The following is a 115,343-nucleotide window of genomic DNA, read 5'->3' as shown; positions in this document are numbered from 1 at the left end:
TCGGCGAACGTGTTGCCGTCGTGGATGCTCAAGGCTACCTGCATTTGCTCTCGGCGACCGATGGTCGGACCGTGGCTCGGGTCGAACTCGACAGCGCTGCTGCTGCGGCGCCTCTGGTTGCCAACCAGACACTGTATGTTTCTACACGTAAAGGCACCTTGTATGCCTTGCGTGCCAACTGATTTTTTGCAGACTGAGATTTCATGAAACCTGTCATTGCGCTGGTCGGACGACCCAACGTCGGCAAGTCGACGTTGTTCAATCGCCTGACCAAGAGCCGCGATGCCATCGTGGCCGACTTCGCAGGCCTGACCCGTGACCGTCACTATGGTGAGGGGCGGATGGGCTCGCATGAGTTCATCGCCATCGACACCGGTGGCTTTGAGCCGGACTGCACCGCGGGCATCTTCAAAGAGATGGCCAAGCAGACTCGGCAGGCTGTGGCCGAGGCCGATGCTGTCATCTTCGTGGTCGATGCCCGTAACGGTTTGTCGGCCCAGGATCACGACATCGCTCGCTACTTGCGTACCACCAACAAAAAGGTGCTGCTGGCGGCCAACAAGGCCGAAGGCATGAAGGAGGGGGTGCAGCTTGCCGAGTTTTTCGAGCTTGGCATGGGTGAACCCATTCCCATTTCTTCGGCGCACGGCCAGGGTATACGCAGCTTGTTGGACATTGCGCTGGCCGACTTCATCGAAGAAGAGGATGAGGACGACGACGCTTACGACGATCCCGAGCGTCCCATCCGTTTGGCTGTGGCCGGGCGCCCCAATGTCGGCAAGTCCACCCTGATCAACACGTGGTTGGGTGAGGAGCGTTTGGTGGCCTTCGACATGCCGGGTACCACCCGTGACGCCATCAGTGTTCCTTTTGAGCGTGACGGGCAGCGTTTCGAATTGATCGACACGGCAGGGCTACGCCGCAAGGGCAAGGTGTTTGAGGCCATCGAGAAGTTCTCGGTGGTCAAGACTTTGCAGGCCATCTCTGATGCCAATGTGGTGCTGCTGCTGATCGATGCCACACAGGGCGTTACCGAGCAGGACGCGCACATTGCCGGCTTCGTGCTGGAAGCGGGGCGTGCTGTGGTCATTGCTGTCAATAAATGGGATGCCGTCGACAGCTACCAGCGTGAGTTGCTCATGCGGTCCATTGAGCACCGTTTGTCGTTCCTGAAGTTTGCACCTGTGCTGCACATCTCGGCCATCAAGCGGCAAGGTCTGGGTCCCTTGTGGAAGTCGATTGCGGCAGCTTGGCGATCTGCCACCTGCAAGATGCCTACGCCGGTGCTCACGCGTCTGCTGCAAGAGGCTGTGCAATTCCAACAGCCCAAGAAGGCCGGGGCCTTCCGTCCGAAGTTGCGATATGCGCATCAAGGTGGACAGAATCCGCCGGTCATCGTGATCCACGGCAACTCGCTGGAACACGTGACGGATGCCTACAAGCGGTTCCTGGAGAGTCGGTTCCGCGAGCATTTCAAGCTCACCGGCACCCCACTGCGCATTGAAATGAAGTCGTCCGCGAATCCCTTCATTGGGGAGTGAGGCGCATCACCCTGCGTCAGACCGCACAACCCGTCAATCCATGGGATCGGGGGGACTGTGTTAAGGTCTGACCCTCAACAGTTTTTCAACACGGAGCATATCGTGAGCAACAAAGGCCAACTTCTGCAAGACCCCTTCCTGAACCTGCTGCGTCGTGAGCACGTGCCAGTGTCGATTTATCTGGTCAACGGCATCAAGCTGCAAGGTCACATCGAGTCTTTCGATCAGTACGTGGTCTTGCTGCGCAACACCGTGACCCAGATGGTCTACAAGCACGCCATTTCCACGGTTGTGCCAGGTCGTGCTGTCAACTTCCACACAGGTGACACACCCGAGGTCTGAACTGCGCACCTTGCGGTTCTTGCTTCCTTTTAACCAGCTTAGCCCTGTTCTGACGCCTTGACATCTTCTTCGTCTGCGCCGAGCCCGTCCAATGACCCACGGGTTGTGGTGGTGGGGGTCGATTTCGGCCCCGGCTCATCTTTCGATCCGACTCTGGATGAACTGGCCTTGTTGGCTGAGTCTGCAGGCGATCAACCCGTTGCGAAGGTCACGACCAAGCGTCGCGCACCGGATGCAGCCTTGTTCGTGGGCTCCGGGAAGGCCGATGAAATCAAGGAACTCGTGCAACTGTACCAAGCGCACGGTGTTCTCTTCGACCAAGCCTTGTCGCCGGCTCAGCAGCGCAATCTCGAGCGGCATCTGGGCGTTGAGGTGCTCGATCGCACCGGCCTGATCCTCGAAATATTTGGCGCGCGCGCGCGCAGTCATGAGGGCAAGTTGCAGGTCGAGCTTGCCCGTTTGAAGTACCTCTCTACCCGGTTGGTGCGTCGCTGGTCCCACCTGGAGCGTCAGCGTGGCGGTGTGGGGCACCGCGGTGGCCCTGGTGAGACGCAGATCGAACTGGATCGACGGATGATCGATCAGAAGATCAAGTCGCTCAAGCTGCAACTGGCGAAGGTCAAGCGTCAGCGCAACACTCAGCAGCGCTCACGCGAGCGCACGGGGACCTTTCGTGTCTCGCTGGTCGGCTATACCAACGCCGGCAAGTCCACGTTGTTCAACGCGCTGACCAAGGCCGGTACCTATGCGGCAAACCAGTTGTTTGCCACGCTCGACACGACCACGCGGCAGATGTTCCTGGCGCAGGCCCAGCGTAGCGTCACCCTGTCCGACACGGTGGGTTTCATCCGTGATCTGCCTCACACCCTGGTCGAATCTTTTGAGGCCACATTGCAGGAGGCCGCAGAGGCCGACGTGCTGTTGCATGTGGTCGATGCAGCGAGTCCTGTGTTGCTGGAGCAGATCGACGAGGTGCTGCGTGTGCTGGACAGCATCGGGGCCGGACAGTTGCCCCAAGTCTTGGTGTTCAACAAGTGTGATTGCTTGCCCGAGCACCAGCAGCCATTGCACCAGCGCGATATTTACGAACTGCCCTCCGGGCGCCGTTGTCATCGCGTGTTTGTCAGCGCACTCAAGGGCGATGGGCTCGATGTGTTGCGCGAGGTGCTTGCTGACGCCGCATTACATGGTTTGGAGGGGGGGCTTGAGGCATTGGCCCAACGCGACCCCCGTTTCGACATGCACAATGCAACCCATGAGCCGGTGTCTGATCCGACACCCCCCGAATTTCCTACTGACCGATCATGAACATGCCATCTCTGGATGAGGGCCGACGCCCCGCCCCACACCGTCACTGGGTGATGAATGCTGTGTCCCTGGCAGCCAGTCTGCTGGTGGGGGTTGGGCGACGCGTGACCTGGTTGACCACGCGTGCTGTCAAACAGGCTATGCCTGGTGTTGCGGGGGCACAAGCCAGCTTCAACGGTCGGCAGGATGGCCCGCCTGATCTCGACGAACTTTGGCGCGATTTCAACCGCAAACTCAGCGGCGTCTTCACCGGTAACAAGGGTGAGGGCAACGGCGGCAAGGGTGGTGGCTTCACCCCTGACCCCAAGGGGGCAGGGATTGGTGCGGGCCTCATCGTCGGCTTGATCGGATTGGTGTGGGCCGGAAGCGGCTTCTTCATTGTTCAGGAAGGCCAGCAGGCGGTCGTGATGTCCTTCGGCCGCTTCAGCCATACGGCAGACGCAGGGTTTCAGTGGCGTGCACCGTATCCCTTCCAGTCGCACGAAATCGTCAATCTCACTCAATTGCGCTCTATCGACGTCGGCAGCAACACGGTCCTTCAGGCCACTGCACTGCGGGATTCGTCCATGCTGACGCGTGATGAGAACATTGTTGACATCCGCTTTACGGTCCAATACCGTCTGTCGGATGCCCGCGACTATCTGTTCGAGAACCGCAGCTCTGATGAGGCCGTTCAGCAGGCGGCTGAATCCGCGGTGCGCGAGATCGTTGGGAACAGCACCATGGACTCGGTGCTTTACGAGCAGCGTGATGCCATTGCGGCCGAATTGGTCAAATCCATTCAGGGCCAGCTCAACAAGCTCAAGGCGGGCGTCACAGTCGTCAATGTCAACGTGCAAAGCGTGCAGGCACCCGAGCAGGTGCAGGCTGCATTTGACGACGCCTTCAAGGCGGGGGCTGACCGCGAGCGCTTGAAGAACGAAGGGCAAGCTTATGCCAACGACGTGATTCCCAAGGCGCAGGGTACGGCGGCGCGCTTGCGTGAAGAGGCCGCGGGTTACGCGGCACGCGTGGTGGCGCAGGCCGAGGGTGATGCCGAGCGCTTCAAGTCGGTGCTCGCTGAGTACAAGAAGGCGCCAGGCGTGACCCGTGACCGTCTCTACACGGATACCATGGCTCAGGTTTACAGCAACGTCACCAAGGTGATGGTGGACAGCCGCCAGGGCTCTAATTTGTTGTACCTGCCGCTTGACAAGATCATGCAGATGTCTGGCGCGAATGGGGCTGCACCAGCGCCTGCCGCGGCTGCATCCGAGCCTGTTGTTGCCCCTAACCCTGCCGCCGCATCCACCGATGCCCGTTCTCGCGATGGACTGCGCAGCCGCGATCGCGAAGTGCGCTGAGTGCACACCACCAGACAGGCAAGGAATCAGACATGAACCGTATTGGAACCATCCTGGTCGGCGCTTTGCTGGCCCTCATCCTCGCAGCATCCACCCTGTTTGTGGTCGATCAGAGGCAGTTCGCTGTGGTCTATGCGCTTGGTGAAATCAAGGAGGTCATCAGTGAGCCAGGCTTGAAAGCCAAGATGCCAGCGCCCCTGCAAAACGTGGTGTTTCTGGATCGCCGCATCCAGACACTCGACAGTCCTGAGTCCCGCCCCATCTTCACAGCCGAGAAAAAGAGCCTCGTGATCGATTGGCTGGTCAAGTGGCGCATCACCGAGCCCCGTCAGTTCATCCGCAACAATGGTGCTGACATTCGCAATGCCGAAAACCGCCTGGCTCCCATTGTTCAGGCTGCGCTCAACGAAGAGGTGACCAAACGCACGGTGGGTGCCATGCTGTCTGCCGAGCGTGAGAAAGTGATGCAAGGCGTGATCCGTCGTTTGGCCGACGACGCCAAGTCTTTCGGCATCGAGATCGTGGACGTGCGCATCAAGCGTGTGGATTTTGTGGCCAACATCACCGAGTCGGTCTACCGCCGCATGGAGTCTGAGCGCAAGCGCGTGGCCAACGAACTCCGATCCACGGGTGGTGCCGAGGGAGAGAAGATCCGAGCCGATGCCGATCGTCAGCGTGAAATCATCGTGGCGGAAGCCTATCGTGACGCGCAGAAAATCAAGGGCGAGGGCGATGCCAAGGCCTCAGCACTGTATGCCGATGCCTTTGGCAAGGACCCCCAGTTCGCTCAGTTCTATCGCAGTCTGGAGGCCTATCGCGCCAGCTTCCGCAGCAAATCGGACGTGATGGTGGTCGATCAGAGCAACGAGTTCTTCAAGAACATGCGTGGCAACGGTACGGGCGCCGCACGCTGACGGACTCTCTCGATGCAGGATGCGCTATGGATCGCACTGGCCCTGGTGCTTGTATTCGAGGGCGTGTTGCCCGCCATTCATCCCGAGGGGTGGCGGCGCATGTTCACCCAACTGCTTCAACTCAATGACCATCAGATTCGCCAAATTGGGCTGATGAGCATGGTCTTGGGACTGGTGCTTTTGTGGGGGCTGCAGGCGTTGAGCTGAGCAGCTCTCCACGGAGATGATGAACTGGGGCTGTCCAAGTTTCATCAGACACCGGTAGAATCTCGTTTTTAACCCCCCACACGTTTTCTTATGTCGTCTGCTTGGCTGTTGCCAGAGCACATCGCTGACGTCTTGCCTGCGCAGGCGCGTCGCGTGGAAGAGTTGCGTCGGGTCTGGCTCGATGCGGCTCGCTGCTACGGGTATGAACTCGTGATGCCGCCCATGCTGGAGCACTTGGAGTCTCTGTTGTCCGGAACGGGGCACGCACTGGGGCTCAAGACCTTCAAGCTCGTGGACCAACTCAGTGGCCGCACGCTGGGTCTCCGTGCGGATACCACGCCGCAGGTGGCTCGCATTGATGCTCACTTGCTCAACCGAGATGGCGTCACCCGTCTCTGCTACTGTGGCCCGGTGTTGCACACTCGCCCTGAAGGTCCTCACGCGACACGCGAGCAGTTGCAGTTGGGCGCCGAAATTTACGGTCACGCTGGCTTGGAAGCCGATCTGGAAGCAGCCGAATTGGCGCTCGAGGGCTTGAGTGTCTCGGGCCTGCATGGCTTGGTTGTCGACTTTGCCGACGTCCGCTTGATTCAAGGTGTTTTGGCAGGACTCGGTGTCACTGTGCTCGACGCGGCTTTGCATGAGGCTATGGTCGATGCTTTGACGAACAAAGACGTGGCCACCTTGCGCGACCTCGCTGGGCAAGGCGCTTTGCGCGAAGCTCCAGAGGCTGCCAAGGTGCTCGTGAGCCTCACGACGCTGTTTGGCGGTAAAGACGTCCTTGCGCGTGCGCGCGAAGTCCTCCCTGACCACCCGTTGGTGGCGCAGGCGCTGGACGATCTGGCATGGTTGGCAGATCACCTTCAGACATCACAGCCAGGCGTAGAGATCGGTTTCGATCTGTCTGACTTCAGTGGCTATGCCTATTACAGCGGCATTCGTTTTGCTGTGTATGGGGCTGGTCACGCCAATGCCTTGGTTCGTGGTGGCCGTTATGACGAGGTCGGTGCCGTGTTCGGTCGCCGCCGTCCCGCCGCCGGATTCAGTCTCGATCTCAGGATTCTGGCTGATCTTTTGGCCGACCGCCAAGGGCAAGCCGCTCACACGGCGGTTCGTGCCCCTTGGGCCAGTGACCCGACTTTGCGGCAGGCCATCCGCGAACTCAGAGGGCAGGGGCACACCGTGGTGTGCGTGCTGCCCGGACATGAACACGACGTCCAGGAATTTGAATGCGATCGCGAACTCGCGCTCGTTGATGGACGCTGGTCGGTGCGCGCGCTCTGAGCGCGGCCGACATCACTTTTGCGAAACAGGATTCCGCCATGCAAAGCACTTCCGCGTCGGGTCGCCCCGGCAACGCATCTGCCCGCAACGTTGTCGTCGTCGGCACCCAATGGGGTGACGAGGGCAAAGGCAAAGTCGTCGACTGGTTGACGGATCACGCTGCCGCTGTGGTCCGCTTCCAGGGCGGTCACAACGCAGGCCATACCCTGGTGATCAACGGCAAAAAGACCGCCCTGCAACTCATTCCATCGGGCATCATGCGCGACGGCGTTGCGTGCTACATCGGCAACGGCGTGGTGGTCGATCCCACACACCTTCTCTCTGAGATCGCGCGCCTGGAAGCTGCTGGCTTGAATGTGCGCTCGCGCCTGTTCATCAGCGAGTCATGCCCAATGATCCTGCCGTTCCACGTCGCCGTTGACAAAGCTCGGGAGGCCCTGCGTGAAACGAGCGGTGGCGGCAAGATTGGCACCACAGGCAAGGGCATTGGTCCGGCTTATGAAGACAAGGTGGCACGTCGCGCGTTGCGCCTGCAAGATCTCAAGCACCCCGAGCGTTTTGCGACCAAGCTCAAGGAGTTGCTTGAACTGCACAATTTCGCGCTCAAGGGCTTCCTGAAGTCGGAAGAGTTGGCTTTCCAGCCCATTTTTGACGAGGCCATGAAGGCCGCTGAGCAGATTCTGCCGATGCTGTCCGATGTGGGGGTCCGCATCCATGCTCATACCGTGGAGGGCGGCAGCGTCTTGTTTGAAGGCGCGCAAGGCACTCTGCTCGACGTGGACCACGGTACTTATCCATATGTGACATCGAGCAACTGCGTGGCTGGTAATGCCGCGGCTGGCTCCGGTGTTGGACCTGACAAGCTCCATTACATTCTGGGCATCACCAAGGCTTACACCACCCGTGTCGGCAGTGGCCCGTTCCCGACCGAATTGGATTGGGAAACACCGGGCACGGTCGGTTGCCACCTGGCCACAGTGGGGCAGGAGCGCGGCACGGTGACTGGTCGCGCCCGTCGTTGTGGCTGGCTGGATGCCGCCGCCCTGAAGCGCTCTGTGTTGATCAACGGCATCACCGGCATCTGTCTGACCAAGCTCGACGTGCTCGACGGATTGGAAGAAATCAAGGTGTGCACTGGATACATGCTGCGTGGCGAGCGTGTCGACATTTTGCCGCTGGACGCCGATGACATCGTCGCCTGCGAGCCGATCTACGAGAGCTTCCCCGGCTGGGAGGGCACCACTTTCGGTATCACGGAATGGGACAAGCTGCCTGCCAATGCGCGCGCTTACCTGCAGCGTGTTGAGGCTTTCATCGGTGCGCCCATCGACATGGTTTCGACCGGTCCTGACCGCGACCACACCATCTTGCTGCGTCACCCTTACAAGGGCTGAGCCCCGCTTCGCCAAGTCTCATTGCGCTATCCGCCAAAGGAATCCACATGCTCACCGACGACGGAAAACACCTGTATGTTTCCTGGGAGGAATACCATCAACTGATCGAGCGTCTGGCGTTGAAGGTCCACGCATCGGGCTGGGAATTCGACCAAATTCTCTGCCTGGCGCGAGGTGGTCTGCGACCTGGCGACATGATCTCGCGGATTTTCGATCGCCCACTGGGCATCATGTCCACGAGTTCCTACCGTGACGATGGTGGCACGTTGCAAGGTCGACTCGATATGGCCAAGTACATCACGATGCCCAAGGGAGAACTGGCAGGGCGAGTGCTTTTGGTTGATGACTTGGCTGATTCCGGGGTGACGCTGCGCGCGGTGGTTGACCGTTTGCGTTCGTTGCCGGCCATCACAGAGCTTCGCTCGGCGGTCATCTGGGTAAAGGGTGTTTCTTCGTACACGCCCGACTATCATGTCGAGTCATTGCCCACCAGCCCCTGGATTCATCAACCGTTCGAGGAGTACGATACGTTGCGGCCAGAGGCACTCCTCAAGCGCTACAAAGTTTGAGGAATCAAATGTCAAAAAGCAGCCCAAGGGCTGCTTTTTTGTTGGTTTCGTTGGCAGTCTGCGTTCTCGCGTGCTGCGAGCAGAACGGTTCCCCTTGAGCGGAGCGTTTGCTACCGCATGGGCATAAGCCCGGTCAAAAATGAAAAAGCCGCTTGATCAGAGATCAAGCGGCTTTTCAATTGGTGCCCAGGAGAGGACTCGAACCTCCACGGAGTTACCCGCTAGTACCTGAAACTAGTGCGTCTACCAATTCCGCCACCTGGGCAGGTACTTATTTGACTAAGCTTCGTTGCCGTCGCTGTGTCGAGAACGTAAATATAGCATTCTTTTGAGCCTTGTGTCTACTTTTGAGGGGGTCTGATGTGCTGTTGACTTTGTGCAACAGCGGGGTGCGACGGTGCCTCGACGCATTGCGCAGTGCACTTGGTGTACGCTGTGCTTGTGGATCGCATGTTGCTCCTGTCCCATGAACTTCGCCTCGTCAGCGTTGTGGGTGCTGCTGCCTCGGGGTGTTCAATCTCACCCCTTGTGGTTCGGCTTCGAGGTGGGCTGTTACAGAATGCCGCGAGTTTTCGTTCGCTTCGGCATCAGTTGGCTGCGGTGCGTATTTGCCATGCGCCACTTGCTGATGTTTGCGCTCCACGCAAGCAAAGAAAAAGCCGCTTGACCAGAGATCAAGCGGCTTTTCAATTGGTGCCCAGGAGAGGACTCGAACCTCCACGGAGTTACCCGCTAGTACCTGAAACTAGTGCGTCTACCAATTCCGCCACCTGGGCAGGTACTTTTTACACTTCAAGCGCCACATCTAAATTGTTGTGTGCGTCATCAGCGAAGAATTGAATTCTAGCATCAAAATAGGACCCATGACAACATCTGCACCACAAATTTTGAGCCTGATGAGTGAAATCATCGGCACGGTACAAGGTCACCGAGACGGCCATGGCTTTGTTCAGGCTGACGATGGTGACACCAGTGTCTTCCTGCCGCCTCAGGAAATGCGCTCTGTCATGCACCGTGATCGAGTCAAGGTGCGTGTCGTGAGGTTCGATCGGCGCGGGCGGCCGGAGGGGTTGGTGCTTGAGATCATCGAGCGTCGCAAAACGCCGATCATCGGGCGCCTATTGCAGGAGGGGGGGGCTTGGCTTGTGGCGCCTGAAGACCGACGTTTTGGCCAGGACATCTTGATTGCACCCAAGGCGACTGGCAATGCGGAGCCCGGGCAGGTTGTGGCCGTTGAGTTGACTGAGCCGCCGTCCTTGCTGGCCAAGCCGGTTGGGCGCGTGGTTGAGGTGCTGGGGGGAATTGATGATCCCGGTATGGAGATCGAGATCGCCGTGCGCAAGTACGAGGTGCCGCATCGTTTCAGTGACGCAGCCTTGGCTCAAGCGGCCAAGTTGCCGGAGAAAGTGCGCGCAACAGATAAGAAAGGGCGCATAGACATCACCGACGTGCCGCTCGTCACGATCGATGGCGAGGACGCGCGCGATTTTGACGATGCTGTTTACTGTGAGCCGGCCACGATTGGTCGCTCGAAGGCGCCGAACGCCTGGCGCTTGGTCGTGGCCATCGCGGACGTGAGTCACTACGTGAAGCCGGGTGAGCCTCTGGATCTGGATGCCTATGAGCGTGCAACATCGGTGTATTTCCCCCGTCGGGTGATTCCCATGCTGCCGGAGAAGCTTTCCAATGGCTTGTGCTCGCTGAACCCTGAGGTCGAGCGCCTGTCCATGGTGTGCGACATGCTGGTCTCCTGCGACGGCGAGGTGCATGCATATCAGTTTTTTCCAGCCGTCATCCGTTCGCATGCTCGCCTGACCTATACGGAGGTGGCGACCATCTTGGGTAATACCCGTGGACCTGAGGCGCTGCGTCGACCCGATTTGGTGCCGCATCTCTTGCACCTTCACGAGGTGTACCGCGCATTGCTGAAATCGCGTTCGGGGCGCGGGGCTGTGGATTTCGACACCACCGAAACCCAGATCGTCTGCGACGAGAACGGTCGCATCGCCAAGATTGTGCCTCGTGTGCGCACCGAGGCTCACCGCCTCATTGAGGAATGCATGCTGGCCGCCAATGTGTGCTCCGCTGACTTCATCACTCGGGCGAAGCATCCGTCGCTGTTTCGGGTACACGAGGGCCCCACACCAGAGAAGCGTCAGTTGTTGAAGAACTATCTGAAGGCGCTGGGTCTGGGCTTGTCTCTTGGGGAGGAGCCTCAGCCTGGTGACTACCAGGCCATCGCGCAGGCGGTGAAGGATCGTCCGGATGCGACGCAGATTCACACCATGCTCCTGCGCTCCATGCAACAGGCAATCTACACGCCGACCAACAGCGGACATTTCGGCTTGGCATATGAGGCGTACACCCATTTCACCAGTCCGATTCGTCGCTACCCGGATTTGCTGGTCCATCGCGTCATCAAGGCCCTGCTAGGCCGGGGGCGGTATGACCTGAAGTTGCCGCCTGTGCAGCATTCCGTTGGGAATGTGAAGCGCAGGCCTGGTGGGCAGCGGGGCGCCCCTGCGAAGGGCTTGCCAGCGGCACCGAGCAAGGCCGTTTCGCGTCTCAAGTTGCCACCCGCGGAGGCGGCAGCGTGGGAAACAGTCGGCATTCATTGCAGTGCCAATGAGCGCCGCGCCGATGAAGCCTCGCGTGATGTCGAGGCTTGGCTCAAGTGCATGTTCATGCGGGAACGGTTGGGGGAGGAGTACGGGGGCACAGTGAGTGCCGTCACCAACTTCGGTCTGTTTGTGCAACTGGACGGCTTGTATGTTGAGGGGCTCATCCACATCACCGAGCTTGGCGGCGAGTACTACCGGTTTGATGAAGCGCGCCAAGAGTTGCGGGGCGAGCGGAGTGGCGCACGCTATGCCGTCGGTACCCGTGTGCGTGTGCAGGTCAGTCGCGTGGATTTGGACACCCGCAAGATCGACTTCCGCCTGGTGCGCGAGGCAGGCGAAGAGAAGCCGACTTCCGGTGCCGGGAAGAGGCGAGCCCGAGTGCCCGACAAGGATTGGGTGGAGCCGGGTGGGGCGCAAGATGCCTTGGCGGATGTTCGTCAGGCTGACCACGAGGTGAGGCGGGCAAGCAAGGCAGCCAGAACTGGTAAAGGTCGGACGCGTGTCTCTGTGGCTGCGACGGTCACCGGTAAAGGGGGCTCGGCAAAGCGCTCAAAAAGCAAGCGATGATGCGGTTTGATGAGTGGGCTGGTTTCGTGCTAGAATGCCAGAGTTTGCCCGAATCCCCGGGTAGATTTTGATAATCACGAAATCGGCAATCCAAGGTGTTGCGGCATGCTCTGTGGAGTGTGCGGCGATCGCTGTCGATTTCCAGATCCAACCTCTGGAGCACTCCATGTCCGTATCCATGCGCGAAATGCTGGAAGCCGGTGTCCACTTCGGTCACCAAACCCGCTTCTGGAACCCCAAGATGGCCCCGTACATCTTTGGTCATCGCAACAAGATTCACATCATCAACCTTGAGAAGACGCAGCCCGCCTTCGAAGAGGCACTGAAGTTCATCAAGCAGCTGTCCGCTCGTCGCGGCACCGTGATGATGGTCGGCACCAAGCGCCAGTCGCGCGACACCATCGCCATGGAAGCTGAACGCGCTGGCGTGCCTTACGTCAACCAGCGTTGGTTGGGCGGCATGCTGACCAACTTCAAGACCGTCAAGGGCTCCTTGAAGAAGCTGAAGGACATGCAGGCTGTGGTCGAAACCGGCCTGGACAACCTGAAGAAGAAGGAAGGCCTGCTGTTCCAACGTGAGCTGTCCAAGCTCGAAAAGGACATCGGCGGCATTCAAGACATGGCTGTGTTGCCTGACGCCATCTTCGTGATCGACGTTGGCTACCACAAGATCGCCATCGCCGAAGCCAAGAAGCTGGGCATCCCTGTCATTGGCGTGGTGGACACCAACCACTCCCCCGAAGGCATTGACTACGTCATCCCCGGTAACGATGACTCTTCCAAGGCTGTGGCACTGTACGCCAAGGCCGTGGCCGATGCCATCCTGGAAGGCAAGGCCAACGCCGTGAACGAAGTCGTGGCCGCTGCTGCTGGTGACGACGAGTTCGTCGAAGTCAACGAAGCCGAATAAGGCTCCTTGACTTCACAAGAAGGGGCTGACGATCAGCCCCTTTTTTTAACAAATTTTTTTGTGGTGGCCCTTTGCGGGCGCACCCATGAACCAAACGGAGAAAGCTGATGGCTGCAATCACCGCTAGCATGGTCGCCGAACTGCGCGCCAAGACCGATGCTCCCATGATGGAGTGCAAGAAGGCCCTGACCGAGGCCGATGGCGACATGGCCAAGGCAGAAGAGATTCTGCGTGTCAAGCTGGGCAGCAAGGCCTCCAAGGCTGCTTCGCGCGTCACCGCCGAAGGCGTGGTGTCCGCTGCCGTGGACGGCAACGTCGGCGCTCTGGTGGAAATCAACTGCGAAACCGACTTCGTCTCGAAGAACGACTCCTTCCTGGCTTTCGCCAAGTCGGTGGCCGAGCTGATTGCCAAGAACAACCCCGCTGACGTGGCCGCCATCGGCGAGCTGCCTCTGTCGCAAGACGGTTTCGGCCCGACGGTCGAAGAAGTTCGCAAGGGCCTGATCGGCAAGATCGGCGAAAACATGACCATCCGTCGCTTCAAGCGCTACGCTGACGGTGGCAAGCTGGCTGCCTATCTGCACGGCGCCCGCATCGGTGTGGTCGTGGAATTCGAAGGTGACGACGTCGCTGCCAAGGACGTTGCCATGCACGTGGCCGCCATGAAGCCCGTGTCGCTGTCGTCCGCCGACGTGCCTGCCCACTTGATCGAGACCGAGCGCAGCGTCGCCACGGCCAAGGCTGCCGAATCCGGTAAGCCTGCCGACATCGCCACCAAGATGATCGAAGGTGCCGTTCAGAAGTATCTGAAGGAAGTCTCCTTGTTCAACCAGGTCTTCGTGAAGGCTGCTGACGGCAAGCAGACCGTTGAGCAGTATCTGAAGTCGACGAACACGACCGTCAAGTCCTTCACCATGTTTGTGGTCGGCGAGGGCATCGAGAAGAAGCAAGACGACTTCGCGGCTGAAGTCGCAGCCACCATGGCTGCAGCCAAGGGGCAGTAACCCGAAGCAAAACAAGGGGGCTTCTGGCCCCCTTGTGCTATGCGTCGCACGTTCACCGGGCGAGCATGGCGAGCGCAGAAGGGGAACCTTCGCGCCATCACGTATTCAAAAAGCCTGACATGGCTGGCGAAGACTGAAACTTGCGATAACCTTCAGTCTCGCTTCTCAAGTAGAACACCAAGGACATCTGCATGCCCGCCTACAAGCGCATCCTCTTGAAACTTTCCGGTGAGGCCCTGATGGGCGATGATGCATACGGCATCAACCGGGCGACCATTGTGCGCATGGTCAAGGAGATCCAGGAGGTCACCGCTCTGGGTGTCCAGGTGGCGGTGGTCATTGGTGGTGGCAACATTTTTCGCGGCGTCGCAGGTGGTTCCGTCGGCATGGACCGTGCCACGGCCGATTACATGGGCATGCTGGCCACGGTCATGAACTCGCTGGCTTTGGCTGACACCATGCGCCAGGAAGGTATGACCGCACGGGTCATGTCGGCCATCAGCATCGATCAGGTGGTTGAGCCGTACGTTCGCCCCAAGGCCTTGCAGTACCTCGAAGAGGGCAAGGTGGTGGTGTTCGCAGCGGGCACGGGCAATCCCTTCTTCACGACCGACACAGCTGCCGCGTTGCGCGGCGCCGAAATCGGTGCAGAGGTCATGCTGAAGGCCACCAAGGTGGATGGCGTTTACACTGCGGACCCCAAGAAGGATCCTTCGGCCACTCGCTACGCCAGCATCACGTTTGATGAGGCCCTGATCAAGAACCTGCAGGTGCTCGATGCGACGGCGTTCGCCTTGTGTCGCGATCAGAATCTGCCTTTGAAGGTATTTTCCATTTTCAAGCAAGGTGCGCTCAAGCGCGTCGTGCTGGGGGAAGACGAAGGCACGTTGGTCCACGTCTGAGCCCGTCCTTCCTTCCTCGTTTTCAAGCGTCAGTTGGCCGCAGGCCTTCGTACGGAGCTTCTCATGAGCATCGCAGAAATCAAAAAGAACGCCGAGCAGAAAATGCTCAAGTCCATTGAGGCTTTCAAAGTCGAGTTGTCGAAGATCCGCACGGGTCGTGCGCACCCAGGCATCTTGGACCAGGTGCAGGTGGAGTACTACGGCTCTTTGGTGCCTATCAGTCAGGTGGCCAACGTGACCCTGCAAGATGCGCGCACCATCAGCGTTCAGCCTTGGGAAAAAGGCATGGGCGCCAAGATTGAAAAGGCCATCCGCGAGTCGGACCTGGGCCTCAATCCTTCTTCGCAAGGCGACCTGATTCGCGTGCCGATGCCGCCCCTGACAGAGGAGCGCCGTAAGGAGTTGACCAAGGTGGTGAAGTCTGCCGGGGAAGATGCCAAGATTGCCGTGCGCAACTTGCGTCGTGACGCCAACGACCACGCCAAGCGTCTGCTCAAGGACAAGGAAATCACGGAAGATGATGACCGTCGCTCGCAGGATGAGGTTCAGAAGCTGACCGACAAGACGATTGCCGAAATCGACAAGCTGGTGCAGGCCAAGGAGGCCGAAGTGCTGGCCGTCTGAGGCTGCGCGCTTTGCCATAATGGCGACCACGTCCGAGGCGGTCTGACCGCCTCGTTCTGTTTGCGGACACGCGGGCTGCTCTGGCGGCCCGCGCTCACATTCCTGGATTCAATCTGAGATGGCTTCAATCTCCAGTTCTGCGGCGGTCCCGTGCCACGTCGCCATTGTGATGGACGGCAATGGTCGGTGGGCTCGGAAGCGTTTCATGCCCCGTGGCCTGGGGCACAAAGCGGGTGTTGATGCGCTGGTGGATGTCGTGCGAGCAGCCTCCCGACGCGGTGTCCGGTACTTGACGGTGTTCGCCTTTTCTTCCGAGAACTGGAAGCGCCCAGAGGAGGAAGTGTCTGGTCTGATGGGGTTGCTGTTGGTGGCCTTGTCCAAACACCTCAACCAGCTCAAGTCCGAAGGCGTGCGTTTTCGCGTGGCGGGTGATCTCCAGCCTGTGTCAGAGAAGGTGCGCGCCGCGCTGCTGGAGGCCGAGGCATCATCGGCGACCTGCGACAAGTTGGTATTGACCGTTGCCTTCAATTACGGCGGACGTTGGGACATTGTGCAGGCCTGTCGCAAGGCGATGGAGGCAGGTGTTCAACCTTCTGAAATGGACGAAGGCGTGTTGTCACAGTTCATGGCCATGAGTTATGCACCCGACCCGGATCTGTTGATTCGTACGGGGGGCGAAGTACGTTTATCCAACTTCTTGCTTTGGCAAAGCGCTTACGCTGAGTTTTATTTCACCGACTGTCTGTGGCCCGACTTTGATGAAGCGGAACTCGACCGAGCCATCGCAAGTTACGCAGATCGTGAGAGACGGTTCGGTGATGTGGGTGCGTCGGGTGAGGCTGAGGGCGCAGTGGGTGGTTTTGACGATGTGCTCGCCGCATCCAGGGAGAGCTGACCATGCTCAAACAACGTGTCATCACGGCACTGGTTCTGGCTGCCATTTTGCTGGCCAGTTTGCTCAATGAGTTGGCGTGGCCTTTTTCGGCGCTGACACTCGTGTTCATCACGGCCGCCGGTTGGGAGTGGTCGCGTCTGAACGATGCGCCGGGGGCTCGTGCCTGGTTGACGGGGGCGGCGGTGGCAGGGGGCTGCGTCTATGCGGCGCAGGTTGTCGGTTTGCCGGTATGGGCCAGTACCGTGCTCGACAACGGACTCAATGTGCATCCACATGTTCATGGCTGGGGAATGCCGCTGGCTGGTTTCCATGTGCCCAGCGGAGTCTGGGCGTTCGCATGTTTGCTGTGGGTCCTTGGCGGGGCGGTTGTCCTACGCTACGGCAACACGCATTGGAAGCGCGTTTCCGACTTCTGGCGTCGTTTGTTGGGGCTGCTGTTACTGGTGGTGGCGTGGTTGGCGTTGGTTGAGAGCAAGGCCCAAGGACTGAACTTTCTCTTGTCAGTGCTGTGCCTCGTATGGGCAGCAGACATCGGGGCTTACTTTGGCGGTCGTGCTTTGGGTCGGCGCAAGTTGGCGCCCAGCATCAGCCCTGGCAAAAGCTGGGAGGGCGTCTGGAGCGGCATGGTGGCCGTTTGCGTATTGGCGGGCCTGTGGATGTGGGCCGACGCAAGCCTCGGTGTGGACTCTCCCAGTTTGTACAGCCGCTTATGGATGGGTTTGGGGCCCTTGGGGATGTTGTTGGCGCTGATGTTACTTGTCGGCATGAGCGTTGTGGGTGATCTGTTTGAATCGCTCGTTAAACGGCAAGCCGGTGTGAAGGACAGCAGCCAATTGCTGCCAGGACATGGCGGTGTTTTGGATCGCATCGACGCATTGCTGCCTACCCTGCCATTGTCTTTGGCTGTTCTGACTTTGTGCCATGCTTGATTCAGCGTCATCTTCTCGTCGTCAGCGTGTATGTATTTTGGGGTCCACGGGCTCCATTGGGACCAACACGCTCGACGTGCTTTCCCGCCACCCGGACCACTTTGAAGTGTGGGCTCTGACAGGCGCGTCGCGTGTCGATGAGTTGTGGGCGCAATGTTTGCAGTGGCGTCCAGCCTATGCGGTGATGCCAGATGAAGCTTTCGCGTCGCGACTGCGGGCCAAAGTGAAGGAGTCTGGCTTGCGGACCGAGATCCTCAGTGGCTCGGAGGCTTTGAACCAAGTTGCCGCACACCCTGACGTGGATGTGGTGATGGGGGCGATTGTCGGGGCAGCAGGCTTGGCGCCTTGCTTGGCGGCCGCTCGCGCGGGCAAGCGTCTGTTGTTGGCCAACAAAGAAGCGCTGGTGGTCGGCGGTGAGATGTTCATGAAGGCTGTGGACGAGGCTGGCGCCACTTTGTTGCCCATCGACAGTGAACACTCAGCCATTTTTCAGTGCTTGCCGGAAGACACCTCCTCTTGGCGTTCACGCATCGACCACATTGTCCTGACTGCCTCTGGCGGGCCATTTCGTCAGCGCGATCTTGCTACCTTTTCTCAGATCACCCCTGAGCAGGCGTGTGCGCACCCGAACTGGGTCATGGGGCGCAAGATTTCGGTAGATTCGGCCACGATGATGAACAAGGCTTTGGAGGTCATCGAAGCTCGGTGGCTGTTCAATCTGCAACCCAAGCAGATTCGCGTGGTGCTGCACCCGCAGAGCATCATTCACTCCATGGTCGTTTGCCGGGATCGTTCGGTGTTGGCGCAAATGGGCACCCCGGACATGCGTGTACCGATTGCGTACGGTTTGTCATGGCCGGAACGCATCGAGTCGGGAGCGGAGTTATTGGACTTCACTCGCCTGAGTGCACTGACTTTTGAAGACGCTGACTCCCGTCGCTACCCGGGTCTGCAGTTGGCGTGGGAGACGCTCCAAGGGCCGGCTGGTAGCACATGTGTGCTCAATGCCGCCAATGAAATGGCGGTTGAGGCATTTTTGGACAGGCGCATTCGCTTTGATCAGATTCACAGTGTGAACCTGCAGTCTCTGTCCGATTGTCGGTTGTCGGACGCCGACATCAGCACGGTTGAGGGGTTGCTGGATCTGGATGCGCAGGCGCGTCGTCTCGCGGCATCGGTCGTGGCGAGCTTGGCCGCTTGATACGCAAGATGTCCAGTTCAATCTTTCGCTGTGATTCAGGAGCATGACGATGTTGATGACCGTGCTGTCCTTTCTGGTGACGATTGGCGTTTTGGTTGTGATTCACGAGTACGGCCATTACCGTGCAGCCTTGGCGTGTGACGTCAAGGTGCTGAGATTTTCGGTGGGGTTCGGGCACGTGTTGTGGCGTCGGCAACGTGGCGAGACCGAGTTCGTGATCTCGGCCTTGCCGTTGGGTGGCTACGTCAAGATGTTGGATGAACGCGAAGGTCCTGTGGCACCCGCCGAACGGGATCGTGCGTTCAATCGCAAGCCCCTGCGCCAGCGGGCATTCGTCGTGGCGGCGGGGCCTTTGGCCAATTTGTTGTTGGCCGTGCTGCTGTACGCAGGTGTCAATTGGTCTGGCGTGGAAGAGTTGCGCCCATGGCTGGCGCAGCCTCGCGCCGGGAGTCTGGCAGCAGACGCAGGGTTGCAGTCTGGTGACGAAATTGTCAGCTTGGAGATGCTCCAGGCCGGTGTATCCAACAGCGATGCGTCTCAGCATGAGGTGCGCTCGATGACCGACCTCCAGTGGCTGTTCATCCAGGCGGCGTTGGCGGGTCAGGATGTGCGCCTGCAGGTGGCGTCGCGTGCCGAAGCGCAGGGGCCCGTCACAGAGCGTCGCAGTCTGGTGCTGCAGCTGAGCCGGATACCGGCGGCAGAAGTGGATGGGCGATTGCTGGACCGCGTGGGTTTGAATGGACCCTACGCTGAGCCTTTGATCGCAGAGGTATTGCCAGGTGGGCCTGCCGCGAAGGCTGGCCTGCGGGCAGGTGATCGGGTGGTATCGATCAATGGCGTGCCGCCTGCTGATGCCGGGCAACTGCGTCAAATCATCCGCGGCAGCCAACTCGACGGGGCGGCACGTCAAGTATCTTTGGTGGTTGAGCGGGCAGGGCAGACCATGCCCGTGAACCTCATGCCGGTCATGACCGAGGTCAAGGGCCAGCGTGTTCCACGCATCGAGGCTGCGCTGGGCAGCATGCCTGCCACTGTGGAGGTGCGTTACGGCTTGGTCGAGGGTTTGACCAAGGCAGCCAGCAAGACGTGGGACGTGTCGGTGATGAGCCTCAGTATGTTGGGCAAGATGCTGATCGGGGAGGCGTCATTGCAAAACCTCAGTGGACCGCTGACGATTGCAGACTATGCTGGTCGTTCTGCGGAGATGGGCTGGGTTTACTACGTTGGGTTCCTGGCCTTGGTCAGTGTAAGCCTGGGCGTGCTCAACTTGCTTCCGCTCCCCGTCCTCGATGGTGGACACCTCATGTATTATCTTTTCGAAGGCGTCACGGGCCGGCCAGTTTCCGATATCTGGCTGGAACGATTGCAGCGGGGTGGCGTGGCCATCATGCTCGCAATGATGTCGCTGGCCCTCTACAACGACTTGGCGCGCCTGCTTGGCGCGCACTGAGTTTTCCTGCATGCAAAGCCCTTTCATGACTGCTGTGCGGTTCAAACCGACCCTGCTCGCTGCCCTGATGGCAGCCTCCCTGTTTCAGTCCGCCTGGGCGGTTGAACCTTTTGTGCTGAAAGACATCCGCGTGGAGGGGCTGCAGCGCGCCGACGCCGGAACGGTGTTTGCTTCATTGCCATTTCGCGTGGGCGACACCTATACCGACGACAAGGGTTCAGCGGGGCTGCGCGCGCTGTTTGCCACTGGACTGTTCAAGGATGTGCGCATCCAGGTGGACGGGAACGTGGTCGTCGTGGTGGTGGAAGAACGCCCCGTGATCTCACGTGTGGAGTTTGTCGGGACCAAGGAGTTCGACAAGGATGTACTGGTCAAGGCGCTCAAGGACATTGGCATCGGTGAGGGGCAACCTTTCGATCGGGCATTGGCCGACCGTGCAGAGCAGGAGTTGAAGCGTCAATACCTCACCCGCAGTCTGTATGGCGTGGAGGTCATCACTACCATCACCCCGACCGAGCGCAATCGCGTCAACGTGACCTTCACCGTGACCGAGGGTGAGGTCACCAAGATCAAGAGCATCCGCATCACAGGTAATCAGGCCTTCTCGGAGAGCACGCTGATTTCCCAGATGGACCTCACCAAGGGCGGTTGGTTGACTTGGTATACCAAGTCCGATCAGTACGCACGTGCAAAGCTGAACGCTGACCTGGAGACGATCAAGGCTTATTACCTCAATCGTGGCTATCTTGAGTTCAAGATCGAGTCCGCTCAGGTCGTGATTTCACCCGACAAGCAGGACATCTCGATCGCGATCAGTGTGAGTGAAGGTCCTCGCTATGTGGTCACCGGCGTACGCCTAGAGGGAGAGTACCTTGGCAAGGAAGAGGAGTTCCGCAAACTCGTCACCATCGAGCCAGGTGAAGCCTACCGTGCTGATGCTGTTGCCGCGACCACCAAGGCCTTTACCGATCGCTTTGCGGCGTTTGGTTATGCGTTTGCACGGGTGGACTTCCGCCCGGAGCTCGATAGAGCCAAGGGTCAAGCCGTCGCGGTGTTGGTGGCTCAGCCTCAGCGCCGTGTTTACGTCCGCCGTGTGAACGTGGCGGGTAACTCGCGTACCCGCGATGAGGTGATTCGTCGCGAATTCCGTCAGTTTGAGGCAGCGTGGTATGACGGACAGAAGATCAAACTGTCGCGCGATCGCGTCGACCGCCTTGGCTACTTCAAGGCGGTGGACATCGAAACCGTCGAAGTGCCAGGTACCGCCGATCAGGTGGACCTCACCATCACGGTCGAGGAGAAGCCGACTGGGAACTTGATGTTGGGGGCTGGTTTTTCCAGCGCAGAGAAGTTCACCTTGACGGCATCCGTCAAGCAAGACAACGTCTTCGGTACAGGGAACTATCTGGGGATTGATCTCAATACCAGCAAGTACAACCGCACCATCGTGGTCAGCACCGTGGATCCGTATTTCACGGACGATGGCGTGTCTCGCTCGTATGACTTGTATTACAGAACTTCCCGTCCGCTGAACACCCAGGGTGGGGACTACAAGATCGTGACGCCCGGGGGGGCAGTCAGATTTGGTGTGCCCTTCACAGAGTTCGACACTGTGTTTTTCGGCGCGGGTGTAGAGCAAACATCCATCAAGGGAGACACAGGTCTGCCTGTCAGCTATCGACTGTATCGTGACACGTTTGGCGAGACCAGCCTGTCCGTGCCCTTGACGGTGGGTTGGTCACGCGATGCTCGTGACAGTCTCATTGCTCCTACGCGCGGCCGTTATCAGCGCCTGAACCTGGAGTTGGGTGTGGCAGGCGATACCCGCTATTTGCGTGGCGACTATCAGTTCCAACAGTTCATTCCCCTTTCCAACCGGTTCACATTGGGTTTGAACACGGAAGTCGGCTATGGCAAGGGACTGTCGGGCAAGCCATACCCCGTCTTCAAGAACTTCTATGGCGGTGGTCTGGGCACCGTGCGGGGGTTTGAGCAAAACTCTCTGGGTCCTTTGGACATTGAAGGCTCCTATGTCGGCGGCAATCGCCGTGTGAACGTCAACGCAGAGTTGTATGTGCCCTTCCCGGGAGCGGGCAACGATCGCACTTTGCGCTTGTTCGGTTACATGGATGCGGGTAACGTCTGGGGTGAAAAAGACTCGATGAGTTTCAGCGATGTGCGTGCCTCGGTTGGTGTCGGTATCAGCTGGGTGTCTCCTGTGGGGCCGCTCAAGCTGAGTTACGGCAAGCCCTTCCGTTACCAGGACCAAGATAAAATTCAACGCCTTCAGTTCCAGATCGGTACGGCATTCTGACCATGACCTCGCCACTCAAGAAATTTCTGCTGGGCAGCCTGCTGTGTGGCTCGGCCTTGCTCGCGCATGGGCAGGAGCTCAAGATTGGCTATGTCAATCTGGACCGGGTGCTGCGTGATGCCTCTCCGGCCAAGGCGGCGCAGGCCAAGCTGGAAAGCGAATTCACACGCCGCGAGAAGGATCTGACCGACACGGCCACGCGGCTCAAGAGTGCGACCGAGCGATTTGAGAAAGACGCCCCGACGCTTGGTGAATCCGAGCGCAGTCGTCGTCAACGTGATCTGGTTGAGCAAGACCGCGAGTTGCAGCGCAAGCGTCGTGAATTCCAGGAGGATCTGAATCAGCGCAAGAACGAGGAGCTCGCCATGGTGTTGGACAGGGCTCAGCGTGTGGTCAAGCAGATTTTCGACCAAGAGAAGTACGATCTGATCCTGCAGGAAGCCGTGTTTTTCAGCCCCCGTGTGGACATCACCGATAAGGTCATCAAGGCGATGAACAGCGGATCGGGTAAGTGAGTGCCATGTCTGAGAACGTGACGCTCGGCCAACTGGTTGCCGAGTTAGGCGGAACCCTGCTTGGTGATGCGGGGCGGGTGATCCGACATATCGGGCCACTCGATGGCGACAAGCCTGATGCCATTGCCTTCTTGTCCAATCCGAAATATCGCAGCCAGTTGGCAACCACCCAGGCTGCGTGCGTGATCGTGAGTCCGGCTGCGCAAGCCGAGGCTGTTGCAAGAGGTGCGGCCATCGTCACGGACGACCCATACCTCTATTTTGCCCGACTGACTCAGTGGTGGTCACGCCGCGTGCGTCCCCGTCCAGTCGCTGGCGTTCATCCGTCTGCCGTCGTCGATGCCACTGCGGTGATCGGTCCTGACGTCAGCATTGGCCCGCTGGCTGTGATCGAGGCCGGCGCGATCGTCGAGGAGGGCGCTCTGATTGGCGCCCAATGCCACGTGGGCGCACGCGCGCGCATTGGCGCACACACGCGTTTGGCACCCCAGGTAACCGTGGGCTTTGATTGTGTGGTCGGCGCGCGGTGTGTTTTCCACAGCGGCGTGGTCATTGGCGCAGACGGTTTCGGTTTTGCCCCCAACCAGGGACGTTGGGAGAAAATCGAACAACTCGGTGCGGTGCGCATCGGGGATGACGTGGAGTTGGGCGCCAACACCTGTGTGGATCGTGGTGCCCTGGATGACACGGTGATTGAAAACGGTGTCAAGCTCGACAACCTCGTCCAAATCGCCCACAACGTCCACGTTGGCGAACATTCAGCCATGGCCGGCTGCGTCGGGGTGGCAGGCAGCGCTCGCATCGGTAAGCATTGCACGGTCGGCGGTGCTGGCATGATCCTGGGCCACCTCACCTTGGCGGACAATGTGCACGTGTCGTCTGGCACCCTGATTTCGCGCTCTGTGCTCAAGCCGGGCTTGTACAGTGGCGCCTTCCCCTTTGACGAGAACGCATCCTGGGAGAAGAACGCAGCGACCCTGCGCCAACTCCACGCCTTGCGTGACCGTATCCGAACCTTAGAAAAGCAAGTGAAAAGCTGATGGACATCCACAAGATTCTTCAAAAGCTCCCGCACCGTTACCCGTTTCTGCTGGTGGACCGCGTGCTGGAAGTCGAAAAGAACGTTCGCATTCGTGCACTGAAGAACGTGACGATCAACGAGCCGTTCTTCCAGGGGCATTTCCCCAATCGCCCGGTGATGCCGGGTGTGTTGATGCTGGAAGCCTTGGCGCAGACCGCTGCCTTGCTGGCGTTTGAAACCCAGGGTGAAGGTGTGGACGAGAACTCCGTCTATTACTTTGTGGGCATTGATGGCGCTCGCTTCAAGCGTCCCGTTGAGCCGGGTGACCAGCTGTTCCTGGACGTGCAGATGGACCGTAACAAGGGCGGCATCTACAAGTTCAATGCCCAGGCTTTCGTGGGCGAAGAATTGGCCGTGTCGGCGCAACTGATGTGCACCGTGCGCAAGGTGTCCTGAGGCGCAGATGGCGAACATCCATCCCAGCGCCATCGTCGATCCGCAGGCGCAGTTGGCTGACTCCGTCACTGTGGGGCCGTTCACGACCATTGGTCCGAACGTGTGTATCGGTGAAGGCTCCAGCATTGGTGCGCACTGTGTGATCGAGGGGCACACCACCATCGGTCGTGACAACAAGATCTTCCAGTTTGCTTCCTTGGGTGCTGACCCACAGGACAAGAAGTACAAAGGCGAGCCCACGCGATTGATCATCGGTGACCGCAACACCATTCGCGAGTTCACTACCTTCAACACGGGCACGGTGCAGGACAAGGCCTTCACCCAGGTCGGCAATGACAACTGGATCATGGCTTATGTGCACGTGGCGCATGACTGTGTGATCGGTGATCACAACGTCATTGCCAATTCGGTGCAGTTTGCTGGTCACGTGACGGTCGGCAACTACACCTTGATCGGTGGCATCAGTGGCATCCACCAGTTTGTCCGCATCGGCGATTTTGCGATGTTGGGCTTTCAGACCCGCCTGTCGCAAGATCTGCCGCCTTTCGTGGTTGCGGCCGGCAACCCGGCTCAGGCGCAGAACGTGCACCAGGAGGGCCCACGCCGTCGCGGCTTCTCTCCGGAGCGGTTGAGCATGCTCAAGCAGATGTACCGCTTGCTGTACCGCAAGGGCTTGACCCTGGAGGCGGCCAAGGCCGAGATCGTGGCACTGCGCGGTCAGACGCCCGAGGCAGATGGTGACATCGATCAGATGTTGGCGTTCCTCGCGCAGGCTGACCGCGGCATTGTGCGGTAAGCGCATGGGCGGGCCTTTCGATTTTGCTCCGGGCGCAGAGGGGCGCGCGCCGTATGTGGCCATGGTGGCAGGAGAAACCTCCGGTGATCTGCTGGCTGGCTTGTTGCTGGGAGGTTTGCACCAACGCTGGCCGGGCCTGACCTCGGCAGGCATAGGCGGGCCACGCATGGCGGCGCATGGATTTGAGCCTTGGTGGACCTACGAGAGGCTGGCTGTTCATGGATTCAATATGGAAGTGCTGCGCCGCTTCCGTGAAATCTGGAACATCCGCAAGGCACTGGGTGATCGCTTGTTGACCGAGCGCCCGGATGTGTTTGTCGGAGTCGATGCGCCTGACTTCAATCTGGGTCTGGAGGCGCGCCTCAAGGCGGCTGGCATCAAGACCGTTCACTTCGTCAGTCCGTCCATCTGGGCGTGGCGTGGTGGTCGCATCAACAAGATCCATCGCTCGGTGGATCACATGCTCTGCCTGTTTCCGTTCGAGCCTGCGCTCTACCATGCCAAGGGCATTGCCGCCACGTTCGTCGGACACCCCTTGGCTGACACCATTCCGATTGAAGTGCCCCGTGTGGCGTCACGACAAAGCCTCGGTATGGACGATCAGGTTCCTCTGGTGGCCGTGTTGCCGGGGAGTCGTCGCGGTGAGGTACAGCACAACACACCCGCATTCTTGCAAACGGTGGCCTTGCTGAGCAGACAGCGTCCCGATTTGCGCTTTGTGCTGCCGGTGGTGCCGGGGCTGCGTGAAATGGTCGAACCCCTGGTGCGTGAGCACGCGCCAGATGCGCCGCTGACCTTGTTGGATGGCCGCTCGCACGAAGCCTTGGCAGCCTGCGATGTCACCTTGATCGCCAGCGGCACGGCCACTTTGGAGGCCGCATTGTTCAAGCGTCCGATGGTCATTGCCTACAAGATCAGCGGCTTGAGCTGGCAGATCATGAAGCGCATGGCTTATTTGCCGTGGGTGGGGTTGCCGAACATCCTGCTGTCGGATTCGGTCGTGCCCGAGCGCTTGCAGCACGATGCCAATCCGGCTCAGCTTGCTGCCGACGTGCTCGCGTGGCTGGATCAGCCTGCACGTGCGACCTCGGTACAGCAGCGCTTCCTTGAACTTCATCACCAGCTGAAACAGGATACGGCTCGCGCCGCCAGTGATGCCATCGCCCAAGTCATCGAAACGCGCTGATCGGGCTCATGCCAACGAGGCGCCGTTCCAGCTGGATCTGCTCTGGCCCATGGACGCCGTGGGGTTGATGGCCGGGGTGGATGAGGCGGGCCGTGGTCCCTTGGCCGGACCGGTCGTGGCCGCAGCCGTCATCCTCGATGACCTGCAGCCGATTGCCGGGCTGGCCGATTCGAAGAAGCTCACTGCCCGTCGGCGTGACAGCCTGTACGATGAAATCCGTGCCAAGGCGCTGTGCTGCTGCATTGCCGAGGCCAGCGTCGAGGAGATTGACGCGCTCAACATCTTGCAGGCCACGATGCTGGCCATGCGGCGCGCGGTGGAGGGATTGCGCCTCAAGCCGGCCATGGTGCTGGTGGATGGCAACCGAATTCCTGTGTTGAACGTGCCCGCGCAGGCCATCGTCAAGGGCGATGCGAAGGTGCAGGCCATTTCGGCGGCGTCCATCCTGGCCAAGGTGCACCGCGACCACCTGTGCACGCAATTGCACGACGCGTACCCTCAATATGGATTTGAGGTGCACAAGGGCTACCCCACGGCGGCGCATCTGGCCGCATTGCGCGAGCACGGCGCCACGCCCGCGCACCGACGCACCTTTGGTCCCGTCAAGCTGGCACTGGCCGGCACCGCCGACCCGTTGGCTGCGGCGGCACGTTGACTTCGTTCTTTCCTGATATGACCGATTCCCTCCTACAGCGTCCCGCCCGCCTGCGCAGCACCCAGTTGGTCACCTCGCGTGACAACCCCTTGGTGCAGCGCTTGCGGCGTCTCAGCCAGGACCCGGTGGCTTACCGCAAGCAGGGTGAGGTCTGGCTGGAGGGCGATCACCTGTGCGATGCCTGCCTGAAGCGTGGCATCGAGGTCGGCCTCGCCGTGGTGGCCGAGACTGCCTGGCTGGGCGAGCATGGCATGGCATCCGGGGCCGATGCGCAGGCTGTGCGTCTGAGCGCCTTGGCGCGACAGGCAGAGAAGGTCGTGGTCGTCCCAGACTCCCTGTGGAAGATGTTCACTGGCCTGGAGTCCCCGGCCCGAATCGGCTTCGTGCTGGCCCGATCGCCGGCCGAGGCTCCCGAGAGCTCCCTGCGAGCGGGCGTGCCCACCGTCGTGCTCGACCGGGTACAGGATGCCGGCAACGTGGGCAGCATTTTGCGCAGTGCATCGGCCATGGGTGTGGTGCAGGTGGTGGCACTCAAGGGCACGGCGGGTTTGTGGTCGCCCAAGGTGCTGCGGGCTGGCATGGGCGCGCATTTCGCCTTGCATCTGGTCGAGCAGGTCTTGCCAGAGGCCCTGGTTGACTTGCAGATCCCCCTGGTGGCGACCAGTTCGCACACCGAGCACCTGCTGCCGACCGTCGCCTTGCCGGAGCCTTGCGCCTGGGTGATGGGGCACGAAGGACAGGGGGTGGGTGAGGCCGTGATGCGCCAGTGCGCCCTGAAAGTGGCCATTCCGCAGCCGGGGGGCGAGGAGTCGCTCAACGTCGCCGCCGCCGCGGCTGTTTGCCTCTACGAGTCGATGCGCCGACGCTTGTGATGCTTGCCCGCCCAGACCGCCATCGGCTGACCGATGCCCTGTGGGCGGAATGGATTTCAGGGCCGGGGTAGTCCGGATGAACACCCTACAATGTTCCGAAGTTTGACACACGCCGCGCGGCCCTCTTGGGTCGGTGCGGCGAACCTGGAGAGAGCACATGGATCGATCAATGAAACCCCTTGACGTGGTGTACGGCGCGGCCGTGGCCGGTGACCGACAGCGCGTGCTGCGCAACACCTACGCCTTGCTGGCCTTGTCGATGCTGCCCACGGTGCTGGGTGCGTGGTTGGGCGTGGCCACAGGCTTCAGCTTCTTCTCTGGCAGCCCCTTCATGGGCCTGATGGTGTTCATGGCGGTGTCGTTTGGTTTCTTCTTCGCCATCGAAAAGTTCAAGAACTCCGGCGTCGGCGTCCTGTTGCTGTTGGGCTTTACTTTCTTCATGGGCTTGATGCTCTCGCGCATGCTGGGCATGGTGCTGGGTTTGTCCAATGGCGCTTCGCTGATTGCCACGGCCTTCGGTGGTACGGCCCTGGTGTTCGGGGGCATGGCCACCCTGGCATCGACCATGAAGCGCGATGTGTCATCCCTGGGCAAGTGGCTGTTCGTGGGCCTGATGGTCATGATCGTGGCCGGCATCGCCAACATCTGGCTGCAAATGCCGGCGCTGTACCTGGCCCTGTCGGCCATGGGCGTAGTGATCTTCTCCGCCTTCATCTTGTATGACCTCAAGCAGATCATCGACGGCGGCGAAACCAATTACGTGACCGCCACGCTGTCGGTCTACCTGAGCGTGTACAACCTGTTTTCGTCGCTGTTGCACCTGTTGACGGCGCTGGGTGGCGGCGACGACTGAGTTCCGCCGCGCCTCACATCTGAGCCCGCCCTGGCCTGCGGCCCTGGCGGGCTTGTTTTTTGGCACTTGGATACCATCTGGGGTACAAGACTTCACGAGGAGAGCTCATGACGACGTCCCTGGAACTGGTGTGCCCCCACTGCCGTGCGATCAACCGTGTCCCGGCGCAGCGCTTGGGCGATGCACCCCAGTGCGGTCAGTGCCATCAGCCGGTTCTGGTGCCGCAACCGGTTGAATTGACTCAGACCAGCTTTGAGCGCTTCATCACACGCAATCAACTGCCGGTGCTGGTGGACTTCTGGGCGCCCTGGTGCGGGCCGTGCAAGATGTTCGCGCCGGTGTTTGCGCAACTGGCCGCGCCGTATGCCAGCCGTGTGCGCTTCGCCAAGGTCAACACCGAAGTGGAGCAGGGCATTGCGTCCGCCTACCAGATCCGCAGCATCCCCACCCTGGCCCTGTTCAAGCAGGGCAGGGAGGTGGACCGAGTGTCCGGGGCCTTACCACCCGCCCAACTGCAGGCTTGGCTGGCGCGGCATGGGCTGTGAGGTCGTCAAACCGCACGGGACATCATGTTGAGTTCCCGGGGACGTGATCAGTACTGATCACCCTCGCCGATGTAGGTGCCAGGGGCCAGGTTCTCGAAGCGCGTGTTGGACTTCAAGAAGGCCAGGTGCAGGCTGCCCACCGGGCCGTTACGCTGCTTGCCGATGATGATCTCGGCCGTGCCGGGCACCTTCGATTCCTTGTTGTAGTACTCGTCGCGGTAGATGAACATGATCACGTCCGCGTCCTGCTCAATGGCACCGGATTCCCGCAGGTCGGACATCATCGGACGCTTGTCCGGACGCGTTTCCACCGAACGGTTCAGCTGTGACAGCGCGATCACCGGGCACTGCAGTTCCTTGGCCAAGGCTTTCAGGCCCCGCGAGATTTCACCGATCACGGTGGCGCGGTTTTCTTCGTTGCCACCAGAGCCGCTCATCAGTTGCAGGTAGTCGATGATGATCAGGCCCAGCGTCCCGCCAAACTGGCGGGCCAGGCGTCGCGCACGCGCGCGCAACTCGTTGGGCGACAGGCCGGGGGTTTCGTCAATGAAGACGTTGGCGGTGCGCAGCTTTTCGACCGTTTCGCTCAGACGGCCCCATTCGTCGTCGGTGAGCCGGCCAGTGCGCAGGTTCTGCTGGTTGATGCGCCCGATGGAGCCCACCATACGCAGCGCCAACTGTGACGCCCCCATTTCCATGGAGAACACGGCGACCGGCAAGCCTTCGTTCACGGCAACGTTCTCGCCAATGTTCAGCGCGAAGGCAGTTTTACCCATGGAGGGGCGGGCGGCCAAAATGATCAGGTCACCCTTTTGCAGGCCGGCCGTCATCTTGTCCATGTCGATGAAGCCGGTGCGCACGCCGGTCACGTCCTCGGCACCGTTGTCGGCCAGTTCGGTGACGCGGTCCAGCAGGTCCACCACCAGGCCATCCATCGCGAAGAAACCCTGCTTGTTGCGACTGCCTTCCTCGCCAATCTTCATGATCTTGGCTTCAGCCTCGTCCAGGATGTCGGAGACGCTCTTGCCCTGCGGATTGAAGGCGTTCGTGGCGATCTCGTCACTGGCGGTGACGAGTTTACGTAGCACGGCGCGCTCGCGCACGATTTCGGCGTAGCGGCGCATGTTGGCCGCACTGGGCACCGACTGGGCCAGGGCATTCAGGTAGGCGAGGCCGCCCACTTCGGCCCCCTTGCCCTGCATCTGCAACTGCTCGAACACCGTGATCACGTCGGCGGGCTTGGAGGCGCCCACCAACTGCTGAATGGCCAGAAAGATCAACTGGTGTTCGTGGCGATAGAAGTCACCCTCATGCAGCAGGTCGGCCGCGCGATCCCAGGCGCTGTTGTCCAGCAACAGCCCCCCCAGCACACTCTGCTCAGCCTCGATGGAATGCGGCGGCACGCGGAGTTTGGCGACCTCGTCGCTGCTCAATGAGTCGGTGGCGCCACGGGCGGAGAACGGGGTGGGGAATGCTGCAGACATGGCTCAATGATAAAAGCGGAGCGGTCCCAGGCTTGTGGACAAGTCTGTGGGCAGCCTTGGGAAATGCTGGGGACTTTGCGGGATAAGTCAGGCCACAAACGACAAAGCCGGCGGTGAGGCCGGCTTTGGTTGAAACCGGCCGAAACCGGTTTCAGGCGATGGTGTGAATCGCAGAGGAAGGAAAACCTTAGGCGGTTTCGCCAACCACGGCAACGGTCACGTCCACGACCACGTCGGTGTGCAGAGCCACCGACACAGCGTGCTCGCCCGTGGTCTTCAGAGGACCGTGGGGCATGCGGATCTGGTGCTTGGCGACTTCGAAGCCGGCAGCCTTCAGGCCTTCAGCGATGTCGAAGTTGGTCACCGAGCCGAACAGACGGCCGTCAACGCCAGCCTTCTGAGTGATGGACACGGTCTTGCCGTTGAGCTTTTCGCCCACGGCTTGAGCGGCGGCCAGCTTCTCAGCTTGAGCCTTTTCCAGCTCGGCACGACGGGCTTCGAACTCGGCGATGGCCTTTTCGGTGGCACGACGAGCTTGACGGGTCGGGATCAGGAAGTTACGGGCGTAGCCGTCCTTGACCTTGACCACATCACCCAGGTTGCCCAGGTTGGCGACTTTTTCGAGGAGGATGATTTGCATGACGAAGACTCCTTAGACGCGGTGCTGGTCGCTGTAAGGCAGCAGGGCCAGGAAGCGAGCGCGCTTGATGGCGGTGGTCAGTTGACGCTGGTAGATCGCGCGGGTGCCGGTCAGGCGTGCGGGGATGATCTTGCCGTTTTCAGCGATGAAGTCGCGCAGGGTGTCAACGTCCTTGTAGTCGATCTGTTCGACGTTGGCGACGGTGAAGCGGCAGAAGCGCTTGCGACGGAACAGCAGGGATTGCGTGTTGCGCTTGCCCTTGCGGTCTTTGGAGAACTTGCCGTTCTTGGAGCGGGGTGCAGCCATGAGAACCTCTCAGTATCCGAATGGATGTGTTAAACGATGTCGTTGAGTTCGGTGATGTGCAGCAGAACGCCACGTCCGGCGCGAGGAGCACCCAGAAAACCAGCCAACCCGAAGGTCACGCCTGTTTCTTGCCGGTTCAGTTTCTCGGCCATGGGGCCCAGTGCAACTGCCTTGATCTCCAGCTTGACCTTGCGGTTTTGCTGTGCCTCTGTCACCTCGGATTCGTGCTGAAGCACGAGATCGAGGGCGGGTAGGCCGGCGGGGGTGTATCTCAGCGCTTTGCGTTCAATGATTTGTGCAGACAGCAGGACGCGGTTCATGCAGTCAATCGGTGAACGGTGGACGCGATGCCTGAATGCCTTGCGGCATCAATCAGGCAGCGGCTTGTTCCTGCTGGGCCTTGCGGGCCTCTTCACGCTCAACTTGCTTCATCATCACGGAAGGAGCGGTCTCGGCCTTGTCCTTCAGCACGGTCAGGTGACGCAGCACAGCGTCATTGAACTTGAAGCCGGTTTCGATTTCAGCCAGGGTTTCCTTGCTGATTTCGACGTTCAGGCACAGGTAGTGTGCCTTGGCCAGCTTGTTGATCTGGTAAGCCAGCTGACGACGGCCCCAGTCTTCAACGCGGTGAACCTGGCCACCGGTGGTGGTGATCAGGGTCTTGTAGCGCTCGAGCATGGCGGGCACTTGTTCGCTTTGATCCGGGTGGATCAGCACGACGATTTCGTAGTGACGCATGGAAACTCCTTGTGGATTCCAGTTGATGGAAGCCGTCGCGAAGCGTCAAACCCGCTGACGGCAAGGGCTGCTCTGGTGGTTGAATCCCAAAGCAACATTCAGAAAACCCATGATTATAGCAATGAAAACGCCGCCCGTGGGCGGCGCATCAGTGAATCGTTCAAGGCGGGACGTCCGCGTCCCGCTTGATGTCGTCAGTTTACTTGGCGGCCAGGCGCTGCCAAGTGTCGATGACGGTGTCAGGGTTCAGCGAAATCGACACAATGCCTTCGGCGGCCAGCCACTCGGCGAAGTCGGGGTGGTCGCTGGGACCTTGGCCACAGATGCCGATGTACTTGCCCTGGGCGCGGCAGGCGGCAATCGCACGCGAGATCATGGCCTTGACGGCCGGATCACGTTCGTCGAAGTCGGCGGCCAGCAACTCCAGGCCTGAGTCGCGGTCCAGACCCAGGGTCAACTGGGTCAGGTCGTTCGATCCGATCGACATGCCGTCGAAGAACTCCAGGAACTGGTCTGCCAAGATCGCGTTGGAAGGCACCTCACACATCATGATGACGCGCAGGCCGTCCTTGCCACCCTTGGATGCGCGCACCAAGCCGTGGTCGGCCAGCATGTTCGTGACACGCTCGGCTTGTTTGAGGGTGCGCACGAAGGGCACCATGATCTCGACGTTGGTCAGGCCCATGTCGTTGCGCACGCGCTTGAGCGCTTCGCATTCCATGGCGAATGCTTCACCGAATTCGGAGCTGATGTAGCGCGAGGCGCCACGGAAGCCCAGCATCGGGTTCTCTTCTTCCGGCTCGTAGCGTGAACCACCGATCAGCTTCTTGTACTCGTTGGACTTGAAGTCCGACAGGCGCACGATGACGGGTTTGGGCCAGAACGCGGCGGCGATGGTGGCGATGCCTTCGGCCAGTTTGTCCACATAGAACGCGCGCGGCGAAGCATGGCCGCGGGCCACCGATTCGACAGCCTTCTTCAGGTCGTTGTCGATGTTCGGGTAGTCGAGAATCGCCTTGGGGTGAACGCCGATGTTGTTGTTGATGATGAACTCGAGGCGAGCCAAGCCCACGCCGCTGTTGGGCATCTGGGCAAAGTCGAAGGCCAGTTGGGGGTTGCCCACGTTCATCATGACCTTCAGACCGATGTGCGGCATCTCGCCACGGGTCACTTCGGTGACTTCGGTTTCCAGCAGGCCTTCGTAGATGTAGCCGGTGTCGCCTTCGGAGCAGGCCACGGTCACCAGGGTGCCGTCGGTCAGGCGCTCGGTGGCGTTGCCGCAGCCGACCACGGCGGGGATGCCCAGTTCACGCGCGATGATGGCCGCGTGGCAGGTTCGGCCGCCACGGTTGGTCACGATGGCGCTTGCGCGCTTCATGACGGGTTCCCAGTTGGGGTCGGTCATGTCGGTGACGAGGATATCGCCGGGCTTGACGGTGTCCATCTCCGAGATGCTGTGCACGATGCGCACGGGGCCGGTGCCGATCTTCTGACCAATGGCGCGACCTTCGGCCAGCACGGTGCCGGTGCCCTTGAGCTTGTAGCGCTGCTCGGCCTTGCCTTGCTGCTGGCTCTTCACGGTTTCAGGGCGAGCCTGCAGGATGTAGAGCTTGCCGTCGGTGCCGTCCTTGCCCCATTCGATGTCCATCGGGCGGCCATAGTGCTCTTCGATGATGACGGCGTAGCGTGCCAGTTCGGTCACGTCTTCATTGGTCAGGCTGTAGCGGTTGCGGGCCTCGACGGTGGTGTCAACGGTGCGCACCAGCTTGCCTGTGGCAGCCTTTTCCTCGGCCGAAGCGAACTCCATCTTGATCAGCTTGGAGCCCAGATTGCGGCGGATGACGGCCTGCTTGCCAGACTTCAGGGCGGGCTTGTGCACGTAGAACTCGTCAGGGTTGACGGCGCCTTGCACCACGGTTTCGCCCAGACCGTAGCTGGAGGTGATGAAGACCACGTCCTGGAAGCCTGACTCGGTGTCGATGGTGAACATCACGCCAGCGGCGCCCAGGTCAGAGCGAACCATGCGCTGCACGCCTGCAGACAGGGCGACCACGTCGTGGGCAAAGCCCTTGTGCACACGGTAGGAAATGGCGCGGTCGTTGTACAGCGAGGCGAACACTTCCTTCATCTTGTGCAGGATGTCTTCGATGCCAACCACGTTCAGGAAGGTTTCCTGCTGACCGGCGAACGAGGCGTCCGGCAGGTCTTCAGCGGTGGCGGACGAACGCACAGCGAACGAGGCGTCAGGGTTGTCGCCGGCCAGCTTGGCGTAGGCCGTGCGGATGGCCTGTTCCAGATCGGCGGGGAAGGGTTGGGCTTCGACCCAGCCACGGATTTCGGCGCCAGCTTCGGCCAGGGCGCGCACGTCTTCCGTGTCGAGCGCGGCCAGGCGCTGGCTGATGCGCTCGGACAGGCCGTCGTGCTTGAGGAACTCACGGAAGGCGTGGGCCGTGGTGGCGAAGCCGGTGGGCACGCGCACGCCGTTGGGCAACTGCGAGATCATCTCGCCGAGGCTGGCGTTCTTGCCGCCGACGACTTCAACGTCCTCGTTGCGCAGTTGTTCGAAAGGGACGACCAGGGCGGTCGGCTCAAATCGGTTGGTCATGAAAACTCCAGGATGGTGAAAAAATCTGGCGTTGCCCTGTCCGATGTCACACGATGTTGCAAAGAGGCCTGGAGTTCTATTTGTATGGCCTGGGTGCGCAAGAGCTGTGGCAGGGCATCAATGTGCGACATTGTACGGTCAGGCCTATGATCCGGGTTTGTCTGTTTCCTATTCCAGGGCGTGTTACTGGGTGGTGAGCGCGGCGTCCCGCTGGGGCCCCTCATCGTTCAGCGCCCCACCATTTCATGTCCGACCGTACCGTCTTCTTCATTTCCGATGGCACCGGCATCACCGCCGAAACCATGGGCAATTCCATCCTGGCGCAGTTCGCGATCAAGCCACGCCACATCCGCCGTCCCTTCATCGACTCGGTGGACAAGGCCTATCAGGTGGTGCGGGAGATCAACGCCACCGGGGTGCGCGAGGGCAAGCGTCCCATCGTGTTCATCACGATGGCCAATGATGACGTGATGCCCATTCTCAAGACCTGCGATGGCAAGGTCTTCGACGTGATTCAGACCTTCGTGGCGCCGCTCGAAGAAGAGTTCAACATGAAGTCGAACCACCGTGTGGGGCGCTTCAGCGACCCCAGCCAGGACACGGGGTACAACGAACGCATCGAAGCCATCAACTTTGCGTTGGAGCACGATGACGGACAGTCGTCGCGCAGCCTGGATGCCGCTGACGTGGTGCTGGTTGGGGTGAGTCGGTGCGGCAAGACGCCGACTTCGCTGTACTTGGCCATGCAGCACGGCATCAAGGCAGCGAACGTGCCCTTGATTCCTGAGGATTTCGACCGAGGCTTCTTGCCCACGATGCTCAAGCCTTACAAGAAAAAGTGCTTTGGCTTGACCATCGACCCTCAGCGCCTGAGTCAGATTCGCAACGAGCGGCGTCCGGGGAGCAAATATGCCAGCTTGGAAAACTGCCGTTTCGAGGTGAATCAGGCGGAGGCCATGATGCGCCGTGAAGGCATTGACTGGCTGTCCTCCACCCATAAATCCATTGAGGAGATCGCCACAACGATCTTGCGCGACATTCGCCCTGATCGGTTGGTGTACTGATGAGCGGCCATGTGAAACCCGTGCTGGGCGACGCTGAGTTGCCCTCGCCGATCATTGAGCAGGATGGTCAGTCTGTTGTCATGAGTTTTGATGACACCAGCATCCAGAGTCGCATGCGGTTGGATGATCCGACTGCGCTGGACCTGGATTACAGCCGCGCCATGATGGCGTTTTTGTTGATGCAACCCCAACCTGAGTCGATCTTGATGATCGGGTTGGGGGGCGGGTCTCTGGTGAAGTATTGTCATCGCCACTTGCCGCAGACGCGCATCACCGTGGTTGAAATCAATCCGGAGGTGATCGCGGCGAGGGACGCGTTTCTGGTGCCTCCGGATGATGCAAGACTTTCTGTGGTGTGCGCGAATGGAGCCGATGTGGTGGCTCAGGCCGTGCGCGGCAGTTACGACGTCATTCTGGTTGACGGTTTTGGTCCACAGGGCGAACAGCCGGAGGCTTTGAGCAGTTTGGCGTTTTACAAAGCCTGCCGAGCTGCTCTGCGGTCAACTGGGGTGTTGATGGTGAACCTCCAGGACGCTGAACCGCTGTGCAGCCGCTTGATTGGCAGAATCTGGCAGATGTTCGGTGAGCCCGTGGTGCCATTGGAAGTGCCATGTGGCGGCAACTTGGTGGTCCTTGCTGCGGACGAGGCATCTTTTCAGTCGTGTGCAGCCCAGGTGCGCCGACGTTGGCGCGAATTGGACAAGGTGCATCAAGAGACTCTGGGCGACGTCATGTTGGGCTTGGAAGAGGAGCTCAAGCCTTGGGTAAAGCCAGCCGGCGTAGCAAAGCCGGCACGTAAGCGCAAGCGTTGATAGCGTAGGCTGGGCGCGAGTTGAGCGATTGAGTGAGACACGTGCTGTTACAGGGGGGACCCTCTTTGGTGGGATCATCCGCTCAGTGGAACATGCTGGGGTGCGTCGAATGACGCCCCGCGACTGGTATGCCGCAAGGCATCTGTCGATGTGTTCTGGTGTGGCTGTGCCAGGAACAACCGAAGAGCGACGATGAGCCTTGACGCGACGGAACAGAATCCTCAACTGTCGGGATTCCAAGCTCTCGAAGTAGATCCATCACATGACGCAGCCTTGATGCGTCAGATTCACCAGCTGCGGTTTCAGGTTTATTGCCTGGAGCAAGGTTTTTTGGATGCCATTGACTATCCGAAAGGGTATGAGGCTGACGAACACGACCTGCGGTCTTTTCACTTTGCAAGCTGCGGCACAGACGGTGGTCTGGCCGGTTACGTGCGTTTGGTTTGTGCGGACGCGGCTGGGTCTTTCCCATTTCAAGCGCATTGCGACGCGCTGTACCCAGGCATCGTCTTGCCACCTACCCATCAATCGGTGGAGATCAGCCGGTTGATGGTGAGCGCGATACATCGACGTCAGCCTGACCGGTCCCCCGAGATCTTGTGCAGCATGTTCCGGCAGATGTACATGCGAAGCGTTCGCCAAGGCGTTCGCTATTGGTACGCCGCCATGGAGCGATCTCTGGTACGTGTGCTGCAGCGGATGTTGGGGGTCGAGTTTCGGCAAATTGGTCCGGTGACAGATTACTACGGGCCCGTGGCACCTTACCTGATTGATTTGCACGTCTTGGCAGCCCAACTCAGCGAGGGGCACCCGAGCCTCTTCGAGGCTGTGCGCCCGCCAGAAATGTGCTGTTGATGTAAGCGGCAGTGTATTTCGTGAGAAATTTGCTTTACATTGCTGCATAAACGTGTTGAACACAACCCGTTACACTTTGGCTGTCGGTCGAGTGGGATGATCGTTTGGACGGGGTGGTTGTCTTGCCTGTTGCAGGCGCCGTCCCTGGGGATCGCCAGTTGCCTGAATGAATTCGCTGGCCACTTCACCTGAAAGATGGTTTGCCATGAGCGCACTCACTGCAGAGCCCGTGAATTTCGCCCCGTTCTTCACCGGACGAGAGGTGAGGCGAGTCGAGGATGCCGGCTTGATGGACAAGGTGTATCAGCTTCGCCATCAGGTCTACTGTGTGGAATGCCATTACCTGGATGTCGATGATTATCCAGACGGTCGTGAACGAGATGATTGTGATGTGCATTCGTCTCACTTCGTCGCGCTGAACCTTCAGGGTGAAATGGCCGGTTACGTGCGTTTGGTACATCCGGATGCCATTCAGACGTTCCCATTTCAGACCCACTGTGTGCAGTTGCTTGAGGGAGTGTCCTTGCCGCCTGCAGACAAGTCTGCCGAGATCAGTCGCCTGATGGTGTCATCTCGCTACCGCCGCCGCCGTGGGGACAAGGTGTCCGGCGTGACGGTGAATGAAGAGCACTTGTCCGATCATGAGCGTCGGGTCAGTTCGCCTCAAATCCTGCTGTGCATGTATCGGCAGATGTATCAGTACAGCCTGCAGCACGACATTCGCTATTGGTACGCCGCGATGGAGCGTTATCTGGCCAATGCCTTAGCCGGCATGAATTTTGGTTTTCAGCAGATAGGTCCTTACACGGACTACTATGGTCCGGTCGCTCCCTTCTTGGGAGATCTGCGTCAACTGGAAGATGGCCTGAGCAACTCGGCGCCCGCCCTGCTGGAATGGTTGCAAAGTCCTGGTTGAGCAATGGGCTGGTTATCGTTGCTGCCCGATGGCGCGTTGCGGGGACTCCGTCGACTCATCTTGAAGATGGGGCGGCGAATGGACAGGCAAAAAATGCTGGCTCAATCGCGGCGCAGGGCGATGGGCATGATTCCATTGGCGGCGCAACACAGTGCTGCCTATCGTGTCTTGCTGCGGGAGCATGGGTGTGGTCACACTCCAGCCGGGTCAGCTGAATGGGCTCAATTGCCGGTTCTCACAAAGCAGAACACATTTGGACGTTTTGCACTGAACGAGTTGGCACGTGACGTTCCTGCTCAGGAATTGGCGGACGTGCTCACCAGCTCCGGACGCGGCGGGCGCAGTTTCGGGTTCCGGTTGACTGCGCGTGATCAGCACGAAGACGGGTGGTTTGACATCGACCTGGGTCTTCAGGATGTTTTCGACGTTGACCGGCGTTCCACGCTCTTGGTGAACTGCTTGCCAATGGGAGTGGTGTTTCGCTCCAAGGCCGTTGCCGTGGCCAATGTGAGTGTCCGGCAGGACATGGCATGCTCGATTCTTCGGGATGTTGGACCGAAGTTTCAGCAAACAGTGCTGTGCACCGATCCGCTCTTCATCCGAGCGTTGCTGGAGGAGGCGGAGGTCGCGGGCGTTGACTGGAAGGCGCTCAACACCAGTGTGATCATCGGCGAAGAGATCTTGGTGGAGGCTCAGCGAGATTACATCGCGTCGCGCATGGGCATCGATCTGGACGTCGACGACAGCCGTCTGATTGGCAGTTCGTTCGGCGTGGGGGAGTTGGGGCTGAACCTGCTGTTTGAGACGCGTGACACCATTCGCATGCGCCGCGCAGCAGTTCGCGATGCTCGTGTCGCGCAGGCACTAGGGTGTCGCGATGGCATCGCGTCTATTCCGTCCTTGTTTTGCTACAACCCGCTGCGCTCGTTCATTGAGGTGCTCAACCCGGATGAAGACGGGTATGGGGAGATGTGCGTGACGATGCTGGACCAGCAGGCTGTGATTCCTCTGCCGCGTTACACCACAGGTGACATGGCACGCTTGTTGAGCGAGGAAGAGGCTCGTGCACTCGCGATCCAGTCGGGCGGTGCTCCCCCTTGGTTGCCGATGATTGCGGTGAAGGGGCGAATCAAGGATCAGCTCGCTGGATTGCCCTCTGTCGAGGGGGTTAAAGAGTGCTTGTATCGTGACCACGCTGTTGCTGACCGTTTGACGGGGGCCTTCAAGATCTTGGTGGACGAAGGTGGTCCCATGCGGGTTGTCTTCCAGGCTCGTCCAGACACCGAGTCTGACTTGGCTTTTCTCTCAAATCGGCTGACCGTGATGCTGCGGGAACGTTGGCAGACACCGCTCCAGGCCGAAGCGTTGGCGGCGACGGCTTTCCCATGGCGCCCCCTGCTAGACCATGAGCGGAAGTTTGCGTACATGGATGCGCCAGCAGGTTGATGTCGATTTTTTTGACATGCCTATGATGCGATCGACCAGGCTGTCAATAAAGTTCAAATAAATCAATGACTTAATCATCGTTTTGGGGTTGGCATGAAGACTGCTTGGTTGTAGGCGTTGGAAGCGTTCAATCACCCAGGAGGTCTCATGATCAAGTCCACAATCAAACAAACACTGACGGCCATGGCGTTGGCTGCGGCTTCTGTTGGTTCTGCTAATGCTTTTGTCATCGTTGGCGGCGATTTCAAGATGACCGTCGATCTGTATGACTCTGCGACGGCCTCGTACACTTCAACGTGTAATTCAGTCGCCAGTTGTGATGCTGCTGTGGCGCCTGGCGGGCAGGCTGCGGGAAGCATCGGTTCGGTGAACACGAGTGCCGACACGATGGGTATTTTTTCAATTTCGTCCATCACCCGTGTATCTGACAACATTCAGTGGTTTACACGCGGTGTTGATGGCTATCTGACCGGTATTTTCGGAAACCTTCAAGACAGCTCCGTCAGCCTTTTTGGGCCCTTCGTTGCGACAACCTCGGTCGGTGGCACCTTCGCCGTCTATAAGAACGCTTTCGACTACAACACGTCTTTGGGCCCCAATGTTGGGGTCAACAAGGATTTGAACGCTGGCCTGTATCCAGGCATTAGCGGTGGTCAGCTGGTGTTGCAAGGCGTGTTTGGGTCTGGAACCTTGCTTGGTGATACCACTACTACTTTCAGTAGCGTTTTTAATGGTGCTGGTATCTCTGGAAACAGCAGTGCGTACCTCGACATCATCGGTGGCGACTGGGCGTACCATTTCGATACAGACAGTCAGGTTGGTCTGAACGGCGAAATTCGTGATCTCAAGGCGACTTTTACTTTCTCCCCGACAAGTGATGCAACCAGCAAAGGTTGGACCGTGGCATCGACCGCTGACATCGGCGGCTCTACAGTTCCTGAACCGGGTGCCCTGGCTTTGATCGCCCTGGGTTTGCTCGGTGCCGGTGCTGCGACCCGCCGCAAGGCCTGAAGAAGTATCTGAGTCGTCGGGTCTTGCTCTGAAAAGAGCGTTGAACCCAAGCAAAAGGCCCCGAGAGGGGCCTTTTGTGTTTTGAGCTGGCGGTGGGTTCTGATCAGTTGTAATCACTGACCGGCACGCACGAGCAGAACAGGTTGCGATCGCCATACACGTTGTCGACGCGACCCACAGGCGACCAGTACTTCTGCTTGCGCAGGCTGGCCACCGGGTAGGCGGCCAACTCGCGGCTGTATGCATGCGGCCAGTCGGCCTTCAGCAGGCTGGCGGCCGTGTGCGGGGCGTTCTTGAGCGGGTTGTCGTCCTGTGGCAACTTGCCTTGTTCGACCAGGCGAATCTCTTCGCGGATGGCGATCATGGCGTCACAGAAGCGGTCCAGTTCTGCCTGCGATTCGCTCTCGGTGGGCTCCACCATCAAGGTGCCTGCCACCGGGAAGCTCAGTGTGGGTGCGTGGAAGCCGTAGTCGATCAGGCGCTTGGCCACGTCTTCGGCGGAGACGCCGCTGGTTTCCTTCAGAGGACGCAGGTCCAGGATGCACTCGTGGGCTACGCCGCCACCCTTGATGGTGTTGCTGCCACCACTGAAGTGGATGTCGTAGTGGTCAGCCAGACGGGCTGCCACGTAGTTGGCGTTGAGGATGGCCACTTCGGTGGCGGTCTTCAAACCCTCGGCGCCCATCATGCGGATGTACATCCAGCTGATGGGCAGCACGGCAGCATTGCCCAAGGGGGCAGCCGACACGGCGCCAACTTGAACATCGCTGCCGACACCGGCCGAGCGGTGGGCGGGCAGGAAGGGGGCTAGGTCTTCGACCACACAGACGGGGCCGACGCCCGGGCCGCCACCGCCGTGCGGGATGCAGAAGGTCTTGTGCAGGTTCAGGTGGCTGACGTCGCCACCGAACTGACCTGGCGCGGCAAGGCCGACCAGGGCGTTCATGTTGGCGCCATCGACATAGACGCGGCCGCCATGTTCGTGAACCAGCTTGCACAACTCGGTGACGCGGGTTTCGAACACGCCGTAGGTCGAGGGGTAGGTGATCATCACCGCGGCCAGGTTGGCGCTGTGCTGTTCACACTTGGCTTTCAGGTCGTCGAGGTCGACGTTACCTTGCGCGTCGCACTTGGTGACCACCACCTTCATGCCGACCATCTGGGCGCTGGCCGGGTTGGTGCCGTGGGCGGACTCGGGGATCAGGCAGATGTCGCGGTGGCCTTCGCCGCGCGACTCGTGGTAGGCCTTGATGACCAGCAGGCCGGCGTATTCACCTTGCGAGCCGGCGTTGGGTTGCAGGCTGATGCCGGCGTAGCCGGTGGCTTGCGACAACCAGGCGCACAGTTGCTCGTTGAGCAACTCGTAGCCCTTGAGCTGGTCGCGCGGGGCGAAGGGGTGAATGTGGGCGAATTCCGGCCAGGTGATGGGGATCATCTCGCTGGTGGCGTTCAGCTTCATGGTGCACGAGCCCAGCGGGATCATGGTGCGGTCCAGCGCCAGGTCCTTATCGGACAGGGCGCGGATGTAGCGCAGCATTTCCGTTTCGCTGTGGTGGGTGTTGAACACCGGGTGTGTCAGGTAGGTGCTGGCACGACGCAGGGCAGCGGGCAGGCCCAGGGGCATGCCGTGTTCGAAGGCGGCGAAGGAGGGCAGGGCCTTGTCGCCAGCCAGCACGGTCCACAGGTCGATGATGTCGTTGCGGGTGGTGGTCTCGTCCAGCGAGATGCTGACGCTGTCGGCGCTGGCATCACGCAGGTTGATGCCCATTGCGACGGCCTTCGCCATCACGGCTTCGCGATCTTCGGCCAGCACGTGAACGGTGTCGAAGTAGGTGTCGTGAACCAGCTTGCGGCCCAGTGCCTTGAGGCCTTCGGCCAGGATGGCGGTGTAGGTGGCCACGCGCAGGGCGATGCGCTTCAGGCCTTCAGGGCCGTGGTAGACCGCGTACATGCTGGCGATCACGGCGGGCAGCACCTGGGCGGTACAGATGTTCGAGGTGGCCTTTTCGCGGCGGATGTGCTGTTCGCGGGTCTGCAGGGCCAGGCGGTAGGCGGTGTCGCCGTGGCTGTCCACGCTCACGCCGACCAGGCGGCCAGGCATGGAGCGCTTGAACTCGTCCTTGGTAGCCAGGTAGGCGGCGTGAGGTCCACCGTTGCCCATGGGCATGCCGAAGCGCTGGGTGGTTCCCAGGGCGATGTCGGCGCCGAGTTCACCGGGCGGGGTCAGCAGGGTGAGGGCCAGCAGGTCGGCGGCGACGATGGCCAGCGCGCCCTTGGCATGCAGGGCATCGATGAGGGGGCGCAGGTCACGGATCTGGCCGTTGACGCCGGGGTATTGCAGCAGGGCGGCAAAGCAGTCGTTGGATTCCAGATGGGCTGCCAGGTTGCTGGCGTGCACCAGGTCCACGGTGATGCCCAGCGGCTTGGCGCGGGTCTGGATCACTTCCAGCGTTTGCGGGAAGACGTCGTGGCAGACGACGAAGCGGGTGGACTTGCTCTTGCCGCCACGGGCGGCCAGGGTCATCGCTTCGGCGGCGGCCGTGGCTTCGTCCAGCATGGAGGCGTTGGCAATCGCCATGCCGGTGAGGTCGGTCACCATGGTCTGGAAGTTGACCAGGGCTTCCATGCGGCCTTGCGAGATTTCAGCCTGGTAGGGCGTGTAAGCGGTGTACCAGGCGGGGTTCTCGAGGATGTTGCGCAGGATGACGCCAGGAATGTGGGTGCCGTAGTAGCCCTGCCCGATAAAGTTGCGCATCACCTTGTTTTGCTGCGCGATGGTCTTGAGCTCGGCCAGTGCCTGCGCCTCGGTAACGGGCGCGGGCAGGTCCATCGGCGCTGTGCGGCGGATGCTGGCCGGCACGATGCCTTCCATCAGCGCTTCACGCGATGCCACGCCGATGGCGCTGAGCATCTGGGCTTGTTCTTCATCCCAAGGGCCCAGATGGCGGGCCTGGAATTCGTTCGCGTTCTCAAGTTCGGCGAGGGTGGGCAGGGCGGTGTTCGGCATGGTGGGCAACGGCGTCAGGCAGGGTGTGCGGCCCCGCACCACTGGTGCGCGGGGCAGAGGCCATCGCAGGGCGCGATGGCGTCAGACGAGGCTCAGGCGTTCTTGAGCAGGTCGTCGTAGGCGGTGGCGTCCATCAGGGCGTCGAGTTCAGCGGGGTTGCTGAGCTTGACCTTGAAGAACCAGCCGGCGCCGGTGGGGTCGGTGTTGGCGAGCGAGGGGTCGTCGCGCAAGGCTTCGTTCACTTCGGTGATTTCGCCGGTGACGGGCATGTAGACGTCGGCGGCGGCCTTCACGGACTCGACCACACCGGCCACGTCCTTGGGGTTGAAGGTGGTGCCGACGGCAGGCAGGTCGACGAACACGACGTCGCCCAGGGCGTCTTGTGCGTGGTGGGTGATGCCGACGATGGCGGTGCCGTCAGCTTCGATTTGCAGCCATTCGTGGTCGGGCGTGTACTTGATGGTCATGGGAGACGTCCTGAAAATGGAAAAAGGTTGGTTTGCCGAACGGGCATGAGTATCTCAGCCCTTCGGCGCGTTTTTGACGACAGAAGCGCGAACTTGCGGGGATGCGTCGCTCAACCGCGGTAGTAGCGGTTGGGCACGAAGGGCAGGGTGGTCACGGTCATGGCGACGCGCTTGTCGCGCACGACGGCGAACAACTCGGTGCCGACGGCGCTATGGGCTGGGGGCACGTAGGCCAAGGCGATGGGCTGGCCCAGGCTGGGGCTGGGCGAGCCGCTGGTGACCACGCCGATTTCGGTGCCGTCGGCAGTGACGACCTTGGCACCTTCACGCACAGGCATGCGCTCGCTGCTGATGAGGCCGACGCGCTTGCGGGTGGCACCGTTGGCCAGTTGGGTGTCGATAGTCTGGGCGCCAGGGTAGCCACCAGCGCGGGCGCCACCGGCGCGGCGCACCTTCTGGATGGCCCAGGTGATGCTGCCTTCGACGGGGGTGGTGGTGAGGTCGAGGTCGTGGCCGTAGAGGCACAGGCCGGCTTCGAGGCGCAGGGTGTCGCGGGCACCCAGGCCGATGGGCTTGACTTCAGGCTGGGCCAGCAGCACGCGGGCCAGTTGTTCGGCCTTGTCGGCAGGCACCGAGATCTCGAAGCCGTCTTCGCCGGTGTAGCCGGAGCGGGTGACGAAGCAGTCGATGCCGTCCAGCACGACGTGGGCGCCGGTCATGAACACCAGCTTTTGCACGTCGGCATTGAGGCGCGCGAGGGCGGTGACGGCTTGGGGGCCTTGCAGCGCCAGCAGAGCCTGGTCAGGCAGAGGCTGCACGGTGCAGCGGGCGCCGATGTGCTGCTGCATGTGGGCGATGTCCTGGTTCTTGCACGCGGCGTTGACGACCACGAAGAGGTCGTTTTCACGGCGGGTGACCATCAGGTCATCGAGGATGCCGCCTTGCTCGTTGGTGAACAGGGCGTAGCGCTGCTTGAACACCGGCAGGTCCACGATGTCGACCGGGACGAGCGATTCGAGTGCCGCGTCGGCACCGTCGCCCTTGAGCAGGACCTGGCCCATGTGGGACACGTCGAACAGGCCGGCGGCGGCGCGGGTGTGCTTGTGTTCGTTGAGGATGCCGGTGGCGTACTGCACGGGCATGTCGTAGCCCCCGAAGGGAACCATCTTGGCGCCGAGTTCGATGTGCAGGGCGTGCAGGGGCGTTTTGAGCAGGTCAGCGGACATGGCGGTGTCTGGCCTGGAAGCCAGTGGAGGGCAATCTGAGTGGATCCGACATGCGCTGCGCTGGCTGGGCCAGTGTGTTGCCGGTCGGTGCTGCCCTCTCTGTCCGCTTTACCTGAGAGATTGACCCCTCGCTGCAACCATGTTGCAGCGTTGTGGGCTTGCCCCTTCGGTGGCCTGGCTCGCTGTCACGTGGTGCCAGCCTCCGGACTCTCTCCAGTGAGGATCATGGGGGCTCGAAAGCCGCCATGCCTGCCAGTCCTTTTGCCTGAGCGTTCGGGCCGTCAACTCGCGTTGTGGGGTCCTGCGCCTTCGGCGGCCTCGCTCGGGGCGTGGCTCTCTCCTGACAGGCGGCCATTGTAGCGTGCGGACAAGCACTGTCTGTGTGACATCAGACCGCCTTTTGGTTCACGCAAGTGGGTGTGAGGTGCCATGGATGGCACGCGCAGTTACATCTGATCGTTCAAATTTGTTGTGCAGATTGAGCGGTCTGATCCGGGTGAACGGGGTGGTCGACGTTAGTCTGTGGGGAATGAAAAAGATGCGTCACGTTGCAGAGACACGGTGGGGACGTTGGGCATGTGCCCTGTTGATCTTGGTGTGTTTGGCCGGGTGTGGCTCACGCGGCATTGTTCGGTCTGAGCTGGCTGGAGGCAGGTCGGATGCGCCCCGACGGGTGCTGGTGGTCCCAGCCGATTTCGTGATCACCGAGGTGACCTTCGGCAAGACCGAAGAGCGTGTGGTGTCGGCAGAGAGAAAGGCCGCCAAGGCCCTCGCGGCGCATGTGCAGGATCTTGGGCGTGCACAGCAGACTTTCCAGCTGGTCAGCTTTGACGACTTGAGCGAAGAAGACCAGGCGTTGGTCTTGCAGCACCGAGCCCTGTTCGCCACGATGGTTAGCCAGATGCTGCTGGTCAAGGAAAAGACCGTGGACGCGTGGTCAACCAAGGCAGACTACTTTGACTACACACTGGGTGCCGGCATGGCCGATGTGGCGCGCAGGCATCAACTGGATACGACTTTGTTGGTGGTTGGCAAGGACAAGGTTCGCAGCACTTCACGCAAGGTGTTCGATGCGATCACCTCGGTGTTGCCGGTCGGGGAGTCGCTCAGCGCGCAGCCCGCCGCCGTGGTGTTGGGCGTGATCGACGTCGCGACGGGCAATGTCCTGATGTTCGACAGCGACATGGCCAACCGCAAGGCCTTGACCGATGAAGAAGACGTGAAGGAGATGGCCGAAGCGGTGCTGTCAGATTTCCGTCGTTCGCTGAAATCTCGCGAGGGGCGTTGAGCATGGCACGGCCGTGGGCATGGTCTTGGGTGTTCGTCGCAGCCTGGGGCATGAGCGCCCTGTCAGCGCACGCGCTGGTGGGCTATGACCCGTTTCCGGATGCGGCCAGCATTCAGGCTGCTGATGAGCTGGAAGAGCGTTTGTGGGACGAGGCCGAGTTGCTGCGCGGGCAGTTCATTCGCGGCAAGCCGTCGCCAGCCGTGGAGACCATGCAGCGCCTGGTGCGCGGTGTGTTGACGAAGCACTGGCCGGAGTTGTCACGCAAGGTCACTGTGTTTGTGATTGATCAGGCCGATGTGCTCGCGTTCACCAGTGCGAATGGGGACATCTACCTGAGTGCCGGCATGTTGCTCCGTCTCGACTCGGAGGACGAGTTGCAGGTGATTCTGGCTCGTGAGATTGCGCACTTCACGCACCGACACACGGTGCGCACAGTGCATGCGGCGCGCATGGGGGCTGGTGCGAAGGTGATCGCCTCAACCGCCTTGGATGCCGCAGACATCGCCTCCAAGATTGCCACCGGGGTGGGTGTGATGGATTTGGCCAAGAGCGTGGCCAGTCTGTCGCAGGAGATGTTGCTCACGAGCGGGCGCGAGATCTTGCAAGACCGGCTGAACCGACTCAGGGAGATTCTGGCGGACAGTTTCTTTCGCAGCATGTCGGTGACGGGGATCGGGATGGTCGTCAAATCCTCGATTTTCGGTTTCAGGGATGCGTTGGAGGAGGAGTCGGATCGGTATGCGATGGCCTTCATCCAGCAGAAGCAGGGGTCAACCGACGCCTACCGGCGCGTGATGCAGCGTCTGTATGACGAGGCCGTGCTGGATGAGAAGAAGTTCTCCGTCTTTTATGCCAATGAAGATCGCTTGTCGGACCGGTTGAAGGCTTTGGCAGAGTTTGAGCGCGAACTTCAGGGGCGACGCGAGGCGGGTGTGCCCGGCACTCTGCCGGCGACGGCGGCCGCAGTGGATGGGCCTGCTGCAGGCGCTGTTCCGGCGTTGATGGCCTCTCCTCAGACTCTCACCGTCGCTGCAACCGCCCCGGTGGTCCCGCAGGCAGCGGAGGGCGTGCCCGGTAATGCCTCTGACGTGCAACCTGAATCGGGTGGGGCGGGCGTCAAGCCCGATGTGGTCGTGGTGTTGTCGTCCAGCAATGTGGTCGCGGTGGTGCCTGAGGGATTGGAGCCCGGATTGCCAGAGCTCGCACCTGAGAGGGCGAATGCCAAGTCGGCTGCGCCTGACGCCTCTGGCACTGAAGAGGTCGCTTATCACCAGGCGATCGCGCCGCTTGTGATGCCTCTGCTGGAGGCCGAGTTGGAGGCGGGGCGATACCGACGATTGATGCGCAACATCGAGCGCCCGCGACAGGCATGGAAGCTGCCTGATCGTGTACGTGCTCTGCTGGCAGAAGGGTACGCGGCGACCAATGACCCTGCCTTGCAGGGCAAGGGCTTGGCCTTGGCTCAAGAGTTGTTGGCTCAGCATCCAGAGGACGTTCGGATGTGGAAGCTGCTCGGCAACCTGTCTTATCGACGGGGTCAATGGGCCGAGGCCAAAGAGCATTTGGGCAAAGTCTTGAGGTTTGTGCCCGAAGGGGATGAGCGCGGATTCGTCGAGCAGCATCTGCGACAAATTGACAAGAAACTGAGTGAGGCCTCGAAATGAGCATCAAGACATGGGTGACGCTGCTGGCGATCGCAGTGTTGAGCGCCGGGTGTGCACCCAAATGGCAGAACATCCGCAAAGAAGCGCGCTTTGAAGGGCCCGCACGGGCCTACGTGGCGACCTTGCCCGAAGGTTGGAAGCGCGCGCCCACCGACAGTGATGTGTTGCTGATCACCCGTGATGGCCTTTTCCTGCAGCAGATCAGTGTGACGCACCATGAGCTGGACGAGGCGTTTGCAGGGGTCACACTGAAGCCCGATGCGGCGCCCAGCGAGCTGGCCACACTGCAGTTGCGCGGTTTCCGGGAGAACGAGCTGGACCTCGCTCGTTACCAGGACGAGGAAAAGGAGGGTGTGCTGGCGCTGTTCCCGGTCGATCACGGCAAGCCCTTGCCCGGCACGGTGGAGCGCATCGCCATTCGGCCTGTCACCTTGGATGGCGTGGACGCCTTCAAACTCGAAACGCGCAGCTTCAACAGTTGGGGGCTGGAGTATGTGAGCCAGTCCATCGGCTTCATCCACGAAAACGAGTACTGGCTGGTGCGTTACCTGGCGCCCAAGTTGCATTACGCGCCACTGGATCAGGCGACTTTCAACAAGTTTCTGGCCGATTTCAAGCTGAAACCCAAGTGCCGTTTGTTCTGCGGAGATTGATCTGCGCCCGCCTCGGAATACAGGGGCTTGTGCATGAATTCCTGTCGGGCGCGGCCGATTTGCCGGACAATCTCGCCCCATGAGTTCTGAACACACACCCTCCATGGCTGCGGGCTCGGCCGTGGCGCCCAAGATTGCCTTCGTTTCACTCGGTTGCCCCAAGGCCCTGACCGACTCCGAATTGATCCTCACGCAACTGCGTGCGGAGGGGTATGAAACCAGCAAGACCTATGACGGGGCCGACATGGTCATCGTCAACACCTGCGGTTTCATCGACGATGCGGTCAAGGAAAGCCTGGACACGATTGGTGAGGCGCTGGCCGAGAACGGCAAGGTGATCGTCACCGGCTGCCTGGGGGCCAAGGCGGGTGCAGATGGCGGTAACCTGATCAAGGAAGTGCACCCCAAGGTGCTGGCCGTGACCGGGCCGCACGCCACCCAGGAAGTGATGGACGCGGTGCACATCCATGTGCCCAAGCCCCACGACCCCTTCATTGACCTGGTGCCCGAGGCGCGTGGTGTGGCGGGCATCAAGCTCACGCCCAAGCACTTCGCTTACCTGAAGATCAGCGAGGGATGCAACCACCGCTGTGCCTTCTGCATCATTCCCAGCATGCGCGGCGACCTGGTGTCGCGCCCGATTGGCGATGTGCTGAGTGAGGCCAAGGCCCTGTTCGAGTCGGGCGTGAAGGAGCTGCTGGTCATCAGCCAGGACACCAGTGCCTATGGCGTGGACGTCAAGTACCGCACCGGTTTCTGGGACGGCAAGCCGGTCAAGACTCGCATGTACGACTTGGCCAAACAGTTGGGCGAGATGGCGCGTGAGCACGGTGCCTGGGTACGCCTGCACTATGTCTACCCCTACCCGCACGTGGACGAGATCGTGCCGTTGATGGCCGAAGGTCTGATCCTGCCGTACCTGGATGTGCCGTTCCAGCACGCCCACCCCGATGTGCTCAAGCGCATGAAGCGCCCGGCCAACGGTGAAAAGAACCTCGACCGCCTGCGTCGCTGGCGCGAGATCTGCCCGGAAATCGTCGTGCGCTCGACCTTCATTGCCGGCTTCCCTGGTGAGACGGAAGAGGAGTTCCAGTACCTGCTGGACTTCCTGCGCGAGGCCGAGATCGACCGTGCCGGCTGCTTTGCCTACTCGCCGATCGAAGGCGCGCCGGCCAACGAGTTGGAAGGCGCCTTGCCTGACGAGGTGCGCGAAGAGCGTCGTGCGCGCTTCATGGCTGTGGCCGAAGAGGTGTCGATTGCCAAGCTGCAACGCCGTGTTGGCGCCACCATGCAGGTGCTGGTCGACAGTGCGCCAGCCTTGGGCCGCAAGGGCGGTGTGGGTCGTACCTATGCCGATGCGCCTGAGATCGACGGCACGGTGCGCCTGCTGCCGCCCCAGAAGGCCAGCAAGACGCTGAAGGTGGGTGAGTTCACCAAGGCCCGCATCGTGGCCGTGGAAGGGCATGACCTGATCGGTCAGCCGATCTGATCAGAGGGGGGCGCTCGGCCCCGTTGGTATACGGCTTGCGGCCTCTTTCATGCGGCGGGTGCATTAGCATCCCTGCATGAGCACACCTGCCAACGCCTCCCTGTCCTCCCTGCCAACGGGTGATCCGGCCCGTCTGAACGATGTGGCCACGGCCCTGATTCACCACCCTTACCAGCCCCCCGGCGGGTTCGAAACGGTGCAACCAGGGGTGCACAAAGCTTCCACGGTGATTTTCGAGAACACCGCTGCCCTGAAGACGCGGCAGTGGAAGGACAAGAGCGGCTACACCTACGGCCTGCACGGTACCCCCACCACCTTCACGCTGGAAGAGCGTCTGGCCACGCTGGAAGGTGGCTTGCAGACCTTGCTGGTCCCCTCCGGCCTGGCGGCCATTGCGTTGGTGGACATGGCGCTGCTGCGTTCAGGCGACGAGGTGCTGATCCCTGACAACGCCTATGGCCCGGGCAAGGATTTTGCGCGCGGTGAACTGGCCCATTGGGGTATCACGCACCGGGTGTACAACCCTCAGGATCCGGCCTCGCTGGCGGCACAGATCACCGAGCGTACCAAGCTGGTCTGGCTGGAAGCAGCCGGTAGCGTGACGCTGGAGTTTCCTGATCTGGCCGGTCTGCTGGCGGTCACCCGTGCCCACCCGCAGGTCGTGAGCGTGCTGGACAACACCTGGGGCGCCGGTTTGGCGTTTGACGCGTTCCGATTGGGGCAGACGCCGGAAGGCGAGGCTTTCGGCGTGGATGTGACGATTCACGCGCTGACGAAGTACCCCTCGGGCGGTGGCGATGTGTTGATGGGTGCTGTCGTCACCCGCGATGCGACCTTACACCACCGCATGAAGATGACCCACATGCGGCTGGGGCTGGGGGTGGGGGCGAACGACGCCGAATTGGTGCTGCGCGGCTTGCCCAGTTTGGCCGTGCGTTACGCAGCCCACGATGCGTCCACGCGTCAGATCGCGAAGTGGCTCATCGAGCGGACTGAGATCTCGCAGGTGTTGCATCCCGCTTTGCCCGACTCTCCCGGGCATGCGCACTGGTCGCAGACCTGCCGCGCGGCGGGTGGGCTGGTGTCCATGGTGTTCGAGGCGCAGCACTTCACGCAAGACCGCGTCGAGGCATTCGTGGACGCGCTGAAATTGTTCAAGATTGGGTACTCGTGGGGCGGCCCGCTCAGTCTGGTCATGCCTTATGAACTGCAGGGCATGCGCCAGTACGGACCTCTGGCCGGGAAGCAAGGCACGTTGGTGCGTTTGGCCATCGGTTTGGAGCGGGTGGAGGATCTGATCGCAGATCTGGATCAGGCACTGCGCGTTTTGCGCGCCTGATTCCCGTGTGTCAGCCTGGACGGCAGCGTCTCTGCGCTTGGCGTTGTCCGCCTTTCATACGCCCATGATGGGGTGGGCGCTGTCACCGGGCCTCGCTAGACTGCCGGCCAATCATCGTCATAAAAAATGAGAGCGTCCCCATGAACGTGAGACACCGCATTTGGCAACTGGGTTGGCGTGTTGCTGTCGGATTGGGAGCGCTCGGGGTGCTGGGGACCTTGCCCGCGCAAGCTGCCTCGGTGCGGCAGATGTCGCCCCAGGGCGAGGTGGCTCAGGCTCGCCAGATTCGCATCACCTTCGCCCAGTCCGTGACGCCGCTCGGGGACCTGCGGCACGATGATCCGTTCACCGTCCAGTGCCAGGGGACGGTGCCGCCAGGAGGAGGGCGATGGGCGACCGACAAGGTCTGGGTGTATGACTTCGCGGAAGACCTGGGTCCTGGGGTGCGCTGTGTGGTGGCCCCCCGTTCAGGGTGGATGCCCAAGTTGAAAGAGGCCGGGGCGCTACAGCCCACGTCCTACCGGTTCCAGACAGGCGGACCCGCAGTGCGCGACATCGAGCCCCGTGGGGGCGAGATTGAAGAGGACACGCATTTCTTCCTGACCTTGACCGGGGCCGCGGATGAGGCCAGCGTGAGCCAACATGCACACTGCGAGGTGGAGGGGCTGGGCGAGCGATTGCCTGTGGTTGTGGTGCGCGGCGCCCCCTTGGCTGCTGTGGTGAAAGAGCAGGGCATCACGGGGGCTGAGGCTGCAAGCCGTGTGCTGTTGCGCTGTCAGCGTCCCTTGCCTGCCGGCGCTCGCATGAAGCTGGTGTGGGGGCCAGGCATTGCCTCCCGGGGGGCGCCCGGCCTCGTCACGCGGCAGCCGCAGGCGTTTGACTTTCAGGTGCGCAGTGCCTTCGTGGCCGAATTCAGTTGCGAGCGCGAACGGGCGCAAAGTCCTTGTTTGCCGCTGCGGCCGATGACGGTGAAGCTGTCTGCGCCCGTACGTCGCACGCTGGCACAGCAGATCCGTCTGCAGCCCGCCTCAGGGGCTGCCATTGCGCCTTTTTGGAGCAAGGACGAACGCGACGATACGGTGAGTGAGGTGCGTTTTCAGCCCCCGTTGCCTGAGTCCAGTGCCTTCACGGTGGCGTTGCCCAAGGATTTGCGCGACGAGAGTGGCCGCGCATTGGCCAACGCGGGTGTCTTTCCTTTGAAGGTCGCGACATCGAGCATGCCGCCTCTGGCGAAGTTTGCCGCGGCGCCGTTTGGCGTCATTGAGCTCATGGGGGACCCTGGGCAGCCGCCACTGGTGCCGGTGACCGTGCGCCATGTCGAGAAATCGCTGACCATCAGAGGGGTCGACGCGTCCTTGGGCGTGCGCACGCAGTCGGTCCACAGCGATGCGGAAATCTTGCGTTGGATGGCCAAGGTGCGTCGCTACCACGAGTCCAGTTTCAGCGCCCAGGAGCTGGGGCGACCCAAGTCTGAATGGATGGAGTGGGTGAGCGAGACCGATGAGGAGGGCAAGCCGCAGCGATACCAGCGGGAGAGGCGCATTGGGACCCGTGAGCTGTCACTGCTCGGCGGCGTGAAAGAGGCCCGCAAGCTGACTGTGCCCGCCGCCGATGCGAAGGACCCACGACCGTTCGAGGTGGTGGGCATCCCCGTGCAGGGGCCTGGCTATCACGTCATCGAGCTCAGCTCGGTTCGACTGGGGACCAGCCTGCTGGCACGCAAGGCCCCCATGTATGTGCGCACCGGGGTGCTGGTGAGCAACATGGGTGTGCACGTCAAGCTCGGGCGTGACAGCGTTTCGGTTTGGGTCACCTCCCTCGATAAAGGGAAACCGGTGCCCGATGCCGAGGTGACGATCAATGACTGTCGCGGGGTGGCTTTGTGGCGGGGGCGCACCAACTCAGATGGTCTGGCCAAGGTGCAGCAGGTTTTCACCGTCTCGCGCGCGTCAAACTGCCTCGTGTCAGACGGGCTGTTTGTGACCGCCCGCAAGGTTTTGAAAGACGGTCCGTATCAAGGCAAGACCGATCTGGCCTTTGTGTTCACCGATTGGCAAAAAGGGATTGAGCCCTGGCGTTTCCAGCATCCCACGGTCAGTCCGGAGCATGCGTCCGAGGACGACAGCGAGCGCGCCCACACGGTGCTGGATCGCACGCTGTTGCGCGCCGGTGAAACCGTGTCCATGAAGCACTTCATGCGTGCAGAAACTGGGACGGGTCTGGGCGCTGTGCCCAAAGAGTACCTGCCCGACACCGTGAAGATCACCCATGTGGGCAGTGGCACGGAATACAGCCAGCCACTGACGTGGCAAGCGCGTCAGCAGGCCCTGTCCAGTTGGAGCATACCGAAGGAGGCCAAGCTGGGGCTGTACGAGGTGAGCCTGGAGGGCCACGCCCGTCATGGTCGGCGCAGCCTGAGCAGCGGTCGCTTCCGGGTGGAAGAGTTCCGCCTGCCTTTGGTGGACGCTCGCTTGAGTGGGCCGAAGGAGGTGCAACTGGCACCGCGGGAAATCACGCTGTCGGCGCAGTTGCGCTACCTGTCAGGCGGTGGGGTCTCCCAAGCGCCGGTTCAGGTCACAGCGGTGCTGAAGGAGCGCACCCCACGTTTCACGGGTTACGAGGACTACAGCTTCGAAGCGCCTCAAGAGCCTCAGGCCAGGCCGGATCGAAACGCCAACGATGCAGACGAGGGCGATGAGGGGGAGAGCGCCGGTGCCGATCGCGTGGTGGCGGACAAGCTGGCCGTGCTCACCGACCGAGATGGTGCCGCCAAGGTGCTGCTGAAGGACTTGCCGCAACGCGCTCGCCCTGGCCTGCTGCACGCCGAGATGACCTTCACCGACCCCAATGGCGAGGTCCAGACTGTGGCCACCTCGGTGCCCATTTGGCCATCGTCGGTGGTGCTGGGCATCCGCAGCGCCCGTTGGACTGGTACCGGGGGCGATGCGCAAGGTATTACCCGTTTCCAGGTGGTGGCCTTGGACACCCGTGGCCAGCCGCTGAAGGGCCAGAACGTGAGCGTACAAGCTCGCCTCAGCCAAACCTTCAGTACCCGCAAGCGCATCGTCGGGGGCTTTTACGCCTATGACAACCGCACCGAAGTGAAGAACCTGGGCTCGGTGTGCAGTGGCACGACCGACGCTCGTGGGCTGCTGATGTGCGAGACGACTTTGGACGAGGCCGGCGAGATCGAGTTGATTGCGCAGGCGAAGGACAGTACCCAACGCCGTGTGCAGGTGGCCACCATCGTCTGGGTCACGCGCCAAGGCGAGTTGTGGTTCAGTCAGGACAACGACGACCGGATGGACGTATTGCCGGAGAAGCAGCGTTATGAGCCTGGCGAGACCGCTCGCCTGCAGGTGCGCATGCCATTCCGCGAAGCCACCGTGCTGGTGTCGGTCGAGCGCGAAGGCATCTTGGAGCAACGTGTGATGACCCTGACCGGGAAGGACCCGGTCATCGAGTTGCCCATTCCGAAAGCCAAGGTGGGCCCGGATGGCGAACTGCAAAGCTGGGCGCCCAATGTGTATGTCAGCGTGATGGCCTTGCGCGGACGCATCCGTGAAGTGCCTTGGTACAGCTTCTTCACGTGGGGTTGGCGTTCTCCCATCGAGTGGGCCAAGGCTTTCTGGTACGAGGGGCGTGAATACCAGGCGCCCACGGCCATGGTCGATTTGTCCAAGCCAGCCTACAAACTGGGTGTGGCCGCGTTGCGCATCGGGACGGCCGAGCACGAGTTGAAGGTGGACGTCACGCCTGACAAATCCCAGTATATTGTTCGTCAGACAGCCAAGGTCAAGGTGCGTGTCACTCATCAGGGGCAACCGGTTCAAGGCGACTTCGCTTTTGCCGCGGTGGACGAGTCCTTGCTGGCGCTGTCCGACAATGATTCCTGGAAGCTTCTCGATGCTGTCTTGCAAGAGCGCGCCTGGGGTGTGGAGACGAGCACCGCTCAGAACGAGATCGTTGGGCGCCGTCACTACGGCCGTAAGGCAGTCGCAGCTGGAGGTGGCGGGGGCAATGGCGCCACACGCGAGCTTTTCGATACGCTTTTGCTTTGGCAAGGCAGTGTCAAACTGGATGCCCGAGGGGAGGGGTGGGTTCAGGTCCCGATCAACGATTCGTTGACCAGCTTCCGCCTGGTGGCTGTGGCCAGTTCCGGACTTTCTCGTTTCGGCACGGGCGCGTCCACCATCCGCATCACCCAGGATCTGCAGGTGCTGCCGGGGCTGCCGCCCCTGGTGCGTGAGGGGGATCGCTTCGAAGCCATCTTCACGCTGCGCAACACGACCTCTCAGACTTTGCGTGTTCAGGCCAAGTTGGCTGCGCAAACTGAGCGTGACGATGCCGCCGGCACCGCGGCTGCAGCTGCCACCCTGAGCTTGCCTTCTCAGGAAGTGGAGCTGCCCGCCGACAGCGCGCGCGAGTTGCGTTGGCCCGTGGATGTGCCCGTCGGCGTTCGACAACTGAACTGGGAAGGCTCAGTCGTGGCCTCCGGCAAGGCGGGCGTGAGCGATCGCGTCAAGCTGATGCAGCAGGTGATGCCTGCGGTGCCCGTGCGGGTGATGCAAGCCACGCTCACCCAATTGACCGGGCCATACAGCTTGCCGGTTGCCCCTCCTGCCGATGCGCTCACCGATGCAGTTGGCACAACTCGCCAAGCGCGCGGCGGCATCCAGCTGGGGTTGCAAGCCACACTGACCAGTGATCTGCCGGGGCTGCGTCGCTATTTTCAGCAGTATCCCTATGTGTGCCTGGAGCAAAAGGTGACCAAGGCCGTCGGCCTGCATGACGCCACCTTGTGGGCAGACATCACCCGACAGCTGCCCAGTTACCTGGATGCCGATGGCCTGGCCAGTTATTTTCCGCCCATGCCCGGCATGAGCGGCCAGGGTACCGATTACCTGACGGCGCACATCTTGGCCGTGAGCCATGAAGCCGGGTTTGCACTGCCAGACCAAGCCCGCGAGGCCATGCTGCAGGGCCTGGCTGCCTACGTGCAAGGCCGTGTGCAACGTCAGGTTTGGTCACCCGCCGGCCCGCAGCGCAGCGTGATGAACGACGTGCGGCGGCTGGCCGCCATCGAGGCCCTGTCTCGTTACGGCCGGGCCGATGCCCGCATGCTGGACACCGTGTCGATTGCGCCTCAGCAGTGGCCCACGGCGGCGCTCATCAACTGGTTCAACATTCTGCAACGTGTGTCCACCATGCCCGCGCGAGATCAGAGGCTGCTTGAGGCCGAGCAGGTCCTGCGCAGTCGCATGACTTTTGCCGGCACAACGCTGCGTTTCTCCACCGAAGCGGATGACTTCTGGTGGTGGATCATGGACAGTCCGGACGCCAATGCAGCACGCATGATCCTGGCCGTGTTGAACCGACCCGCCTGGCAAGAAGATCTGCCCAGGATGGTGGTCGGCGCGCTGGCGCGGCAGCGTCATGGCGCATGGCTGAGCACACATGCCAACCTGTGGGCTTCGCTGGCGCTGGACAAGTTCGCACAACGGTTCGAGAAGGTGCCGGTTAGCGGCGTGACGCGTGCCAGTCTCGGCGGTCAGACTCGCGCCCATCAATGGGCGAGCGGGCCACACAAGGGCGACGTGAGCCTGCCTTGGGCAGCGGCCGTGGCATCCCGAACTGCCGCTGTTTCGTCCTTGGAGGTCCAGCATGAGGGGGCGGGTCGCCCCTGGCTGACCGTTCAGGCCTTGGCAGCGGTGCCTTTGAAGGCGCCACTGCAGGCAGGCTACGCCATCCGCAAGTCGATCCGCATTCAAGACGTCGGTCCTCATGCCGCACCAGGCGGCAAGGCATACGGACGAGGCACGGTATTGCGCGTACGCCTGGAGATCGACGCCCAGTCCGACATGACCTGGGTGGTCGTCAACGACCCTGTTCCGGGTGGCGCCACAGTCCTTGGCAGCGGCTTGGGACGTGACAGTGCATTGGCCGCTGCGGGTGAGCGAGGCGAGGGTGTTTGGCCGACGTACATCGAGCGGGCCTTTGATGGCTATCGCGCCTACTTTGACTACCTGCCCAAGGGGCGGCATGTGGTCGAGTACACGGTTCGTCTGAACAACCCGGGCCGCTTCCAGCTGCCTCCGACACGGGTTGAGGCCATGTACGCCCCCGAAACTTTTGGCGAAATCCCCAATGCCGTGGTGGAGGTCTCTCCTTGATCAAGGCCGCATTTGTGCTGGCGCTGTCGGCCTCGGCCTGGGGCCTCTGCGGCTTCACGGCATCGGCACATGCCTCCCCATTGCCCAGCTTTCAGCAAGTGCGCGCGACCCATCAGTCCAGTGAACTGATGCTGCTCGACCGGCACGGACACGTCTTGCACACCACGCGGCGCGACCTGACGGTGCGCCGACTGCCGTGGGTGAATCTGGCTGACGTGTCCCCTGCCATGCGAACGGCCATCGTGTTGTCGGAAGACCAGCGATTCTGGCAGCACAGTGGCGTGGATTGGCAGGCCGTGGCTGGGAGTGCCTGGGCCAACCTCTGGAACCAACGCACCCGTGGGGCTTCCACCGTCACCATGCAATTGGCTGGACTGCTCAGCGAAGCGCAAACGCTTGGCGCTGCGCGTCGCAGTTGGACCCAGAAGGCCAGTCAGGCTTGGCATGCAAGTCAGCTAGAGCGGCACTGGCACAAGAGCCAGATTCTGGAAGCCTATCTCAACCTGGTGCCCTTCCGAGGCGAGATGGTGGGTCTATCCGCCATGAGCCAGACCTTGTTTCGCAAGCACCCCAGTGGCCTGGACGCGCAGGAAGCCGCGATCGCCGCGGCGCTGGTTCGCAGCCCGAACGCCCCGGCTGGGGTGGTGGTGCGGCGCGCCTGCCAAGTGCTCACCCTGCAGCAACGTTCTTGCCAGGGCATTGACCTCCTCACCTCGGTCGCCTTGGCGCAAAAGGGCTCAGCCATGTTGGGCGAGCAACTTGCACCACATCTCGCAAGGTGGGCGATCCAGCAAACGCCTCCGGCAACGACCCAATTCGCCACCAGCCTGGATGCCCGGTGGCAGCGTCTGGCGCGTGACCTGCTGCGTCAGCATCTGACCGAACTGTCCTCGCAGGGCGTCGAAGACGGCGCCGTCATCGTGCTCGATAACCGATCGGGTGAGGTGCTCGCCTGGGTGGGGGGCAGCGGAGAGTTGTCCCAGGCCAGCCATGTCGATGCGGTGCTGGCACGTCGCCAGCCCGGCTCCACCCTGAAGCCCTTTGTGTACGCCCAAGCTTTTGCGCAGCGCTTGCTCACGCCAGCCAGCTTGTTGCACGACGCCCCGGTGCAGTTGCCAACGGGAGCCGGCCTCTACATCCCTCAAAACTACGACCGACGTTTCCGAGGTTGGGTGAGCGTCCGCACCGCCCTGGGGAACAGCCTGAACGTTCCGGCAGTCCGCGCGGGGGCCATGCTGGGCCCCGACCAATTGGCACAGCACCTGAATGATCTGGGGCTGAACCTGCGCGAGCCCGGCGGCTACTATGGCCCAGGTCTGGCCTTGGGCAGCGCCGAAGTCACCTTGCACGACCTGAGCAATGCGTATCGCGCCCTGGCCAATGGCGGCATCTGGTCACCGACGCGATGGCATGCGTCACCGCCTGCGCAAGGCAAGTCAACATCTGCACAGCCCCGTCGTGTTCTGGCGGCTGACGTCGCTTACCTGGTGAGTGACATCCTGGCAGACAACACGGCCCGGGCGTTGACCTTTGGTTTGGACAGTGTTCTGGCGACCCGTGGCTTCGCTGCCGTCAAAACCGGCACCAGCAAGGACATGCGAGACAACTGGTGTGTGGGCTATACCAGTCGTTACACCGTGGGTGTGTGGGTGGGCAATGCCAGCGGCAGCCCCATGCGTAACGTCAGCGGGGTCTCCGGGGCGGCGCCCATCTGGGGCGCTCTGGTGCGTGAGTTGCACCGCACCCAGCCATCCTTGACGCCTGTGCGTCCGGCCAACGTGGTGCGTCTGCCGATCAGGTTCGATGCCTCCATTAACCCGACGGAGTCGGAAATGGTGGAACCCCCCAGGCACGAAGTGTTCCTCGCCGGAACCGAGCAAGCCATCTGGTCTTTGGCGCAGACTCAGGCAGGGCAGGGGGCCGCGCGTGCCATCCAGTCGCCACCGCCGGGGGCCATCTTTGCTCTGGACCCTGACATGCCCCCGCACGCCCAACGGATCAGTTTGCGCACCACGCATCGCGAGGCGCAATGGTGGCTCAACGGCAAACGACTGGGGGCGGCGACCCTCACGCGGTGGCAGCCGTGGCCTGGGCGCCACGTTCTGAGCTTGCGCAATCCGCAAGGCGGTTTGATGGATGAGGTCCGCTTCGAGGTGAGAGGAGCGAGTGTGAAGCCTGGCGCAAAACGCTGAGCGGTCAGTCTCAGTCTTTCGGACTGGATGAGACTTTGTGTCTCATCAAACGGCCCTTTTCACGCTCCCAATCGCGATCCTTGATGGTGTTGCGCTTGTCGTGCTCAGCCTTGCCCTTGGCCAGCGCGATGTCCGCCTTCACGCGTCCACCCTTCCAGTGCAGATTCAGCGGCACCAAGGTATAGCCCTTTTGCTCGGTTTTGCCGATCAGGCGACGGATCTGCTCACGGTGCATCAGCAACTTCTTGATGCGGTCAGCTTCAGGCTTGACATGGGTCGAAGCCGAGCGCAGCGCATTGATGCGCAGTCCGATCAGGAACAACTCGCCATCCTTGATCACGACATAGCCGTCGGTCATCTGCACCTGTCCCTCGCGGATGGCCTTCACTTCCCACCCTTCCAGCACCACACCCGCCTCGAAGCGTTCCTCAATGTGGTAGTTGAAATGGGCTTTTCTGTTTTCTGCGATGGACATGTTGTAGCGCGGCACGTCGCCAGCGTCTTTAAAATACCGACATTCTATGAAGCACGTTCACAAGTCTGTCTTGCTTTGGTACTCACCCCATGAAATGTATGGGTTGGTGACCGGCGTTCAAGACTACCCCCAATTTCTTCCTTGGTGCGACCGCGCCGAGGTTGTCGACACTCATGAAGACGGGGTGACCGCCCGTGTGCACATTGCGATTGCCGGTGTGCGCCAGGCCTTCACCACACGCAACGTCAACGACCCTGGCCGCAGCGTGACCATGAACCTGGTGGATGGACCATTCTCCAAGCTGGAGGGCACTTGGCGCTTCCTGCCGCTTCAGAAGCCCGGCCAATCCGGCGATCCTTCTGCAGATCCTGCTGATGCGCCAGCTTGCAAGGTGGAGTTCTCACTGAGCTACGCTTTTTCGAGCAAGGCGCTGTCGCTGGTGGTCAGCCCGGTGTTCGATCGCATTGCCAACACTTTCGTCGAATCGTTCGTCAAACGCGCCGAGCAGGTCTATGGTCCACGCTGAGTCCGCTCTCCCAGAAGTTTTGTCGGTCGATCGTCCTTTGATCACAGTCGAGGTCGCGGTCAGTGTGGCCCCCCGTCACGTGCAGCGGGTGCGATTGCAGGTGAACCAGGGCAGCTCCGTGAGGGATGCCCTGCTGGCTTGTGGGTTGATGTCGCAAGTGCCGGGTCTCACGCCTGAAGCGTTGTCAGCAGGACGGTGGGCACTGGCAGTCTGGGGGCGCAAGGAGCGCTTGGGGCATGTTCTGCGCGATCAGGATCGCATCGAACTGCTTCGCCCCTTGACGGTGGATCCCAAAGAGGCGCGCCGCCTGCGCTATCAAGATCATCTGAAGAAGTGGCCCAAGGGGTCTCAACGTCTCCAGAAGGGCAAGGGCAGCAAAAAGGCCCCGGTTAAAGGGGCCTGATCAGAGCGAATCGCCCGTTGCGCCAAACGAAAATCTGCTTTACTTGCAGTTGGCACGGATGGCGTCTTGCGCCCGGCGCATTTCCTCTGCACGTCCTGTGTCGTCCAGAATTTCTCGCTCGCCCTTGGCATTGGTGCGCGAAATGCGGATGCCATCGTTCAAGTTGCGCTGGTAAATCTTGGCACGCTCGCAGTTCTCGGCACGCTCTTTGGCCTGTTTTGCGTCCTCTGCCTGCTGCTTGGCCCTCTCCTCTTCCTCATCCTTGCGGCGTTTGGCATCCAACTCGTTTTCGCTGGCTTTGCCGGTCTGCAACGACGAGCGACTGCCCGTTGCAGCGGCCGATGAGGATTCCACGGGGGGCGTCACGATGCGTGCAGTACTCGCGCGCGGCTTGGCCAAGATGGCCGATTCCGGCGTGCCTTGCGGGGGAGGGCGGTCGCTGTACTGAATGGAACCATTGGCGTCACGCCATTTCCACTGCCCGCTGGCCAGGGCCGGTGTGCACAAGACCGCACTGGCGGACAAGATCAGGGCCAGAACGTGGGGGGCGTAGCGCGCAGATTTCATGACGAACAGTTTAGCCAATGGACGAAAGATCATCCACGTGAATGAATGTAAAAGCACCAAGATCTCCACGCTGGCGAACCTGCCGCTGCTCCGCGTATAATCCGCTTTTGCGTCTGGAGCCTGTTCATGCGCCTGCTTGGTAAAGCCCTCACGTTTGACGACGTGTTGTTGGTGCCCGCGTATTCTGAAGTGTTGCCCCGCGACACATCGCTGGCCACCCGTCTCACCCGCAACATTCAGTTGAATTTGCCGCTCGTGTCCGCGGCAATGGACACTGTCACGGAAGCCCGTCTGGCGATCACGATCGCCCAGGAAGGCGGCATCGGGATCATCCACAAAAACATGACGGCCCGTCAGCAGGCTGCCGAAGTCGCGCGCGTCAAGCGCTACGAATCCGGCGTGCTGCGCGATCCGATCACCATTTCGTCGGGCGTCAAGGTCCGCGAAGTGATCGAGCTGTCTCAGCAACACGGCATCTCCGGCTTCCCCGTCGTCGACGAGGGCAAGGTCGTGGGCATCGTGACCGGCCGTGACCTGCGTTTCGAGACCCGTCTCGACGCCCCGGTGCGTGACATCATGACCCCGCGTGAGCGTCTGATCACGGTCAAGGAAGGCACCTCGCAGGCCGAAGCCAAGGCCCTGATGCACCAGCACAAGCTGGAGCGCGTGCTGATGATCAGCGACAACAACGAGTTGCGCGGCGTCTTCACCGTCAAGGACATCACCAAGCAAAACACCTTCCCCAACGCCGCCCGTGATTCGCACGGCAAGCTGCGCGTCGGCGCTGCAGTGGGCGTGGGCGAGGGCACCGAAGAGCGCGTTGAACTGCTGGTCAAGGCCGGCGTGGACGTGCTGGTGGTCGACACCGCCCACGGTCACAGCCGTGGCGTGATCGACCGCGTGCGTTGGGTCAAGCAAAACTTCCCGCAGGTCGACGTCATCGGCGGCAACATCGCCACCGGCGCTGCCGCGCTGGCTCTGGTTGAGGCCGGTGCCGATGCGGTCAAGGTTGGTATCGGCCCTGGCTCCATCTGCACCACGCGCATCGTGGCCGGTGTGGGCGTGCCCCAGATCATGGCCATCGACAATGTCGCCACTGCGCTGCAAGGCACGGGTGTGCCGCTGATCGCTGACGGTGGCATCCGTTATTCGGGTGACATCGCCAAGGCCATCGCCGCTGGCGCCAGCACTGTGATGATGGGCGGCATGTTCGCCGGCACCGAAGAAGCGCCGGGCGAAGTGATCCTGTTCCAGGGCCGCAGCTACAAGAGCTACCGCGGCATGGGCTCGATCGGCGCCATGAAAGACGGCTCAGCCGACCGCTACTTCCAGGAAAACGACGAAGGCGCCAACCCCAACGCCGACAAGCTTGTGCCGGAAGGCATCGAGGGTCGCGTGCCTTACAAGGGCTCGGTCATCACCATCATCTACCAAATGGCCGGTGGCTTGCGCGCGTCCATGGGCTACTGCGGTTGCGGCACCATCGAAGAGATGCGCAGCAAGGCAGAGTTCGTGGAAATCACGGCTGCTGGTATCCGTGAGAGCCACGTCCACGACGTGCAGATCACCAAGGAAGCGCCCAACTACCGCATGGAGTGATGGGCTCTGGCCCTTGCCGGCCGCCTTTCTGAACCACTGACAGGATGCCAATGGGTTCGACAAGCGGCCGCCAGGCGGCCATGCCATTCATCATGGTGACGGTCCTGCTCGACATGATGTCGATCGGGATCATTGCACCGGTGCTGCCCAAGCTGATTGGGTCCTTCATGGACTCTGGGGCGGGCACATCGTTCGCATACGGGGCCGCGCAAGCGGCCTTTGCCATTGCGCAGTTCTTCAGCGCGCCTGTTTTGGGTGCGCTGTCTGATCGCTACGGTCGCCGTCCGGTGCTGTTGCTCGGCTTGGTCGGCATGGCGATCAACTTCTTCGTCACGGCCCTGGCCAGTGCTTTCTGGATGCTGCTGGCGGTGCGCATCATGGGCGGCGCCATGTGCGCCAACATTGCCGTGGCCAACGCCTATGTGGCCGACATCACCGAACCCAAAGACCGTGCCAAGAACTACGGCCTGTTGGGCGCGATGTTCGGCCTGGGCTTCATCCTGGGCCCGGTGATGGGGGGAGTGCTCGGCGACATCGACGTTCACTGGCCCTTCTTCCTGGCAGGTTCCCTGACGCTGCTCAACGCGGTGTACGGCTACTTCGTGCTGCCAGAATCGCTGCCGCTGGAGCGCCGTCGCGAATTCAAGCTCTTGAGCACCAACCCTTTCAGTTCGCTGGCCCGTTTGCGCCAACTGAAGGGTGTGGAACAGCTGATGTGGGTGATGGGGCTGTCGATCCTGGCGCAGTTCTGCCTGCACACCATCTGGTTCCTTTACACCGAGTTCAAATTCGGCTGGACCCCGAAGGACAACGGCTACTCCTTGTTCGTGGTCGGTCTGATGGCGGTCATCGTGCAAGGTGGGCTGCTGCGCCAGTTCCAGAAGCACATCCCGCTGCACCGTTTGGTCAGCATCGGCCTGATCTCGTCCACCCTGTGCTACTTTGCCTACGGTGCGGTGCCCCAGGGCTGGATGATGTACATCATCATCATCGTCAACGTGTTTGGCTACATGGTGCAACCCGGCCTGCAAAGCCTGGTGGCCAACGCCGTGGACCCGAGCCGCCAGGGCGAGAGCATGGGCGCCGTATCGTCGCTCAACAGCATCGCTGCCATGCTGGGCCCCATCTTGGCTGCCCCCTTGCTGGCCGTGGCCTCCAGCTACCCGCAGGGTGACTGGCGCATCGGCATCCCGTTTTACCTGTGTGCGGCCATCCAAGGGGTGGCGGCCATCATCGGTTTTCGTTATTTCAGCCGGACCCGCCATGCGCATGACGCTGCCCTGGCCGGGCGTGCCCAGGCCTGAAGCCACGGCCCGCGCACGATCCGCATCCACATTGCGTCAGATTGATTCCCCGAGATTCCACCATGCATGACAAGATCCTGATCCTCGACTTCGGCTCCCAGGTCACCCAGCTGATCGCCCGCCGCGTGCGCGAAGCCCACGTCTACTGCGAGATCCATCCCAACGACGTGTCGGACGAGTTCATCAAGTCCTTCGGCGCCAAGGGCATCATCCTGTCGGGTAGCCACGCCAGCACCTACGAAGACCACCAACTGCGTGCCCCGCAGGCGGTGTGGGACGCCGGCGTGCCCGTGCTGGGCATCTGCTACGGCATGCAGACCATGGCCGTCCAACTGGGCGGTGAAGTGTCGTGGAGCGACACCCGTGAGTTCGGCTATGCCGAGGTGCGCGCCCACGGTCATACCAAGCTGCTCGATGGCATCCAGGACTTCGCCACGCCCGAAGGCCACGGCATGCTCAAGGTCTGGATGAGCCACGGTGACAAGGTCACGGCCCTGCCGCCCGGCTTCAAGCTGATGGCTTCGACGCCCAGCTGCCCGATCGCCGGCATGGCCAACGAAGAGAAGAACTACTACGCCGTGCAGTTCCACCCCGAGGTCACGCACACCGTGCAGGGCCACGCCATGCTGACGCGCTTCGTGCGCGAGATCAGCGGCTGCAAGGGTGACTGGATCATGGGCGACTACATCGAAGAAGCCGTCGCCAAGATCCGCGAGCAGGTGGGCGACGAGGAGGTCATCCTGGGCCTGTCGGGCGGTGTGGACTCGTCCGTGGCTGCGGCTCTGATTCACCGCGCCATTGGCGACCAGCTGACCTGCGTCTTCGTGGACCACGGCCTGCTGCGCCTGAACGAAGGCAAGATGGTGATGGACATGTTCGCCGGTCGCCTGCATGCCAAGGTTGTGCACATTGATGCCGCCGACCAGTTCCTGGGCCACCTCAAGGGCGTGACCGACCCCGAGCAAAAGCGCAAGATCATCGGCCGTGAGTTCGTGGAAGTGTTCCAGGCCGAAGCCAAGAAGCTGAGCAACGCCAAGTGGCTGGCGCAAGGCACCATTTACCCGGACGTGGTGGAATCGGGCGGCACGCACACCAAGAAGGCCACCATCAAGAGCCACCACAACGTGGGCGGCTTGCCTGAAACGCTGGGTCTGAAGTTGCTGGAGCCGCTGCGCGAGTTGTTCAAGGACGAAGTGCGCGAGCTGGGCGTGGCCCTGGGCCTGCCGCACGACATGGTCTACCGTCACCCGTTCCCGGGCCCGGGTCTGGGCGTGCGCATCCTGGGCGAGGTCAAGCCCGAGTTTGCCGACCTGCTCAAGCGTGCCGATGCCATCTTCATTGAAGAGCTGCGCAACTGCATCGACCCCGAAACCGGAAAGAGCTGGTACGACCTGACCAGCCAGGCTTTCACCGTGTTCCTGCCGGTCAAGAGCGTGGGCGTGATGGGCGACGGCCGCACCTACGAGTACGTGGTGTCCCTGCGCGCCGTGCAGACCAGCGACTTCATGACCGCCGACTGGGCCGAGCTGCCGTACAGCCTGCTCAAAAAGGTATCCGGTCGCATCATCAACGAAGTGCGCGGCATCAACCGCGTGGCTTATGACGTGTCGAGCAAGCCGCCTGCCACGATCGAGTGGGAATAAGTCAGACTCGGTTTGATTTAAGCTGAGCCCTGCATGCCCTGCTGTGTCAATGACAGAGCAGGGCATTTGTTTTTGTTGGCATCACTTTTGAGGAATCGCACTTGAACTTGCCACACGCTGCTCCATCGGATACTGGCAAAGGCTTGCTGGCCGCCTTGGCGGTCGTGTTCTTCTGGTCGGGCTTCAACATCGTGTCGCGATTTGGCGCGACCGCTTCGTTCACCCCGTTTGACATTGCTGCCATCCGTTTCGGCGTCTCTGGCGCCATCGCCTTGCCCCTGTTCTTGCGCCTCGTACCACGGCAGGACTGGCTCAAGCATGCGGTGCTCGCCCTGTTTGGCGGTGTGGGATATTGCACGCTCGTCTACACAGGTTTTGCCTATGCTCCCGTGTCACACGCAGGGGTCTTCGTCAACGGCGGGATCGGCTTCTGGACCACCATCGTCATCATGGCGTTCATGACGGGGTTTCGCATTCCGCGGCAGACGGTGGTGGCGCTCTTGCTGTCAACCAGCGGGCTGCTGCTGATCGGCTACGAGAGCTTGATGCTCAACCGCGGCGGTGACGAATGAATCGGCGACCTCTTGTTCCTCACGGCCGCGCTGACGTGGGCGGTGTTCGGGCTGCTCACCCGGCGCTGGCAGATTCGTCCGCAGTTGAGTGTGCTGGGTATCGCCTTGTTTTCTGCTGTGGTCTATCTGCCGATTTATGCGTGGTGCCTGCCCAGTCAGATCAGCGGTGCCTCATGGGGTGCGATCACCTTGCAAGCGGTGTATCAAGGTGTCGTGATTGCTTTTCTGGGGGCAGGCTTGTACAGCTACGCGGTGCAGAAGATCGGTGCGGGCGAAGCTTCATTGATGCTGGCCTTGGTGCCGGCGGTGTCTGCCGTTGGGGCGCTGCTGATACTGGGTGAGCAACTCGGGATCACAGCGGTGGTGGGGATCGTGGTGGTCTCCATCGGTGCGATGCTCGGCGCCTTGCCACCGGGCAAACTGAAATGGGTTGCCTGGTTCGGAGCGCGTTGACCAGCCGCGCCACCTCTCGCACGTCATGTCAACGAGGTGGCGGGTTCGCGAGGCCTCAGGTGCGGCCAGAGCCTGCTGCTTACCCTGCAACCCACTCCGCATAGGGCGCCCATGCATGCGTCACTGGTATGGCGTAGATGGCAGGGAGTTCATAGGGGTGGTGCTCCCGAATGAAAGCCTCAACCGCCGGATAGCGGTCCGAGGTGGTTTTGAGCATCAATCGATGCTCATGGTCATGTTGGATGGCGCCATCCCAGCGGTAAATGCTGTCGATGGTGTCCATCTGGGCGCATGCGACGAGCCCCCGTTCCACCAGCATTTGTGCCATGTGACGAGCGGACTCAGCTTCGGGCAGCGTGGTGTACACGACCAGCATCGTCATGGTGTGGGGTGCAAGTGAATGGCCAGCCACAAGGCGCCGTCCGATACCTTTTTCACCGTGTGGGGCGTCTGCGCCGGCAAGAACACATGATCGCCGGCGGTCAGTTGTGCAGTGCGGCCATCGATGTCCAGGGTGGCTTCACCTTGCAACAGCACGACCCACTCGTCTTGAGTCTGGACGTAGCGTTCATGAGCGATGCGGGAGGAGCTGATGATCCGCTCGATCACCAGCCCCTTGTGGCGCAAGAGTTCATCAAAACGCTCACCCTCCTGGGGTGGAGTCCGGTCGTTAAACAGATTGTCCATATGGGAAGGCACTCACCGGGCGCTGAGGCCCAACGGGCCGGCGTGACTCAGGTGCTGTAACGGGCGTCATCGACCTGAACGTCGTGGCCCAGGATCTCGGCGCCCAAATGCCCTTCTGGCGGGCGGCCAAAGAAAGGTGCACCAGGTTCCTCAAAAAGGTAGACGTCGGCCTGCAAGGCGCCGCAATGTCCGCAGTGGTTGGTCAGGCGCAACTCGCCGTCGGCGTCGGGCTCATCCACCCGCAGGTTGGGCGCCAGAAAGCGCAGGGACTGGGTCAACTCTTCTGGCGGGTTGGCAATGCCGTGTACATAGGTGCGAGCTTGGCCTGACTCACCCAGGTCCACCACGTCACTGGCGACCAGCGCGTGCACCTGGGTCAAACCATGGCATTTCCAGCAGGTGGCCGTCGAGGTGCGCAGGTGAAGGGGAGCCACCAGACGCATGCCTTGATCTGCGTTCGAGGTGGGCGCCGCGCCCTGGCCAATGTTCTTCTGACTGTAGGAGTGAGGCATGCCAACGTCCTTGAAAAAGTGGAGAACACACAAGACCGTGTCAGCGTAGCGCAGAAGTGCCCTCAAGCCTACTCTGATGACCTCAGGCTTTCACCCGGTTGTGTGTCAGCGGTTGATGACACGTTCCATCGCCTGATCGCGCAAACGCGCCTGACCATCGTCGTGCAGCAGGATCTCCTTCGCGTGAGGCAAGCGGCTGCCGGGCGTACCCGATACGCTGGGCAGCTTGGCGGTGGGTGGTGACGGCTGAGTAGGCACCACGGTCACGGCGCCTCCGCTCATGGCGTGTTCACGACTGCCGGCTGGACACGCCTCGTCGGTGTAGATCACATGGTCACCGCGACGGCATTTGCGTATGCCGACTGGTCGCGCCGTCTGTGTCGCTTGCGCGGGTGAGAGGCCGGCTGAAGGCGCTCCACTGTCTGGCGCGTCGTTGTCAAAGCGGATGGCCGGTTGGTCTTGCGAGCGATGCGTGGAGGTGAAACTTTGCATCCATTCGCCATCCCGATTTTTCCAGGCCACGCTCAGCAGCAGCAAGGCTGCTCCCCCTGTGAGAATGGTTTTAATATTCATGATGAGATTGGATCATGAGTCGTGCGTTCTCATGAACCCGGTTGGCGTGTTGAAACGGTCTTGCGTGCCAATTTCGGAGCCAGGCCCAGAGCGCCCCGAGCAAGGGCATCGGCTTCCGCGTTGCGATGGCGAGGTATCCACTTCAGCGCAACGGTGTCAAACCGATTCAGCAGGGTGCGGGCCTCGTTGAACAGGTTGGCCAGGCGTGCAACTGGCCTCGCATCCAGCTGCATCAATTGGCTCACCAGGATGCTGTTGTCGCTGTAGATCACCACATGTCGACACGAGTGCGGCAGGCTGTGCAAGCCGGTCATCACGGCACGCAATTCCGCTTCATTGTTGCAGCCCACCCCTTGTACGGCTTGCGACAGCATATGCCGCTCACCATCGGGGGCCCTGATCACCACGCCCAAGCCCATGCGTCCTGGGTTGGGGAGGGCGCTGCCGTCGCAATGCACCACCCAGGTCGGCAGTGCAACGGTCTCACAAGGTGATGTGGACATCAGGTGGCAAATTTGGATGTTGAGGGCACAATGCCAACGTCAGTGGCCTCTGACCACCTGTTCGTTCCCAAACCCTCCCATTTTCCTTGATTGTTGGTGCCGCGCATGAGAAGTCTGAGCCTCTTGTCTCTGGTGGTTGTTCTGCTCATTGTGGCCGTGCTGGTCAAGAAGCAACTGGGTGCTGTGCAGGCCGTGGCGCCAGCCGCTTCAGTGGCCAGCGACACCGTGGCCGTGCCGAGCGTGAGCACGCCGCAACAGGCACGTCAGCTGCCGCAGCAGGTGCAAACAGACGTCAACAGCATGATGCAAAACCGCAGTGACCAGCTTGACCAGGAGTTGGAGCGCAAACAGCCTTGATACCGCATTGAGGAGGGGACTTGCCCCTTCAACGCGATAATGGCGTCCTGTTTTTGGCTTGTCTTGTCCCTTCCATGTTCCTGCCTTCCGACGAAGTTGCCATGCGCATTGCCCTCGATCAGGCCCACAACGCCTGGTTGGCAGGTGAGGTGCCGGTGGGGGCGGTCATCATGCGTGAGGGGCAGGTGATTGCCACAGGCTACAACCGCCCGATCACCACGCACGATCCCACGGCGCATGCCGAGATCGTGGCATTGCGCCATGCCGCTCAGTTGCTCGAAAACTATCGCTTGCCAGATTGCGAGTTGTTCGTCACGCTGGAGCCGTGCGCCATGTGTGCCATGGCGCTGATGCATGCGCGCTTCAAGCGGGTGGTGTTTGCGGCCACCGATCCGAAGACCGGTGTGGCAGGTTCTGTGACGGACCTGTTTGCGTTACGCCAACTCAACCACCACACCCAGATCGTCGGCGGGGTGATGGCTGAAGCCAGCAGTCAACTGCTCAAGCAGTTTTTTGCTGAGCGTCGTGCGCAGATCAAGGCCGAGCGCGATGCGCGACAGGCTGCTGCCTCCCGTCAGGCCATGAATGGGCTGGATGTCATCGAGCCTGATCCTCAGCATGAGCCGATTCCCCTGCCGCAGGTGATCGACGGCGAGACCGACGGCGAGCGGGTGTGAGTTGAGCCTGGCGATGTCGTGAGTCTGATCATCACGCCGAGTCACAGCTTCGCCAGGCGGCTGACATCGGCAAGCCAGCGTTCACGGAGGGCGGGGGTGGAGCTGACCACGGGCGCGTACAAGGTGCTGCTCAGCAGCTTGAGTCCACAGAATGCCAGGACGGTGTGTTTCATCTGCCGCCATGCAGGGCGGCCATAAGCAAAGCGGTCGTACCAGCCTGGGGTGTCCTGGGTGACGATGATGCGCGTCGTTCGCCCCTTGAGCAGTCGGTCCCAGCGAAGATGTCCTGGGTGAAACTTGTAGGCGAATCCAGGCAGCAGCACCCGGTCCAGAAAGCCCTTGAGCAGAGCGGGCAGGCCGCCCCACCACACCGGATAGATCCAGACGATCTCTTCGGCCCACAGCATATCGGTCTGTGCGGCCTGCAAGTCCGCTTCCAGCGCCTGTTCGCCTCGATAAGCAGCGTGCAAGATGGGGTCAAAGCGCAAGGCGTGCAGGTCAAGTCGGCGTAGCTCTCTTCCCGCTTCTTGGGCAGCTGTCGCGTACGCATCGGCCAGGGCCGCATTGAAACTGGCGGGGTTGGGGTGTCCCAGAATGAGCAAGGTGCGGATGGTCATGGCGCCTCCGAAGTTGGCATGGTCACATGTTGAACCTTGCCCCCGGAGGGAAGGTCAAGACCCTGTTAACGCTGTCGTCAACATGGCACAGTCCAGTTCGGAAGCAATCAACCCAGGCAGGGTGGCCTGCAGGTCTGCGAGCTCTGCGTCGAGCGTCTGAAGTCGCGCCATTTCCATCGCCACAGATTTTCGCTTCAGGACCAGCGCCTCGACGAAACGGTGCCAATCAGGTGTGCAGCCATCGGTACCCAGCCTTCGCAACTCCGCCAACGTGAATCCCAGGCTCTGCGCTTTGCGGATCAAGCGAATCGCATCGACGTGTTCTGGGCGATAAAGGCGGTAGGTGCCACGGCGCGGCACAGCGGGAATCAGGCCGAGCGATTCATAGTGGCGGATGGCTTTTGCACTCACGCCCGTGTGCTGCGAAACCTGTCCGATGGTGAGGTAAGGGAGCTTGCCGTGAGCGGACATGGCGCCAAGCATAGCTCAGTGATGGAGCCCATGAAAAAAGGAGTCCCGAGGGACTCCTTTTGCGTTGGGCTTACATGCCAGCGTAGTTCGGACCACCGCCGCCTTCGGGCGTGACCCACACGATGTTCTGGGTCGGATCCTTGATGTCGCAGGTCTTGCAATGCACGCAGTTCTGCGCGTTGATGACCAGGCGATCGCTGTTGTCGTCGTTCTTCACGAATTCGTACACACCGGCCGGGCAGTAACGCGACTCCGGACCGCCGAACTTGGCCAAGTTCACGTTGACGGGCACCGAGGCGTCCTTCAGCGTCAGGTGAGCGGGCTGGTGCTCTTCGTGGTTCGTGTTCGAGATGAACACCGAGCTCAGGCGATCGAAGGTGATCTTGCCATCGGGCTTCGGATACTCGATCTTGGGCATCGAGGCTGCCGGTTGCAGATAGGTGTGATCGGCAGCCGTGCGGTGGATGGTCCAGGGAGGCGACTTGATGCCCAGCTTGGGCAGCAGCCAGTGCTCGATGCCGGTCATCAGCATGCCAACGTACATGCCCTTCTTGAACCACTGCTTGAAGTTCTTGGAGGTGTCCAGCTCCTCCTTGAGCCAGCTCTTCTCGAACGAAGCAGGGTAGGCGCTCAGCTCGTCGTGCTGACGGTCGGCGTTCAGGGCGTCGAAGATGGCGTCGGCGCACAGCATGCCGGTCTTCATGGCGGCGTGCGAACCCTTGATGCGGGCGGCGTTCAGATAGCCGGCGTCACAGCCCACCAAGGCGCCACCCGGGAACACGGTCTTGGGCAACGACAGGATGCCGCCAGCCGTGATGGCGCGGGCGCCGTAGCTCAGGCGCTTGGCGCCTTCCAAGATCGGCTTGATGCTGGGGTGGGTCTTCCAGCGCTGCATTTCCTCGAAGGGGCTCAGCCAGGGGTTCTTGTAGTCCAGGCCGGTCACAAAGCCGAGGGTGACCTTGTTGTCTTCCAGGTGGTACAGGAAGCCACCGCCGTAGGTCTGGGTGTCCATCGGCCAGCCAGCGGTGTGCACCACCAGGCCAGGCTTGGCCTTGGCCGGGTCGATTTCCCACAGTTCCTTGATACCGATGGCGTAGCTTTGCGGATCCTTGCCTTCGTCCAGCTTGAACTTGGCGATCAGTTGCTTGCCCAGATGGCCCCGTGCACCTTCAGCGAAGATGGTGTACTTGCCCAGCAGTTCCATGCCCAGCTGGAAGTTGTCGGTCGGTTCGCCCGACTTGTCGACGCCCATGTTGCCGGTGGCGACGCCCTTGACCGAGCCGTCGTCGTTGTACAGCACTTCAGCGGCCGCGAAGCCAGGGAAGATTTCCACGCCCAGGTTCTCGGCCTGTTGGGCCAGCCAGCGGGTGACCGCACCCAGGCTGATCACGTAGTTGCCGTGGTTGTGGAAGTTGTTGGGTATCAGGGCCTGAGGTGTGGCCATGGCGCCGGTTTCGCTCAGCACCAGCACCTGGTCTTCCGTGACTGGCTGGTTCAGCGGAGCGCCGAGTTCCTTCCAGTTCGGGAACAGCTCGTTCATCGAGATCGGGTCCATCACAGCGCCCGACAGGATGTGCGCGCCGGGTTCCGAGCCCTTTTCGAGCACGACGACGTTGACTTCCTTGCCAGCTTTCTCGGCCAGCTGTTTCAAGCGGATGGCGGTGGACAGGCCAGCAGGACCGGCGCCCACGATCACGACGTCATATTCCATCGACTCGCGGGGGCCAAACTGCTCAAGGATTTCCTGGGGCGTCATCGTGATTCCTTCTGTTTCTGACAAACAGCGTTCTGTTGTTATCGATCAAAAGTGCGATTCTATTCTGCGGAAGTGCAAAAATTCCTTGCCAGTTAAGCAAGGCAGCTTTGCATTGTTGCCGTGCAGTCGACGGGAGTCGATGGCGTGCTAAGGTCTGATCACCCATTGCGAAGGATACGTTTCCATGAGTTACACACTTGATCTTTCTGGCCGTGTGGCCCTGATCACCGGTGCTTCCAGCGGTCTCGGCACCCAGTTTGCCCGCACGCTGGCCGGTGCCGGCGCAGCGGTTGTGCTGGGTGGCCGTCGCATCGAGCGGCTCAAGGATTTGCGCTCGGAGATCGAGGCCTCAGGCGGCGATGCCCACGTGGTGTCTCTCGACGTGACACGTGTCGACAGCATCAGATCAGCGGTCGCTCACGCAGAGACCGAAGTCGGGCCCATCGACATCCTCATCAACAACTCCGGGGTGAGCACCACAGAGCGTTTGGTGGATGTCACCGAGGACGGTTACGACCACGTCTTCGGCACCAACACGCGCGGCGCATTCTTCATGGCCCAAGAGGTTGCCAAGCGCATGTTGGCCCGTGCCAAGGGCGCAGCACCGGGGGTCTTTGCAGGTGGCCGGATCATCAACATTGCCTCCGCGGCCGGTCTGCGCACCCTCCCTCAAATCGGGGTGTATTGCATGAGCAAAGCGGCTGTCATTCACATGACCAAGGTGATGGCGGCCGAGTGGGGGCGATTTGGCATCACCACCAACGCCATCTGCCCTGGCTACATCGACACGGAGATCAACCACCACCATTGGGAAACCGAAGGTGGGCAGAAGCTGATCAAGATGCTGCCGCGTCAACGCGTGGGTCATCCGAAGGATCTGGATGCGCTGCTGGTGATGCTGTGTTCGGCGCAGAGTGACTTCATCAACGGTGCGGTCATTTCCGCCGATGATGGCATGGCGGCGTCCTGACGCTTGAATTTGGCGGCGCAGGCCGTACTTGCTGCTGGTGGCACTTTTCACTTCACTGGCAGAACCCAAGCGAGCACACACCATGCGATTGGACATTCCTGAACACAAAATCCTTGTCCATGAGACGTCCTTACCCATCTTGTGGGGGGACATGGACAGCCTCGGCCATGTCAACAACACCGTCTACTTCAGGTACATGGAACAGGCGCGGGTGACGTGGATCGAGGCCATGACGGGCAGCATCAACGACGCCAAAGGGGGCCCAGTCATAGCCAATGCGTTTTTCAACTTCTACCGGCCGTTGGTTTTTCCAGGAGACTTGGTGGTGAAGTTGTATGTGGCCTCACCGGGTCGTACCAGCATTGACACGTTTGTGACGATTGAGCGGCGCGATGAGCCAGGCGAGCCCTACGCCGCGGGCGGTGCCACGCTTGTGTGGGTGAGCAGTGAGGATGGTCGCCCAGTGCCTTTGCCAGAGCCCATTCGGGCCCTGCAGGGCAAGGTGCCAGCACTGCCAGGTCAGGACAGGCCGCCCGCTTTGCCCAGTCACTGAGCCGCCCCCAGACACGGCCGTACATTCCCTGGCGTCGCTTTGCGTGGATACCCCTGTCGTTTTTCGGCCGGGTGTCTGGTTTTTCATGACATCCCGGTGTACGCTTTGAATGCTGCGACGCAGCATAAATAACCCCTGTTGCCAAGGAGTGTGTGGATGAACAAGGTCTATCCCGACGCCGCCAGTGCGCTGGCTGGGATCGTCAAAGACGGGCAGTTGCTCGCAGTAGGGGGCTTCGGCCTGTGCGGGATTCCAGAGGCGTTGATCGATGCCTTGCAGGCGTCCGGCGTCAAGGACCTGACGGTGATCTCCAACAACGCTGGGGTGGATGGTTTTGGTTTGGGCAAGTTGCTCAACACCCGCCAGATCAAGAAGATGATCTCCAGTTATGTCGGTGAGAACAAGGAGTTTGAGCGTCAGTACCTTGCTGGCGAGCTTGAACTGGAATTCACTCCGCAGGGCACGCTGGCCGAAAAGTTGCGTGCCGGTGGCGCAGGCATTCCCGCTTTCTTCACCAAGACCGGTGTGGGCACTCTGGTGGCCGAAGGCAAGGAAACCCGTGAGTTTGATGGTGAGCTCTATGTGATGGAGCGTGCGCTGGTGCCCGAAGTGGCGCTGGTGAAAGCCTGGAAGGCCGACAAGTCGGGCAATCTGATTTTCCGTCGCACCGCCCGCAACTTCAACCCTGCTGCAGCCATGGCTGGCAAGGTCACGATCGTCGAAGTGGAAGAAATTGTCGAAACCGGCAGCATCGATCCCGATGCCGTGCACTTGCCTGGCATTTACGTGCACCGCATCGTGCTCAATGCCTCACCTGAGAAGCGCATTGAGAAGCGTACCCTTCGTGAAACTGCTGGAGCCTGACCATGCCCTGGACCCATGATGAAATGGCGGCGCGTGCCGCGCAGGAACTGCAAGACGGCTTCTATGTGAACCTGGGCATCGGCTTGCCTACCTTGGTGGCCAACCATGTGTCCCCTGACATCGACGTGTGGCTGCAATCGGAAAACGGCATGCTGGGCATTGGTCCGTTTCCGACAGAAGATGAGGTGGACGCCGACCTGATCAACGCCGGCAAGCAGACGGTGACCGTGCTGCCTGGCTCGTCCATCTTTGGCTCGCATGAGAGTTTCGCGATGATCCGCGGCGGCAAGATCAACCTGTCCATCCTCGGGGCCATGCAGGTGTCCGAGAAGGGCGATCTGGCCAACTGGATGATCCCTGGCAAGATGGTCAAGGGCATGGGCGGCGCGATGGATCTCGTCGCTGGTGTCAAGCGCGTGGTGGTGCTCATGGAGCACAGTGCCAAGAATGGCGAACATAAGTTGCTGCAGCAATGCACATTGCCGCTGACCGGGGTGGGTGTGGTCGACCGCATCATCACCGAGTTGTGCGTTCTCGATGTGACGCCTGACGGGTTCAAGTGCGTGGAGCTGGCTCCGGGGGTGACCCCGGAAGAGGTTCGCACCAAGACCGGTGCGCATGTGCACCTGTCGCACCTCGAGGCTTGATCGGTGTAGTCTTGAACGGACGGCCCCTTGAGGGTGCGAGTTCAGCGAGCGCTGATGGAAGACACAAGGCTGCCTGCGGGCAGCCTTTTTCATGGTCGAGGCTCTGAGACAATCCCTCCCATGAACTGGATCATTCTCGCGCTGTTGTTGCTGAATCTGGCGGCGATCTTGTGGCTGGCATTGCGCCCCGCACGTTTCAACGATGACGCGATCGTCAAACTCGGGATGGATCTCAGTGCGGAATCGCGTCAGCGTTCGGAGCAGTTGAGTCGTGAGTTGCGCGATGAGGTCGCTCGCAGCGCGACCGGAACGCGGCAGGAGCTGGGGGCCACCCTGGCGCAGTTCCAGCAAACGTTGTTGGCGCAGCAGGGCGATACAACGCGAACCCAGAACGAGCTACTCGACAGTTTCCGTGTGCAGTTGGCCCGTTTGCAGCAAGGTCTGAGCGATAGCCTGCGAGATGCCACGCATCAACAGGGCCTGCAAGCCACAGCCTTGCGTGAGGCTCAGGCGATCGCTTTGGCACGCTTCAACGAGTCGCAAGAGTCAGCTTTACGTCGCCTGAGTGAGGCAGTGTCCGAGCAATTGCGAGTCTTGTCGGAGTCCAACGACCGTCGTTTGTCCGAAGTGCGCTCAACCGTTGAAACGAGACTGCAGGCCTTGCAGGCGGACAACGAGAGAAAGCTGGAGCAGATGCGTCAGACGGTGGATGAAAAGCTCCACGCCACACTGGAGGCGCGCCTTGGGGAGAGTTTCAAGCAAGTCGCCGAGCGTCTGGAGCAGGTCCATCGCGGCCTGGGCGACATGCAACGTCTTGCCAGCGATGTGGGCTCGCTCAACCGTGTGCTCAACAACGTCAAGACCCGAGGGATCTTTGGTGAAGTGCAACTGGCTGGCCTGTTGGAGCAGGTTTTCACGCCTGAACAATATGCCGTCAACGTCGAGACCGTGCCGGGGAGTGGCGCTCGGGTGGAGTTCGCCATTCGTCTGCCTGGCAAGGGTGGGGCGGGCGACGCGCCGCTGTGGCTGCCGGTGGACGCGAAGTTCCCACGTGAGGATTACGAGCGCTTGCTTGAGGCGCAGGACAAAGCTGACGTGGCGGGCGTCGATGCCGCAGCAAAAGCCCTGGAAATGCGCCTGCGTCAGGAAGCCAAAACCATCCGAGACAAGTACTTGGCCCCTCCCCACACCGCAGACTTTGCCATCTTGTTCGTGCCCACAGAGGGCTTGTACGCCGAGGCGTTGCGGCGCCCGGGCCTCGTTGAGTCTCTGCAGCGCGAATGCCGCGTGATGCTGGCCGGGCCCACCACCTTGCTCGCGACGCTCAACAGCCTGCAGATGGGTTTTCGCACGTTGGCACTGGAAAAACGTTCGTCCGAAGTTTGGCAGGTGCTGGGCGCGGTCAAGACCGAGTTCGGCAAGTTTGGCGATGTGTTGGCCAAGACCCGCAAAAAACTGGACGAGGCCAGCCACACGATCTCGTCCGTCGAAACACGTACCCGTGTCATGGGTCGCGCGCTCAAGCAGGTCGAAGCCATGCCGGACGCACAGGCGCAAGAACTGTTACCCGGGGAGCCTGACTCGGGTGAGGCGCCATCTCAGGACTGAGTCAGCACGGTCCCGGCGACAGCGCGAGCTCATTCCTTGGCTCCCGCAGCCAAGGCCCGATCATGCTGACGGCTTAGAGCATCTGCGGATGGCAACTGGTCTGCGTGGGTGGGCCATCCTTGCATGTGCTGCCTGACCAACTGGCTCAGGGCACGCATCCAGTCGAGTTGATCATTCAGGCAGGGAATGTAATGGAACACCTTGCCGTTGTTGTTCAGGAAGGCGGCCTTGCCTTCCATGGCAATTTCCTCCAGCGTTTCGATGCAGTCAGACACGAAGCCTGGGCAAATCACATCGACGCGTTCCGTACCTGCCTTGGCCAGAGCCTGCAGCGTGGGCTCGGTATACGGCTCGAGCCACTTTGCCTTGCCAAATCGACTTTGGAACGTCACGACATACTGCTCGCGACTCAACCCGAGTCGCTCTCCCAGCAGGCGACCTGTTTTCAGGCATTCACAGTGATAGGGGTCACCCAGATCCAGCGTGCGACGGGGCATGCCGTGAAAGCTCATCACCAACTTGTCTCTGGTTCCCAGTTGGCCGTTCTCCTGCCAATGGCGGCGCACCGTATTGGCCAGCGCTTCCAGATAGCCAGCGTCATCATGGAACCGATTGATGTGCCGTAACTCTGGCAAGAGGCGGGTTGAGCGTCCCCATGCGAACACTTCGTCCATGACGCTGGCGGTCGTTGCACCCGAATATTGCGGGTACAAGGGGACAACCAGCACACGGGTCGCGCCTTCAGCCTTGAGCGCGCTCAGGGCTTTGCCAATGGCGGGTTCGCCGTAGCGCATGGCGTGCCTCACCAGCACTTGATGGCCCGACTCTCCCAGAAAGCCTTGTAAGAGCTTGGTTTGCTTCTCGGTCCACACGCGCAAAGGCGAACCCTCTGGTGTCCAGATGCTCGCGTACTTGGCGGCGGACTTGCGCGGACGCACGCGCAGGATGATGCCGTGCAAAATCGGCTTCCACAGCAGGCGCGGAATCTCGACCACACGAGGGTCGCTGAGAAACTGCCCGAGGTAGCGGCGCAGGGCTGCGGTCGTTGGGGCTTCCGGTGTGCCCAGGTTGACCAGCAGCACCCCAGTTCGGGGTGCTTGTCCGTGTCGGAAAGCGGGTTCTGGCTGAGTGCTCATGGCTGCAGGTACTTCTTGTCGGCCAGTTGTGTCAATTCGCTGACGATGAGGCGGATATCGATGGGTTTGGTCCAGTATCCGGTGAATCCAGCCGATTTGGCTTGGGCGATGTCTTCGGGCATGGCGTCGGCCGAGCACATGTAAGCAGGTACGTTGGCCAGACCTGGCAGCTTGCGCAGCGCGGCCAACAAGGCTAACCCGTCCATGTCAGGCAGATGGGCATCAAGCACCAGTACATCCGGGATGGATTGGCTCACCTGCGCGATGGCCGTCTGCCCATCTTCGACCACGGTCACGGCGAGGCGTGTGTGGGGGCGCAAGGCCTCTTCGAACAGCATGGCGTTGATGCGGTTGTCTTCGACGTACAACACGCTCAACGGGGTCTGATCGAGTGGGTCTGGCGTGGTCGGCATGGGTTGTGGCAAAGACCTGTCCGAGGCTGGCTGAGGAGTTGAGGGTTCGGTGTCATCGTTTGTGAGTGGGTCCGCCGAGCCCCGGTTCAGGATAACGCTCATACGGGTACCGACACCCGGGCTGCTGCGGACCTGCAACTCGCCCCCCATTGCCTCAATCAATGAGCGCGTGATGATAAGGCCAAGACCTGACCCTTCAATGTGGGACATTTCTTTGCCCAGTCGCTCAAAGGGTTGAAACAGTCTGGCGAGTTGACTCTCGGTCATGCCGGGGCCATTGTCTTCTATGTGCAAGGCCCATTGTCCCGTGCTCAAAGGCTCCACTGTGAATCGCACCAAGCCACCGGCGTGGTTGTACTTGATGGCGTTGGAGCCCAGGTTCATCACAACCTGGCTGAGTCGTCGACGGTCAGCGTGCACGATGCAGCCCGGCGCAATGTCCGAAAGCAGGTTTACTCCTTGACGCGCTGAAAGGGGCCCCAGCATGCAAATCCCCCGCTGCACGATCTCGGACAGGCTGACCTTCTCGGTGCTGCACGCCAAGTGGCCGGTCTCGATCTTCTGGAGATCCAGTACGTCATTGACCAGGGCGGTCAGATGTTCGCAGGCGTCCAGAATGTGGCGAACGTAGCCCAGGTGTTCTTCCTTGTGTGGTGCGGGTGTCAATTGATGAAGCAACAACTGAGCGAACCCGCTGATCGCATTGAGCGGCGTGCGGATTTCGTGGCTCATGCGCGAGACAAACGCACTCTTGGCCGCGTTGGCAGCTTCAGCAGCCTGTTTGTCGCGCAGTGTCAACTCCGCCTTCTTGATGGGGGTGATGTCGCGCGCCACGAACAGGGTCTGCTTTTTGCCCATGGCCACCAACCGAGCTTCGAAGTGGCGCAAGACGCCATCGTTGGTGCGCAGGTCGTACTCCAGGCGCTGGGGCTGGCCGCTGTCTCTGAGTCGCTCCAGGGCGGCTTGCTGAAGTTGAGCCACGTCGGTCGGCAGCTCGTAGCCGATGGCGTGTTGCCGCAACTCCTCAATGGGGCGAATCAGCAGCGGGTGAGCTTCGTGCCCATCCACATAGTGGTTGTTTTCGTCCAGAACAAACCAGATGTCAGGCAGTGCTTCCAGCACAGCGCTGAGTCGGGCCTCGCTTTCTCGCAACTCTGCCTGCTGGCTGAGCAGTTGCTCCTGGGCGCAGCGCATGGCGATCTCGGTCTGCACTTGGCGCGTCACGTCACGGTTGGAGCCGCGGTAGCCCATGAAGTTACCCTGACGATCGAAGACCGGTAGACCGCTGATGCTGACAATGACACGTCCACGTGGTGTGTCTCGTTGTCCCAGCACATTGCTGAAAGGCTCGCGCCGCATGCGTGCCTCTTGGAATTGCGCCCACTGCCGGGCGTACTCCGCGCCAGGCAGAGGTTGATAAAAGTCCACACCCTTGCTGCCGATCTCGTATTCGGGGTCCAGGCCCAGATGCTGAACCATGCTGCTGGAGACCCAGACCAAGCGGCTTTCTCGGTCTGTCTCCCACAGCCAGTCTTGCCCAGCCAGGCTGGCCGTGCGCACGCGGGCGTCCATGCGCCGTGCGCGTTGCCTGTTCAGTTCGGCCGCCAACAAGGCGCTGGCAGCACAGGCCGCGTCGGCGAGGCCTGCCATTTGATCCGCTTGCCAATGGCGCACTTGCAGATCCATCACACACAGCGCGCCCAATACATGCCCCTCGACGACGAGAGGGAGTCCCGCATATGCGGTCGGCCATGCATCGTCAGGCAGGTGCGGGGGGGGCGTCAGGTCTCGGGTATCTGGGACCAACCAGAGTCCGTCACGATGCAGCATCTGGGTGCTCAGGGCGTGTTCTCGGCTCTGACGTCTTGGCAAGCTACCCACGCCAGCCAGCACCTGCACAGAATGCGCATCAATGAGGTGAATTGCCGCAAATGGGCTGCTGGTTTGCGTGGCTGCCAAGCGCGCCAGTGCTGCAAAAGCCGGAGGCGCTTCAGACGTTTCCAACAGGCGAGTGGCCTGCAGCAAGGCGACGCGTGCGTGTTCAGGTGAGGTCGGGCCAGACCAACTCATGCCGTGCGGCTCAAGTTCTGGATCTGCACGAAGGGCCGCAGTGGGGCGCGGGTGAAAAGCACGGGTCAGTACTGCGGCAAGGTGTCTGAGAAGCTGAGCACGTCAAATCGGATTTGTGTGCTGCTGGGGTCGTTGGGCGGTGCACCGAGTGCGATCACCCCGCTGCCATGAAGCGTGCACGTGCCGCGTCTCAAGGTCATCACCTGCTCATCGTGATCGAACTTGACGTGTGTACCGTTGTAGCTCAGATCGCTCAGATAAAGCTGGCCACTGTGGGACTCGATGCGCGCGTGGGAACGCGAGACGCGGGCATCGCTGACACAGAAATGGGCTTGCGGACTGCGACCCAGGATCACAGGCATGCTGGCGGTGGAGAACACCCGCTCCGTGCCCATCCAGATCAGGCGGATGCCGTCTGGCATGTCGGAGGGGAGGGTGTCAAACACGACAGTGGACATGGTGTCGCCAAAGCGACTGCGCTCCATGCGTACCACCGAAACCGGCTCTTTGCGCCCGCGCAAGTAGAGCTTGTCGATGCTGCGGAAGCGATCAAGGTGGTCCGAAGGCAGTTGGCGCAGCAGTTCGGCGGTTGTGAGCGTTTCGCTCTCACCGGCCAGATCAAGCAAGCGCGCCGCCACGTTGACCGCATCTCCAAAACAATCGCCATCAACCTCGACGGTTTCCCCCCAGGCAATCGCGATCTTCAGCTTGACCGGGCCGTCCTTGGATGTTGCGCCACCGTCACCAGGGGCCACGCGCTCGACGGACTCATGAAGTGAGGTGGATGCATCCACGGCACGCTCCGCGTTGTCGTAGACGGCCATCAGCCCGTCACCCAGCGTTTTGACCACACGCCCGCCTGCGCGCTCGATGATTTGACCCAGCAAGGCAAGGCTGTGGGTGACGAGGCGAGCGGCTTCCTTGTTGCCCAACTTCAGGTAGAGCGCCGTGCTGCTGCGCAGGTCGGCAAACAGGATGGCTCGTTCCGTCGTATTACCCATGAGGTGTGGTCCCGGTCAAGCTGCTGGCAACAGGTGTGAAGAAAACACGCATTCAGGGGTGAATTTAGCAGCACTCCATGAAAAAACCCGGCACGAGGCCGGGTTTGTGGTGCGCAGGGCACAAGGGCAATTGCCCAGCTTTACAGATTGTCCAAGTAGGTTCTGAGCTTGTCAGACCGTGAGGGATGCTTGAGCTTGCGGATCGCCTTGGCTTCGATCTGGCGGATGCGTTCGCGGGTGACGTCGAACTGCTTGCCCACTTCTTCCAGCGTGTGGTCGGTGGACATCTCGATACCGAAGCGCATGCGCAGCACCTTGGCTTCGCGTGGGGTCAGGCTGTCGAGGATGTCCTTGACCACGTCGCGCAGACCGGCCTGCATCGCAGCCTCGATCGGGGCGGTGTTGTTGGTGTCCTCGATGAAGTCACCCAGGTGGCTGTCATCGTCGTCGCCGATCGGGGTTTCCATGGAGATCGGCTCCTTGGCGATCTTCATGATCTTGCGGACCTTGTCTTCCGGCATTTCCATCTTCTCGGCCAGCGTCGGGGCATCGGGCTCGAAGCCGAATTCCTGCAGGTGCTGGCGCGAGATGCGGTTCATCTTGTTGATCGTTTCGATCATGTGAACCGGGATGCGGATGGTGCGGGCCTGGTCGGCGATCGAGCGCGTGATGGCCTGACGGATCCACCAAGTGGCGTAGGTCGAGAACTTGTAGCCGCGACGGTATTCGAACTTGTCCACCGCCTTCATCAGGCCGATGTTGCCTTCCTGGATCAGGTCGAGGAACTGCAGGCCGCGGTTGGTGTACTTCTTCGCGATCGAGATCACCAGACGCAGGTTGGCCTCGATCATTTCCTTCTTGGCATCGCGCGAGGCCTTTTCGCCCTCGTTCATGCGCTTGTTGATCTGCTTGAGGTCTTCAATGGGCACGACGGCCTTGGCCTGCAGGTCGATCAGCTTTTGCTGCAGTTCCTGGATGGCGGGCAGGCTGCGTCCCATGACGGCGCTGTAAGGCTTGCCCGCTTGCGATTCCTTGACCGCCCATTCCAGATTCAGGATGTTGGGCGGGAAGCTCTTGATGAACTGGTCTTGCGACATGCCGCACTTGTCGACCACGATCTTGCGCAGTTCGCGCTCGTAGCGACGGACGTCATCGACCTGACCACGGAGCAGGCCGCAAAGGCGTTCGATGATCTTGACCGTGAAGCGGATGGTCATCAGTTCATGGCTGATGGCTTCCTGGGCCTTGTTGTACGGGGCCGACTTGTAGCCGTCCTTCTCGAAGGCCTTGGCCATCTTGTCGAAGTTCGCGCGCAGGGCGTCGAACTTGACCAGGGCCTGGTTCTTCATTTCTTCGAGCTTCTTGGTCAGCGCTTTGGAGCCGCCGTTGCCGTCGTCGTCGTCCTCTTCGTCGAACTCGTCGAAGTCTTCTTCGGCCACGTAGTCGTCGGCTTCGTCAGCAGCCACGAAACCGTCCACCACCTCGGTGATGGGGGTTTCGCCAGCGCGGATCTTGTCCGCCATCTCGAGGATCTCGGCGATGGTGGTGGGCGAGGCCGAAATGGCCAGCATCATGGCCTGCAGGCCACCTTCGATGCGCTTGGCGATTTCGATTTCGCCTTCACGGGTCAGCAACTCGACCGTGCCCATTTCGCGCATGTACATGCGCACCGGATCGGTGGTGCGACCGAATTCCGAGTCCACGGTGGACAGGGCGGCTTCCGCGGCTTCTTCGGCTTCCTCTTCGGTGGCCGTCGACTGGGCGCTGTTGGAGATCAGCAGCGTGGCCGCGTCGGGGGCCTGTTCGTACACCGCCACGCCCATGTCGTTCAACATGGAGATGATGGCTTCGAGGATTTCGGCCTCGACCAGCTTCTCAGGCAAGTGGTCGTTGATTTCCTGGTGCGTCAGGAAGCCACGGGTCTTACCCAGTTTGATCAGGGTCTTGAGGTCCTGACGGCGTTTGTTGACCTCTTCTTCGGACAGGGCTGTGTCGTCGATGCCGAATTCACGCATCAGTGCGCGTTCCTTGGCGCGAGACACCTTCATGCGCAAGGGCTTGGCCTTGGGCTTGTCGTCACCCGCGGTGGCCTCGGCGGCTTCTGCCTCGGTGGCGTCGAGCTCGCCTTCGAGTTCGGCCTCCAGATCGCCTACGTCATCCTCATCGAACGCTGCAGCCTTCTTGGCCGATTTCTTCGCTGCAGGCGTCTCGGCACCTGCCGCAGCCTTGGGCTTGCGACCACGCTTTTTGGGTTCAGCGGCGGCGGCTTCAACGGTGTCGGCTTCCACGGCCTTGGCGACGCGCTTCACTTTGGAGACTTTCTTCTCTGGCTCGTCGGTTTCAGGGGTGGCTGTCGTCACAGCGGATTTCGCGGCTTTTTTCGCGGTCATGCGCTTCCTCGGGAGAGATTGCAGGGGCTTGTCCAACCCTCCATTATCGCGCAAGCGATGGAGAGCGTCAAAAATGGGGCGAGATCGAGGGGCGTCAGGCGGCGTCCGGCGGTCCTCACCCTGATATGGGGCGGTGCTGGCTGATTTCAAGTTTCATTTGGTTGGTGAGGCGAATCAGCTCCATTTTTCTGTTTTCTGCGGCTTCGGAGAGTTCCTCGCCAGACTGCAGCAGCATCTTCAATTCTTCACTGAGGGCCACCAACTCCAGGGGACGAATCAGGTTGATCAGGCTGGTCACGGTGTCCTGATCGTCTGGCAGTTCATGAAAATGCGCGATACGGCGTGCCAGCGCTTTGAAGTGCGCCGTCTCGGCGTGGGAGGGCGCCTCCTCCGGGTCGTTGGTCATTTGGTGCGTCAACGCGTCACGACTCAAGGGCCCATGGTGGAGCACGGTTTGGTCCAGCCATCGGAAGAACTCGCCGTAGGGCGCCGCTTGGTCGCACAGAAGGTCTTGCGTCGGGCTGGGCAATTGCTCCCAAAAGTCGCTGTGGGAGATCAGCGCCCAGACAATGCGGTCGAGCGGGGTGGCTGCTTGTGGCACGGGTCGTTGCACGACCGGGCTGCCACGGCTTTGCCAGCGCGAGTTGCCGCCGTTTTTCCAGGGTTTCCAGGGTTGGCCATCGCGGCGACGTGCCGGTTCGGGCGGGGTGTAGGGCTGCATGTCCTGCTCGACATACACGTCGGCCCAGGCGTCATTGCCGCCGTCGGGTTCGAAGGTGGGGACATGGCGGTCGTCGTGTGGTCCTGTCGAGCCACCTTCGTCAGGATCGAACGCCGGAGGTGTGCCGTCATGACTGCGCATGCGGTCGCCACTACTGCGCTGTGCAGGCACTGGCCTCTGTGTCGAGGGCTGGTGGTCCGCGATCCGGCGGCGCACCTCCTCCGGTGAGGTGCGGGCCATGTGAGCCAGGTCGTCGGCAATCAAGCCCTTGAGTGCGCCGTCGGGGAACTGGGCAATCAGCGGTATGGCCTGCACCAGCAGGCGAGCACGGCCCTCGGCGCTGTCGAGGTCGCAGTCGGCACTGGCGTGCTCCAGTACCTGGCGGGACAGGGGGACAGCCTTCTTGATGCAGGCCTCAAAGGCTTCCGGGCCGAACTCCCGAATGTAGCTGTCCGGGTCGTGCTCGGCTGGCAAGAACAGAAAGCTGATGCGTCGGGTATCGGTGGCGTGCGGCAGCACGGCCTCCAGGGCGCGACCTGCGGCCCGGCGACCGGCGGCGTCGCCGTCGAAGCTGAAAACCACTTGATCGGTGAAGCGAAACAGCTTCTGAGCGTGCTCGGCCGTGCAGGCCGTGCCAAGTGTGGCCACGGCATTGCCATAACCCCACTGTGCCAGTGCCACCACGTCCATGTAGCCCTCAGTGACAATGGCGTAGCCCTTGTTGCGCAAGGCCGCGCGACCCTCGAACAAACCGTAGAGCTCGCGACCTTTGACGAACACGGGCGTCTCAGGGGAGTTCAGGTACTTCGGCTCGCCTTTGTCCAGAACGCGGCCACCAAAACCAATGACCTGACCTTGCGGATTACGGATCGGAAACATGATCCGATCACGGAAGCGGTCGTATCGCTTGCCTTCTGCTTCGCCGTCCTGTGCCTCGTGGCTGACGACCAGCCCGGACTCCACCAACAAGGGGTCATCGTATTTGGGGAACGCGCTGGCCAGGCCGCGCCAGCTGTCCGGTGCGTAGCCCAGGGCAAAGCGGGCCGCGATCTGTCCGCTGAGCCCACGTGCTTTCAGGTAGTCGATGGCGCGTTGGCTCTTCTTGAGTTGCTGCTTCCAGTGCTGGGCCGCCGTGGCCATCACGTCGGTCAGGGAGTTTTGCTTCTCTTTGACCTGCTTCTGGCGCTCGCGCTCTTGTGGGCTGATGTCCTCGTCGGGCACCTGCATGCCCTGCATCTGGGCCAAATCCTTCACGGCGTCGACGAAGCCCAGGCCTCCATACTCCATCAGGAACCCGAGGGCGTTGCCATGTACGCCGCAGCCGAAGCAGTGATATGTCTGCCGCGAAGGGCTGACAATGAAGCTCGGTGTTTTTTCGCCGTGGAACGGGCACAGGCCCTTGTAGTTGATGCCGGCCTTCTTCAGGGTGACGTAGCGGCCCACGACGTCGGCGACATCGGTGCGGGCAAGCAGATCCTGAATGAACGACTGAGGGATCACGGTGCTGGCGACATGAGGGGTAAAACGACCCGAACGGACGATCAGAACGCAACGGCCCCGACGCAGCAGGGCGGCGGGGCCGTTGAGGTCAGCCTGCAGGCAGGCTGAGGGGGCGCTTACTTGGTGAGAGCTTCCAGGGCGCGCGCCGTGATGTCGTCAACGGAGCCCAGACCTTCGATCTTGCGATACTGCGGTGCCTCGGCATCGCCGGTGGCGGCCCACTGACCGTAGTAGTCAACGAGAGGGCGGGTTTGCTGATGGTAGACGTCCAAGCGCTTGCGCACGGTTTCTTCCTGGTCGTCGTCACGTTGGATGAGCTCTTCACCGGTGACGTCGTCCTTGCCAGCGACCTTGGGCGGGTTGAACACGACGTGGTATGTGCGACCGGAGGCCACGTGGACACGGCGACCGCTCATGCGCTCAATGATGGCGCTGTCTGGGACGTCGATTTCCAGCACGTAATCGATCTTGACGCCAGCCACCTTCATGGCTTCGGCTTGAGGAATGGTGCGTGGGAAGCCGTCGAAAAGGAAGCCATTGGCGCAGTCCGCTTGCTGGATGCGCTCCTTGACCAAGCCGATGATGATGTCATCGCTCACCAGGCCGCCCGCATCCATGACCTTCTTGGCGGCGAGACCCAACTCGGTGCCAGCCTTGACGGCGGCACGCAGCATGTCACCCGTCGAGATCTGCGGAATGCCAAATTTCTGGCACAGAAAGGCCGCTTGCGTGCCTTTGCCGGCGCCGGGCGCGCCCAACAGAATCAGTCTCATGTAAATCCTCGGTGTCCGATGAAGCTGCCGCCCGAGCGATATCGGGCAGCATTAACAAGCTCGGAGGATATCACGCATACCCCCTCGCTCAGGTGGGGCATGTGGACAGTCTTCTACAAGACTCCCAGGTTCATGCACCAAAAAGGGCACGGACGCGGGCCAGATCCTCCGGTGTGTCGACGCCTGCACCGGGCGCATGGGGCGTGATGTGAACGGCAATGCGCTCGCCATGCCAGAGAACGCGCAACTGCTCCAGCGACTCGAGTCGCTCCAGCGGGCTGACCGCGAGTTGGGGGAAGCGTCGCAGGAAGCCCGCACGGTAGCCGTAAATGCCGATGTGGCGCAGGGGTGTGTCTGCGCCATCGGCGGGTTGTCCGGCCATCGGAGCGTCGCGCCACCAAGGAATCGGCGCGCGCGAGAAGTACAGCGCCCTACCTTGTGCATCGGTCACCACTTTCACCACGTTGGGGTTTCCAAAATGGGCAGGGTCTTCGATGGGGTGTGCTGCAGTGCTGACCACGCAATCCGGGCGCTGCGTCAGTTGTGCTGCGCAGGCATCGATCAGATGCGGGTCGATCAGGGGTTCGTCGCCTTGCACGTTCACGACCGCATCATCACCTTCAAGTCCCAGCAACTCGCAGGCCTCTGCCAGACGGTCGCTGCCGGTGGGGTGATCGGCACGGGTCATCACACAGGCAACGCCATGCGCTTGGCAAGCCGCCTCGATGCGCTCATTGTCGGTCGCGACCACCACCTGGCTCGCGTGGCTTTGCGCCGCCCGCTGTGCAACGCGCACCACCATGGGCAGGCCAGCGATGTCTGCCAGAGGCTTGTCCGGCAGGCGGGTGGATGCCAGCCTCGCGGGGATCAGGATGGTGAAGCTCATGATCAGGCCTCCGGCACGGCGCCTGGGTCGATGGGCTGGTCTTGTTCGTCCAGCGCCAAGGCCTCGTTTTCAAGCATCACGGGGATGCCGTCACGGATAGGGAAGGCCAGGCGGTCTGCGCGGCAGATCAGGTGGTCTGCCAGGGGCGGGCGGTGAAGGGGGCCTTTGCAGACCGGGCAAACCAGCAGTTCGATGAGGCGAGTGTCCATGACAGGAGCAGTCAAGTGAGCGGCGTCACCGTTGGGTTGACGCGCGAGTGTCGGAGGGGGAGGCGGTTGAGGGCCGCATCCAGTTGGGCCCAGAAGGCTTGTTCAGGGCAGAAGTCTAGCCCCGCCACCCAGACTCGTGTGCGAGGGCGCATCTGTTGTAGCCGGATGGGGTCCAACTTGATGGCGTCTTTTTCGGTCACGATCAAGTCGATGTCCGCATCGTCCCATGGCAATTGGGCAAAGTCGGCGTGATCGGCCAAAGGGATGCCCTGCACTCGGTAATGGAGCGCGGTCAGTGCGTCAAAAAAGCGCTGAGGCTGGGCAATGCCGGCCAGGGCCAGGACAGTTGCGCCGGGGGGAGGAGGCTTGCTGTCGATCGAGGCACGATCTGCCGCCCACCAATGGCTCAGGCTGCGCAGAGGGGCCATGGTGCGCTGTGCCGTGAAGCCGCTCAAGGGTGTGCTGGCTGTGGCGGCGTTGTAGAGCACCAGCGGTGGTGTGCGCAAACCCGGTGTGTCAGGGGTGGTGATGGGTTCACGCAGCGGCCCTGCCGGCAGCAGCCAGCCGTTGCCTTGGCCACGCTCATCAAACACGATGATCTCGATGTCTCGCTGCAGTGCCAGATGCTGCAGCCCGTCATCACACACCAGAATGTCGATTTCGGGGTGGGCGTCCAGCAGTGCCCGCCCACCTTGGGCACGATGGCGCGCGATCGCCATGGGGGCATGGGTGCGGCGCCAGATCAGCAAAGGCTCATCTCCGGTGTCGGTGGCCTCCAATTGCGCATGGGTCCGCTCATCCAGGATGCGGTGTGGTAGCGTGTCCTGCCGGGCCTTATAGCCGCGGGTCAGAACTCCGGGGCGCAGGCCGCGAGCCTGGAGGTGCTGCAAGAGGGCAATGGTGGTGGGGGTCTTGCCGGCCCCCCCCACAATTCGGTTGCCGACCACAATCACAGGCACGGGCAGGCGTGTCGAGGCCAGCCAGCCGCGGTGGTACGCCAATCGTCGCACCCACACCAGAACGGCCATGAGGCAGGACAGCGGCCACAGCAAGTACGCCATTGGGCCGCGCCGCAACCAAGCGCGTTGGAGATGCTCTGCGAGGAGGCTCATGGGGGCGACGTCGGGGCGGGGCGCCTGGGCGCGCTCAAGGTGCGAGTCAAGGCTCAGACTTGGCTGCGCCGTCGTGCTGACCTTGTGTCGCAAAGGTCAATTGGGTCAGTCCCACACGCCGCGCGGCGTCCATCACGTTGATGACGCTCTGGTGGGATGCCTGGGCATCGGCATTGATGATCACCACGGTGTTTTTGGCGTTGCCTGCAACTTGGGCCAGGCTGGCCGCCAGGGTCTCAATGCCTCGACCCGCCAGCATGCGTTGATTGACCATGTAACGGCCATCAGCGGCCACAAGCACCATGATCTCGGCTGGGCGAGCCTTGGTGGCCTGCGCATTGGCCGTAGGCAGGTTGATCTTCAGTTCGGAAACTTTCGAATAGGTGGTCGTCAGCATCAGGAAGATGAGGATGACCAAGAGCACGTCAATGAAGGGGATCAGGTTGATTTCCGGATCCTCCGGCGGGCGTCGCTTGCGGAAATGCATCGCCATGGCTGTGAGCCTCAACCGCCGTTGCGCTTGCCTGGCAGGCGCACCAAGTGCTGGAGCATGCGCTCCGCAGCTTCCTCCATGTCCATGACATACCCGTCAATCCGTGTGCGGAAATGGCGGTGGCAGATCAAGGCTGGTATGGCAACGATCAAACCGAAGGCGGTGTTGTAGAGGGCGATAGAGATGCCGTGCGCCAGGGCTGTGGGGTCTGCTCCCACGCCGTTCGCGCCCCCGGAGGCACCGAAGATCTCGATCATGCCAATCAAGGTGCCCAGCAGACCCAGCAGTGGCGCTGCGCTCGCAATGGTGCCGATGGCATTCAGGTAGCGCTCCATGTCATGGACAGCTTTGCGGCCGCCCACTTCGAATGCCATGCGCAATTTCTCTTCGCTGATGCGCGGGTCGGCTGAAGCGGCACTCAAGCCCTCGGCCAGCAGTTGACCCAATACCGAGTTGTCTGCGAGCTTCTCAATGGTGTCTGCGTTCGGCAGGCCGCCGCGTGTGACGGTGATCACCTCATCTACGAGCCTGGGTGGGATGACGCGACTGGGGCGCAGGCTCAGGAAGCGCTCGACGATCAGGGCGAGGCCCACAATGGAGCAAAGGACCAGTGGGATGATGGGCCAGCCGGCAGCTTGTAAGATCGACAGCAACGAAAGACTCCCTGTGAACGCGTTCGTGGGCGGACTTGGTGAAGCGTTGATTATGGGCTGGAAAATTGGCCTGCCGCCCTCCGGTCACGCGCTGTTTCATCCCCTGGATTTTCCCTGGGTGCGAGGTGAAGTCATCCACCGATCCTGTGGATAACTTTGTGGGTAAGCCGTGTTTCGTGTCGCCAGAGCCCCGAAAATACGCGCGAAACCTTGGTTTGCTTAAATTTTGAGCAGTGCAAAACATATATGAATCAACGACTTATGACGTTGTGGGGTGGTTTTCCCATAGGGGGTAGGTGCCTGCAGGGGTATCTGCCCTGCTGTGGACTTGTGATTTGGACGATGTTCGATTGGGGGGCTTTGTGAGCCGATGGGGGGAGCCTGGTGAGCAGTCCCTGGCGAGGGTGTGGGGCGTGGCGGCGCTGGTCCAGGCCATTGGTGACAGTTTGGCCGCCCGCTTTGCGGGGTGTGTGGTGCGAGGTGAAATCAGTGGTTTCACGCGCGCGGCCAGCGGACACGGCTATTTCACGCTCAAGGACGAGCGGGGGCAGGCGTCTTTGCGGTGTGCGATGTTCCGTCGATCCCTCTCGCAGGTCGATTTCCAGCCCACGGAAGGGATGCTGGTGGAGGCGCGCGGCAATCTCGCGGTGTATGAGGCGCGGGGCGAGTTGCAGTTGGTGGTCGAGGGCTTGCAGCGTGCCGGTGCTGGCGCTTTGTATGAGCAGTTCCTGCGACTGAAGGCGCGACTGGAGTCCGAGGGTTTGTTCGATGCGGCGCGCAAGCGCTCGGTGTCTGCCTATCCAAGGCGCATTGGTGTGGTGACGTCCTTGGCCGCTGCCGCTTTGCAAGATGTGCTCACAGCGCTGGCGCGCCGGGCGCCTCACGTCGAGGTGGTTGTTGCGCCTGCGGCAGTGCAAGGCGTGGAGGCTCCGGCACAGTTGGTGCAGGCTCTTGCCGCCTTGACATTGGCTCACCATGGTGGCCTGACCCTGGATGCTGTCATCGTGTGTCGGGGGGGCGGCTCGATGGAGGACCTGTGGTCCTTCAACGATGAGAGGGTGGTGCGCGCGGTGGTGGGGTGTCCGGTACCGGTCATCAGTGGTGTGGGCCATGAGACCGATATCACTTTGGTGGATTTTGCCGCTGACTTGCGAGCCCCCACTCCGACGGCGGCTGCCGAGATGGTGGCGCGTGACCTTGGCGATGCGCGCGCGCAGCTGGATGCTTTGGCGCAGCACCTTTCGCGCCGGGTTGGGCAGCGCCTGGACGGGCAGGCGCAGCGCCTGGACCAGCTCGCCTTCCGCATGGCGAGGCCGTCTCAGCGGCTGGGGCAGCAGGGCCAGCGCTTGCATGTGCTGGATCACCGTATGTTGGCGGCACTGCAGCGGCGCGTACAGGACGCTGGTCAGACCTTGCCTGGACTGCAGTCGCGCATGTCTCGTGCGGTGGGCATCCAACTGACGCAAGCTCGGGCTCGTGTCGTGTCGCGCGGTGAGCGGCTGGAGGCTTTGAGTCCGCAGCGCGTGCTTGAGCGCGGATACGCCTGGTTGGCGGATGAGGCGGGGCATGCGATCACAAGCGTCGGGCAGGCGCAGGCCAACCAGGCGGTGTCGGCGGTCCTTGCCGATGGCGTGTTGCACTTGCGCGTCACAGATGCGGACGCCCCGGTCGAAACTGAATCGGCGATAAGCCCTGCGCATTGACGGGCCATGCGGGCGCATGCGAGAGACGCTGCTGGCTGTGCCTACAATCGTGACCGATATCAACCCCAATCAGGAAACGCACCATGGCACATACGCTTCCCCCACTGCCGTACGCTCAAGACGCTCTGGCTCCGCACATCAGCGCCGAGACTTTCGAGTACCACTACGGCAAGCACCATCAGGCTTACGTCACGAACCTGAACAACCTGATCCCGGGCACCGAGTTCGAGAGCCTGTCTCTGGAAGAGATCGTCAAAAAGTCCAGCGGTGGCATCTACAACAACGCCGCTCAAGTGTGGAACCACACCTTCTTCTGGAACTGCATGAAGCCGAACGGTGGCGGCGCTCCGACCGGCAAGCTGGCTGACGCCATCAACGCCAAGTTCGGTAGCTACGACGCTTTCAAGGAAGCCTTCACCAAGTCGGCCGTGGGCAACTTCGGTTCCGGCTGGACCTTCCTGGTCAAGAAGGCCGATGGCACGGTGGACATCGTCAACATGGGCCCGGCCGGCACCCCGCTGACCACGGGTGACACGGCTCTGCTGACCATCGACGTGTGGGAGCATGCCTACTACATCGATTACCGCAATGCCCGCCCGAAGTTCGTGGAGACTTTCCTGAACAGCTTGGTGAACTGGGACTTCGCTGCCAAGAACTTCGGTTGATTCCAGACGTTTTGTGCATCAAAGCCGGGCTTGTCCCGGCTTTTTATTTTGTTTTTGTGGAATTTGTTCGCCCTGCGGACGGGGGTTGAAAAGTTTTGCCCGACGTGGCAGCACGGACTCCGCTTCGGTGCTACATTGACTGGGTTCTTTACGGCCCTTCCCGTCGCCCTTGCTCGATTTTGTTCGAAGCAGTCAGCAAGGCGGGTCGCAATCCGCCAACCGGTCAAGCCGTGTCGCGGAAGGTTTTATCAACCAGCCAATGTCCCAGGAAACCTGGGAGTGAGGTGAGCGAAATGATGCAGCAGTTCAGGTCGAACTCGTACCTGTTCGGGGGTAACGCCCCCTATGTCGAAGAGTTGTACGAGGCGTATCTCGACAACCCCGGTTCCGTGCCAGATAACTGGCGCTCCTACTTCGACGCCCTTCAGAACGTCCCTGCCGCAGACGGCACCGACCAGCGCGATGTGGCTCATGCCCCCGTGGTCGAGTCCTTTGCACAGCGTGCCAAGGCGAACGCCTTCATGGTCAAGACCAGCTCCGCTGATCTGGCCGTGGCCCGCAAGCAGGTTGACGTGCAGTCCCTGATCGCTGCTTATCGCTTCCTCGGCTCTCGCTGGGCGGATCTCGATCCCCTCAAGCGTCAAGAGCGTCCGAACATTCCTGAGCTCGACCCGGCTTTCTACGGTTTTGTCGAGTCCGACAAGGAAATCTCTTTCAGCGCCACCAACACGTACTTCAGCAAGGCCGATCACATGACCTTGCGCGAGATCGTGCAAGCCCTGCGTGAAACCTACTGCGGCAGCATTGGTGCTGAATTCATGCACATCACCGACCCCGGTGAAAAGCGCTGGTGGCAGGAAAAGCTGGAGAGCGTGCGCTCCAAGCCGACCTATACCGTCGAGAAGAAAAAGCACATCCTCGATCGCCTGACGGCTGCCGAAGGTCTGGAGCGTTTTCTCCACACCAAGTACGTCGGTCAAAAGCGTTTCTCGCTGGAAGGTGGTGAAAGCTTCATCGCCGCCATGGACGAACTGATCCAGGGCGCCGGCGAAAAGGGCATCCAGGAAATCGTGATCGGCATGGCTCACCGTGGCCGCCTGAACGTGCTGGTCAACACCCTGGGCAAGCAGCCTAAGGAACTGTTCTCCGAGTTCGAGCACACGGCTCCCGAAGATCTGCCTGCTGGTGACGTGAAGTACCACCAGGGTTTCAGCTCTGACGTCTCTACCCGTGGCGGCCCGGTCCACTTGTCCCTGGCCTTCAACCCGTCTCACCTGGAAATTGTGAATCCGGTGGTCGAAGGCTCGGTGCGCGCCCGCATGGACCGCCGTGGCGACGCCCGCGCGGACCAGGTGCTGCCGATTCTGGTGCACGGCGACGCGGCCTTTGCCGGTCAAGGCGTGAACCAGGAAACCCTGGCCTTGGCTCAGACCCGTGGTTACACCACGGGCGGTACGGTTCACCTGATCATCAACAACCAGATCGGTTTCACCACCTCCGACCCGCGCGACCTGCGCTCCACCCTGTATTGCACGGACATCGTCAAGGGTGTGGAGTCGCCTGTGCTGCACGTCAACGGTGACGATCCGGAAGCCGTGGTGTTCGCGACCGAGTTGGCTCTGGAATACCGCATGGCCTTCCGCAAGGATGTGGTCGTTGACATCATCTGCTTCCGCAAGCTGGGCCATAACGAGCAGGACACCCCGAGCCTGACCCAGCCGCTGATGTACAAGAAGATCGCGGCTCACCCTGGCACGCGCAAGTTGTACGCCGACAAGCTGGCCGCTCAAGGTCTGGGCGCTACGCTGGGCGATGACATGGTCAAGGCCTACCGTGCCGCCATGGATGAAGGCCGTCACACCATTGACCCGGTGCTGACCAACTACCAGCGCAAGCATGCGGTGGACTGGTCGCCTTACCTGGGAAAGAAGTGGACCGACGGTGGCGACACTGCCATTCCTCTGGCTGAGTGGAAGCGTCTGGCCGAGCGTCTGACGACGCTGCCGGACTCCATCACGCCGCACCAACTGGTCAAGAAGGTTTATGCCGACCGCGCCGCGATGGGCCGGGGCGAAATCAATGTGGACTGGGGCATGGGCGAGCACATGGCTTTTGCCTCGCTGGTGGCCTCGGGCTACCCGGTTCGCCTGTCGGGTGAAGACTGCGGCCGCGGCACGTTCACGCACCGTCACGCCGTCATCCACGACCAGAATCGCGAAAAGTGGGATGAGGGCACCTACGTGCCTCTGCAGAACGTGGCCGACAACCAGGCTTCGTTCGTCGTCATCGACTCCATCCTTTCGGAAGAGGCTGTGCTGGCGTTCGAATACGGCTACGCCGGTTCGGATCCCAACAGCCTGGTGATCTGGGAAGCCCAGTTTGGCGACTTCGCCAACGGCGCCCAGGTGGTGATCGACCAGTTCATCGCCTCCGGCGAAGTGAAGTGGGGTCGTGCCAATGGCCTGGTGATGATGCTGCCGCACGGCTACGAAGGCCAGGGCCCTGAGCACAGCTCGGCACGCCTGGAGCGCTTCATGCAGCTGGCTGCCGACAACAACATGCAGATCGTGCAGCCGACCACGGCCAGCCAGATCTTCCACGTGTTGCGTCGCCAGATGGTGCGCATGTTCCGCAAGCCGCTGGTCATCATGACGCCCAAGTCGTTGCTGCGTAACAAGGACGCTACCTCGCCGCTGACCGAGTTCACCCGTGGTGAGTTCCGTACTGTGATAGGCGAAGTCGACGAGGCCATTGATGCGAGCAAGGTCAAACGCATGATCTGCTGCTCCGGCAAGGTCTACTATGACTTGGTCAAGAAGCGTGCAGACAAGAAGGCGTTTGACACGGCCATCGTCCGCATCGAGCAGCTGTACCCCTTCCCGCACAAGGCATTTGCCGCTGAGCTGAAGAAGTATCCCAACCTGACTGAACTGGTGTGGTGCCAGGACGAGCCTCAGAACCAGGGTGCCTGGTTCTTCGTGCAGCACTACATCCACGAGAGCATGGCCGAGGGCCAGAAGCTGGGCTATGCAGGTCGTCCTGCATCCGCTTCGCCCGCGGTGGGTTATGCCCACCTGCACCAGGAGCAGCAAAAAGCTTTGCTGGATCAGGCGTTCGCCAAGCTCAAGGGCTTCGTTCTCAACAAGTAAGGTTCAAGCGGTCCAGGCGTGCCTGCGACCCCGTCCAAGTTGGTCGGCCCGCGAAGGGCACCAGACGGGCAGGGCACGCCAAGGGTGACCGCAACAGGAGATACACATCATGGCAATCATTGAAGTCAAGGTTCCTCAGTTGTCCGAATCGGTGGCCGAAGCCACCCTGTTGCAATGGAAGAAGAAGGCTGGCGAAGCTGTCGCTGCCGACGAAATCCTGATCGAAATCGAGACCGACAAGGTCGTGCTGGAAGTGCCGGCGCCTGGCGCTGGCGTGTTGGTTGAACTGGTGCGCAACGACGGTGATTCCGTTGCCAGCGACGAAGTCATCGCTCGCATTGACACCGAAGCGGCCGCTGGCGTGGTGGCTGCTCCCGCCGCAGCACCGGCTGCTGCCGCATCGGTTCCGGCCGCTGCTGTGGCTGCACCGGCCGCGACCGGTGGCAACAAGGGTGATGTTGCGATGCCCGCTGCAGCCAAGCTGCTGGCCGAGGCCGGTCTGAGCGCCTCGCAAGTGGCTGGCTCGGGCAAGGATGGCCGCGTCACCAAGGGTGATGCGCTCGCCGCTGTGGCCGGTGGTGCCAAGGCTGCTGCTGCCGCGCCCGCTATCCCCACCGGGGTGCCGACCAAGGCGCTGCCCGCTGTGCAGGCCCCGTCCACCGGCCCGAGCCTGGGCGAGCGTCCTGAGCAGCGCGTGCCGATGAGCCGTCTGCGTGCCCGTGTGGCCGAGCGTCTGCTGCAGTCGCAGGCCACCAACGCCATCCTGACCACTTTCAACGAAGTGAACATGGCCCCGGTCATGGCGCTGCGCAAGAAGTTCCAGGACAAGTTCGAGAAGGAACACGGCGTCAAGCTGGGTTTCATGTCCTTCTTCGTCAAGGCCGCTGTGCACGCCCTGAAGAAGTACCCGGTGATCAACGCTTCGGTGGACGGCAACGACATCGTCTATCACGGCTACTTCGACATCGGCGTGGCCGTGGGTTCGCCCCGTGGTCTGGTGGTGCCGGTGCTGCGCAATGCTGACCAGATGACCTTCGCCGAAATCGAAAAGAAGATCGCCGAGTTTGGTCAAAAGGCCCGTGACGGCAAGCTGGGTCTGGAAGAGCTGACTGGCGGCACGTTCTCGATCTCCAACGGTGGCACCTTCGGCTCAATGCTGTCGACCCCGATCATCAACCCGCCTCAGTCGGCCATTCTGGGTGTGCACGCCACCAAGGATCGTCCCGTGGTGGAAGACGGTCAGATCGTGATCCGTCCGATCAACTACCTGGCCATGTCTTACGACCACCGCATCATCGACGGCCGCGAAGCCGTGCTGGGTCTGGTGGCCATGAAGGAAGCGCTGGAAGATCCGGCTCGCTTGCTGTTCGACATCTGATTGTGAGTTTTGCGGCCGGGCGGGCCTCACAAGGGCCCGCTCGGAACCTGCATCTGACCAGAGGAGCAACACACCATGTCTCAGGCTGATGAACTCGAACGTCTGGCCACATTGCGTGATCGCGGTGTGATCAATGAAGAAGAGTTTCAGCAGCTGAAGACCCAAGTCATTCAAGGTAGCGCCACCACACCTGTGGGCGCTCCGGTGTTGTCCAACGTGAACCGCTTGCGGCGTTCACGTGACGACCGGTGGCTGGGAGGCGTGTGTGGCGGTGTGGCGCGTCTGACCGGGATGGAGTCCTGGATCTGGCGTCTGGCATTCGCCTTGTTGTTCCTGTTCTGGGGAGCAGGACTGCTGCTCTACATCCTGCTGTGGATCTTCGTCCCGGACGAATGACCCCGACTCAACCTGCTGAACACCACACATCATGTCCAATCAATTCGACGTCATCATCATCGGCGGCGGCCCTGGTGGCTACATTGCGGCCATCCGCGCGGCACAACTGGGCAAGAAAGTTGCCTGTATAGACGAGTGGAAGAACGCCAAGGGCGGCGCGGCCCCTGGTGGTACCTGTACCAACGTGGGCTGCATTCCCTCGAAGGCCCTGCTGCAGTCGTCCGAGCACTACGAGCACGCTGCTCACCACTTCGCTGACCACGGCATCACCGTGGGCGATCTGAAGATGGACGTGTCCAAGATGATTGCCCGCAAGGACAACGTCGTCAAACAGAACAACGACGGCATCCTGTACCTGTTCAAGAAGAACAAGGTCAGCTTCTTCCACGGCCGCGGCTCGTTTGTGAAGGCCGTTGAAGGCGGCTACGAAATCGCCGTCGCTGGTGAAAAGGCCGAGACGCTGGTTGGCAAGCACATCATCGTGGCCACCGGTTCGAACGCCCGTGCACTGCCTGGCACGCCGTTCGATGAAAAGCAGATCCTGTCGAACGACGGCGCGCTGGCCATCGGCGACGTGCCCAAGAAGCTGGGCGTGATCGGCTCCGGCGTGATCGGCCTGGAAATGGGCTCGGTCTGGCGCCGTCTGGGTGCCGAAGTCACCGTGCTCGAAGCCATGCCGACCTTCCTGGCGGCTGTGGACGAGCAAGTGGCCAAGGAAGCCCAGAAGGTCTTCACCAAGCAGGGCCTGAACCTGCAACTGGGCGTGAAGATTGGCGAGATCAAGGCTGCCAAGAAGGGTGTGACCGTGGCTTACACGGACGCCAAGGGCGCCGAGCAGAAGTTGGAATGCGACAAGCTGATCATCTCGATCGGTCGCGTGCCCAACACCATCGGGCTGAACACCGAAGCTGTGGGCCTGCAACTCGATGAGCGTGGTGCCATCGTGGTCAACGACGACTGCCAGACCAACCTGCCCAATGTGTGGGCGGTGGGTGACGTGGTGCGTGGCCCGATGCTGGCCCACAAGGCTGAAGAAGAAGGTGTGGCCGTGGCTGAGCGCATTGCCGGTCAGCATGGTCACGTCAACTTCAACACGATTCCCTGGGTGATTTACACCAGCCCGGAGATCGCCTGGGTCGGCAAGACCGAGCAGGCGCTGAAAGCGGAGGGCCGTGCCTACAAGGCCGGTTCCTTCCCCTTCTTGGCGAACGGCCGTGCCCGTGCGCTGGGTGACACCACCGGTTTCGTGAAGTTCCTGGCCGACGCCGCCACCGATGAAATCCTCGGCGTACACATCATTGGCCCGATGGCCAGCGAGCTGATCTCCGAGGCCGTCGTGGCGATGGAGTTCAAGGCCAGCGCCGAAGACATCGCGCGCATCTGCCACGCTCACCCGAGTCTGAGCGAGGCGACCAAGGAAGCGGCCCTGGCCGTGGACAAGCGGACGCTGAACTTCTGATTTTGCCTTCGCAATATCATGGGAGGGGTGGCTTGGCCGCCCCTTTTTCTTGTCTTTTGATGTATTGATCCATGACGAAGCCCGCCATTTCTGTCACGAAGCTGTATGAGCAAAGCCTGGCGGAGCGAGGCTACAAGGCCGATGCCGCGCAGCTCAAGGGGATCGCCGCCTTGCAGCGTTGCCAGGACGAGTGGTCTGTGTACAAAGGCCAGCGCTCCAACGCCTTGACCAAGATGCTGCGTTACCCGCCCTTGCCCAAGGGTGTGTACATGTACGGTGGGGTGGGGCGCGGCAAGAGCTTCATCATGGACTGCTTCTTCAATGCCGTGCCGCTGCAGCGTAAGACGCGCTTGCATTTTCACGAGTTCATGCGTGAGGTGCACCGCCAACTGCATGAGTTGAAGGGTGTGCAAGACCCCCTGGAGGTGCTGGCTAAGCGCATGGCGCGCAAGCACCGTCTGATCTGTTTTGACGAGTTCCACGTGGCCGATGTGACGGACGCGATGATCCTGCATCGTCTGCTGGACGCGATGTTCCGCCACCGCATGAGCATCGTCACCACGTCGAACTTCCACCCGGACGAGCTCTATCCCAACGGGCTGCACCGTGACCGCATCCTGCCGGCCATCGAGTTGCTCAAGAGCCAGCTGGAGGTGGTGAACGTGGACAGCGGCACCGACTACCGTCGCCGCACGCTGGAGCTGGCCAATCTGTACCTCACGCCGCTCAATGCCGGCACCGATCGGGAGATGGGCGAGGTGTTCGACAAACTGGCCGAGTCAGCCGACGAGGACCCGAAGCTGCACATCGAGCACCGTGTGCTGCAAGCCCGACGCAAGGCCGGGGGCGTGGTCTGGTTCGATTTTCACACGCTGTGTGGCGGACCACGCTCTCAGAATGATTATCTGGAGCTGGCCAATCAGTTCCACACCATCATGCTCAGCGATGTCCCGCACATGCCAGTTCGCCTGGCCTCGGAAGCACGGCGTTTCACGTGGCTGGTGGACGTGTTGTACGACCGCCGGGTCAAGCTGGTGATCTCGGCCGAGGTGCCGCCGGAAGAGTTGTACACCGAAGGCCCGATGTCGCACGAGTTCCCGCGCACGGTCTCGCGTCTCAACGAGATGCAGTCCAAGGAGTACCTGAGCGAAGAGCGCCGTCTGGTGGACACCTCGCTGACCTGAGCGATCGTGTGCGCGAGCGTCGGAGTCTTAGTCCTCGACGCGCACCAGGGCCAGCGACAGGTTGTCGCCACCGCCGCGGGCGCGATGGCGCGCCTTGGCCACGAGCATTTCTGCCGCTTCACGCGGAGGCAGCGTGTGGACGATCGCTCCCAGTTCCTTGGGTGTGAAGTAGTGCCACAGACCATCCGAGCAAGCCAGCAAGGTGTCGCCGGGGTGCAGGCAGGTGATGTGTTTGAGGCACAGTGGCGGATCGGTCTGGCTGCCCAGGCACCCTGTCAGCAGGTTGGACTGAGGGTGGGTGTTCGCCTCTTCCTCCGTGATCTGCCCCTCGTTGATGAGGCGTTGAACGTAGGAGTGGTCGGTGGTGCGAAACACCATGTCTGCCCCACTGAAGTGGTAGACGCGGCTGTCGCCGATGTGGGCAATGCAAGCGGAACGATCTGGGCTGACGATGAAAGCCGCCAGGGTGCTGTGCGGCTCTTCCTCGGAGGAGATCGCCGTGAGCTTGATCATCAAGTGGGCCTCTTCGGCCAGTTGCTTGAGGAACTGCTCGGGCAGATCGTGAGTGGCCGAGTAACGCTCGAACAACTGCTTGGCGGTCAGGATCACCTGATCGGCCGCTTTGCGTCCACCGCTTTTGCCGCCCATGCCATCGGCCACAACGGCGAGCAGGCAGCCCTTGGTTCGGGCGTGGGGCAGGATGGTGACCTGGTCTTGCTGATAGGCCCGGTCTCCGCGATGGGTGCCTGTGGTGGCGACGAGGCGGAAACTGGTGGAAGTGGACGTCATGGGGAAAACTATAATGCCTAAAAGCCCTGCTCCCGGTCGCTCCGAGGCAGGATCATCCCTTGCACATGCCCCCTGATCAGGGTCTTCGGCGCCTTCATGCAATCCAATCTGCACTCCCCGCAACGGCAACTCATCGAGCTGCGCATGGAGCATGCGGATCTGGACAACCTGATTGACCGGGCAGCCGACCAGGTGCCCTTTGACGAGCTCAGTTTGCGGCGCTTGAAAAAACGCCGACTGATGTTGCGCGATGAAATCGCCCGGCTGGAGCTGCTGCTCGATCCGAAAGAGCCTGCCTGATTCTCACGCACTCAGCGCTTCGAGCAACTCGGTTTCCAGTGCGAGTTGTGCCTTGTCCAGTTTCAGGGTGTCACCTGTGACGAGGAAGGTATCTTCCACGCGCTCACCCAGCGTGCTGACCTTGGCCAACTGGACGTTCACATGGTGTTTGGCCAGTGTGCGGGCAATGACATAGAGCAAACCTGAGCGGTCGCTCGCTGACACGCTGAGCAGCCACCGCTGGCCTCGCTCATCCGGACGCAGGCTCACGCGCGGTGGCACCGGGAATGATTTGACGCGGCGTGACAGTCGGCCGCGTACTGGCTGATGCAGGGGGGTCTCAGATGCGACCGCTTCGGCCAATTGGTTTTCGACCAATGCGATCAGGTCGCGGTAGTGCACACCTTCGAACTTCAAGGGGTCGCTGGCCATGATCTGGAAGGTGTCGAGCACATAGCCGCTCGCCGTGGTGTGAATGCGCGCGTCCTGGATGTTGAAGCTGGCTCGGTCGAAATAGCCGCAGATACGGGCGAAGACGTCGGGGCGATCTGGGGCGTAAACCAGGACCTGCAAACCTTCACCGACCGAGGAAATGCGTGCAGCGACCACCGGCTTGTCATCGCTCAGGTGGCGAAACAGCATGCGCGCATGCCAGGCAATGTCGCCCGCGTCGTGGCGCGCAAAGTAGCTCATGTCCAGCGACTTCCACAGCGGGGTTTCGATGCCGGCGGGCAGGTAATACAGTGCCAGGGCCTGTCGGGCCTGCTGCTTGCGCGCTTCAATCTCGGCATCCATGTGGGGGCGAGCGCCGCCCAGTGCCCGCAAGGTCAAGCGGTACAGGTCTTCAAGCAGTTTGCCCTTCCAGGCGTTCCAGACCTTGGGGCTGGTGCCACGGATGTCGGCCACACTCAGCAGGTACATGCCCGTGAGGCGGCGTTCGTTGCCCATGCGTTGCGCGAAGGCCTGGATGACGTCGGGGTCGGACAAGTCTTCCTTCTGGGCGACCCGTGACATGGTCAGGTGCTCGGCCACCAGGAACTCCACCAGCTCGGCATCTTCGCCCGTGATGCCGTGGTCTTTGCAGAAGCGGCGAACCTCGATGGCCCCCAGATCGGAGTGATCCCCGCCACGTCCCTTGGCGACATCGTGGAAGAGGGCGGCGACGTAGAGCAGCCAGGGCTTGTCCCATTCGGCGGCCAGCTGGGTGCAGAAGGGGTATTCGTGGGCGTGCTCCGGAATGAAGAAGCGGCGCATGTTCCGCACGACCATGAGGATGTGCTGATCGACCGTGTAGACGTGGAACAGGTCGTGCTGCATCTGACCGACGATGCGGCGGAACACCCAGAGGTAGCGGCCCAGCACCGAGGTCTGGTTGAGCAGGCGCAGCACGTGGGTCTGGCCCTGGCTTTCGCGCAGCATGGCCATGAAGGTGGCGCGGTTGACCGGGTCGCGACGGAAAGAGGCATCCATCAGCTTGCGGTCGTTATAGAGCGCGCGCAGCGTGCGGGCCGAGAGGCCCTTGAGGCTCTTGTCCTGTTGCAGGGTCAGGAAGGTGGCCAGGATGGCGTGGCGGTCGCGCTGGTAGAGGTCGTCGCTGACGATTTCGAGGAAGCCGCCACGGTCGAGGAAGCGCTCGTTGATGACGCGCATCGGCGCATCTTGTGAGCCATGCACACGCTCTTCGATGTTGAGGATCAGGATCTGGTTGAGCTGCGTGACCGCTTTGGCCGCCCAGTAATAGCGGCGCATCAGCACTTCGCTGGCACGCAGGGCGCGGGTGTTCTCGTAACCGAAGGACTCGGCCACAGCAGTCTGCAGGTCGAACACCAGACGGTCCTCGCGGCGGCCGGCAATCTGGTGCAGTCGGGTGCGGATGAGTTTGAGCACACCTTCGTTGCGTGCCAACTGGCGGGCTTCGAACGGCGTGAGCAGCCCGTTGCGGGCCAGGTCTTGCCAGTTGCTTCCCAGGCCTGCGGCACGCGCCAGCCAGATCACCACTTGCAGGTCGCGCAGGCCACCGGGACTTTCCTTGCAGTTGGGCTCCAGCGAGTAGGGGGTGTCCTCGTACTTGGTGTGCCGCTGGCGCATCTCCAGGATCTTGGCCGTCATGAAGGCGCGCACATCCATGTGGGCCATGGCCTCTTGCTGCAAGGCCTCAAAGCGACCGAGGTCCCCACACAGATAGCGAGCCTCCAGCAAGGACGTCTGCACGGTGACATCGCGTTGTGCCTCTTCGATGCACTCGCTCACGGTGCGCACACTGGAGCCAATTTCCAGGCCGGTGTCCCAACAGGCACTGATGAAGCTTTCGATGGCGCACGTGGTGGCATCGTTGCAGCCGGGTAGCGGGGCAGACTGCACGAGCAACAGCACGTCGATGTCGGAGTGCGGAAACAGCTCGGCGCGGCCGTAGCCACCCACGGCCACCAGGGCCGCGTTGTCAGGCAGGCCGTGCGCTTGCCACAGTGTGGTGAGGGTCTGGTCCACCAACTGGGCCATGCGCTTCAAGAGCAGGCTGGCTGAGGAGGTGGTGGGGCGGCTGTTCTGGAACTGGGTGAGCAGCTCGGATTTGCCCGTGCGAAATTGCTGACGCAGAGCGGCGATGTCCAGGGTCATGTTGAGCGAAGAGGTCAAGGGATCAAGGCCAGTGACGCAAGCAAGAAAAAGGCCCTGACGAGAAGTGTCGTCAGGGCCGGTGTGCATCAGGCGGCAGTGCCTTTTTCTGCCGGGATGAAGTCAGGCGGTGGCGGGCTACCGGCCGACAGCGTGAGCACCTCGTAGCCGGTTTCGGTGACGAGCACGGTGTGCTCCCATTGCGCCGACAGTGAGCGGTCCTTGGTCACGATGGTCCAGCCGTCGTAAGGGGCTTTGCCTTTGCGGCCCTCTTTGATCTCGCGCTTGCCCAGATTGATCATGGGCTCGATGGTGAAGATCATGCCGGGCACGAGTTCAACGCCGGTGTTCGGGCGGCCGTAATGCAGCACCTGGGGGTCTTCGTGGAACTTGCGGCCGATGCCGTGGCCGCAATATTCACGTACCACCGAGTAGCCGGCGTTCTCGGCAAAAGTCTGGATGGCATGGCCGATGTCGCCCAGGCGTGCGCCGGGCTTGACCTTTTCGATGCCTTTCCACATGGCCTCGAACGTCGTTGAGCACAGACGCTTGGCAGCAATCTTGCCTTCCCCGATCACGAACATGCGACTGTTGTCGCCATACCAACCCTCGGGCGTGATGATGGTGACATCGAGGTTGACGATGTCGCCGTCCTTGAGCGGTGTGTCGTTGGGGATGCCGTGGCACACCACATCGTTGACCGAGGTGCACAGCGAGGCCGGGTAGGGGATGTGCCCAGGAGGAGCGTAGCCAATGGTGGCCGACTTCGTGCCCTGCACGTTCACCATGTAGTCGAGCGACAGCTTGTCGATCTCGTTGGTGGTGATGCCGGGTTTGATAAAAGGGGTCAGGTAGTCGAGGACCTCGGAGGCCAGACGGCAAGCCTTGCGCATGGCGTCAATCTCGGCGCCGGTCTTGATGGTGATGCTCATGGTTGAGAATTATCCGCAATTCCTGCGTGGCTTGTCGCGCCAGGGGCATCAGATTGAAGGCCTTGGGTCGGCATTCGGGGCCTGGGGCCGGTAAAATTCGCGTTTTACCTTACGACAGCCTGTGCGCACCGTGTGTGTGCAGGCCAACCCAGGCCCCCACGCCGTGACCGAACGCACCACCCCCGTGATGTCCACCCTGATGCACTTTGAGGGCGGCAACGCCCTGGCTCCGCACCAAGTCCAGGCCCTGCTGCCCAAGCTGCAAGCCATCAACCCCCGCATTGCGGGCGTTCATGCCCGTTTTGTGCACTGGGTGGCCATGGATCGGTCGCTTGACCATGCGGAGTTGGACAAGCTCTCGGCGCTGCTGACCTATGGTGACGCCTACGAGGGCCCGGCTGACGGGGACTTGATCGTTGTGGCACCGCGTCTGGGTACCGTGTCGCCCTGGGCCTCGAAGGCCACCGACATTGCGCACAACTGTGGCATGGCGATTCGCCGTGTGGAACGCGTGACCGAGTACCGTCTGACCGTGAGGTCGGGTGTGATCGGTGCCTTGATGGGCGGCGCCAAGGGCTTGGCGGCCCAGGACCTGCAGGCCTGCGCCGCGCTGCTGCACGACCGCATGACGGAAAGCGTGCTGCTGGCACGCGACGAAGCCCGTCACCTGTTCGACGAGAAGCAAGGCGCCCCGATGGAGCACGTGGACGTGCTGGGCCGTGGCCGCGCTGCGCTGGAAGAGGCCAATGTGACCTTTGGTCTGGCCTTGTCGGACGATGAAATCGAATACCTGGTCAGTGCCTTCACCGGTTTGAAGCGCAACCCGACCGACGTGGAGTTGATGATGTTCGCCCAGGCGAACTCGGAGCACTGTCGCCACAAGATCTTCAACGCCAAGTTCACCGTGGACGGCGTGGAGCAGGACTTGTCGCTGTTCGGCATGATACGCAACACCGAAAAGCTGAACCCGCAGCACACCGTGGTGGCTTACGCCGACAACGCGTCCATCATGGAAGGCCACCAAATCGAGCGCTGGATGCCCGATGGCTATACCAACGCGCCTCAGTACAAGGCCCGTGAAGAGCTGGCCCATGTGCTGATGAAGGTGGAAACGCACAACCACCCCACGGCCATTTCGCCTTTCCCTGGGGCATCGACCGGTGCGGGCGGTGAAATCCGTGACGAAGGTGCGACTGGCCGTGGCTCGCGTCCCAAGTCCGGTTTGACCGGTTTCTCTGTTTCGAACTTGCACCTGCCCGGCACCAACGAGCCTTGGGAGCAAAACCCCATCGGCAAGCCTGAGCACATTGCCAGCCCGCTGCAGATCATGATCGAAGGCCCCTTGGGTGGCGCCGCGTTCAACAACGAATTCGGCCGCAGCAACCTGGGTGGTTACTTCCGCGTGTTCGACCAGAACGTGGGCGAGGGCGACAAGGCCATCCGCCGTGGTTATCACAAGCCCATCATGATTGCCGGTGGCTTGGGGACCATTGATGCCACGCAGACCAAGAAGATCGTGTTCGGCGCGGGCACGCTGCTGATTCAGTTGGGCGGCCCGGGCATGCGCATCGGCATGGCCGGTGCGGCGGCTTCGTCCATGGCTGCGGGTACCAACTCGGCGGCACTGGACTTTGACTCGGTGCAGCGTGGCAACCCGGAAATCGAGCGCCGCGCGCAAGAGGTGATCAACCACTGCTGGGGCCTGGGTGCGAAGAACCCGATTCTGGCCATCCACGACGTGGGCGCCGGTGGCATCTCCAACGCCTTCCCGGAACTGGTGGACGGCGCAGGCAAGGGCGCGCGTTTCGATCTGAGCAAGGTGCCGCTGGAAGAGTCCGGCATGGCGCCCAAGGAAATCTGGTGTAACGAGAGCCAGGAACGTTACGTTCTGGCCATCGCACCCGAGTCGCTGCCCATGTTCACCGAGATGGCCAACCGCGAGCGTTGCCCCTTCGGCGTGATTGGCGTGGCCACCGAAGCACTGGAACTGGTGCTGGAAGACACCACCCAGCCTGGTGCCGACAAGGCCGTGGACATGCCCATGGAAGTGCTGCTGGGCAAGCCGCCCAAGATGCACCGCGATGTGACGCGCGTGCAGTGGGATGGCGGCAAGCTGGACCTGACGGGCGTGTCGCTGGACACCGTGGCGCTGGACGTGCTGCGTCACCCCACCGTGGCCAGCAAGCGTTTCCTGATCACCATCGGTGACCGCACCGTGGGCGGCTTGAACCACCGCGACCAGATGGTGGGTCCCTGGCAGGTGCCCGTGGCCGACGTGGCCGTGACCCTGGCTGACTTCAAGGGCTTTGCCGGTGAAGCCATGGCCATGGGCGAGCGCACTCCGCTGGCCTCGGTCAATGCGCCAGCGTCCGGTCGCATGGCGGTGGCGGAAGCCATCACCAACCTGCTGGCCGCGCCCATTGAGCTGTCGCGCGTGAAGCTGTCGGCCAACTGGATGGCCGCCTGCGGCGAAGCCGGTGAAGACGCTGCTTTGTTCGACACTGTGAAGGCCGTGGGCATGGACCTGTGCCCGGCACTGGGCGTGTCCATTCCTGTGGGCAAGGACTCGCTGTCCATGCGCACCAAGTGGTCGGACAACGGTCAAACCAAGCAAGTCACGGCACCCGTTTCCCTGATCGTGACGGCCTTTGCCTCGATCGCGGACGTGCGTGGCACGCTGACCCCGCAACTGGTCACGTCGGAAAACGGCCAGGCGCTGGACACCAGCCTGATCCTGGTGGACTTGGGCGAAGGCAAGAACCGCATGGGTGGCTCGATGCTGGCCCAGGTGCTGAACCAGTTCGGCAACGACGTGCCCGACTGCGACAACCCCGAGATGCTGAAAGCAGCCGTGAACGCCGTGAACGCCCTGCGCGCTCAAGGCAAGCTGCTGGCTTATCACGACCGTGGTGACGGTGGCCTGTGGGCGACCGTGGCCGAAATGGCCTTCGCGGGCAACACCGGCGTGAGCCTGAACGTGGACATGCTGGTGACCGAGAGCACCGGTGTGGACGACAGCCGTGCCGACTTCGGTGATTCGAAGAACTGGGCGGGCCAAGTGGGCGAGCGCCGCAACGAGCTGACCCTGAAGGCGTTGTTCAACGAAGAACTGGGCCTGGTCCTGCAAGTGCGCACCGCTGACCGTGATGCCGTGCTGCAAACCCTGCGCGAGCATGGCCTGAGCAAGCACAGCCACGTCATCGGCAAGCCCAACGCCAAGCACACGCTGGAAGTGTGGCGCGATGCGAAGTCCGTGTTTGCCGCGCCCGTGGAGCAACTGCACAAGACCTGGGACGATGTGAGCTGGCGCATTGCGCAGCTGCGCGACAACCCCGCTTGCGCCAACAGCGAACACGAAGCCATTGGCAAGGCCGCTGACCCCGGCATGCACGTGGCCCTGACCTTCGACCCGCTGGAAGACGTGGCCGCGCCCTTTATCCACAAGGCGCGCCCCAAGGTCGCCATCCTGCGTGAGCAGGGTGTGAACTCGCATGTGGAAATGTCGTATGCCGTGGCCCAAGGTGGCTTCGACACCTTCGACGTGCACATGAGCGACCTGCAAGCTGGCCGCGTCAGCCTGGACCAGTTCCAGGGCTTCATCGCCTGCGGTGGCTTCAGCTACGGCGACACCCTCGGTGCCGGTGAAGGCTGGGCGCGTTCGATCATGTTCAACCCCAAGCTGGAAGAGCAGTTCCTGGCCTTCTTCGGTCGTCAGGACACCTTCGCGCTGGGCGTGTGCAATGGCTGCCAGATGCTGGCGGCACTCAGCCCCATCATTCCAGGTGCGCAAGACTGGCCCAAGTTCACGCACAACCAGAGCACCCGTTTTGAAGCCCGCCTGAGCCTGGTCGAAGTGCTGGAGAGCCCGTCCTTGTTCTTCAAGGACATGGCAGGCAGCCGCATGCCGATCGCTGTGTCGCACGGTGAAGGCTTTGCCAACTTCTCGCAGCGTGGCGACATCGCCAAGGTGCAGAAAGCCCTGCGCTACGTGGACAACACCGGTGCCGCTACCGAGGTGTATCCGTTCAACCCGAACGGTTCGCCCGGCGGCTTGACGGGCGTGACCACGGCCGATGGTCGCTTCACGGCCATGATGCCGCACCCTGAGCGTGTGTTCCGCAACATCCAGATGAGCTGGACCAGCGGCAACAAGAGCGATGCCAGCCCTTGGCTGCGCATGTTCCGCAATGCTCGCAAGTGGGTGGGTTGATCCTTGTTCGGGCCCGCCCCCGCGGCGAGAGTCCCTGAAGTGTGTGGGTTTTGTGAGGCGTCCTTTGGCGACGCCTCTGGTCCACTGCAAACTGACACGCCCAGTCGCCCCCTCTTGGGGGCGTTTGTTTGTCCACAATCCATCTGAAAACTCATGTCGCTCGCTATCGTTGTGATGTTCGTCGGCGGTTTGGTGTCCCTCGTACTGGGGGCTGGTTGGCTGGTGCGAGGTGCCGCCAAACTCGCCTTGTCGTTTGGCGTTTCTCCCCTGGTGGTGGGGCTCACGGTGGTCGCGTTCGGCACCAGTGCGCCGGAGTTGGCAGTGTCTGCGGGCGCTGCGCTGGACGGCAAGGTCGACATCGCCATCGGCAACGTGGTGGGCAGCAACATCCTGAACGTGTTGTTCATCCTGGGGGCCTCCGCCCTGATTGCGCCCCTGGTGGTGCACATTCAGTTGATCCGCCAGGAGGTTCCGATCATGATTGCGGCCACTGTGGCCCTGTTGCTCATGATGCTGGATGGCGTATTGGCCAATTGGGAGGCGGCTTTGCTGCTGGGCGCCATGGTGATTTACACCGTCTTTTTGGTGTGGCAGTCGCGTCGTCAGGGCGCTGCTGCCGACGCTGAGTTCGAAGACGAGGTGGACTTGAGCAGCACCTGGGATCGCCATTGGTCGGTGCAGGTCGGGTTGATTTTGGCGGGTCTGGTGGCCCTGGTGGGCGGCAGTCACTTTCTGGTCGAAGCGGCCGTGACCACGGCCAAACAACTGGGCGTCAGCGATGTGGTCATTGCCTTGACCATCGTGGCACTGGGGACCTCCTTGCCTGAGGTGGCCACGTCGATCACGGCAGCCTTGAAGGGGCAGCGCGACATGGCCGTGGGCAATGTAGTGGGCAGCAACACCTTCAACATCCTGGGCTGTCTGGGTGTGTCGGGCATCTTGTCTGGCACGGGTCTGGCCGTGGCCGAGTCGGTGATCCACTTTGATGCCTGGGTGATGCTGGCCGTGGCCCTGGCCTGTCTGCCCATCTTTATCACCGGTCGCGAGATTGCGCGTTGGGAAGGTGTGGTGTTCTTGCTTTACTACGCTGCTTACACTGCCTACCTGATCCTCGCATCGCAGGCGCATGACGCCTTGCCCCGCTTCAGCGCGGTGATGCTGTACTTCGTGGTGCCCCTGACGGTCATCACGATGAGTGTCTCCTTGTTGCGGCACCGCCGAGCTGGCCGGGCGAGCTGAGCGGGGCGGCCCTGATCGGGCCTGTGTGGCGGCAGCCCTTCGGTGTGCGGCATGCCTGACGCGGGGTCAGTGTGGCGCGTGGCTGGTGGGAGTGCCAGGCCAGAGCCTGGCGGCGGCGGCTTGTGAGCGCGCAAGCAAGGCCTGGTGATCGCGGGGCCGAAGGAAACCCTGGCGCAGCAAGACATCGGCAGCGGCTTGGTAGGCCTGCACATAGTCTGCACGGCTGGTGTAGCGTGTGTGGAGGTCCGAGGCCGCCAGGGGTACTGTGCTGCCACCTGCGATGCATGCGTACTGGCTGCGCACGGTCAGCGAGTGGGTGCTGAAGTTGCTGTACTGACCATGGCGGGCCGTGGGCACCTGGATGTCTGGCAGACGCACGCCACCTGCCGCGTGGCCAGCCTCATCGGTGCGGACAAATCCCAGGGCGTTGCGGTCCATGCGCGGTGCAATGGGAGGCGCGACCCCTTCGGTCACCCAACGCGTGAGCGCGTGCAGCGCAGCATGGTCCACCATGTAGGCGGGCAGGGCGTTGAGCGGGCGCAGGCACCCGTGCAGGGCGTTGGGTGTGTTCGGTGGGGTGATGAGGGGCAGTTCAGCCTGCAGGTACCCGTCAAGGTGGGCGGCGCCACTGACCTCCCAGTAACGGACCCGATCCGTGTCCGGTGTGCGAGACAGCGGCCAACTGACCATGGCTTCGGCCTCGGTCTGCACCTGCATGATGGGCGTGTTCAGGTCATTGCGAAAGGCCGGGGCCCAGACGTCATCGCCGTCCTTTTCGACCGCTGGGGCCAGGGGGGCAGGGCCACGCAGGTAGAAACCATCGAACACCTGGTGAGCGAGGTGGAAGGTGTTGATATAGGTGTACAGGTACAAGCCGGACTGGGAGTAGCCCATGGCCAGCAGGCGAGGGGGCTTGGCCGCGGCGGACGGCTTGAGGGTGGCTGGAAGGCCAAGCAACTGCGACCAGTTCGCGCGAATGGCGTGTCCCGCCTGACCGAAAACGGCGTGGGCGCCTTCGTTGCTGGCCAGGCGCAGGGCAGCATAGCGAGGCGACTGGCTCTGCAGCGCACGCAAGCCTTCGGTCTGGTTGCTGACCCCGACCCAGGCATAGCCCTGGGCCATCAGCTCCTCGCGGGTGAGCACCCAGCCGCCGTCCAGGTCGAAGCCCGGTGTGGTGTTGAGCCACTCGACCACGATCACGCCATTGAAGCGCGCCGGGTCAGCCGGGCGCCGTACCAGCAGCCGGGTGACGTAGGGGTGGGCTTGGCCATGAGGCTGGACGGCCCACTGGCCCGATTCACCCCAGCCGGGCCGGGGGCGGTAGTGCTGGGCTCGGCCCTGCAGGAACACCTCTTGTTCGACATAGCCGTGGGCATCCAGTTGCACCGCGCGCGAGGTGGCCGGTGTGCCGAGGGGGGCTGCCAGCAAGCGGGCGTCCGACAGTTGGGTGTCCACCCACTGGGCAACGGGCGCCATCCCGGGCGGCGGGGCGGGCTGGGCTGTGGCGGATGGCGCGGGGGATGGGACTGACGGCGTTCGCGCCGGGACCGCTTGCAGCGTGAGCAGCGGCAGAAGCAGGCCACCCCACCAGAGGGCTCGCAGGCGGGGCTTCATGTCAGGAAAGGGGCCTGGAGGGCATGGGGCGCATCAAGGAAGGGTACAGCGTGTGCCCTCATTGTGGAGTGCGCTGTGCGTGGCGCAGCACCGGGTTTGACGGGGGGTGTTTGGCGACAGGGCGCCAGCTCGTCCGGGAACCGGACACTCAGAATGGACTCATGCAGTCTGTTCGACATCCCATCGTGTTCACGGGTGAAGCCCGCACCTATCGCCCGCTGTGGCGACGCAATGTGCTGCTGCTGTGCCTGACGCTGGGTAATCCCCCCCATTAACCAGAGCTCTGAGAAGTAGAGCTATGCGGCCATGGCCAACCGCTGCTTGGGGGTGATGCCGCCCAAGGCCATGTTTGGGCGTTCATGGTTGTACATCCACATCCATTGGGTGGCGTACAGCCTGACCTCATCGAGGTCTGTCCAATGGTACTGCGAGAGCCATTCGTAGCGCACCGTCCGGTTGAAGCGTTCGACATAGGCGTTCTGTTGCGGCTTGCCCGGTTCGATGTGCTCAAAGCGAATGCCCCATGACTTGGCCCAGGCTTCGATGGCTGCGCTGATGTATTCCGGCCCGTTGTCGCAGCGAATGACCTGCGGCTTGCCGCGCCAGGCTATGACCTGTGTGAGCGTGCGGATCACCCGCAGCGTGGGCAGCGAGAAGTCGACCTCAATGCTCAGTGCTTCGCGGTTGAAGTCATCGATGATGTTGAGCAACCTGAAGCTTCTGCCGTCCTCCAACTGGTCGTGCATGAAGTCCATTGACCACACCTGATTGATGGCCTCTGGTACCGATAGCGGCTGGGGCTTGTCGCGCACCAGGCGCTTGCGTGGCTTGATGCGCAGGTTCAGCTCCAGCTCCCTGTAGATGCGGTACACGCGCTTGTGGTTCCAGGCAAAGCCTCTGACGTTACGCAGGTACAGGAAGCACAGCCCAAAGCCCCAGTTGCGGTTGTTGTCCGTCAAGCGCAGCAGCCAGTCGGCGATCTCATCGTTCTCGGCCTGGTGCTTGGCCTCGTACCGATAACAAGCCTGGCTGATCTGGAAGGCCTGACAGGCCAGCTTGATCGAAGCGCCAAACTCTTGAACCGATCGTTGAGCCATCTCGCGGCGGCGAGATGGCTTCACCACTTTTTTGCGAGGGCCTCCGACACGATCTCGGCCTTGAGCTTTTCTTCGACGTACATCTTGCGGAGTCGGCGGTTCTCCTCTTCCAGCTCCTTCATGCGCGCCATCAGCGAGGCATCCATGCCGCCGAACTTCGAGCGCCACTTGTAGAACGTGGCCGTGCTGATGCCCAGCTCTCGGCACAGCTCCGGCACGGCCAAGCCAGCCTCCACGCGCTTGAGCGCATCAATGATCTGGCTGTCGGTGAATCGGGACTTCTTCATGGTAGAAATTTTCCTTCGAAAACTTCTACTTCTCACTGCGCTGGTTTTTCGGGGGGATTACC

101 protein-coding genes, 2 tRNA genes and 2 riboswitches (1 of these 105 running past the window's edge) are annotated in these 115,343 nt (G+C 61.5%); of the genes, 66 read left to right on the top strand and 37 right to left on the bottom strand.

Translation table 11 applies throughout. From position 1 onward, the window contains the following. The 10 genes from bamB to WIT60_RS02850 all read left to right on the top strand — a co-directional run. Positions 1-182, top strand: partial view of an outer membrane protein assembly factor BamB gene (gene bamB, locus WIT60_RS02895; RefSeq protein WP_339582450.1) — the final stretch only. 976 nt of this gene lie to the left of the window's left edge; the window shows 182 of its 1,158 coding nt (coding positions 977-1,158); its start codon lies off the left edge, out of view; the stop codon is at positions 180-182. A 21-nt stretch (positions 183-203) separates the two neighbouring features. Beyond that, positions 204-1,541, top strand: a complete 1,338-nt coding sequence (gene der, locus WIT60_RS02890; protein ID WP_339582449.1) for a ribosome biogenesis GTPase Der — start codon at positions 204-206, stop codon at positions 1,539-1,541. Between the two features lie 102 nt (positions 1,542-1,643). Continuing rightward, entirely contained in the window at positions 1,644-1,883 is a 240-nt protein-coding gene (hfq, locus tag WIT60_RS02885; protein WP_339582448.1) for an RNA chaperone Hfq, read from the top strand. Positions 1,884-1,940: 57 nt separating this feature from the next. Further along, complete coding sequence (gene hflX / locus WIT60_RS02880) at positions 1,941-3,191, top strand: GTPase HflX (protein WP_339582447.1); 1,251 nt, start codon at positions 1,941-1,943, stop codon at positions 3,189-3,191. A gap of 140 nt (positions 3,192-3,331) precedes the next feature. Continuing rightward, on the top strand, positions 3,332-4,534 hold the full coding sequence (hflK, locus tag WIT60_RS02875; RefSeq protein ID WP_339582735.1) for an FtsH protease activity modulator HflK: 1,203 nt from the start codon (positions 3,332-3,334) through the stop codon (positions 4,532-4,534). A 32-nt stretch (positions 4,535-4,566) separates the two neighbouring features. Then, positions 4,567-5,448 carry a protease modulator HflC gene (gene hflC / locus WIT60_RS02870; RefSeq protein ID WP_339582446.1) on the top strand — a complete coding sequence of 294 codons (882 nt, stop codon included), beginning with the start codon at positions 4,567-4,569 and terminating at the stop codon, positions 5,446-5,448. Between the two features lie 12 nt (positions 5,449-5,460). Beyond that, a complete protein-coding gene (locus tag WIT60_RS02865) occupies positions 5,461-5,655 on the top strand; it encodes a DUF2065 domain-containing protein (protein ID WP_339582445.1) in 195 nt (64 codons plus the stop codon). Positions 5,656-5,745: 90 nt separating this feature from the next. After that, positions 5,746-6,939: an ATP phosphoribosyltransferase regulatory subunit gene (locus WIT60_RS02860; RefSeq protein WP_339582444.1), complete on the top strand. Its 1,194-nt coding sequence runs from the start codon at positions 5,746-5,748 to the stop codon at positions 6,937-6,939. Positions 6,940-6,977: 38 nt separating this feature from the next. Then, on the top strand, positions 6,978-8,333 hold the full coding sequence (locus tag WIT60_RS02855) for an adenylosuccinate synthase (protein WP_339582443.1): 1,356 nt from the start codon (positions 6,978-6,980) through the stop codon (positions 8,331-8,333). 47 nt (positions 8,334-8,380) lie between these two features. Further along, on the top strand, positions 8,381-8,902 hold the full coding sequence (locus WIT60_RS02850) for a phosphoribosyltransferase (RefSeq protein WP_339582442.1): 522 nt from the start codon (positions 8,381-8,383) through the stop codon (positions 8,900-8,902). A gap of 180 nt (positions 8,903-9,082) precedes the next feature. Here WIT60_RS02850 and WIT60_RS02845 read toward each other — a convergent pair. Next, a tRNA-Leu gene (locus WIT60_RS02845) sits at positions 9,083-9,167 on the bottom strand. Positions 9,168-9,593: 426 nt separating this feature from the next. Then, positions 9,594-9,678 (bottom strand) — tRNA-Leu (locus WIT60_RS02840). Positions 9,679-9,798: 120 nt separating this feature from the next. On the opposite strand from WIT60_RS02840, the gene rnr reads away from it, so the two are divergent. The 19 genes from rnr (at position 9,799) to trxC (ending at position 29,218) form a co-directional block, all read left to right on the top strand. Beyond that, positions 9,799-12,090: a ribonuclease R gene (rnr, locus tag WIT60_RS02835; protein WP_445207633.1), complete on the top strand. Its 2,292-nt coding sequence runs from the start codon at positions 9,799-9,801 to the stop codon at positions 12,088-12,090. Between the two features lie 166 nt (positions 12,091-12,256). Then, positions 12,257-13,000 (top strand): 30S ribosomal protein S2, encoded by a 744-nt coding sequence (gene rpsB / locus WIT60_RS02830; RefSeq protein WP_339582440.1) that lies wholly within the window; start codon positions 12,257-12,259, stop codon positions 12,998-13,000. 107 nt (positions 13,001-13,107) lie between these two features. Beyond that, positions 13,108-14,004, top strand: coding sequence for a translation elongation factor Ts (gene tsf, locus WIT60_RS02825; protein WP_339582439.1), 897 nt, complete (start codon positions 13,108-13,110; stop codon positions 14,002-14,004). A gap of 191 nt (positions 14,005-14,195) precedes the next feature. After that, positions 14,196-14,906 (top strand): UMP kinase, encoded by a 711-nt coding sequence (pyrH, locus tag WIT60_RS02820; RefSeq protein WP_339582438.1) that lies wholly within the window; start codon positions 14,196-14,198, stop codon positions 14,904-14,906. Positions 14,907-14,969: 63 nt separating this feature from the next. After that, complete coding sequence (gene frr / locus WIT60_RS02815; protein ID WP_339582437.1) at positions 14,970-15,530, top strand: ribosome recycling factor; 561 nt, start codon at positions 14,970-14,972, stop codon at positions 15,528-15,530. Between the two features lie 118 nt (positions 15,531-15,648). Continuing rightward, the gene (uppS, locus tag WIT60_RS02810; protein ID WP_339582436.1) at positions 15,649-16,425 is read left to right on the top strand and encodes a polyprenyl diphosphate synthase; all 777 of its coding nucleotides are present in this window, start codon (positions 15,649-15,651) and stop codon (positions 16,423-16,425) included. Between the two features lie 2 nt (positions 16,426-16,427). Further along, positions 16,428-17,354: a phosphatidate cytidylyltransferase gene (locus WIT60_RS02805; RefSeq protein ID WP_339582435.1), complete on the top strand. Its 927-nt coding sequence runs from the start codon at positions 16,428-16,430 to the stop codon at positions 17,352-17,354. Further along, positions 17,347-18,555: a 1-deoxy-D-xylulose-5-phosphate reductoisomerase gene (gene ispC, locus WIT60_RS02800; RefSeq protein ID WP_339582434.1), complete on the top strand. Its 1,209-nt coding sequence runs from the start codon at positions 17,347-17,349 to the stop codon at positions 18,553-18,555. The genes WIT60_RS02805 and ispC overlap by 8 nt, the downstream gene beginning before the upstream one ends. Before the next feature lie 49 nt (positions 18,556-18,604). Then, positions 18,605-20,005: an RIP metalloprotease RseP gene (gene rseP / locus WIT60_RS02795; protein WP_339582734.1), complete on the top strand. Its 1,401-nt coding sequence runs from the start codon at positions 18,605-18,607 to the stop codon at positions 20,003-20,005. Positions 20,006-20,030: 25 nt separating this feature from the next. Then, positions 20,031-22,319, top strand: a complete 2,289-nt coding sequence (gene bamA / locus WIT60_RS02790) for an outer membrane protein assembly factor BamA (RefSeq protein WP_339582433.1) — start codon at positions 20,031-20,033, stop codon at positions 22,317-22,319. A gap of 2 nt (positions 22,320-22,321) precedes the next feature. Beyond that, the gene (locus WIT60_RS02785; RefSeq protein ID WP_339582432.1) at positions 22,322-22,834 is read left to right on the top strand and encodes an OmpH/Skp family outer membrane protein; all 513 of its coding nucleotides are present in this window, start codon (positions 22,322-22,324) and stop codon (positions 22,832-22,834) included. A 5-nt stretch (positions 22,835-22,839) separates the two neighbouring features. After that, positions 22,840-23,874 carry a UDP-3-O-(3-hydroxymyristoyl)glucosamine N-acyltransferase gene (gene lpxD, locus WIT60_RS02780; protein WP_339582431.1) on the top strand — a complete coding sequence of 345 codons (1,035 nt, stop codon included), beginning with the start codon at positions 22,840-22,842 and terminating at the stop codon, positions 23,872-23,874. Next, on the top strand, positions 23,871-24,311 hold the full coding sequence (gene fabZ / locus WIT60_RS02775) for a 3-hydroxyacyl-ACP dehydratase FabZ (RefSeq protein WP_339582733.1): 441 nt from the start codon (positions 23,871-23,873) through the stop codon (positions 24,309-24,311). The genes lpxD and fabZ overlap by 4 nt, the downstream gene beginning before the upstream one ends. 7 nt (positions 24,312-24,318) lie before the next feature. Then, positions 24,319-25,107, top strand: coding sequence for an acyl-ACP--UDP-N-acetylglucosamine O-acyltransferase (gene lpxA, locus WIT60_RS02770; protein ID WP_339582430.1), 789 nt, complete (start codon positions 24,319-24,321; stop codon positions 25,105-25,107). A 4-nt stretch (positions 25,108-25,111) separates the two neighbouring features. Further along, positions 25,112-26,293 (top strand): lipid-A-disaccharide synthase, encoded by a 1,182-nt coding sequence (lpxB, locus tag WIT60_RS02765; protein WP_339582429.1) that lies wholly within the window; start codon positions 25,112-25,114, stop codon positions 26,291-26,293. Then, on the top strand, positions 26,262-26,948 hold the full coding sequence (gene rnhB / locus WIT60_RS02760; protein ID WP_339582428.1) for a ribonuclease HII: 687 nt from the start codon (positions 26,262-26,264) through the stop codon (positions 26,946-26,948). The genes lpxB and rnhB overlap by 32 nt, the downstream gene beginning before the upstream one ends. A gap of 17 nt (positions 26,949-26,965) precedes the next feature. Beyond that, positions 26,966-27,820, top strand: coding sequence for a TrmH family RNA methyltransferase (locus tag WIT60_RS02755; RefSeq protein WP_339582427.1), 855 nt, complete (start codon positions 26,966-26,968; stop codon positions 27,818-27,820). A 169-nt stretch (positions 27,821-27,989) separates the two neighbouring features. Then, positions 27,990-28,673, top strand: coding sequence for a Bax inhibitor-1/YccA family protein (locus WIT60_RS02750; RefSeq protein ID WP_339582426.1), 684 nt, complete (start codon positions 27,990-27,992; stop codon positions 28,671-28,673). 107 nt (positions 28,674-28,780) lie between these two features. Next, positions 28,781-29,218 (top strand): thioredoxin TrxC, encoded by a 438-nt coding sequence (trxC, locus tag WIT60_RS02745; RefSeq protein ID WP_339582425.1) that lies wholly within the window; start codon positions 28,781-28,783, stop codon positions 29,216-29,218. Between the two features lie 47 nt (positions 29,219-29,265). On the opposite strand, the gene dnaB is transcribed toward trxC, so the two are convergent. The 6 genes from dnaB to ppsA all read right to left on the bottom strand — a co-directional run bounded on the left by dnaB (position 29,266) and on the right by ppsA (position 34,991). Then, positions 29,266-30,702 carry a replicative DNA helicase gene (gene dnaB, locus WIT60_RS02740; protein ID WP_339582424.1) on the bottom strand — a complete coding sequence of 479 codons (1,437 nt, stop codon included), beginning with the start codon at positions 30,700-30,702 and terminating at the stop codon, positions 29,266-29,268. Between the two features lie 187 nt (positions 30,703-30,889). Continuing rightward, positions 30,890-31,342, bottom strand: coding sequence for a 50S ribosomal protein L9 (gene rplI / locus WIT60_RS02735; RefSeq protein ID WP_339582423.1), 453 nt, complete (start codon positions 31,340-31,342; stop codon positions 30,890-30,892). 12 nt (positions 31,343-31,354) lie between these two features. Beyond that, positions 31,355-31,648, bottom strand: a complete 294-nt coding sequence (gene rpsR / locus WIT60_RS02730; protein ID WP_035034561.1) for a 30S ribosomal protein S18 — start codon at positions 31,646-31,648, stop codon at positions 31,355-31,357. A 29-nt stretch (positions 31,649-31,677) separates the two neighbouring features. Beyond that, on the bottom strand, positions 31,678-31,968 hold the full coding sequence (gene priB / locus WIT60_RS02725; RefSeq protein ID WP_320361816.1) for a primosomal replication protein N: 291 nt from the start codon (positions 31,966-31,968) through the stop codon (positions 31,678-31,680). Positions 31,969-32,020: 52 nt separating this feature from the next. After that, positions 32,021-32,386 (bottom strand): 30S ribosomal protein S6, encoded by a 366-nt coding sequence (rpsF, locus tag WIT60_RS02720; protein ID WP_339582422.1) that lies wholly within the window; start codon positions 32,384-32,386, stop codon positions 32,021-32,023. A gap of 199 nt (positions 32,387-32,585) precedes the next feature. Continuing rightward, positions 32,586-34,991, bottom strand: coding sequence for a phosphoenolpyruvate synthase (gene ppsA, locus WIT60_RS02715; protein WP_339582421.1), 2,406 nt, complete (start codon positions 34,989-34,991; stop codon positions 32,586-32,588). Positions 34,992-35,236: 245 nt separating this feature from the next. Here ppsA and ppsR point away from each other — a divergent pair, with 245 nt between their 5' ends. The 6 genes from ppsR to WIT60_RS02685 all read left to right on the top strand — a co-directional run bounded on the left by ppsR (position 35,237) and on the right by WIT60_RS02685 (position 41,095). Continuing rightward, the gene (gene ppsR / locus WIT60_RS02710) at positions 35,237-36,055 is read left to right on the top strand and encodes a posphoenolpyruvate synthetase regulatory kinase/phosphorylase PpsR (protein ID WP_339582420.1); all 819 of its coding nucleotides are present in this window, start codon (positions 35,237-35,239) and stop codon (positions 36,053-36,055) included. After that, positions 36,055-36,867, top strand: coding sequence for a fused MFS/spermidine synthase (locus WIT60_RS02705; RefSeq protein ID WP_339582419.1), 813 nt, complete (start codon positions 36,055-36,057; stop codon positions 36,865-36,867). The genes ppsR and WIT60_RS02705 overlap by 1 nt, the downstream gene beginning before the upstream one ends. A 192-nt stretch (positions 36,868-37,059) precedes the next feature. Beyond that, a complete protein-coding gene (locus WIT60_RS02700) occupies positions 37,060-37,722 on the top strand; it encodes a GNAT family N-acyltransferase (protein WP_339582418.1) in 663 nt (220 codons plus the stop codon). A 205-nt stretch (positions 37,723-37,927) separates the two neighbouring features. Further along, complete coding sequence (locus tag WIT60_RS02695) at positions 37,928-38,638, top strand: PEP-CTERM/exosortase system-associated acyltransferase (RefSeq protein WP_339582417.1); 711 nt, start codon at positions 37,928-37,930, stop codon at positions 38,636-38,638. Between the two features lie 78 nt (positions 38,639-38,716). Then, positions 38,717-40,084, top strand: a complete 1,368-nt coding sequence (locus WIT60_RS02690) for a phenylacetate--CoA ligase family protein (RefSeq protein ID WP_339582416.1) — start codon at positions 38,717-38,719, stop codon at positions 40,082-40,084. A gap of 147 nt (positions 40,085-40,231) precedes the next feature. Next, on the top strand, positions 40,232-41,095 hold the full coding sequence (locus WIT60_RS02685) for a PEP-CTERM sorting domain-containing protein (protein ID WP_339582415.1): 864 nt from the start codon (positions 40,232-40,234) through the stop codon (positions 41,093-41,095). 103 nt (positions 41,096-41,198) lie between these two features. Here the strand turns inward: WIT60_RS02685 and gcvP are convergent, their stop codons facing one another. The 3 genes from gcvP to gcvT all read right to left on the bottom strand — a co-directional run bounded on the left by gcvP (position 41,199) and on the right by gcvT (position 45,795). Then, the gene (gene gcvP, locus WIT60_RS02680; protein ID WP_339582414.1) at positions 41,199-44,102 is read right to left on the bottom strand and encodes an aminomethyl-transferring glycine dehydrogenase; all 2,904 of its coding nucleotides are present in this window, start codon (positions 44,100-44,102) and stop codon (positions 41,199-41,201) included. A 92-nt stretch (positions 44,103-44,194) separates the two neighbouring features. Beyond that, positions 44,195-44,569: a glycine cleavage system protein GcvH gene (gene gcvH / locus WIT60_RS02675; protein ID WP_339582413.1), complete on the bottom strand. Its 375-nt coding sequence runs from the start codon at positions 44,567-44,569 to the stop codon at positions 44,195-44,197. A 110-nt stretch (positions 44,570-44,679) separates the two neighbouring features. Beyond that, positions 44,680-45,795 carry a glycine cleavage system aminomethyltransferase GcvT gene (gcvT, locus tag WIT60_RS02670; RefSeq protein WP_339582412.1) on the bottom strand — a complete coding sequence of 372 codons (1,116 nt, stop codon included), beginning with the start codon at positions 45,793-45,795 and terminating at the stop codon, positions 44,680-44,682. An 89-nt stretch (positions 45,796-45,884) separates the two neighbouring features. Further along, positions 45,885-46,022, bottom strand: a riboswitch (glycine riboswitch). Between the two features lie 16 nt (positions 46,023-46,038). Beyond that, positions 46,039-46,148, bottom strand: a riboswitch (glycine riboswitch). A 326-nt stretch (positions 46,149-46,474) separates the two neighbouring features. Between gcvT and WIT60_RS02665 the strand changes: the two genes are divergently transcribed. The 7 genes from WIT60_RS02665 to pbpC all read left to right on the top strand — a co-directional run bounded on the left by WIT60_RS02665 (position 46,475) and on the right by pbpC (position 60,593). Beyond that, positions 46,475-47,083, top strand: coding sequence for a hypothetical protein (locus WIT60_RS02665; protein WP_339582411.1), 609 nt, complete (start codon positions 46,475-46,477; stop codon positions 47,081-47,083). 50 nt (positions 47,084-47,133) lie between these two features. After that, a complete protein-coding gene (locus WIT60_RS02660; RefSeq protein WP_339582410.1) occupies positions 47,134-48,747 on the top strand; it encodes a M48 family metalloprotease in 1,614 nt (537 codons plus the stop codon). After that, complete coding sequence (locus WIT60_RS02655; RefSeq protein ID WP_339582409.1) at positions 48,744-49,400, top strand: 3'-5' exonuclease family protein; 657 nt, start codon at positions 48,744-48,746, stop codon at positions 49,398-49,400. The genes WIT60_RS02660 and WIT60_RS02655 overlap by 4 nt, the downstream gene beginning before the upstream one ends. 79 nt (positions 49,401-49,479) lie before the next feature. Next, positions 49,480-50,889: a 30S ribosomal protein S12 methylthiotransferase RimO gene (rimO, locus tag WIT60_RS02650; protein WP_339582408.1), complete on the top strand. Its 1,410-nt coding sequence runs from the start codon at positions 49,480-49,482 to the stop codon at positions 50,887-50,889. A 76-nt stretch (positions 50,890-50,965) separates the two neighbouring features. Then, positions 50,966-52,228 (top strand): PLP-dependent transferase, encoded by a 1,263-nt coding sequence (locus WIT60_RS02645; protein WP_339582407.1) that lies wholly within the window; start codon positions 50,966-50,968, stop codon positions 52,226-52,228. Between the two features lie 140 nt (positions 52,229-52,368). Then, positions 52,369-58,401, top strand: coding sequence for an alpha-2-macroglobulin family protein (locus tag WIT60_RS02640; protein ID WP_339582406.1), 6,033 nt, complete (start codon positions 52,369-52,371; stop codon positions 58,399-58,401). Next, entirely contained in the window at positions 58,398-60,593 is a 2,196-nt protein-coding gene (pbpC, locus tag WIT60_RS02635) for a penicillin-binding protein 1C (protein ID WP_339582405.1), read from the top strand. The genes WIT60_RS02640 and pbpC overlap by 4 nt, the downstream gene beginning before the upstream one ends. 10 nt (positions 60,594-60,603) lie before the next feature. Here pbpC and smpB read toward each other — a convergent pair whose 3' ends face one another. Beyond that, a complete protein-coding gene (gene smpB, locus WIT60_RS02630; RefSeq protein ID WP_339582404.1) occupies positions 60,604-61,068 on the bottom strand; it encodes an SsrA-binding protein SmpB in 465 nt (154 codons plus the stop codon). A gap of 46 nt (positions 61,069-61,114) precedes the next feature. Here smpB and WIT60_RS02625 point away from each other — a divergent pair, with 46 nt between their 5' ends. Further along, positions 61,115-61,594, top strand: coding sequence for a type II toxin-antitoxin system RatA family toxin (locus tag WIT60_RS02625; protein ID WP_339582403.1), 480 nt, complete (start codon positions 61,115-61,117; stop codon positions 61,592-61,594). Further along, positions 61,581-61,997, top strand: a complete 417-nt coding sequence (locus WIT60_RS02620) for an RnfH family protein (RefSeq protein WP_339582402.1) — start codon at positions 61,581-61,583, stop codon at positions 61,995-61,997. The genes WIT60_RS02625 and WIT60_RS02620 overlap by 14 nt, the downstream gene beginning before the upstream one ends. Before the next feature lie 39 nt (positions 61,998-62,036). On the opposite strand, the gene WIT60_RS02615 is transcribed toward WIT60_RS02620, so the two are convergent. Continuing rightward, positions 62,037-62,564 carry a DUF4124 domain-containing protein gene (locus WIT60_RS02615; RefSeq protein ID WP_339582401.1) on the bottom strand — a complete coding sequence of 176 codons (528 nt, stop codon included), beginning with the start codon at positions 62,562-62,564 and terminating at the stop codon, positions 62,037-62,039. Between the two features lie 126 nt (positions 62,565-62,690). Between WIT60_RS02615 and guaB the strand changes: the two genes are divergently transcribed. The 5 genes from guaB (at position 62,691) to WIT60_RS02590 (ending at position 68,135) form a co-directional block, all read left to right on the top strand. Then, a complete protein-coding gene (gene guaB / locus WIT60_RS02610) occupies positions 62,691-64,163 on the top strand; it encodes an IMP dehydrogenase (protein WP_339582400.1) in 1,473 nt (490 codons plus the stop codon). A gap of 50 nt (positions 64,164-64,213) precedes the next feature. Then, positions 64,214-65,467, top strand: coding sequence for an MFS transporter (locus WIT60_RS02605; RefSeq protein WP_339582399.1), 1,254 nt, complete (start codon positions 64,214-64,216; stop codon positions 65,465-65,467). A 62-nt stretch (positions 65,468-65,529) separates the two neighbouring features. Beyond that, positions 65,530-67,110, top strand: coding sequence for a glutamine-hydrolyzing GMP synthase (gene guaA, locus WIT60_RS02600; RefSeq protein ID WP_339582398.1), 1,581 nt, complete (start codon positions 65,530-65,532; stop codon positions 67,108-67,110). Positions 67,111-67,211: 101 nt separating this feature from the next. Continuing rightward, a complete protein-coding gene (locus WIT60_RS02595; protein ID WP_339582397.1) occupies positions 67,212-67,682 on the top strand; it encodes an EamA family transporter in 471 nt (156 codons plus the stop codon). Positions 67,683-67,694: 12 nt separating this feature from the next. Then, the gene (locus tag WIT60_RS02590) at positions 67,695-68,135 is read left to right on the top strand and encodes an EamA family transporter (protein WP_339582396.1); all 441 of its coding nucleotides are present in this window, start codon (positions 67,695-67,697) and stop codon (positions 68,133-68,135) included. A gap of 79 nt (positions 68,136-68,214) precedes the next feature. On the opposite strand, the gene cutA is transcribed toward WIT60_RS02590, so the two are convergent. The 5 genes from cutA to WIT60_RS02565 all read right to left on the bottom strand — a co-directional run bounded on the left by cutA (position 68,215) and on the right by WIT60_RS02565 (position 70,410). Continuing rightward, entirely contained in the window at positions 68,215-68,517 is a 303-nt protein-coding gene (cutA, locus tag WIT60_RS02585) for a divalent-cation tolerance protein CutA (RefSeq protein ID WP_339582395.1), read from the bottom strand. Then, on the bottom strand, positions 68,514-68,822 hold the full coding sequence (locus WIT60_RS02580; RefSeq protein WP_339582394.1) for a cupin domain-containing protein: 309 nt from the start codon (positions 68,820-68,822) through the stop codon (positions 68,514-68,516). Before WIT60_RS02580 ends, cutA begins: the two co-directional genes overlap by 4 nt. 47 nt (positions 68,823-68,869) lie before the next feature. Then, positions 68,870-69,334, bottom strand: coding sequence for a hypothetical protein (locus tag WIT60_RS02575; protein ID WP_339582393.1), 465 nt, complete (start codon positions 69,332-69,334; stop codon positions 68,870-68,872). A 105-nt stretch (positions 69,335-69,439) separates the two neighbouring features. Further along, positions 69,440-69,907 (bottom strand): hypothetical protein, encoded by a 468-nt coding sequence (locus tag WIT60_RS02570; protein WP_339582392.1) that lies wholly within the window; start codon positions 69,905-69,907, stop codon positions 69,440-69,442. Positions 69,908-69,936: 29 nt separating this feature from the next. Next, a complete protein-coding gene (locus WIT60_RS02565) occupies positions 69,937-70,410 on the bottom strand; it encodes a ribonuclease HI family protein (RefSeq protein ID WP_339582391.1) in 474 nt (157 codons plus the stop codon). Between the two features lie 105 nt (positions 70,411-70,515). Between WIT60_RS02565 and WIT60_RS02560 the strand changes: the two genes are divergently transcribed. Then, positions 70,516-70,767 (top strand): hypothetical protein, encoded by a 252-nt coding sequence (locus WIT60_RS02560; protein ID WP_339582390.1) that lies wholly within the window; start codon positions 70,516-70,518, stop codon positions 70,765-70,767. A gap of 74 nt (positions 70,768-70,841) precedes the next feature. Then, the gene (tadA, locus tag WIT60_RS02555) at positions 70,842-71,444 is read left to right on the top strand and encodes a tRNA adenosine(34) deaminase TadA (protein ID WP_339582389.1); all 603 of its coding nucleotides are present in this window, start codon (positions 70,842-70,844) and stop codon (positions 71,442-71,444) included. A 41-nt stretch (positions 71,445-71,485) separates the two neighbouring features. On the opposite strand, the gene WIT60_RS02550 is transcribed toward tadA, so the two are convergent. The 3 genes from WIT60_RS02550 to WIT60_RS02540 all read right to left on the bottom strand — a co-directional run bounded on the left by WIT60_RS02550 (position 71,486) and on the right by WIT60_RS02540 (position 74,288). After that, complete coding sequence (locus WIT60_RS02550) at positions 71,486-72,061, bottom strand: NAD(P)H-dependent oxidoreductase (RefSeq protein ID WP_339582388.1); 576 nt, start codon at positions 72,059-72,061, stop codon at positions 71,486-71,488. Between the two features lie 54 nt (positions 72,062-72,115). After that, entirely contained in the window at positions 72,116-72,532 is a 417-nt protein-coding gene (locus WIT60_RS02545) for a MerR family transcriptional regulator (protein ID WP_339582387.1), read from the bottom strand. A 70-nt stretch (positions 72,533-72,602) separates the two neighbouring features. Beyond that, entirely contained in the window at positions 72,603-74,288 is a 1,686-nt protein-coding gene (locus WIT60_RS02540) for an electron transfer flavoprotein-ubiquinone oxidoreductase (RefSeq protein ID WP_339582386.1), read from the bottom strand. A gap of 184 nt (positions 74,289-74,472) precedes the next feature. Between WIT60_RS02540 and WIT60_RS02535 the strand changes: the two genes are divergently transcribed. The 5 genes from WIT60_RS02535 (at position 74,473) to WIT60_RS02515 (ending at position 78,930) form a co-directional block, all read left to right on the top strand. Continuing rightward, entirely contained in the window at positions 74,473-75,258 is a 786-nt protein-coding gene (locus tag WIT60_RS02535; protein ID WP_339582385.1) for an SDR family oxidoreductase, read from the top strand. A 151-nt stretch (positions 75,259-75,409) separates the two neighbouring features. Continuing rightward, positions 75,410-75,811, top strand: coding sequence for an acyl-CoA thioesterase (locus tag WIT60_RS02530; protein ID WP_339582384.1), 402 nt, complete (start codon positions 75,410-75,412; stop codon positions 75,809-75,811). Positions 75,812-75,967: 156 nt separating this feature from the next. Further along, entirely contained in the window at positions 75,968-76,675 is a 708-nt protein-coding gene (locus tag WIT60_RS02525) for a CoA transferase subunit A (protein ID WP_339582383.1), read from the top strand. A 2-nt stretch (positions 76,676-76,677) separates the two neighbouring features. After that, complete coding sequence (locus WIT60_RS02520; protein ID WP_339582382.1) at positions 76,678-77,322, top strand: CoA transferase subunit B; 645 nt, start codon at positions 76,678-76,680, stop codon at positions 77,320-77,322. Positions 77,323-77,442: 120 nt separating this feature from the next. After that, complete coding sequence (locus WIT60_RS02515; protein ID WP_339582381.1) at positions 77,443-78,930, top strand: DNA recombination protein RmuC; 1,488 nt, start codon at positions 77,443-77,445, stop codon at positions 78,928-78,930. A 29-nt stretch (positions 78,931-78,959) separates the two neighbouring features. Here WIT60_RS02515 and hemH read toward each other — a convergent pair whose 3' ends face one another. From hemH to WIT60_RS02460, 11 genes are all read right to left on the bottom strand, one after another. Next, positions 78,960-80,066, bottom strand: coding sequence for a ferrochelatase (gene hemH / locus WIT60_RS02510; RefSeq protein WP_339582380.1), 1,107 nt, complete (start codon positions 80,064-80,066; stop codon positions 78,960-78,962). After that, positions 80,063-82,549 carry a PAS domain-containing hybrid sensor histidine kinase/response regulator gene (locus WIT60_RS02505; RefSeq protein WP_339582379.1) on the bottom strand — a complete coding sequence of 829 codons (2,487 nt, stop codon included), beginning with the start codon at positions 82,547-82,549 and terminating at the stop codon, positions 80,063-80,065. The genes hemH and WIT60_RS02505 overlap by 4 nt, the downstream gene beginning before the upstream one ends. Positions 82,550-82,614: 65 nt before the next feature. Then, positions 82,615-83,550: an adenylate/guanylate cyclase domain-containing protein gene (locus WIT60_RS02500; RefSeq protein WP_339582378.1), complete on the bottom strand. Its 936-nt coding sequence runs from the start codon at positions 83,548-83,550 to the stop codon at positions 82,615-82,617. 140 nt (positions 83,551-83,690) lie between these two features. Then, positions 83,691-85,940 (bottom strand): RNA polymerase sigma factor RpoD, encoded by a 2,250-nt coding sequence (gene rpoD, locus WIT60_RS02495; RefSeq protein WP_339582377.1) that lies wholly within the window; start codon positions 85,938-85,940, stop codon positions 83,691-83,693. Positions 85,941-86,055: 115 nt separating this feature from the next. Then, complete coding sequence (gene dnaG, locus WIT60_RS02490) at positions 86,056-88,161, bottom strand: DNA primase (RefSeq protein ID WP_339582376.1); 2,106 nt, start codon at positions 88,159-88,161, stop codon at positions 86,056-86,058. 116 nt (positions 88,162-88,277) lie between these two features. Beyond that, complete coding sequence (gene adk, locus WIT60_RS02485; RefSeq protein ID WP_339582375.1) at positions 88,278-88,934, bottom strand: adenylate kinase; 657 nt, start codon at positions 88,932-88,934, stop codon at positions 88,278-88,280. Positions 88,935-89,064: 130 nt separating this feature from the next. Further along, positions 89,065-89,820 carry a 3-deoxy-manno-octulosonate cytidylyltransferase gene (gene kdsB / locus WIT60_RS02480; RefSeq protein ID WP_339582374.1) on the bottom strand — a complete coding sequence of 252 codons (756 nt, stop codon included), beginning with the start codon at positions 89,818-89,820 and terminating at the stop codon, positions 89,065-89,067. A gap of 2 nt (positions 89,821-89,822) precedes the next feature. After that, positions 89,823-90,029: a Trm112 family protein gene (locus tag WIT60_RS02475; protein WP_339582373.1), complete on the bottom strand. Its 207-nt coding sequence runs from the start codon at positions 90,027-90,029 to the stop codon at positions 89,823-89,825. Between the two features lie 11 nt (positions 90,030-90,040). Then, positions 90,041-91,141 (bottom strand): tetraacyldisaccharide 4'-kinase, encoded by a 1,101-nt coding sequence (gene lpxK, locus WIT60_RS02470; protein WP_339582372.1) that lies wholly within the window; start codon positions 91,139-91,141, stop codon positions 90,041-90,043. A gap of 46 nt (positions 91,142-91,187) precedes the next feature. After that, positions 91,188-91,628, bottom strand: coding sequence for an ExbD/TolR family protein (locus WIT60_RS02465; protein ID WP_339582732.1), 441 nt, complete (start codon positions 91,626-91,628; stop codon positions 91,188-91,190). A 17-nt stretch (positions 91,629-91,645) separates the two neighbouring features. After that, positions 91,646-92,287 carry a MotA/TolQ/ExbB proton channel family protein gene (locus WIT60_RS02460; protein WP_339582371.1) on the bottom strand — a complete coding sequence of 214 codons (642 nt, stop codon included), beginning with the start codon at positions 92,285-92,287 and terminating at the stop codon, positions 91,646-91,648. 362 nt (positions 92,288-92,649) lie between these two features. Between WIT60_RS02460 and xseA the strand changes: the two genes are divergently transcribed. The 7 genes from xseA to zapE all read left to right on the top strand — a co-directional run bounded on the left by xseA (position 92,650) and on the right by zapE (position 102,221). Next, the gene (gene xseA, locus WIT60_RS02455) at positions 92,650-93,990 is read left to right on the top strand and encodes an exodeoxyribonuclease VII large subunit (RefSeq protein ID WP_445207643.1); all 1,341 of its coding nucleotides are present in this window, start codon (positions 92,650-92,652) and stop codon (positions 93,988-93,990) included. Between the two features lie 83 nt (positions 93,991-94,073). Beyond that, positions 94,074-94,655: a superoxide dismutase [Fe] gene (gene sodB, locus WIT60_RS02450; protein WP_339582369.1), complete on the top strand. Its 582-nt coding sequence runs from the start codon at positions 94,074-94,076 to the stop codon at positions 94,653-94,655. A 293-nt stretch (positions 94,656-94,948) separates the two neighbouring features. After that, positions 94,949-97,804, top strand: a complete 2,856-nt coding sequence (locus WIT60_RS02445; protein ID WP_339582731.1) for a 2-oxoglutarate dehydrogenase E1 component — start codon at positions 94,949-94,951, stop codon at positions 97,802-97,804. A gap of 109 nt (positions 97,805-97,913) precedes the next feature. Further along, positions 97,914-99,182, top strand: a complete 1,269-nt coding sequence (odhB, locus tag WIT60_RS02440; RefSeq protein WP_339582368.1) for a 2-oxoglutarate dehydrogenase complex dihydrolipoyllysine-residue succinyltransferase — start codon at positions 97,914-97,916, stop codon at positions 99,180-99,182. Positions 99,183-99,257: 75 nt separating this feature from the next. After that, positions 99,258-99,578, top strand: a complete 321-nt coding sequence (locus WIT60_RS02435) for a PspC domain-containing protein (protein WP_339582367.1) — start codon at positions 99,258-99,260, stop codon at positions 99,576-99,578. 31 nt (positions 99,579-99,609) lie between these two features. Further along, positions 99,610-101,037 carry a dihydrolipoyl dehydrogenase gene (gene lpdA, locus WIT60_RS02430; protein ID WP_339582366.1) on the top strand — a complete coding sequence of 476 codons (1,428 nt, stop codon included), beginning with the start codon at positions 99,610-99,612 and terminating at the stop codon, positions 101,035-101,037. Positions 101,038-101,108: 71 nt separating this feature from the next. Further along, positions 101,109-102,221: a cell division protein ZapE gene (zapE, locus tag WIT60_RS02425; protein WP_339582365.1), complete on the top strand. Its 1,113-nt coding sequence runs from the start codon at positions 101,109-101,111 to the stop codon at positions 102,219-102,221. A gap of 27 nt (positions 102,222-102,248) precedes the next feature. On the opposite strand, the gene WIT60_RS02420 is transcribed toward zapE, so the two are convergent. Next, the gene (locus WIT60_RS02420; protein ID WP_339582364.1) at positions 102,249-103,010 is read right to left on the bottom strand and encodes a PP2C family protein-serine/threonine phosphatase; all 762 of its coding nucleotides are present in this window, start codon (positions 103,008-103,010) and stop codon (positions 102,249-102,251) included. 96 nt (positions 103,011-103,106) lie between these two features. On the opposite strand from WIT60_RS02420, the gene WIT60_RS02415 reads away from it, so the two are divergent. After that, positions 103,107-103,310, top strand: a complete 204-nt coding sequence (locus WIT60_RS02415; protein WP_339582363.1) for a YdcH family protein — start codon at positions 103,107-103,109, stop codon at positions 103,308-103,310. 3 nt (positions 103,311-103,313) lie between these two features. Here WIT60_RS02415 and WIT60_RS02410 read toward each other — a convergent pair whose 3' ends face one another. Further along, positions 103,314-105,905 carry a [protein-PII] uridylyltransferase gene (locus tag WIT60_RS02410; RefSeq protein ID WP_339582730.1) on the bottom strand — a complete coding sequence of 864 codons (2,592 nt, stop codon included), beginning with the start codon at positions 105,903-105,905 and terminating at the stop codon, positions 103,314-103,316. An 86-nt stretch (positions 105,906-105,991) separates the two neighbouring features. Further along, on the bottom strand, positions 105,992-106,834 hold the full coding sequence (map, locus tag WIT60_RS02405; protein WP_339582362.1) for a type I methionyl aminopeptidase: 843 nt from the start codon (positions 106,832-106,834) through the stop codon (positions 105,992-105,994). A gap of 187 nt (positions 106,835-107,021) precedes the next feature. Between map and purL the strand changes: the two genes are divergently transcribed. Next, on the top strand, positions 107,022-111,044 hold the full coding sequence (purL, locus tag WIT60_RS02400; RefSeq protein WP_339582729.1) for a phosphoribosylformylglycinamidine synthase: 4,023 nt from the start codon (positions 107,022-107,024) through the stop codon (positions 111,042-111,044). A gap of 153 nt (positions 111,045-111,197) precedes the next feature. Then, the gene (locus WIT60_RS02395) at positions 111,198-112,283 is read left to right on the top strand and encodes a calcium/sodium antiporter (protein ID WP_339582361.1); all 1,086 of its coding nucleotides are present in this window, start codon (positions 111,198-111,200) and stop codon (positions 112,281-112,283) included. Between the two features lie 66 nt (positions 112,284-112,349). On the opposite strand, the gene WIT60_RS02390 is transcribed toward WIT60_RS02395, so the two are convergent. Beyond that, positions 112,350-113,759, bottom strand: a complete 1,410-nt coding sequence (locus WIT60_RS02390) for an alpha/beta hydrolase domain-containing protein (protein WP_339582360.1) — start codon at positions 113,757-113,759, stop codon at positions 112,350-112,352. 434 nt (positions 113,760-114,193) lie between these two features. Continuing rightward, positions 114,194-115,281, bottom strand: a protein-coding gene (locus tag WIT60_RS02385) for an IS3 family transposase (protein ID WP_339582359.1) whose coding sequence is annotated in 2 segments (ribosomal slippage) — positions 114,194-115,029 and positions 115,029-115,281 — 1,089 coding nt in all. Because the reading frame shifts where the segments join, the coding sequence is not laid out codon by codon here. Between the last annotated feature and the right edge of the window lie 62 nt (positions 115,282-115,343).

Source organism: Aquabacterium sp. G14 (genome assembly GCF_037482285.1).
Classification (GTDB): Bacteria; Pseudomonadota; Gammaproteobacteria; order Burkholderiales; family Burkholderiaceae_C; genus Aquabacterium.
Note: the sequence above shows the minus strand (reverse complement) of the source record. Positions and strands in the feature narration are given on the sequence as shown.

Coding starts and splice junctions, on each gene's coding strand:
- der (WP_339582449.1), top strand. CDS start 204: ATGAAACCTGTCATTGCGCTGGTCGGACGACCCAACGTCGGCAAGTCG.
- hflK (WP_339582735.1), top strand. CDS start 3,332: ATGCCTGGTGTTGCGGGGGCACAAGCCAGCTTCAACGGTCGGCAGGAT.
- hflC (WP_339582446.1), top strand. CDS start 4,567: ATGAACCGTATTGGAACCATCCTGGTCGGCGCTTTGCTGGCCCTCATC.
- WIT60_RS02865 (WP_339582445.1), top strand. CDS start 5,461: ATGCAGGATGCGCTATGGATCGCACTGGCCCTGGTGCTTGTATTCGAG.
- WIT60_RS02860 (WP_339582444.1), top strand. CDS start 5,746: ATGTCGTCTGCTTGGCTGTTGCCAGAGCACATCGCTGACGTCTTGCCT.
- WIT60_RS02855 (WP_339582443.1), top strand. CDS start 6,978: ATGCAAAGCACTTCCGCGTCGGGTCGCCCCGGCAACGCATCTGCCCGC.
- WIT60_RS02850 (WP_339582442.1), top strand. CDS start 8,381: ATGCTCACCGACGACGGAAAACACCTGTATGTTTCCTGGGAGGAATAC.
- rnr (WP_445207633.1), top strand. CDS start 9,799: ATGAGTGAAATCATCGGCACGGTACAAGGTCACCGAGACGGCCATGGC.
- rpsB (WP_339582440.1), top strand. CDS start 12,257: ATGTCCGTATCCATGCGCGAAATGCTGGAAGCCGGTGTCCACTTCGGT.
- tsf (WP_339582439.1), top strand. CDS start 13,108: ATGGCTGCAATCACCGCTAGCATGGTCGCCGAACTGCGCGCCAAGACC.
- pyrH (WP_339582438.1), top strand. CDS start 14,196: ATGCCCGCCTACAAGCGCATCCTCTTGAAACTTTCCGGTGAGGCCCTG.
- frr (WP_339582437.1), top strand. CDS start 14,970: ATGAGCATCGCAGAAATCAAAAAGAACGCCGAGCAGAAAATGCTCAAG.
- uppS (WP_339582436.1), top strand. CDS start 15,649: ATGGCTTCAATCTCCAGTTCTGCGGCGGTCCCGTGCCACGTCGCCATT.
- WIT60_RS02805 (WP_339582435.1), top strand. CDS start 16,428: ATGCTCAAACAACGTGTCATCACGGCACTGGTTCTGGCTGCCATTTTG.
- ispC (WP_339582434.1), top strand. CDS start 17,347: ATGCTTGATTCAGCGTCATCTTCTCGTCGTCAGCGTGTATGTATTTTG.
- rseP (WP_339582734.1), top strand. CDS start 18,605: ATGTTGATGACCGTGCTGTCCTTTCTGGTGACGATTGGCGTTTTGGTT.
- bamA (WP_339582433.1), top strand. CDS start 20,031: ATGACTGCTGTGCGGTTCAAACCGACCCTGCTCGCTGCCCTGATGGCA.
- WIT60_RS02785 (WP_339582432.1), top strand. CDS start 22,322: ATGACCTCGCCACTCAAGAAATTTCTGCTGGGCAGCCTGCTGTGTGGC.
- lpxD (WP_339582431.1), top strand. CDS start 22,840: ATGTCTGAGAACGTGACGCTCGGCCAACTGGTTGCCGAGTTAGGCGGA.
- lpxA (WP_339582430.1), top strand. CDS start 24,319: ATGGCGAACATCCATCCCAGCGCCATCGTCGATCCGCAGGCGCAGTTG.
- lpxB (WP_339582429.1), top strand. CDS start 25,112: ATGGGCGGGCCTTTCGATTTTGCTCCGGGCGCAGAGGGGCGCGCGCCG.
- rnhB (WP_339582428.1), top strand. CDS start 26,262: ATGCCATCGCCCAAGTCATCGAAACGCGCTGATCGGGCTCATGCCAAC.
- WIT60_RS02755 (WP_339582427.1), top strand. CDS start 26,966: ATGACCGATTCCCTCCTACAGCGTCCCGCCCGCCTGCGCAGCACCCAG.
- WIT60_RS02750 (WP_339582426.1), top strand. CDS start 27,990: ATGAAACCCCTTGACGTGGTGTACGGCGCGGCCGTGGCCGGTGACCGA.
- trxC (WP_339582425.1), top strand. CDS start 28,781: ATGACGACGTCCCTGGAACTGGTGTGCCCCCACTGCCGTGCGATCAAC.
- dnaB (WP_339582424.1), bottom strand. CDS start 30,702: ATGTCTGCAGCATTCCCCACCCCGTTCTCCGCCCGTGGCGCCACCGAC.
- rplI (WP_339582423.1), bottom strand. CDS start 31,342: ATGCAAATCATCCTCCTCGAAAAAGTCGCCAACCTGGGCAACCTGGGT.
- rpsR (WP_035034561.1), bottom strand. CDS start 31,648: ATGGCTGCACCCCGCTCCAAGAACGGCAAGTTCTCCAAAGACCGCAAG.
- priB (WP_320361816.1), bottom strand. CDS start 31,968: ATGAACCGCGTCCTGCTGTCTGCACAAATCATTGAACGCAAAGCGCTG.
- rpsF (WP_339582422.1), bottom strand. CDS start 32,386: ATGCGTCACTACGAAATCGTCGTGCTGATCCACCCGGATCAAAGCGAA.
- ppsA (WP_339582421.1), bottom strand. CDS start 34,991: ATGACCAACCGATTTGAGCCGACCGCCCTGGTCGTCCCTTTCGAACAA.
- ppsR (WP_339582420.1), top strand. CDS start 35,237: ATGTCCGACCGTACCGTCTTCTTCATTTCCGATGGCACCGGCATCACC.
- WIT60_RS02705 (WP_339582419.1), top strand. CDS start 36,055: ATGAGCGGCCATGTGAAACCCGTGCTGGGCGACGCTGAGTTGCCCTCG.
- WIT60_RS02700 (WP_339582418.1), top strand. CDS start 37,060: ATGAGCCTTGACGCGACGGAACAGAATCCTCAACTGTCGGGATTCCAA.
- WIT60_RS02695 (WP_339582417.1), top strand. CDS start 37,928: ATGAGCGCACTCACTGCAGAGCCCGTGAATTTCGCCCCGTTCTTCACC.
- WIT60_RS02690 (WP_339582416.1), top strand. CDS start 38,717: ATGGACAGGCAAAAAATGCTGGCTCAATCGCGGCGCAGGGCGATGGGC.
- WIT60_RS02685 (WP_339582415.1), top strand. CDS start 40,232: ATGATCAAGTCCACAATCAAACAAACACTGACGGCCATGGCGTTGGCT.
- gcvP (WP_339582414.1), bottom strand. CDS start 44,102: ATGCCGAACACCGCCCTGCCCACCCTCGCCGAACTTGAGAACGCGAAC.
- gcvH (WP_339582413.1), bottom strand. CDS start 44,569: ATGACCATCAAGTACACGCCCGACCACGAATGGCTGCAAATCGAAGCT.
- gcvT (WP_339582412.1), bottom strand. CDS start 45,795: ATGTCCGCTGACCTGCTCAAAACGCCCCTGCACGCCCTGCACATCGAA.
- WIT60_RS02660 (WP_339582410.1), top strand. CDS start 47,134: ATGAGCGCCCTGTCAGCGCACGCGCTGGTGGGCTATGACCCGTTTCCG.
- WIT60_RS02655 (WP_339582409.1), top strand. CDS start 48,744: ATGAGCATCAAGACATGGGTGACGCTGCTGGCGATCGCAGTGTTGAGC.
- rimO (WP_339582408.1), top strand. CDS start 49,480: ATGAGTTCTGAACACACACCCTCCATGGCTGCGGGCTCGGCCGTGGCG.
- WIT60_RS02645 (WP_339582407.1), top strand. CDS start 50,966: ATGAGCACACCTGCCAACGCCTCCCTGTCCTCCCTGCCAACGGGTGAT.
- WIT60_RS02640 (WP_339582406.1), top strand. CDS start 52,369: ATGAACGTGAGACACCGCATTTGGCAACTGGGTTGGCGTGTTGCTGTC.
- smpB (WP_339582404.1), bottom strand. CDS start 61,068: ATGTCCATCGCAGAAAACAGAAAAGCCCATTTCAACTACCACATTGAG.
- WIT60_RS02625 (WP_339582403.1), top strand. CDS start 61,115: ATGAAGCACGTTCACAAGTCTGTCTTGCTTTGGTACTCACCCCATGAA.
- WIT60_RS02620 (WP_339582402.1), top strand. CDS start 61,581: ATGGTCCACGCTGAGTCCGCTCTCCCAGAAGTTTTGTCGGTCGATCGT.
- WIT60_RS02615 (WP_339582401.1), bottom strand. CDS start 62,564: ATGAAATCTGCGCGCTACGCCCCCCACGTTCTGGCCCTGATCTTGTCC.
- guaB (WP_339582400.1), top strand. CDS start 62,691: ATGCGCCTGCTTGGTAAAGCCCTCACGTTTGACGACGTGTTGTTGGTG.
- WIT60_RS02605 (WP_339582399.1), top strand. CDS start 64,214: ATGGGTTCGACAAGCGGCCGCCAGGCGGCCATGCCATTCATCATGGTG.
- guaA (WP_339582398.1), top strand. CDS start 65,530: ATGCATGACAAGATCCTGATCCTCGACTTCGGCTCCCAGGTCACCCAG.
- cutA (WP_339582395.1), bottom strand. CDS start 68,517: ATGACGATGCTGGTCGTGTACACCACGCTGCCCGAAGCTGAGTCCGCT.
- WIT60_RS02580 (WP_339582394.1), bottom strand. CDS start 68,822: ATGGACAATCTGTTTAACGACCGGACTCCACCCCAGGAGGGTGAGCGT.
- WIT60_RS02575 (WP_339582393.1), bottom strand. CDS start 69,334: ATGCCTCACTCCTACAGTCAGAAGAACATTGGCCAGGGCGCGGCGCCC.
- WIT60_RS02570 (WP_339582392.1), bottom strand. CDS start 69,907: ATGAATATTAAAACCATTCTCACAGGGGGAGCAGCCTTGCTGCTGCTG.
- WIT60_RS02565 (WP_339582391.1), bottom strand. CDS start 70,410: ATGTCCACATCACCTTGTGAGACCGTTGCACTGCCGACCTGGGTGGTG.
- WIT60_RS02560 (WP_339582390.1), top strand. CDS start 70,516: ATGAGAAGTCTGAGCCTCTTGTCTCTGGTGGTTGTTCTGCTCATTGTG.
- tadA (WP_339582389.1), top strand. CDS start 70,842: ATGTTCCTGCCTTCCGACGAAGTTGCCATGCGCATTGCCCTCGATCAG.
- WIT60_RS02550 (WP_339582388.1), bottom strand. CDS start 72,061: ATGACCATCCGCACCTTGCTCATTCTGGGACACCCCAACCCCGCCAGT.
- WIT60_RS02545 (WP_339582387.1), bottom strand. CDS start 72,532: ATGTCCGCTCACGGCAAGCTCCCTTACCTCACCATCGGACAGGTTTCG.
- WIT60_RS02540 (WP_339582386.1), bottom strand. CDS start 74,288: ATGACGCCCCAGGAAATCCTTGAGCAGTTTGGCCCCCGCGAGTCGATG.
- WIT60_RS02535 (WP_339582385.1), top strand. CDS start 74,473: ATGAGTTACACACTTGATCTTTCTGGCCGTGTGGCCCTGATCACCGGT.
- WIT60_RS02530 (WP_339582384.1), top strand. CDS start 75,410: ATGGACAGCCTCGGCCATGTCAACAACACCGTCTACTTCAGGTACATG.
- WIT60_RS02525 (WP_339582383.1), top strand. CDS start 75,968: ATGAACAAGGTCTATCCCGACGCCGCCAGTGCGCTGGCTGGGATCGTC.
- WIT60_RS02520 (WP_339582382.1), top strand. CDS start 76,678: ATGCCCTGGACCCATGATGAAATGGCGGCGCGTGCCGCGCAGGAACTG.
- WIT60_RS02515 (WP_339582381.1), top strand. CDS start 77,443: ATGAACTGGATCATTCTCGCGCTGTTGTTGCTGAATCTGGCGGCGATC.
- hemH (WP_339582380.1), bottom strand. CDS start 80,066: ATGAGCACTCAGCCAGAACCCGCTTTCCGACACGGACAAGCACCCCGA.
- WIT60_RS02505 (WP_339582379.1), bottom strand. CDS start 82,549: ATGAGTTGGTCTGGCCCGACCTCACCTGAACACGCACGCGTCGCCTTG.
- WIT60_RS02500 (WP_339582378.1), bottom strand. CDS start 83,550: ATGGGTAATACGACGGAACGAGCCATCCTGTTTGCCGACCTGCGCAGC.
- rpoD (WP_339582377.1), bottom strand. CDS start 85,940: ATGACCGCGAAAAAAGCCGCGAAATCCGCTGTGACGACAGCCACCCCT.
- adk (WP_339582375.1), bottom strand. CDS start 88,934: ATGAGACTGATTCTGTTGGGCGCGCCCGGCGCCGGCAAAGGCACGCAA.
- kdsB (WP_339582374.1), bottom strand. CDS start 89,820: ATGAGCTTCACCATCCTGATCCCCGCGAGGCTGGCATCCACCCGCCTG.
- WIT60_RS02475 (WP_339582373.1), bottom strand. CDS start 90,029: ATGGACACTCGCCTCATCGAACTGCTGGTTTGCCCGGTCTGCAAAGGC.
- lpxK (WP_339582372.1), bottom strand. CDS start 91,141: ATGAGCCTCCTCGCAGAGCATCTCCAACGCGCTTGGTTGCGGCGCGGC.
- WIT60_RS02465 (WP_339582732.1), bottom strand. CDS start 91,628: ATGCATTTCCGCAAGCGACGCCCGCCGGAGGATCCGGAAATCAACCTG.
- sodB (WP_339582369.1), top strand. CDS start 94,074: ATGGCACATACGCTTCCCCCACTGCCGTACGCTCAAGACGCTCTGGCT.
- WIT60_RS02445 (WP_339582731.1), top strand. CDS start 94,949: ATGATGCAGCAGTTCAGGTCGAACTCGTACCTGTTCGGGGGTAACGCC.
- odhB (WP_339582368.1), top strand. CDS start 97,914: ATGGCAATCATTGAAGTCAAGGTTCCTCAGTTGTCCGAATCGGTGGCC.
- WIT60_RS02435 (WP_339582367.1), top strand. CDS start 99,258: ATGTCTCAGGCTGATGAACTCGAACGTCTGGCCACATTGCGTGATCGC.
- lpdA (WP_339582366.1), top strand. CDS start 99,610: ATGTCCAATCAATTCGACGTCATCATCATCGGCGGCGGCCCTGGTGGC.
- zapE (WP_339582365.1), top strand. CDS start 101,109: ATGACGAAGCCCGCCATTTCTGTCACGAAGCTGTATGAGCAAAGCCTG.
- WIT60_RS02420 (WP_339582364.1), bottom strand. CDS start 103,010: ATGACGTCCACTTCCACCAGTTTCCGCCTCGTCGCCACCACAGGCACC.
- WIT60_RS02415 (WP_339582363.1), top strand. CDS start 103,107: ATGCAATCCAATCTGCACTCCCCGCAACGGCAACTCATCGAGCTGCGC.
- WIT60_RS02410 (WP_339582730.1), bottom strand. CDS start 105,905: ATGACCCTGGACATCGCCGCTCTGCGTCAGCAATTTCGCACGGGCAAA.
- map (WP_339582362.1), bottom strand. CDS start 106,834: ATGAGCATCACCATCAAGACCGGCGCCGAGATTGACGCCATGCGCAAG.
- purL (WP_339582729.1), top strand. CDS start 107,022: ATGTCCACCCTGATGCACTTTGAGGGCGGCAACGCCCTGGCTCCGCAC.
- WIT60_RS02395 (WP_339582361.1), top strand. CDS start 111,198: ATGTCGCTCGCTATCGTTGTGATGTTCGTCGGCGGTTTGGTGTCCCTC.
- WIT60_RS02390 (WP_339582360.1), bottom strand. CDS start 113,759: ATGGCGCCCGTTGCCCAGTGGGTGGACACCCAACTGTCGGACGCCCGC.